Annotated in this window: 70 protein-coding genes and 1 tRNA gene (1 of these 71 only partly in view); 41 read left to right on the top strand and 30 right to left on the bottom strand. The window is 64.2% G+C overall.

Annotation, left to right across the window (positions count from 1 at the left end; all coding sequences use genetic code 11):
* Nucleotides 1–173 precede the first annotated feature (173 nt).
* Genes NKJ64_RS02180 through NKJ64_RS02165 form a run of 4 tightly spaced genes read left to right on the top strand, consistent with a single transcriptional unit; the run spans nucleotide 174 to nucleotide 3,470 of the window.
* Nucleotides 174–1,055, top strand: coding sequence for a branched-chain amino acid ABC transporter permease (locus tag NKJ64_RS02180; protein ID WP_023671284.1), 882 nt, complete (start codon nucleotides 174–176; stop codon nucleotides 1,053–1,055).
* On the top strand, nucleotides 1,052–2,014 hold the full coding sequence (locus tag NKJ64_RS02175) for a branched-chain amino acid ABC transporter permease (protein WP_023689192.1): 963 nt from the start codon (nucleotides 1,052–1,054) through the stop codon (nucleotides 2,012–2,014). Before NKJ64_RS02180 ends, NKJ64_RS02175 begins: the two co-directional genes overlap by 4 nt.
* Nucleotides 2,011–2,736 (top strand): ABC transporter ATP-binding protein, encoded by a 726-nt coding sequence (locus tag NKJ64_RS02170; RefSeq protein WP_023695898.1) that lies wholly within the window; start codon nucleotides 2,011–2,013, stop codon nucleotides 2,734–2,736. Before NKJ64_RS02175 ends, NKJ64_RS02170 begins: the two co-directional genes overlap by 4 nt.
* Nucleotides 2,733–3,470, top strand: a complete 738-nt coding sequence (locus NKJ64_RS02165; protein WP_023736901.1) for an ABC transporter ATP-binding protein — start codon at nucleotides 2,733–2,735, stop codon at nucleotides 3,468–3,470. The genes NKJ64_RS02170 and NKJ64_RS02165 overlap by 4 nt, the downstream gene beginning before the upstream one ends.
* A gap of 162 nt (nucleotides 3,471–3,632) precedes the next feature.
* Here the strand turns inward: NKJ64_RS02165 and NKJ64_RS02160 are convergent, their stop codons facing one another.
* Nucleotides 3,633–5,000, bottom strand: a complete 1,368-nt coding sequence (locus NKJ64_RS02160) for a sodium:proton antiporter (RefSeq protein WP_352461896.1) — start codon at nucleotides 4,998–5,000, stop codon at nucleotides 3,633–3,635.
* A gap of 85 nt (nucleotides 5,001–5,085) precedes the next feature.
* A complete protein-coding gene (gene pncA, locus NKJ64_RS02155) occupies nucleotides 5,086–5,700 on the bottom strand; it encodes a bifunctional nicotinamidase/pyrazinamidase (protein WP_352461895.1) in 615 nt (204 codons plus the stop codon).
* Nucleotides 5,701–6,085: 385 nt separating this feature from the next.
* Between pncA and NKJ64_RS02150 the strand changes: the two genes are divergently transcribed.
* From NKJ64_RS02150 to NKJ64_RS02125, 6 genes are read left to right on the top strand one after another with little or no spacing between them, the layout of a single operon-like run.
* Nucleotides 6,086–6,949, top strand: coding sequence for an FAD binding domain-containing protein (locus NKJ64_RS02150; protein ID WP_352461893.1), 864 nt, complete (start codon nucleotides 6,086–6,088; stop codon nucleotides 6,947–6,949).
* Nucleotides 6,950–6,960: 11 nt separating this feature from the next.
* On the top strand, nucleotides 6,961–9,924 hold the full coding sequence (locus NKJ64_RS02145) for a molybdopterin-dependent oxidoreductase (RefSeq protein ID WP_502902853.1): 2,964 nt from the start codon (nucleotides 6,961–6,963) through the stop codon (nucleotides 9,922–9,924).
* Nucleotides 9,921–11,462: a hypothetical protein gene (locus tag NKJ64_RS02140; RefSeq protein WP_023729753.1), complete on the top strand. Its 1,542-nt coding sequence runs from the start codon at nucleotides 9,921–9,923 to the stop codon at nucleotides 11,460–11,462. Before NKJ64_RS02145 ends, NKJ64_RS02140 begins: the two co-directional genes overlap by 4 nt.
* Entirely contained in the window at nucleotides 11,462–12,346 is an 885-nt protein-coding gene (locus NKJ64_RS02135; protein WP_023729752.1) for a UPF0280 family protein, read from the top strand. Before NKJ64_RS02140 ends, NKJ64_RS02135 begins: the two co-directional genes overlap by 1 nt.
* Nucleotides 12,339–12,923 (top strand): amino acid synthesis family protein, encoded by a 585-nt coding sequence (locus NKJ64_RS02130; protein WP_023714549.1) that lies wholly within the window; start codon nucleotides 12,339–12,341, stop codon nucleotides 12,921–12,923. The genes NKJ64_RS02135 and NKJ64_RS02130 overlap by 8 nt, the downstream gene beginning before the upstream one ends.
* Nucleotides 12,920–13,381: a MarR family winged helix-turn-helix transcriptional regulator gene (locus NKJ64_RS02125; RefSeq protein ID WP_352461891.1), complete on the top strand. Its 462-nt coding sequence runs from the start codon at nucleotides 12,920–12,922 to the stop codon at nucleotides 13,379–13,381. Before NKJ64_RS02130 ends, NKJ64_RS02125 begins: the two co-directional genes overlap by 4 nt.
* Here NKJ64_RS02125 and NKJ64_RS02120 read toward each other — a convergent pair.
* Together NKJ64_RS02120 and NKJ64_RS02115 are read right to left on the bottom strand one after the other, a co-directional pair.
* Nucleotides 13,378–14,493: an aminomethyl transferase family protein gene (locus NKJ64_RS02120; RefSeq protein ID WP_352461889.1), complete on the bottom strand. Its 1,116-nt coding sequence runs from the start codon at nucleotides 14,491–14,493 to the stop codon at nucleotides 13,378–13,380. The two genes, NKJ64_RS02125 and NKJ64_RS02120, sit on opposite strands and share 4 nt — an antisense overlap.
* 70 nt (nucleotides 14,494–14,563) lie before the next feature.
* The gene (locus NKJ64_RS02115; protein WP_352461888.1) at nucleotides 14,564–15,334 is read right to left on the bottom strand and encodes an ABC transporter substrate-binding protein; all 771 of its coding nucleotides are present in this window, start codon (nucleotides 15,332–15,334) and stop codon (nucleotides 14,564–14,566) included.
* A 197-nt stretch (nucleotides 15,335–15,531) separates the two neighbouring features.
* Between NKJ64_RS02115 and NKJ64_RS02110 the strand changes: the two genes are divergently transcribed.
* Nucleotides 15,532–16,422 (top strand): SGNH/GDSL hydrolase family protein, encoded by an 891-nt coding sequence (locus tag NKJ64_RS02110; protein ID WP_352461887.1) that lies wholly within the window; start codon nucleotides 15,532–15,534, stop codon nucleotides 16,420–16,422.
* A 22-nt stretch (nucleotides 16,423–16,444) separates the two neighbouring features.
* On the opposite strand, the gene NKJ64_RS02105 is transcribed toward NKJ64_RS02110, so the two are convergent.
* Together NKJ64_RS02105 and NKJ64_RS02100 are read right to left on the bottom strand one after the other, a co-directional pair.
* Entirely contained in the window at nucleotides 16,445–18,127 is a 1,683-nt protein-coding gene (locus NKJ64_RS02105; protein ID WP_352461886.1) for a hydantoinase B/oxoprolinase family protein, read from the bottom strand.
* 1 nt (nucleotide 18,128) lies between these two features.
* Nucleotides 18,129–20,213: a hydantoinase/oxoprolinase family protein gene (locus NKJ64_RS02100; RefSeq protein ID WP_352461885.1), complete on the bottom strand. Its 2,085-nt coding sequence runs from the start codon at nucleotides 20,211–20,213 to the stop codon at nucleotides 18,129–18,131.
* A 221-nt stretch (nucleotides 20,214–20,434) separates the two neighbouring features.
* Here NKJ64_RS02100 and NKJ64_RS02095 point away from each other — a divergent pair, with 221 nt between their 5' ends.
* The 5 genes from NKJ64_RS02095 to NKJ64_RS02075 all read left to right on the top strand — a co-directional run bounded on the left by NKJ64_RS02095 (nucleotide 20,435) and on the right by NKJ64_RS02075 (nucleotide 27,132).
* Complete coding sequence (locus NKJ64_RS02095; protein WP_023683551.1) at nucleotides 20,435–21,262, top strand: ferredoxin--NADP reductase; 828 nt, start codon at nucleotides 20,435–20,437, stop codon at nucleotides 21,260–21,262.
* 206 nt (nucleotides 21,263–21,468) lie between these two features.
* Nucleotides 21,469–22,518 (top strand): deoxyribose-phosphate aldolase, encoded by a 1,050-nt coding sequence (gene deoC / locus NKJ64_RS02090; RefSeq protein ID WP_023683550.1) that lies wholly within the window; start codon nucleotides 21,469–21,471, stop codon nucleotides 22,516–22,518.
* A gap of 225 nt (nucleotides 22,519–22,743) precedes the next feature.
* Complete coding sequence (locus NKJ64_RS02085; RefSeq protein WP_352461884.1) at nucleotides 22,744–25,116, top strand: aldehyde dehydrogenase family protein; 2,373 nt, start codon at nucleotides 22,744–22,746, stop codon at nucleotides 25,114–25,116.
* 292 nt (nucleotides 25,117–25,408) lie between these two features.
* The gene (locus NKJ64_RS02080) at nucleotides 25,409–26,140 is read left to right on the top strand and encodes an SDR family oxidoreductase (RefSeq protein ID WP_023695912.1); all 732 of its coding nucleotides are present in this window, start codon (nucleotides 25,409–25,411) and stop codon (nucleotides 26,138–26,140) included.
* Nucleotides 26,141–26,286: 146 nt separating this feature from the next.
* Nucleotides 26,287–27,132, top strand: coding sequence for a fumarylacetoacetate hydrolase family protein (locus tag NKJ64_RS02075; RefSeq protein WP_352461883.1), 846 nt, complete (start codon nucleotides 26,287–26,289; stop codon nucleotides 27,130–27,132).
* 81 nt (nucleotides 27,133–27,213) lie between these two features.
* On the opposite strand, the gene NKJ64_RS02070 is transcribed toward NKJ64_RS02075, so the two are convergent.
* Nucleotides 27,214–28,233 (bottom strand): LLM class flavin-dependent oxidoreductase, encoded by a 1,020-nt coding sequence (locus NKJ64_RS02070; protein ID WP_023683546.1) that lies wholly within the window; start codon nucleotides 28,231–28,233, stop codon nucleotides 27,214–27,216.
* 340 nt (nucleotides 28,234–28,573) lie between these two features.
* Between NKJ64_RS02070 and msuE the strand changes: the two genes are divergently transcribed.
* Genes msuE through NKJ64_RS02045 form a run of 5 tightly spaced genes read left to right on the top strand, consistent with a single transcriptional unit; the run spans nucleotide 28,574 to nucleotide 33,269 of the window.
* Complete coding sequence (gene msuE / locus NKJ64_RS02065) at nucleotides 28,574–29,131, top strand: FMN reductase (RefSeq protein ID WP_023671307.1); 558 nt, start codon at nucleotides 28,574–28,576, stop codon at nucleotides 29,129–29,131.
* A 58-nt stretch (nucleotides 29,132–29,189) separates the two neighbouring features.
* Entirely contained in the window at nucleotides 29,190–30,566 is a 1,377-nt protein-coding gene (locus NKJ64_RS02060) for an LLM class flavin-dependent oxidoreductase (protein WP_023746531.1), read from the top strand.
* A 24-nt stretch (nucleotides 30,567–30,590) separates the two neighbouring features.
* On the top strand, nucleotides 30,591–31,439 hold the full coding sequence (locus NKJ64_RS02055) for an ABC transporter permease (protein ID WP_023703675.1): 849 nt from the start codon (nucleotides 30,591–30,593) through the stop codon (nucleotides 31,437–31,439).
* Between the two features lie 42 nt (nucleotides 31,440–31,481).
* Nucleotides 31,482–32,480: an ABC transporter substrate-binding protein gene (locus tag NKJ64_RS02050; protein WP_023732650.1), complete on the top strand. Its 999-nt coding sequence runs from the start codon at nucleotides 31,482–31,484 to the stop codon at nucleotides 32,478–32,480.
* 24 nt (nucleotides 32,481–32,504) lie between these two features.
* Nucleotides 32,505–33,269, top strand: coding sequence for an ABC transporter ATP-binding protein (locus tag NKJ64_RS02045; RefSeq protein WP_023671311.1), 765 nt, complete (start codon nucleotides 32,505–32,507; stop codon nucleotides 33,267–33,269).
* Nucleotides 33,270–33,317: 48 nt separating this feature from the next.
* Here the strand turns inward: NKJ64_RS02045 and NKJ64_RS02040 are convergent, their stop codons facing one another.
* From NKJ64_RS02040 to NKJ64_RS02030, 3 genes are all read right to left on the bottom strand, one after another.
* On the bottom strand, nucleotides 33,318–33,707 hold the full coding sequence (locus tag NKJ64_RS02040; protein WP_023683541.1) for a hypothetical protein: 390 nt from the start codon (nucleotides 33,705–33,707) through the stop codon (nucleotides 33,318–33,320).
* Nucleotides 33,708–33,809: 102 nt separating this feature from the next.
* Nucleotides 33,810–33,885: transfer RNA gene (locus NKJ64_RS02035), tRNA-Ala, on the bottom strand.
* Nucleotides 33,886–34,058: 173 nt separating this feature from the next.
* Nucleotides 34,059–34,451, bottom strand: coding sequence for a TIGR02300 family protein (locus tag NKJ64_RS02030; protein WP_023683538.1), 393 nt, complete (start codon nucleotides 34,449–34,451; stop codon nucleotides 34,059–34,061).
* A gap of 206 nt (nucleotides 34,452–34,657) precedes the next feature.
* On the opposite strand from NKJ64_RS02030, the gene aroA reads away from it, so the two are divergent.
* The 4 genes from aroA (at nucleotide 34,658) to NKJ64_RS02010 (ending at nucleotide 39,885) form a co-directional block, all read left to right on the top strand.
* Nucleotides 34,658–36,016: a 3-phosphoshikimate 1-carboxyvinyltransferase gene (gene aroA, locus NKJ64_RS02025; RefSeq protein ID WP_023829348.1), complete on the top strand. Its 1,359-nt coding sequence runs from the start codon at nucleotides 34,658–34,660 to the stop codon at nucleotides 36,014–36,016.
* A 258-nt stretch (nucleotides 36,017–36,274) separates the two neighbouring features.
* Nucleotides 36,275–36,919 carry a (d)CMP kinase gene (gene cmk, locus NKJ64_RS02020; RefSeq protein WP_023826651.1) on the top strand — a complete coding sequence of 215 codons (645 nt, stop codon included), beginning with the start codon at nucleotides 36,275–36,277 and terminating at the stop codon, nucleotides 36,917–36,919.
* A gap of 204 nt (nucleotides 36,920–37,123) precedes the next feature.
* Nucleotides 37,124–38,821, top strand: coding sequence for a 30S ribosomal protein S1 (gene rpsA, locus NKJ64_RS02015; RefSeq protein ID WP_023671316.1), 1,698 nt, complete (start codon nucleotides 37,124–37,126; stop codon nucleotides 38,819–38,821).
* Nucleotides 38,822–39,063: 242 nt separating this feature from the next.
* Nucleotides 39,064–39,885: an MOSC domain-containing protein gene (locus NKJ64_RS02010; RefSeq protein ID WP_352461881.1), complete on the top strand. Its 822-nt coding sequence runs from the start codon at nucleotides 39,064–39,066 to the stop codon at nucleotides 39,883–39,885.
* A gap of 137 nt (nucleotides 39,886–40,022) precedes the next feature.
* Here NKJ64_RS02010 and NKJ64_RS02005 read toward each other — a convergent pair whose 3' ends face one another.
* The 4 genes from NKJ64_RS02005 to NKJ64_RS01990 form a co-directional block, all read right to left on the bottom strand.
* A complete protein-coding gene (locus NKJ64_RS02005) occupies nucleotides 40,023–40,730 on the bottom strand; it encodes an SDR family NAD(P)-dependent oxidoreductase (protein WP_023739672.1) in 708 nt (235 codons plus the stop codon).
* A gap of 187 nt (nucleotides 40,731–40,917) precedes the next feature.
* Entirely contained in the window at nucleotides 40,918–42,498 is a 1,581-nt protein-coding gene (locus NKJ64_RS02000) for a 5-guanidino-2-oxopentanoate decarboxylase (RefSeq protein ID WP_352461880.1), read from the bottom strand.
* Complete coding sequence (locus NKJ64_RS01995; RefSeq protein WP_352461878.1) at nucleotides 42,495–43,163, bottom strand: TetR family transcriptional regulator C-terminal domain-containing protein; 669 nt, start codon at nucleotides 43,161–43,163, stop codon at nucleotides 42,495–42,497. Before NKJ64_RS01995 ends, NKJ64_RS02000 begins: the two co-directional genes overlap by 4 nt.
* Nucleotides 43,133–44,005: a dimethylarginine dimethylaminohydrolase family protein gene (locus tag NKJ64_RS01990; protein WP_023742302.1), complete on the bottom strand. Its 873-nt coding sequence runs from the start codon at nucleotides 44,003–44,005 to the stop codon at nucleotides 43,133–43,135. The genes NKJ64_RS01995 and NKJ64_RS01990 overlap by 31 nt, the downstream gene beginning before the upstream one ends.
* Before the next feature lie 226 nt (nucleotides 44,006–44,231).
* Between NKJ64_RS01990 and NKJ64_RS01985 the strand changes: the two genes are divergently transcribed.
* The 7 genes from NKJ64_RS01985 (at nucleotide 44,232) to NKJ64_RS01955 (ending at nucleotide 50,552) form a co-directional block, all read left to right on the top strand.
* Complete coding sequence (locus NKJ64_RS01985; protein WP_352461877.1) at nucleotides 44,232–45,047, top strand: ABC transporter ATP-binding protein; 816 nt, start codon at nucleotides 44,232–44,234, stop codon at nucleotides 45,045–45,047.
* A gap of 54 nt (nucleotides 45,048–45,101) precedes the next feature.
* Complete coding sequence (locus NKJ64_RS01980; protein ID WP_023671323.1) at nucleotides 45,102–45,902, top strand: transporter substrate-binding domain-containing protein; 801 nt, start codon at nucleotides 45,102–45,104, stop codon at nucleotides 45,900–45,902.
* Between the two features lie 156 nt (nucleotides 45,903–46,058).
* Nucleotides 46,059–46,772, top strand: a complete 714-nt coding sequence (locus tag NKJ64_RS01975) for an ABC transporter permease (RefSeq protein ID WP_196814080.1) — start codon at nucleotides 46,059–46,061, stop codon at nucleotides 46,770–46,772.
* Nucleotides 46,772–47,581, top strand: coding sequence for an ABC transporter permease (locus NKJ64_RS01970; RefSeq protein ID WP_023732642.1), 810 nt, complete (start codon nucleotides 46,772–46,774; stop codon nucleotides 47,579–47,581). The genes NKJ64_RS01975 and NKJ64_RS01970 overlap by 1 nt, the downstream gene beginning before the upstream one ends.
* 114 nt (nucleotides 47,582–47,695) lie before the next feature.
* The gene (locus NKJ64_RS01965; RefSeq protein WP_352461876.1) at nucleotides 47,696–48,697 is read left to right on the top strand and encodes an Ldh family oxidoreductase; all 1,002 of its coding nucleotides are present in this window, start codon (nucleotides 47,696–47,698) and stop codon (nucleotides 48,695–48,697) included.
* Nucleotides 48,698–49,014: 317 nt separating this feature from the next.
* Entirely contained in the window at nucleotides 49,015–49,467 is a 453-nt protein-coding gene (locus NKJ64_RS01960; protein WP_023755780.1) for a DoxX family protein, read from the top strand.
* A 104-nt stretch (nucleotides 49,468–49,571) separates the two neighbouring features.
* Nucleotides 49,572–50,552, top strand: a complete 981-nt coding sequence (locus tag NKJ64_RS01955) for a complex I NDUFA9 subunit family protein (RefSeq protein ID WP_352461875.1) — start codon at nucleotides 49,572–49,574, stop codon at nucleotides 50,550–50,552.
* A 15-nt stretch (nucleotides 50,553–50,567) separates the two neighbouring features.
* Here NKJ64_RS01955 and NKJ64_RS01950 read toward each other — a convergent pair whose 3' ends face one another.
* Nucleotides 50,568–51,938, bottom strand: coding sequence for a cytochrome P450 (locus tag NKJ64_RS01950; RefSeq protein ID WP_352461873.1), 1,371 nt, complete (start codon nucleotides 51,936–51,938; stop codon nucleotides 50,568–50,570).
* A gap of 217 nt (nucleotides 51,939–52,155) precedes the next feature.
* On the opposite strand from NKJ64_RS01950, the gene NKJ64_RS01945 reads away from it, so the two are divergent.
* From NKJ64_RS01945 to gyrB, 3 genes are all read left to right on the top strand, one after another.
* Entirely contained in the window at nucleotides 52,156–52,725 is a 570-nt protein-coding gene (locus tag NKJ64_RS01945; protein ID WP_023729733.1) for an NADPH-dependent FMN reductase, read from the top strand.
* 76 nt (nucleotides 52,726–52,801) lie between these two features.
* Nucleotides 52,802–55,432 (top strand): caspase family protein, encoded by a 2,631-nt coding sequence (locus NKJ64_RS01940; RefSeq protein WP_352461872.1) that lies wholly within the window; start codon nucleotides 52,802–52,804, stop codon nucleotides 55,430–55,432.
* 145 nt (nucleotides 55,433–55,577) lie between these two features.
* Complete coding sequence (gene gyrB / locus NKJ64_RS01935; protein WP_023732636.1) at nucleotides 55,578–58,049, top strand: DNA topoisomerase (ATP-hydrolyzing) subunit B; 2,472 nt, start codon at nucleotides 55,578–55,580, stop codon at nucleotides 58,047–58,049.
* A gap of 36 nt (nucleotides 58,050–58,085) precedes the next feature.
* Here the strand turns inward: gyrB and NKJ64_RS01930 are convergent, their stop codons facing one another.
* A complete protein-coding gene (locus tag NKJ64_RS01930) occupies nucleotides 58,086–59,534 on the bottom strand; it encodes a hypothetical protein (protein WP_352461870.1) in 1,449 nt (482 codons plus the stop codon).
* A 331-nt stretch (nucleotides 59,535–59,865) separates the two neighbouring features.
* Between NKJ64_RS01930 and NKJ64_RS01925 the strand changes: the two genes are divergently transcribed.
* Nucleotides 59,866–60,783 carry a membrane protein gene (locus tag NKJ64_RS01925; protein ID WP_023725943.1) on the top strand — a complete coding sequence of 306 codons (918 nt, stop codon included), beginning with the start codon at nucleotides 59,866–59,868 and terminating at the stop codon, nucleotides 60,781–60,783.
* Nucleotides 60,784–60,875: 92 nt separating this feature from the next.
* Here the strand turns inward: NKJ64_RS01925 and NKJ64_RS01920 are convergent, their stop codons facing one another.
* The 10 genes from NKJ64_RS01920 to NKJ64_RS01875 form a co-directional block, all read right to left on the bottom strand.
* Nucleotides 60,876–62,273, bottom strand: coding sequence for an NAD(P)(+) transhydrogenase (Re/Si-specific) subunit beta (locus NKJ64_RS01920; protein WP_023671337.1), 1,398 nt, complete (start codon nucleotides 62,271–62,273; stop codon nucleotides 60,876–60,878).
* Nucleotides 62,274–62,279: 6 nt separating this feature from the next.
* Nucleotides 62,280–62,705, bottom strand: coding sequence for an NAD(P) transhydrogenase subunit alpha part 2 (locus tag NKJ64_RS01915; RefSeq protein ID WP_032891560.1), 426 nt, complete (start codon nucleotides 62,703–62,705; stop codon nucleotides 62,280–62,282).
* Nucleotides 62,705–63,982 (bottom strand): Re/Si-specific NAD(P)(+) transhydrogenase subunit alpha, encoded by a 1,278-nt coding sequence (locus NKJ64_RS01910; protein WP_023695932.1) that lies wholly within the window; start codon nucleotides 63,980–63,982, stop codon nucleotides 62,705–62,707. The genes NKJ64_RS01915 and NKJ64_RS01910 overlap by 1 nt, the downstream gene beginning before the upstream one ends.
* Before the next feature lie 101 nt (nucleotides 63,983–64,083).
* Nucleotides 64,084–64,308 carry an aa3-type cytochrome c oxidase subunit IV gene (locus tag NKJ64_RS01905; RefSeq protein WP_023671340.1) on the bottom strand — a complete coding sequence of 75 codons (225 nt, stop codon included), beginning with the start codon at nucleotides 64,306–64,308 and terminating at the stop codon, nucleotides 64,084–64,086.
* A 165-nt stretch (nucleotides 64,309–64,473) separates the two neighbouring features.
* Nucleotides 64,474–64,623, bottom strand: a complete 150-nt coding sequence (locus NKJ64_RS01900; protein WP_023671341.1) for a DUF3096 domain-containing protein — start codon at nucleotides 64,621–64,623, stop codon at nucleotides 64,474–64,476.
* Between the two features lie 99 nt (nucleotides 64,624–64,722).
* Complete coding sequence (locus NKJ64_RS01895; RefSeq protein ID WP_023683521.1) at nucleotides 64,723–65,493, bottom strand: N-acyl amino acid synthase FeeM domain-containing protein; 771 nt, start codon at nucleotides 65,491–65,493, stop codon at nucleotides 64,723–64,725.
* Between the two features lie 167 nt (nucleotides 65,494–65,660).
* Nucleotides 65,661–67,976 (bottom strand): putative bifunctional diguanylate cyclase/phosphodiesterase, encoded by a 2,316-nt coding sequence (locus NKJ64_RS01890; RefSeq protein ID WP_023739659.1) that lies wholly within the window; start codon nucleotides 67,974–67,976, stop codon nucleotides 65,661–65,663.
* A gap of 91 nt (nucleotides 67,977–68,067) precedes the next feature.
* On the bottom strand, nucleotides 68,068–71,538 hold the full coding sequence (locus NKJ64_RS01885; RefSeq protein WP_352461869.1) for an indolepyruvate ferredoxin oxidoreductase family protein: 3,471 nt from the start codon (nucleotides 71,536–71,538) through the stop codon (nucleotides 68,068–68,070).
* Nucleotides 71,539–71,759: 221 nt separating this feature from the next.
* Nucleotides 71,760–72,290, bottom strand: a complete 531-nt coding sequence (locus tag NKJ64_RS01880) for a hypothetical protein (protein ID WP_352461868.1) — start codon at nucleotides 72,288–72,290, stop codon at nucleotides 71,760–71,762.
* Nucleotides 72,283–72,891 (bottom strand): CGNR zinc finger domain-containing protein, encoded by a 609-nt coding sequence (locus tag NKJ64_RS01875; protein ID WP_352461866.1) that lies wholly within the window; start codon nucleotides 72,889–72,891, stop codon nucleotides 72,283–72,285. The genes NKJ64_RS01880 and NKJ64_RS01875 overlap by 8 nt, the downstream gene beginning before the upstream one ends.
* 148 nt (nucleotides 72,892–73,039) lie before the next feature.
* Between NKJ64_RS01875 and NKJ64_RS01870 the strand changes: the two genes are divergently transcribed.
* The 4 genes from NKJ64_RS01870 (at nucleotide 73,040) to NKJ64_RS01855 (ending at nucleotide 77,585) form a co-directional block, all read left to right on the top strand.
* A complete protein-coding gene (locus tag NKJ64_RS01870) occupies nucleotides 73,040–73,945 on the top strand; it encodes a branched-chain amino acid ABC transporter permease (protein ID WP_023746552.1) in 906 nt (301 codons plus the stop codon).
* A 197-nt stretch (nucleotides 73,946–74,142) separates the two neighbouring features.
* Nucleotides 74,143–74,748 carry a TRAP transporter small permease subunit gene (locus NKJ64_RS01865; protein ID WP_023683517.1) on the top strand — a complete coding sequence of 202 codons (606 nt, stop codon included), beginning with the start codon at nucleotides 74,143–74,145 and terminating at the stop codon, nucleotides 74,746–74,748.
* A complete protein-coding gene (locus NKJ64_RS01860; RefSeq protein ID WP_023750422.1) occupies nucleotides 74,745–76,523 on the top strand; it encodes a TRAP transporter large permease in 1,779 nt (592 codons plus the stop codon). Before NKJ64_RS01865 ends, NKJ64_RS01860 begins: the two co-directional genes overlap by 4 nt.
* Nucleotides 76,524–76,556: 33 nt before the next feature.
* Complete coding sequence (locus NKJ64_RS01855; protein WP_023689236.1) at nucleotides 76,557–77,585, top strand: zinc-dependent alcohol dehydrogenase family protein; 1,029 nt, start codon at nucleotides 76,557–76,559, stop codon at nucleotides 77,583–77,585.
* A gap of 251 nt (nucleotides 77,586–77,836) precedes the next feature.
* On the opposite strand, the gene NKJ64_RS01850 is transcribed toward NKJ64_RS01855, so the two are convergent.
* On the bottom strand, nucleotides 77,837–78,946 hold the full coding sequence (locus NKJ64_RS01850) for a TRAP transporter substrate-binding protein (protein ID WP_023671351.1): 1,110 nt from the start codon (nucleotides 78,944–78,946) through the stop codon (nucleotides 77,837–77,839).
* Nucleotides 78,947–79,240: 294 nt separating this feature from the next.
* Between NKJ64_RS01850 and NKJ64_RS01845 the strand changes: the two genes are divergently transcribed.
* A complete protein-coding gene (locus NKJ64_RS01845) occupies nucleotides 79,241–80,014 on the top strand; it encodes a gamma-glutamyl-gamma-aminobutyrate hydrolase family protein (RefSeq protein ID WP_023703661.1) in 774 nt (257 codons plus the stop codon).
* Between the two features lie 10 nt (nucleotides 80,015–80,024).
* Here the strand turns inward: NKJ64_RS01845 and NKJ64_RS01840 are convergent, their stop codons facing one another.
* From NKJ64_RS01840 to NKJ64_RS01830, 3 genes are all read right to left on the bottom strand, one after another.
* Nucleotides 80,025–80,435, bottom strand: a complete 411-nt coding sequence (locus NKJ64_RS01840) for a hypothetical protein (RefSeq protein ID WP_023683514.1) — start codon at nucleotides 80,433–80,435, stop codon at nucleotides 80,025–80,027.
* An 82-nt stretch (nucleotides 80,436–80,517) separates the two neighbouring features.
* Nucleotides 80,518–81,501: a 2-hydroxyacid dehydrogenase gene (locus NKJ64_RS01835; protein ID WP_023746556.1), complete on the bottom strand. Its 984-nt coding sequence runs from the start codon at nucleotides 81,499–81,501 to the stop codon at nucleotides 80,518–80,520.
* Nucleotides 81,498–81,643 carry the final stretch of a LacI family DNA-binding transcriptional regulator gene (locus tag NKJ64_RS01830; RefSeq protein WP_023671355.1) on the bottom strand. The gene runs 877 nt beyond the window's last position, so only the last 146 of its 1,023 coding nucleotides appear in the window; its start codon lies off the right edge, out of view; its stop codon occupies nucleotides 81,498–81,500. The genes NKJ64_RS01835 and NKJ64_RS01830 overlap by 4 nt, the downstream gene beginning before the upstream one ends.

The raw sequence follows: 81,643 nt of genomic DNA, 5'->3' as shown, positions 1-81,643 counted from the left end.
CCCGCGCCCCCCGCCCCCCCCGCCGGCCGCGGGGCGGGGGCGCCCCCCCCAGCCGCTCGCGCCGCCGCGCCCCGCCCCCCGGGGCGCGCGCCGCCCGCGACGGCCCGTGCCCAACCCCCACCCGACCGCTGCGCGGTCACCCTCCCCACAAGGGGAGGGTAAGGGCGCCCTGAATGCATTTCGGACCCCACCTCCTCCTCGCCGCCCTCGAAGGCCTTGTCACCTCCGCCGTGTTGGCGCTGACGGCGCTTGGGCTGTCGCTGGTGTTCGGCGTCATGCGCGTCGTCAACGTCGCCCATGGCGAGTTCTTCATGCTGGGCGCGGTGCTGGCCTGGGCGATCTCGACGGCGATACCCGGCCATCCCACGCTCGGCTTCCTGGCGGCGCTGGTGATTGCGCCGCTGATCGTCGGCGCCATTGCGCTGGTAGCCGAGCGGCTTGTGCTGCGCCGGCTCAATTACAATCCGGAAGCCACCATCGTCGCCACGATCGGCATGCTTTACATCATCCAGCAGCTGGCGTTGAGCTTCTATGGCCCGGAAGCGCGCCCGGTGGAGCCGCCCTTCAGCTACCGCATCCTTTTGCCCTGGTTCGGCTATTCCGGCTACAAGCTGTCGATCATTGCCGCTTCGGCCCTTCTGCTCATCGCCACCTGGCTGGTGCTGACGCGCACCAAGATCGGCCTCATCATGCGCGCCACCCAATATGACAGCGAGACGGCGCAGGCCTTCGGCATTCCGGTCGACCGCGTCTATGCCGGCGTCTTCGGGCTCGGCGCCATGCTGGCGGCCATCGCCGCCGTGCTGATCGTGCCGATCAGTCAGGCGCATTATCTGATGGGACAGGACCCGCTGCTGTTGTCCTTCATCGTCGTCATCATCGGCGGCCTCGGCTCGCTGCGCGGCACCGTCGTCGCCGCCGTGCTGATCGGCCTGTCCGACGGCATCATCTCGGTGTTCTTTTCGCCGACTTTGGCCAAGATCATCGCCACGCTGCTGGTGGCCATGGTGCTGGTATTCCGGCCGCAGGGCCTGTTCGGGCAGGCGTCGCGATGAGCGAAGCTTCGCCGGCAAAAGCCTATGCATTGCATCTCGGCGTCATCGCGCTACTGTTTGCGCTGAGCTTCGTCCTGCCCGACTACCATCATGGCCTGCTGGCCCGCATCATGGTGCTGGCGGTGTTCGCCATGGGCTACAACATGCTGTTCGGCTATGTCGGCCTGCTCAGCCTCGGCCACGCCATGTTCTTCGCCGCCGGGCTCTATGGCGCTGGTCTCGCGGTCATCCATCTCGGCTGGAGCGTGCCTTTGGCTTTCCTCGCCGGCATCGCCTGCGGCGCGCTGCTGGCCCTGGTGATCGGCCTGCTGGCGCTGCGCACCACCGGCGTCGCCTTCATGATCGTCACCATGATGTTCGCGCAGGTGTTTTACCTCGTCATCCTCTATTTCGCCGCCTGGACCGGCGGCGACCAGGGTCTGGTCGTGCCGCAGCCGGCGCGGGTTCTGGCCTTCGGCGCGACATCGCTCGACCTAACCAACCCGACCGTGCGCTACATGAGCGCGCTGGCGCTGTTCTCGGTCGTGCTGCTGATCACCCTCGCCATCGTCCGCTCCCGCTATGGCCGCGTGCTGGTCGCGGTGCGCGAGAACGAGGAGCGCACGAAAATGCTGGGCTACGACACCTTCTCCAACAAGCTGATCGCCGTCGTCGTCTCCGGCACCATCTGCGCCGCCTCGGGTGCGGCCTATGCGCTGCTGTTCGGCTATGTCGGCTCGAGCTTTGCCTCGGTGCAGTATTCCATCCTGCCGCTGCTCTGGGTGCTGCTCGGCGGCGCCGCCACGACGCTGGGCGCGCTGCTCGGCACGGTGTTCATGTACTATGTCATCGACACCGCCAGCGGCTACACCTCCGCCTATCTCCTGATCGTCGGTATTGCGCTCATCCTGCTGGTGCTGTTTTTCCCCAAAGGCATTCTGGGCACCATCCGCCAGCGCTGGCTCGGGTGGCTCCCATGATGCCGTTGCTGACCACCAAAGGCCTGGCGCGCAGTTTCGGCGGCCTGCGCGCCGTCGACGGTGTCGATTTTCAGCTGATGCCGGGCGAGATCCGCGCCGTCATCGGCCCCAATGGCGCCGGCAAAACCACCTTCGTCAGCCTGGTCAGCGGCCGCATTCAGCCATCGTCCGGCATGATCGTCTTCGACGGCGCCGACATCACCAGCCAGCCGGCCTATCTCAGGGTGCGCCGGGGCATCGCCTACACCTTCCAGATCACCAGCGTCTTCGCCAACCTCTCTGCCTACGATAATGTCGCGCTGCCGGTGCAGCGCACGCTGACCGATGCCCGCTCGAAAGGTGCGGTGCGCACCGGCGTCATGGCCGCGCTGGAACGCACCGGACTGGCCGGCCGCGCCCATATGCCGGCCGGCCAGCTTTCCTACGGCCATCAGCGCCTGCTGGAAGTGGCAATGGGCCTGGCGCTGAAGCCGCGGCTTTTGATCCTCGACGAGCCGACGCAAGGGCTGGCCGACAGCGAGATCGACAATTTCATCGACCTGGTGCGCGAGATCGCCAAGAGCGCCACCGTGCTTTTGATCGAGCACAACATGCCTGTCGTCATGCAACTGGCCGACCGCATCACCGTCTTCAACGCCGGCAGGATCCTGGCCGAAGGCACGCCCGAACAGGTCCGCGCCAACACACAGGTGCAGGAAGCCTATCTGGGAACGGCGGCATGAGCGAAGCCCCCAAAACTGATACCCACACGACTGAAGCGCTGACCATCTCCGGGCTCGACTGCTTCTATGGCGAGGTTCAGGTGCTCTACGGTCTTGATCTCGTGCTCAACAAGGGCGAGGTGCTGTGCCTGTTCGGTCGCAACGGCGCCGGCAAGACGACGACGCTGAAAGCGACCATGGGGCTGGTTCGGTCGAGCGCCGGTTCGATCCGGCTCGCCGGCAAGGAGTTGACCGGCCTGCCGGCGCATGAGGTGCCCAAGGCCGGCGTCGCCTATGTGCCGCAAGGCAGGCGGCTGTTCGCCGAGATGACGGTGGCGGAAAACATCGAGATCGGCCTGATGGCGCGCGGCAAGGGAAGAGCGACGCGCGAGAGCGTGCTCGACCTCTTCCCGTTGCTGCGCCAGCGGCTGCGGCAGCGCTCCGGCACTTTGTCCGGTGGCGAACAGCAGATGTTGGCCATGGCCCGCGCGCTTTGTCTGGAGCCGCAGGTGCTGTTGCTAGACGAGCCGACGGAGGGGCTGATGCCGTCGATGATCGCCAAAATCCGCGAGACGGTGGTGAAGCTGCGTGAGCTAGGTGTCTCCACCATTCTGGTCGAACAGCGCGTCGACGCCGTGCTGTCCGTCGCCGACCGCGTCTGCTTCATCGAGAACGGCCGCAACCGCGAGACCGTCGATGTCGAACAGCTTCGCGCCGATCCGTCGGCGGTGCGCCGATATGTAGGGGTGGGATAGACTTTACCCTCCCCCTTGTGGGGGTCCGAAGGACGGGCGAGACCCGTGGCTCGCCCCGGCAAGTGGCTGCGAAGCAGCCGGGTGGGGGCGGCACCGACCCCCACCCGGACCTTCGGTCCGACCTCCCCACACGGGGTAGGTAAGGGCCCAGCGCCCTTTGCATCACGCAAAGAACAAAAAACCCGCAATCACAAAGATCGGCATCAGCACCAGGCCCGACCACGCCATGTAGCCGAAGAAACCCGGCATCTTCACACCGCGGTGTCGGGCGATGGCGTAGACCATGAAGTTGGGTGCATTGCCGATATAGGTGTTGGCGCCCATGAACACCGCGCCGGCCGAGATCGCGGCCAGCGTCGAGGCCGCCTCCGTCATCAGGTGCCGCGCGTCGCCGCCTGCGAGTTCGAAAAACACCAGATAGGTCGGCGCATTGTCGAGGAAGGACGACAGCCCGCCGGTCAGCCAGAAATAGGCGAGATCATTGGGCTGGCCGGTGGGTGACGTCACCAGCGCCACCAGCGGCGCCAGCGCGCCGTCATGGCCGGCGCGAAGGATGGCAATGACCGGCACGATGCAGATGAAGATGCCGGCAAACAGTTTTGCCACCTCCGCGATCGGGCCCCAGGTGAAGCCGTTGGCCTCGCGATGGCTCTTGAGGGAAACGACAAGCGACAGCCCGGCGAGCGCCAGGATGATGGCATCGCGCACCAGGTTCTGCAGTTCGAGGCCGACGCCGAGGATGGAGAAAGTCACGCCCGGCTTCCAGGCAGCTGAAAGCAGGATCGCGGCAATGACGCCGGCCAGCAACGGCAGATTGGCCAGGCCGCGAAGGCGCACCTTCGTATCCGGCGTCGGATCCTTGATCTTCGGCGCGCCGCCTTCACGGCGATGCAGCATGATGTCGATGGCCAGGAAGACAAGCAGCACCAGGCCGCCGGTAAACAGCGTCTCGCGCCAGAGGTTCGCCGACGTCCAGAAGAAGTCGACGCCGCGCAGGAAGCCGACGAACAATGGCGGGTCGCCCAAGGGCGTCAACGAGCCGCCGATGTTAGACACCAGGAAGATGAAGAAGATGACGACATGGGCGTTGAACTGCCGGTTGTCGTTGGCGCGCAGCATCGGCCGGATCAGGATCATCGAGGCGCCGGTGGTGCCGATCACCGAGGCCAGCATCGCCCCGACGAGCAGCAGCCCGGCATTGACCAGCGGCGTGCCATGGATGTTGCCGGCGACAAGGATGCCGCCCGAAATGGTGTAGAGCGCGAACAGCAGGATAATGAACGACATGTATTCGGTGAGCAGCGTGTGCAGCACGGCTTCACCGGCTACCGGAACGCCGAATGCAACCATCAGCGGGATGACCGCCAGCGCTGCCCAGCCGGCGGCGATCTTGCCGTAATGATGCTCCCAGACATGGTGGAACAGCAGCGGTCCGGTGGCGATCGACAGCAGCAGGCCGGCGAAAGGCAGCGCCCACGACAGCGACATGGCAGCATCGGGCAGACCGCGGGCCTCGGCCGCGAAGGCCATTTGCGGAGACACAGCGGAAGCGAGTACACCTGCCGCGAAAGCCTTCCCCAACTGTGTGCAGCCCCCTCGATGCGTCACGATCCAGTCACTCCGAGATCGGGTCTTCGAGCTTCACCCCGGCATCGCGCATCCTCTTCAGCATCGCCTCGACCGAACCGTTGAGATCGATGCCGCGGCACGCGTCGAGCCGCACCGTCGTCTTGAAGCCTTGCTTGACCGCGTCGAGGGCCGAGAAGGCGACGCAGAAGTCGGTCGCCAGGCCAACCAGGGTCACGGTGCCGATGCCGCGCTCCTTGAGGTAGCCGGCGAGCCCGGTCGGCGTCTTGTGGTCGTTCTCGAAGAAGGCGGAGTAGCTGTCGATATCGGGGCGGAACCCCTTGCGGATCACCAGCTCGGCCTTGGTCCAGGCGAGCCCCGAGTGAAAGTCCGAACCGAGGCTGCCCTGGATGCAATGGTCGGGCCACAGAGTCTGCGGCCCATAGGGCATCTCGATTGCGCTGAAGGGCTGCGCCCCCGGATGGCTGGAGGCAAAGCTCGAATGTCCGGCCGGGTGCCAGTCCTGCGTCAGCACGACATGCTCGGCATGCCGGATCAGATCGTTGACCAGCGGCACGATTTCGTCGCCGCCGGCAACCGCCAGTGCGCCGCCGGGGCAGAAGTCGTTTTGCAGGTCGATGACAACAAGCGCTTCGTCGGCCATGGCGCCTCTCCTCTTCTACGTCTCGAACGGGGGATCGAGTGAAATACGCCGCTGATGCGACCGGATGCAGAAACTCGACCGGATGGCCGCCTGCGTCAACCTCCTACAGCGCCGCGCGTCCCCTTCGGACGCGCAAAGGACGCTGTAGCACTTTACTTTGCGCAGGATCCTTTCCGAAAATCGATTCCGATTTTTGGGGATCGTGCGCGGACGTAACAAATGCATGGCGGCCGGGTTCCCTTAAACTCCGGCTTTGACAATTTCCGCCAGCTTGATATCATTTGCATACGAATGAATTTGGCCTGATCAGACATTGGCGGGGTTCGGGAAGACCCCACCTTTTGAAGGTCCCAATGGGAAGGCCTATTTTTTTGGAAGGCAAAGCGTGATCCGTTACGCGAAACCCGCCACGCTCGACGAGGCGCTCGCTCTGCTGGGCGAGGGCGCCTGGCGCGTGCTTGCCGGCGGCACCGATTTCTATCCGGCGCAGGGCGCCAAACCGTTCCGCGACAATGTTCTCGATATTAACGGCCTGGTCTCGCTGCGCGGCATTGCCGAGACCGAAACCCATTGGGTTTTGGGCGCCCGCACCACCTGGACCGACCTTGTCCGCCATCCATTGCCGGCGGCTTTCGATGCGCTGAAGCAGGCCGCGCGCGAAGTGGGCTCCCTGCAGATCCAGAATGTCGCCTCGATCGCCGGCAATCTCTGCAATGCTTCGCCTGCCGCCGATGGCGTTCCGGGACTGCTGGTGCTGGACGCCGAGGTCGAGCTGCGCTCTGCAACCGCGACGCGTTATCTGCCGCTGCAGGAGTTCATTCTCGGCAACCGCCGCACCGCCCTGCTACCGGGCGAGCTGGTTACCGCCATCCGGGTGCCGAAGCCCAGGGCCACCGGCACGTCGGCCTTCGTCAAGCTCGGTGCGCGGCGCTACCTCGTCATCTCCATCGCCATGGTGGCGGCGCGCCTCGTTGCCGAGGATGGCGTAGTCATGGAAGCCGCTGTCGCGGTCGGGTCCTGCTCGGCCGTCGCCAGGCGGCTCGCCGCTGTCGAAGCCGTGCTGGTGGGCAAGCCTGTCGGCCCGGCACTCGCCGATGCGCTCCTGTCCGCGCCGATGGCCGAGCTCTCGCCGATTGCCGACGTGCGCGGCAGCGCCGAATACCGGCTCGACGCAGCGCGCGAGCTTGTCGCCCGCGCCGTGCTGGGGGCTTGCGGACTGACGAACGACAACAGCATGGTGGCGGCATGAGCCACTCCGAGATGATTGAAGCCCTGCCCGACCTCGTGCCGGGCGTCGGCCTCGATCGCGCCGAGATCGCCTTCGCCGTCAATGGCGCCGCCGTCTCGGTCAATGTGCCGCCGCTGCGCCGTCTGTCGCAGGTTTTGCGCGACGAATTGCAGCTGACGGGCACCAAGGTTGGCTGCGATGCCGGCGATTGCGGCGCCTGCACGGTGCTGGTCGACGGCGACGCCGTCTGCGCCTGCCTGATGCCGGCGGCCTCCGCAGCCGGGACGTCCGTAACGACCGTCGAAGGCCTCGCCAATGGCCGGCTCTCGGCTCTGCAGGCGTCCTTCCTGGCGCATGGCGCCGCGCAATGCGGCATCTGCACGCCGGCGCTGCTGGTCGCGGCAACGGCGCTGCTGGATGGCACGCCGAATCCGACCGAGACCGAGGTGCAGGATGCGCTGGGCGGCATCCTCTGCCGTTGCACCGGCTACAGAAAGATCATCGCGGCAGTGATGGATGCGGGACGGTTCGAGACGTCGACCGACGGCGCTGCCCCTCATCCGCCTGCCGGCACCCTCACCCCGTATAGTGACGGGGAGAAGGGAAGTGCTCCAGCGCCGACGCTCCCCGCTCCCCGTTCTTCACGGGGAGAGGGTAAGGGTGAGGGGCAGCGCCAACGTCATTCGTTGGAATTCAACTTTGAACGTAGAATGCCAACCACAGGGAATGCTGTAGGCGCCTCCCCGGTCCGGCTCGACGGCGTGCCAAAAATCACCGGCGCTGAAAAATTCGGCGGCGATGCCTTTCCCGCCGATGCGCTGGCTGTGCTGGTGGTCCGCTCGCCGCATTATCATGCCGGCTTCGCCTTCGGCGACCTGGAGGGCTGGGTGAAGTCGCATCCCGGCATCGCCGGCGTCTTCACCGCCGCCGACATCCCGGGAAAAAACTGTTTCGGCGTCATCGGTCCGTTTGCCGACCAGCCGGCGCTGGCCGAAGGCTTTGCGCGGCTGCGCGGCGAGGCAGTGGCGCTGGTCGCCGGCGAGCGCGAGGCCATGCTCGATCTCGACCTCCAGGATTTCCCGGTCCGCTGGACCGAGCTGCCGCATTTTCTGCAGCCCGGCGACGCGCAGGCAGAAGGGGCTGCGCTCATCCACGCGAACCGCCCGGCCAATTTGTTGACCAAGGGCTTTGTCGAGCGCGGCGACCCCGAGACGGCGCTTGGCGAGGCTGCTTACACGGTGTCCGGTGCCATCGACACCTCCTATGTCGAGCACGCCTATATCGAGCCGGAAGCCGGCCATGCCTACATGGACGGCGACACGCTGGTCGTCGTCGCCTGCACCCAGGCCCCCTACATGGATCGCGACGAAACGGCGAAGGTGCTCGGTCTTGCCGTCGACAAGGTGCGCATCGTGCCGACCGCGACCGGCGGCGGCTTCGGCTCGAAACTGGACGTTTCACTGCAGCCGCTCATCGGCCTTGTGGCACTGAAAACCGGCCGGCCGGCGGCGCTTGCCTACACCCGCACCGAATCGATGATGTCGACCACCAAGCGCCACCCCGCCGAGATGAAGGCGACGATCGGCACTGACGCCGAGGGCCATGTCACCGGCATGATCTTTTCCGGCGATTTCAACACCGGCGCCTATGCCAGCTGGGGCCCGACCGTCGCCAACCGCGTGCCGGTGCATGCCTCCGGTCCCTATGCGACGCCGAATTACCGCGCCGAAGGCCGCGCCATCCACACCCACGGGCCGATTTCCGGCGCCTTCCGCGGCTTCGGCGTGCCGCAGGCGACGATCATGCAGGAGACGCTCTATGATGAGCTCGCCGGCAAGCTGGGCATGGACCGGCTCGATTTTCGGCTGAAGAACTGCCTTCGGAACGGATCCGAAACGGTTACCGGACAGCGACTGGAGTCGGGCGTCGGCATATTCGAGTGCCTCGACTCCTTGCGGCCGCATTGGGCTCGCGCGAAGGCCGACGCAGATACATTCAACAATGCCAATACGAGCAAAAAGCGCGGCGTCGGCATCGCGTCCTGCTGGTATGGCTGCGGCAACACCTCGCTGCCCAATCCGTCGACCATAAGGGTCGGTATCTCGCCAGACGGCGACGTCATCCTGCACCAGGGCGCCGTCGATATCGGCCAGGGCTCCAACACCGTCATCGCCCAGATCTGCGCCGACGCACTTGGCCTGCCGCTGGAAAAATTCAAGCTGAGAAGCGCCGACACCGCGATCAGCCCGGACGCCGGCAAAACATCGGCCTCGCGCCAGACCTTCGTCAGCGGCAAGGCGGCCGAGAAGGCCGGCCGCGCCTTGCGCGAAAAGATCCTGCGTTTTGCCAATGTCTCGGAGAACGCGAGCCTGCAATTGGACGGCCCGGCGATCGTCATTCGCGAGGGCGAAGCCACTCGGCGCATCGATCTCCCCGCCCTCGATGTCGATGCGGACGGCTACGTCTTCCGCGCCGAGGAAACCTACGACCCGCCGACGCTGCCGCTCGACGCCAAGGGCCAGGGCAAGCCTTACGCCGTCTACGGCTATGGCGCGCAGATCGCCGAACTGGAGGTCGACCTCAAGCTCGGCACGGTGAAGCTCTTGAAAATCACCGCCGCGCACGATGTAGGCAAGGCGATCAACCCGCTTCTGGTCGAAGGCCAGATCGAGGGCGGCATCGCGCAAGGCATCGGCATGGCGCTGATGGAGGAATACATCCCCGGCCGCACCGAGAATCTGCACGACTATCTCATTCCGACCATCGGCGACGTGCCTGAGATCGAGCACATATTGATCGAGGTTCCCGATCCCGAGGGGCCGTTCGGCGCCAAGGGCCTGGGCGAGCATGTGCTGATCCCGACCGCACCCGCCATCCTCAACGCCATCCGCCACGCCACCGGCGTGCTCATCACCAAGGTTCCGGCGACGCCGGCGCGCATCCGCGCTGCTATCCGCGAAAAAGATCGCATCCACGACCAGGAGGCACGCCGATGAGCGAGCTTGCCGAACGCTTCGAAACCCACGATCCGGGCGAAAAGCTGGTGGCGGAAAAGATCCGCTGCGATGCCTGTCCGGTGATGTGCTACATCGCCGATGGCCGCACCGGCGCCTGCGACCGCTACGGCAATGTCGGTGGCCGCATCGTGCGTATGGACCCGCTGACCATCCTCGACCATGCGGCAGAGAGCGGCGCCGCGGTCGTGCCTTTCACTGCCGAGGGCGAGCAATGGGACGGCGAACTGGTCAACACCGGCCGCCGCTTCGTCACTGCAATCGGCGCCGGCACCACCTATCCCGACTACAAGCCGGCTCCCTTCATCGTCAGCCAGGAGGTCGAGGGGGTCGATCTGGTGACCGTGGTCACCGAAGGCATTTTTTCGTACTGCGGCGTCAAGGTGAAGATCGATACCGACCGCCATCTCGGTCCCGAAACGGCAATCGTGCGCGCGCAAGGCGAGCCGATCGGCCACGTCACGACAGGCGAATACGGCTCGCAGATGCTGTCGCTCGGCGGAGTGCATCATTTGACCGGTGGCTCCAAGGCCGAAGGCCGGGCAACCTGTGACGCGATGCTCAGTCTGTGCAATCGCAAGCCGGTCGAACTGACCATCGATGGCGGCGCCACCATCACCGTCGAAGCCGGCAAACCACCCGTCATCGACGGCAAGCAGGAACACCGCATGCGGGTCGGCTGCGGCTCGGCCACCATCGGCATGTTCGCCACGCAATGGCGCGGCCTTGTCGACGAGGTGGTGGTGGTCGACGACCATATCACCGGCGTCGTCTCCGAGCATCAGGCCGGCAAGGTGCTGGGCTGGCAGGATACCGGCATCAAGATCATCGGCCGCCGTTCGACGCCGGGCCGCTATTTCAAGGTTTCCGAGCCCGGCCTCGGCTGGGGCGGCACCTCGATTTCCGACCCGCTGTCGATCCTCGGCGAATGGAACGCCAAGAAGGGCGCCCGCCCCGGCCTGTCGCTGCTGATGGTGTCGACCACCGGCGAGCAGTTCGCCTATTACGAGCTCGACGACGAGTTGAAGCCGGTGGAAAAACCGTTCCCCGAGCGGCTGCAGAAATCGGTCGGCCTGATCGAGGACAATTGCGAGCCGGCGCTCTGCACCGTGCTGTTCATCGGCGGCGCCGGCGGTTCGCTTCGCGCCGGCGTCACCGAAAACCCGGTCAATCTCACCCGCTCGGTGCAGGGCTTGAATACCTATGTTACCGTTGGCGGCGCGCCGGTCTATGTCTGGCCGGGCGGCGGCATCACGCTGATGGTCGACGTCATGCGCGTGCCGGAAGGCGCCTTCGGCTATGTGCCGACGCCGGCGCTGGTGGCGCCGATCGAATTCACGCTACGCCGCGACGACTATGTCCGGCTGGGCGGCTACGAGGCCGAGATACGCAGCGTCGAGGATATCGTTGCCAAAGGCGGCGAATATCTCAACCCGCGCCGCGGCTCAGGCGCCGAGGCCCACAATCCATGGCCGCCGCTGGCGCAGTTGCGCCGCGTCGGCTCGAACGGGGCCTCTTGATGCAAGGCCCGCAAGTCCACTGGCTGCAGGACGGCAAGCGGCTGCACCTCAACCACGGGCCGATCGACCTGATCGTCGAGGCGTTTGGTGAGGCGGCTGAGTGTCGTGCCGCCTACGATCAGGCGATCGAGCGCTTCCAGACGATCCTGATCGAGTTGGTCGAGGAGCTTCCCGAATTGCGGCTTCCGGCATTTTTCCTGGCGCCGCGCACCTTCGCCGGCCCGACCGCGCGGCGCATGGAAGCAGCCGTCATGCCGTTGGCGGAATGCTTCATCACGCCGATGGCCGCCGTCGCGGGATCGGTAGCCGACGAAATGCTCTCGGCATTGCTTGCCGGTCGCAAGCTCGACCGGGCCTATGTCAACAATGGCGGCGACAGCGCCCTCCATATCGGCAAGGGCCAGTCGATGAACCTGGCGATCGCCGGCACCGGCAACGGCATGGCCGACCGCCTCACCATTCGCTCGGCGGACGGCGTGCGCGGCGTCGCCACCAGCGGCTGGCGCGGCCGTTCGTTCTCGCTTGGCATTGCCGACGCCGTCACCGTGCTGGCGCACACCGGCGCCGAGGCCGATGCGGCCGCGACACTCATTGCCAACGCCGTCGACCTGCCCGGCAATCCCGCCATCAAGCGCATTCCCGCGCAGGACTTGGCGCCCGACAGCGATCTCGGCGCGCGGCTGGTGACTCAAGCCGTCGGCATGCTCGCGCGTGGCGATGTGGAGCGGGCGCTGGACAATGGCCTTGCCGTCGCCGAAGATTTTCGCCGGCGCGGCCTGATTGCCGCATCGGCGCTGTTTCTAGGTGGGGAAGCCCGCATCAGTGGTTCCATGGCGCTTGCCGCGCCCAACAAAAATCCAGGGAAGGAAGTTGCCCATGCCTGAGTTTCCGATCCGCAAGATTGCGGTTCTGACCGAAGAGATTTTTCACGATGGCGGCCCGGTCGCAGCTGCGCCGCGCCGCCGCGCGGCGGCCGTGGCGCTGGTGAAGAACCCGTTCGCCGGCCGCTACGTCGAAGAACTGCAGAGCGCCATGGACGATCTGAAGCCGCTTGGCCTGCTACTCACCGACAAGCTCATTGCCGCATTGGGCGGCGACATCAAGCAGATCGACGCCTACGGCAAGGGCACCATTGTCGGCTCGTCGGGGGAGCTGGAGCACGGCGCGCTGTGGCACGTTCCTGGCGGCTACGCCATGCGCGAGCGGCTCGGCGACGCCAAGGCGATCGTGCCGTCGGCAACCAAGGTCGGCGCCTTCGGCTCGCGGCTCGACGTACCGCTCGGCCACACCAACGCCGCCTATGTCCGCAGCCATTTCGACGCCATGGAGGTAGGCCTCAGCGACGGGCCTCGCCCCGACGAAATCCTGTTTTGCCTCGCCATGAGCTGCGGCCCGCGCGTGCATGACCGCATGGGCGGCCTCGCGGTTGGCGATATCAAGGCCTGGGACGGCTTGCGATGAGCGGCGGGGACACTCTTCTCAAGCTCGTCGAGGCCGAAGAGCCTGACGATCATGACTACCGCCTGCAGGAGCAGGTCGGCTTCATCCTGCGCAAGGCGCATCAGCGCCATGTCTCGATCTTTGCCGCCCAGATCAGCGACCTGACGCCGCCGCAATTTGCAGCACTCGCCAAACTGCACGATGTCGGCGAGACCTCGCAGAACCAGCTCGGCACGCTGATTGCCATGGACGCGGCGACGGTCAAGGGCGTCATCGACCGACTGAAAGCGCGCGGCCTGGTCGACCTGACCAAGCATGAGGTCGACAAAAGGCGCCTGCTGGTCAGTCTCACGCCCCGGGGACGCGAGGCGATCGAGCGGCTGATCCCGCTGGCCCGCGCCATCACCCAGGAAACGCTGGCGCCGCTGACCGCCAAGGAGGCCGCTACGTTTATGCGGCTGCTGGCGAAACTCGCCTAGGCGCGCAGTCTCGTGCCTTCTGGATCGAAGAACGGCATCGGCGCCACCACCGCGCGGGTCGGCTTGCCGTCAATGTCGATGCTGAGTTCGGTCCCGATGGCGGTGAACGGCAGCCGCAAATGCGCCGTCGCCAGAACTTTGCCTAAGGAATAGCCGTGATCGCTGTAGGTGACGACGCCGGCATCCTCGCCGTCGGCGAAAACCCTGGCATCCGTCGCGGCCGGCTTGTCACCGTCGAGAATCAGCCCGGTCCAGCGTTCGTCGAGCCCCTTGTCGCGAATTTTGAGCAATGCCTCGCGGCCGATGAACTCGCCCTTGTCGAACTTGATCCAGCGATCGAGCCCGACATGGAAGGGCGTACGGCTCTCGTCCATGTCGATGCCATGCGCCGGATAGGCCTTTTCCAGCCCGAGCGTGAACATGGCCAGCACGCCGTATGGCTTCAAGCCGAAATCGCCGCCGGTCCGCACCAGCGCGTCCCAGACGGAAGTCGCCTCGTCCGCCGGCACGAACAGTTCGAAGCCGAGCTCGCCGGTCACCCCGGTGCGTGAGATCAGGACTTTGGTCTCGCCGACGCGCCCTGAAGTGAACGCCCAGCGTTTCAACTCATCGAGATCGGCATCCGAAACCAGTGCTTTCAGCAGCTCGCGGGAGCGCGGCCCCTGTATGGTCGGGAAGGCGACGGCCGCGGTGATGTCGGTGACATAGGCCTTTCGCGCTTCAGCATGATGCTGCAGCCAGGGCAGCATCTTCAGCCGGTTGACCGAGCCGGTCACCAGCATGAAATGCTCAGGCGCCAGCCGGAACACGGTGAGGTCGTCCATGATGCCGCCATCGTCGCGGCAGACGGTGGAATAGCGCACCTGGCCGGGGCTCATCGCGGCCGCATCGTTGACGATAATGTGGTTGACCAGCGCCTCCGCTTCCGGCCCCTTGATGTCCATCTTGCCCATGGTGCTGAGATCCTGCACGCCGACATTCTTGCGCGTGTTCAGATGCTCGTCGGCGATGCCGGAATAAGTTTTGGCCGAGACGAAGTCGCCGCCGACCCGGCCCATCGTGGCGCCGAGGCCAACGATGCTGGTGTAGAAAGGGGAGCGCCGCTCAACCAAGAAACTTCTCCGTCATCTCATGAAAACGGCAGCGCCGGGTGGCGCTGCCGAGGTCGGGTTGGCTGAGGGATTAACCCCCGTAGACGTCGAAGGCGAAGTACTTGTCGTTGATTTCCTTGTACTTGCCGTTGGCGCGCAGCGCCTCGATTGCGGCATTGAACTTGTCGGCCAGTTCCTTGTTGCCCTTTTGCAGGGCGATGCCGACGCCGGGGCCGTGAATGGCCGGATCGGCGGTCAGCGTGCCGAGCAATTTGCAGCAGGCGCCATCGGGCTTCTTCAGCCATTCGGTCAGGATGATCGAGCCGTCCATCATCGCGTCGAGCCGGCCATTGGCCATGTCGGTGCGGGCGTCGTCGCCCGTCGGATAGGCTTTCACGGTCGAGCCGGAGTATTTCTGCTCGGCGAAATTCTGGTGGATGGTTGCGCTCTGCACGCCCAGCACCTTGCCCTTCAGATCGTCCGGCGATGTGCCGGCGATGGTCGAATCCTTCGGCACGGCGATGGCCGGCGGCGTCTGGTAATATTTGTGGGTGAACTCGACCTTCTCGGCCCGTTCCGGCGTGATGGTGATGTTGATGATGGCGTCGAACTTGCCGGCCTGCAGCGCCGGAATGGAACCATCGAAATCCTGTACGGAGAATTCGCACTCGGCCTTCATCTCGGCACACAGCGCCTTGCCGAGGTCGATGTCGAAGCCGCCCAGCGTGCCGTCCGAATTGGCATAGTTGAAAGGCGGATAGGCGCCCTCGGTGCCGATCCTGAGTTTCTCGGCGGAGGCAGCACCGGTCCCAAGCAGCAGGGCGGCGGAAGCGGCAAGCACGAAACGACCGAAAAGATGCATGTTCTGGTTCCCCGTTGATAGGCGAAGTTTATGGGCTTTTACTGTTGCCACGGAGACGGAAGCGACATGCTCTGCGGCGATCACGGCGCGGCAAGCCGTCCTTCCCCAGGAATCTTACTGTGATCTAAATTACAGACCGATCATGGACATGGGCGCATGCTCAGCTGGAAGTAGACGGTCGTGGGAGGGACCTGGGGATGGACCAGCAGGAATTCGTGCAGGAAGCCGCGCAGCGGCGCATAGACGACGACATCGCCAAGCGCATCAGGGTTCACCAGGCCAACATCGAGCGGCTCGAAACCGCAAGGGAAAGTGCCGGCAATCTCGAGGCGGCCGTCGCCAACCGGCCGCTGGTGATGCTGGCGCAGGGCGATTCCTGGTTCGACTATCCGCTCACCGGCAACGGCTTTCCGTTCGTCGACACCGACGTGATCGCGCAGCTGCGCCGCATCGGCTCGATGCCGCCGACCATCCTCAACCTTGCCCATCATGGCGATGCGGCGACCGACGAGATGTCGCTGCCCAAGCAGCAGCGCATGATCGCCGCCCTGCGCAACAAGGCCAACTGGCTGGACGGCAAGCCCGATGCCATCCTGTTCTCTGCCGGTGGCAACGACATTGCCGGCGACCAGTTCTGCATCTTCCTCGACTTCAATGACGGCCACGCCCCCGGGCTGAACAAGAACCGCTTCACCAAGGCGCTCGGCATGGTCGAGGCCTGCTATCTCGATTTGTTCGCGCTGCGCGACCGCGTCGCGCCAGGCGTGCCGATCTTTGGCCATTGCTATGATTTCCCGATCCCGAACGGAGCGCATCCGTCCTGTGTCGGCCCGTGGCTGAAACCGTCGCTCGATTTCTGCAACTGGACGGTCGCCAAGGGCACGGTCATCGTTCACGACGCGCTGGCGGCGTTCCGCGATGTGGTGAAGCGCCTGGCCGACGATCCCAACAACAATTTCCATCTGGTCAACACGCAGGGAACGTTGAAGGTGGCCGACTGGGCCAACGAACTGCATCCCGATCCCGCCGGCTTCAAGAAGATCGCGCAAAAATTCGCCGATGCGCTGAAGGCCAAGCTGCAGACCTGACGCGGCTCGGGCCTGTCGGCTGTCAGGTTCCGAACAGCTCTTTGGCTTGTTCAACGGTGTAGTAACCAAGCCTGATGTCTTCGGCGACCAGTTTCGGGTCGCGCTCACGCGGATCACCATAGCCGCCGCCCCCGGGCGTGCCGACCCTCACGCGGTCGCCGGCCTTGAGCGCGATGTCCTGTTCCTTGGACAGATGCGGCGGCACATGTGCCTCGCCGTCGCGGAACACGGTCACCGTGTTCACCGCGCCGTCCTTGCCGCCGAGCGCGCCTTGCGGGCCGAAACGGCCATGGTCCATGACGAAGGACGCGCGCGCCTCTCCTCGCAATATCTCGACCTCATAGGCGAGGCCGAAGCCGCCGCGCTGCTTGCCGGCGCCGCCCGAGCCTTCGCGCAAGGCATAGTGGCGGTAGAGAACCGGAAAGGCCTGCTCCATGATCTCGACCGGCGGCGATTTCGAAATGCCGATGGTCGAGCAGCCATTGGTCAGGCCGTCATGGCCGGAATTGCCGCCATAGCCGCCGCCGGAGATCTGATACATCACATAGTCGCGGCCGCGCGCCGGATCGTTGCCGCCCAGCGCGAAATTGCCGCTGGAGCCGGCGGGCGCGGCCGTCACCTTTTCCGGCAGCGCCTGCACCATCGCCGCGAACACCGCCTCGGCGATGCGCTGCGAGACTTCAGCCGCACAGCCGGAGACGGGACGCGGGTATTTGGCGTCGAGGAACGTGCCTTCCGGCCGCTTGACGATCAGCGGCTCGAAAGCGCCGGCGCTGATCGGCACATCAGGGAAAATATGGCGCATGGCGAGATAGACCGACGACAATGTCGTCGCCAGCACGCTGTTCATCGGCCCGGCACAGGGTTTTGACGAACCTGTGAAATCGAAGGTCAGCGTATCGCCCTTCTTCTCCACCGCGAGCGCGATGGTCAGCGGCTCGTTGACCACGCCGTCCGAGTCGACAAAGGCCTTCGAGCTGTAGGTGCCGTCGGGAATGGCGGAGATGTTGGCGCGCATCTGCTCGGCGGCGCGGCGACGCAGTTCGGCGATCGCCCCGACGACGGTTTCGTCCCCGTAACGATCGAGGATTCCATTGAGCCTGTCCTGGCCGATCAGCAATGCGGCGGCCTGCGCTCTTATATCGCCGATGCGCTGGTCGGCGACGCGGATGTTGGAGCAGATGATGGCGTAGATTTCCGTGTCCAGCACGCCCTTCTTGAACAGCTTGACCGGCGGCAGCCGCAGGCCTTCCTGCTCGACGGCGGTCGCGGAAGCGGAGAAGCCGCCCGGCACCGAGCCACCGATATCGGGCCAGTGGCCGGTATTCGATAGCCAGCAAAATATCTTGCCGTCGCGGTAGACCGGCATGGCGAAGCGCACGTCCATCAGATGCGTGCCGCCGAGATAGGGATCGTTGACGACGTAGATGTCGCCGGGTTCCGGCGACAGGCAACGGCCGTTGGCGATCATCTCGATCACCGTCCTGGTCGAATACTGCATGACGCCGACGAACACCGGCAGGCCCTGGCTGCCTTGTGCGATCAACGAACCGTCGACGGCCGAGTAGATGCCGTCGGAGCGGTCATTGGCTTCGGCGATGACAGGCGAGAAGGCCGCGCGGGAGAAAGTGAGATCCATCTCGTCGCAGACCTGCTGCAAGGCTGCCTGCAGGACCGAAAGCGTGATGGCGTCGAGCTTTTGCATCTCAGGCCTCGCCAATGTCGATGATGATGTTGCCGTCGGCGTCCGATCTTGCGCGGTCGCCGGGTTCGAGCACGGTGGTCGCATCCATCTGTTCGAGGATCGCCGGCCCTTCGATGACGGCATCGGGCGGCAGCTTTTCGCGTGCGTATATCGGCGTATCGTGCCAGCGTCCTGCGTACCAGACAGGCCTTGTTTCGCGCAGCGCCTCGTCTAGCGTCTTTGTACGTCCGGCCGGGTCGATCAGCCGTGACAGGTCGATTGCCGGCCGCACGCCCGTCACCGACGTGTTGAGGTTGACCAGATTGGCGCGGATCTCCGGCAACTCGACCTTGAAGCGGGCAAAATAGGCTTTTTCGAACAGCGCCTGCAACTCCTGCCTTGTCACCGATGAAGACGGCAACGGCACGTTGATGATGTGGGTCTGGCCGACAAACTGCATGTCGGCAGAGTGCGTAACGCGGATCGTTTCCGGCTTCACCGCTTCCTTGCCGATCAGTTCCTCGCCTTCCCCGCGGTGACGTTCCAGCACCTCGCGAAGCCGGGCTTCATCGAGCACGGCGACCGGCTGGTTGATGGTGTTGACGAAGTCGTGACGCAGATCGGCCACGACGCAGCCGAGCGCATTGGTGATGCCCGGACGCGCCGGCACCAGCACACGGGGCAGGCCGAGTTCGCGCGCCAGGGCGGAGGCATGCAGCGGCCCGGCGCCACCGAAGGCGAACAGCGCGAAATCGCGCGGATCATGGCCGCGCGACACCGAGACCATGCGGATGGCGCCGGCCATCTTCATGTTGCCGAGGCGCAGCACCGCGCCCGCCGCTTCGACGCCGGAGAGGCCGGCGGCCTTGCCTATTCTGTCTTCGAAGATCCCGGTGACCCGCTCGACGGTGACCGGATTTTCGACCGCCAGCAGCTTCTTCGGCGCCAGCCGGCCCAGCACCAGATTGGCGTCGGTGATGGTCGGCTCGGGTCCACCACGACCGTAGCAGATCGGGCCGGGATTGGCGCCGGCACTTTCCGGGCCGATCTGGATCAGCCCGGCCGCATCGACCCGGGCGATGGAGCCGCCGCCGGCACCGACCGTATGCACCGCCACCATCGGCACGTGGATCGGCATCGCATATTCGATCTCGATCTCGTTCGAGACGGCGGGCTCCGCATTGCGGATCAGCGCCACATCGGTCGAGGTGCCGCCCATGTCGTAGGTGACGAGGTTTTCAAAGCCGGCGCGCTTGCCCGTATAGGCGGCGGCGATGACACCCGAGGCTGGTCCGGACATCACGGTCTTGGCCGATTCCCTGGTGACGAAACGGGCCGAGATCATGCCGCCATTGCCGTTCATGATCAGGAAGTCGCGGGCGTAACCTTTGGCGGCCAATTCCTTGCGCAGCCGCTCGACATAACGCTCGAGGATCGGCTGCACCGAGGCGTTGACCGCGGCGGTCACGCCGCGCTCGAATTCGCGGGCTTCCGACAGCAGCGCATGGCCAGTCGTGATGTAGCCGTTCGGCCAAAGCTCGGCGGCGATTTCGGCCGCGCGCCGCTCATGCGAAGGGTTGGCGTAGGAATGCAGGAAATGGATGACCAGGGACTCGCAGCCGGCCACGATCAGCGTCTTCACGGCGTCGCGCATCTCGGTCTCATCGAGCGGGGTGCGCACCGCGCCGGATGCTTCGACGCGCTCCGAGACTTCGAGCCGGAGATCGCGCGGGATGATCGGAACGAAGGTGCCGGTCATGCCATAGGGCTGCGGCCGTGTGCGCCGTCCAAGCTCGATCACGTCGCGAAAACCGCGCGTGGTGATCATGCCGGTTTTCGCCAGCCGGCGTTCCAGAACCGCATTGGTGGTGGTGGTCGTGCCATGCACGATGAGGTCGATGCCGTCTATGGCAAAGCCGGTGGCGCCGAGCGCTGAAACCACGCCGAAAGCCTGGTTGTCGACGGTGGTGGGCGTCTTGGCGATATGCACCTTTCCGCCATCTTTGCCGTCGATCAAAATGAGGTCGGTGAAGGTTCCGCCGACATCGATGCCGGCAACGACGTGACCCAGGGAATCCGGTTGTTGCACCGAAAAATTCTCTTTCATTGTCGAAATCCGAAATGGCGGAACTACGAATATGCCGCAGTTTGGAAAGCTGTTTTAGCGTGGTATCTTGACACAAATATCGTTTGTATACTAATAAATTTGGGACACAAGAGCTCACTGCTTTGGAGTGTGTGAACGGCACGCCGGGACCTGAAGGGTCTGGGCGCGCAGGAAACGGTTTGGCGCCCGCGTAGTGGCTTGGGCAAGACAGAGTTGGATCGATGAACACCACATCCGCACTCAACACCGCCGGCGCCCGTCCGCTGCAGTTCCCGATTCCGGCCAATGTCTATGCCGAAACCGTCGTCTCGGTGAAGCATTACACCGACCGCCTGTTCTCGTTCCGCATCACCCGCCCGCAGTCGTTGCGCTTCCGCTCCGGCGAGTTCGTCATGATCGGTCTGCCCAATGCCGAAAAGCCGGTGTACCGCGCCTATTCGGTCGCCAGCCCGGCCTGGGACGAGGAGCTGGAATTCTTCTCGATCAAGGTGCCGGATGGTCCGCTGACCTCCGAACTGCAGAAGATCCAGGTCGGCGACACCGTCATCATGCGCCAGAAGTCGACCGGCACGCTGGTTGTCGACGCGCTGACCCCGGCAAAGCGCCTGTTCATGATCTCGACCGGCACCGGCATTGCGCCCTTCGCCAGCCTTCTGCGCGACCCCGATACCTACGAAAAATTCGATCAGGTCATCCTGACCCACACCTGCCGCGACAATGCCGAACTGACCTATGGCCAGGAACTGGTGGCCGCGCTCGAGAACGATCCCCTGATCGGCGAACTGACCGGCGGCCGCGTCACCCTCTACAATTCGACGACCCGCGAAGAATCGGCGCGCATGGGCCGCATCACGGCGCTGATCGGCTCGGGCAAGTTCTACGCCGACCTCGGCATCGAGAAGCTCAATCCGGAGACGGACCGCATCATGATCTGCGGCTCGATGCATATGCTGAAGGACGTCAAGGAAATGGCCGAAAGCCTCGGCTTCCATGAGGGCTCGCTCAGCCATCCCTCGACCTTCGTCGTCGAGCGCGCTTTCGTCGGCTGACATCAGCCGGCGCCTCGGCGCCACGTCTTGAATTGACGTTTTGACCATGTGGTCAAAATTCAGCTGCTTTTGCCGCCTTTTTCCGTTATGAGCCCTTGAAGGACTCGTGAAGCATCGATTCACGGGCTATCTTCGGTGTGTGTCGCCCAAGTCCGGGAGCAACGACACGCACCACGACGTAAAATCGTCGAGCGAAAGGGCAGGAGATGAGCAGCACAATCCGCGAAGCCGATCTCGGCGCGTCCAAGGTCACGCCGCTGCCGGCACGTGCGGCCGCCAACACGCCCGTGCCGCAAAGCCACGGTATTGCCCGCAACACCGGCATGCGGCTCGATCTCGGCTTCATGGAATCGGTGCGCTCGGTCAACCGCTCAGCGCTGGAACGCAGGGTCGCCAGCCTCACAAAGCGGCGCTCGATCAAGGCTGACAACCAGGCCGCCTGGCTGCTGCGCGCGGTCTCCTGCATGGATTTGACGACTCTGAATTCCAACGACACCGAAGAGCGGGTGCGCCGCCTATGCGCCAAGGCGATCAACCCGTTCCGTCGCGACATCGTCGAGGGGCTTGGCATCGAGGGCGAGAAAATCCGGCCGGCGGCGGTCTGCGTCTATCATCCCTTCGTCGCGACGGCTGTTGATGCCGTGCGCGGCACCGGCATCCATGTCGCCGCCGTCTCCACCGCTTTCCCGCACGGCCTTGCGCCGCTGTCGACCCGCCTGCAGGAGATCGAGGCTTCGGTGCGCGACGGCGCCGACGAGATCGATGTCGTCATCCCGCGCGGCTTGGTCTTCGGCGCCAAATGGCAGGAGCTCTACAACGAGATCGTCTCGATGCGCGAAGCCTGCAGTGATGCGCATCTCAAGGTTATCCTCGGCACCGGCGACCTCGCCACGCTGCGAAATGTCATGCTGGCCTCGATGGTGGCGATGATGGCGGGCGCCGATTTCATCAAGACCTCGACCGGCAAGGAAAGCGTCAACGCCACGCTGCCCGTCGGCCTCGCCATGGTGCGCGCCATCCGAGCCTATTTCGAGGAGACCGGCTTTCTCATCGGCTTCAAGCCGGCCGGCGGCATCTCTACAGCCAAGGCTTCGCTCGACTGGCTGGTGCTGATGAAGGAGGAGCTCGGCCGGCCATGGCTGGAGCCAGACCTGTTCCGCTTCGGCGCCTCGAGCCTGCTCACCGACATCGAGCGCCAGCTCGAGCACCATCTGACCGGGCATTATTCGGCCAATCACCGCCACGCGATGGCGTGAGGCGGAGAAGGCCTTGAACGTCGAGTTCCTTCGCGCCTCCCTCTGTCCTGCCGGACATCTCCCCCGATTGGGGAGAGATTGGCTAACGTCGGCGATTTCGCCAATTGTCGACGTTTCAGAGCCGACAGGCGCGAAGGCTAATCTCCCTCCTTGTGGGGGAGATGTCCGGCAGGACAGAGGGGGGCGCCACAGAGCGCCTGCCAAGACGATTATCTGGAGCGCGTCATGAACATTCTCGAACGCTATCACGCCATGGAATACGGCCCGGCGCCGGAAGCCCGCACCGAGGCCGATGCCTGGCTTGCCGGACGCGATTTCGGCAAGGCGCTGTTCATCGACGGCGGCTGGAAGGCAGCAGGCGGCGGCAAGACCTTCGAGACCAGCGAACCCTCATCCGGCAAGCTGCTGGCCAAGATCTCCGATGCCGGCGCCGCCGATATCGACGCAGCCGTCGCCGCAGCCACCAGGGCCTTACCGAAATGGTCGGCATCCTCGGGCTACCAGCGCGCAAAAGTGCTTTACGCCATTGGCCGCGCGATGCAGCGTCATCAGCGCCTGTTCGCAGTGCTTGAGTCAATCGACAACGGCAAGCCGATCCGCGAAAGCCGCGACATCGACGTGCCGCTGGCCATCCGCCATTTCATCCATCATACCGGCTGGGCACAGGCGCTGGACAAGGATTTCCCAGGCCACAAGGGTGTCGGCGTCGTCGGCCAGATCATCCCATGGAATTTCCCGCTGCTGATGCTGGCCTGGAAGATTGCGCCGGCGCTCGCCGCCGGCTGCACGGTGGTGCTGAAGCCGGCCGAGTTCACGCCGCTCACCGCCATCCTGTTTGCCGAGATCTGCGAGCGTGCCGGCGTGCCCAAGGGCGTCGTCAACATCGTCCAGGGCGGGCCGGAAGCGGGCGTCGCCATCGTCAACCATCCCGGCATCCAGAAGATCGCCTTCACCGGCTCTTCGGAGGTCGGCAAGATCATCAGGAAAGCCACGGCTGGATCGGGCAAGAAGCTGTCATTGGAGCTTGGCGGCAAATCGGCCTTCATCGTCTTCGAGGACGCCGATCTCGACAGCGCCGTCGAAGGACTGGTCGACGGCATCTGGTTCAACCAGGGCCAGGTCTGCTGCGCAGGCTCGCGGCTTCTGGTGCAGGAAGGCATTGCCGACGCGTTGATCGCAAAGGTCAAGGTCAGGATGAGCCGGCTTCGCGTCGGCAGCCCGCTCGACAAGAACACCGATATCGGACCGCTGGTCGACTTGACGCAACTGGACCGCGTCAAGGGTCTGGTCGCCGAAGGCGCCAGACAGGGCGCCGTCTGCTGGCAGCCCGACGCGGTGCTGCCGTCTTCCGGCTACTACCACCTGCCGACGCTCGCCACCGGTGTTTCGCCGGCAAATATATTGGCGCAGGAAGAGGTGTTCGGTCCGGTTCTGGCCACCATGACCTTCCGCAACACCGAGGAAGCGATCGAGCTTGCCAACAACACGCGCTATGGGCTGGCCGCCTCGGTGTGGAGCGAAAACATCAACCTCGCGCTGCATGTCGCGCCGCAGCTGAAGGCCGGCGTCGTCTGGGTCAACGGTACCAACATGTTCGACGCAGCCTGCGGCTTCGGCGGCTACCGCGAAAGCGGTTTTGGCCGTGAAGGCGGCCGCGAGGGCATGTTCGAATATCTGTCGGTGAAACTGCCGCTTGGTCCCGTGATCAAGCCGGCGACCTCTTCGGCGCAGCCGGTCGAGCAATCGGATGGCGGCGCCATCGATCGTACGGCCAAACTGTTCATCGGCGGCAAGCAGGTGCGGCCCGATGGCAATTATTCGCTTTCTGTCGCCACTGCCAGGGGCAAGCTGGCCGGCGAAGTCGGTCTCGGCAGCCGCAAGGACATCCGCGACGCCGTTGCCGCCGCCCGCGCCTGCAAGGCGTGGCCGGAGGCGACCGCCTACAATCGTTCCCAGGTGCTCTACTACCTCGCCGAAAATCTGTCCGGCCGTACCGGCGAATTTACCGCACGCTTGACCGAACTGACCGGCGCCAACGCCAAGGCCGCGCGGGAGGAAGTGGAACAATCGATCGAGCGCCTGTTCCTCTATGCCGGCCTTGCCGACAAGTATGAGGGCAGGGTGCATCAGCCACCGGCCCGCGCCGTCACGCTCGCTTTGCACGAGCCGGTCGGCGTCCTCGGCATCGTCGCCCAGGACAGCGCGCCGCTGCTCGGCTTGATCTCCCTGATCGCACCTGCGCTTGCCATGGGCAACACCGTGGTGGCCGTGCCGTCGGAAAAATACCCGCTGCTCGCCACCGATCTCTACCAGGTGATCGAATATTCCGACGTTCCGGCAGGCGCCATCAACATCGTCACCGGCCGCAGCGCCGAACTTTCCGGCGTGCTGGCCAAGCATGACGATGTCGACGGGCTCTGGCTGTTTGCCGATGCCGACACTTGCGCCAAGGCGGAGGCCGATTCCGTCGGCAATCTCAAGCGCGTCTGGACCGGCAACGGCCGCAGCCTCGACTGGGCGTCCGACGAGGCCGCCGGCGATGCCCTGCTGCGCCGCGCCGTCGAAGTGAAGAACGTCTGGGTGCCATACGGCGACTAATGCCGCCTGAAATGCGCTGTGCTTGAGCGAACCATGGCAACGTGACTCGTTGCCCGGTTGTCATACATGTTGTTGCATCAGAGCAAGCGATGTGCATTACATCAGCCGTCGCGAAGGTGATCGCGTTCGGGCTTGACGCCCGGACGTGTGTTCTTTAACCAGAAAAAACATTTGTTATTTTGGACTGATGGATTGTGCAGGCCGCATAGTCGCGCCTGTCTGGCACAGGACGCCCTGGTCAGCCCGCATTAAATCGGGCCGGGAAGTGGCCAAAGAGGGCGAGGAGAAACGCATGGCGGATCTGGCAGGCAAGGTCGTTGTCGTCACGGCGGCGGCGCAAGGCATCGGCAGAGCGAGCGCTCTGGCCTTCGCCAAGGCAGGTGCCATCGTGCACGCCACCGACATCAACGAGGCGCTGCTGGCCGAACTCGCCAAGACCTCCGGCATCAAGACCCGCAAGCTCGACGTTCTCAACGACGATGCGGTGGCATCCGGCTTCGCCGAAATCGGCCGCGTCGACGTGCTGTTCAACTGCGCCGGCTTCGTCCATTCCGGGTCCATCCTCGAGATGAAGGATGCCGATCTCGACTTCGCCTTCAACCTCAATGTCCGCGCCATGATCCGCACCATTCGGGCGGTACTGCCCGGCATGCTGGAGCGCGGCGATGGCTCGATCATCAACATGTCGTCCGTCGCCGGCGCCGGCAAGGGCGTGCCCAACCGCTTCGCCTATGGCGTCTCCAAGGCGGCCGTGATCGGTCTCACCAAGGCGGTTGCCGCGGACTATGTCGCCAAGGGCATTCGCTGCAACGCCATCTGCCCCGGCACTGTCGAGAGCCCGTCGCTGCAGGACCGCATGCATGCGCAGGGCGATTACGAGGCGGCCCGCGCAGCCTTCATTGCCCGCCAGCCGATGGGCCGTCTCGGCACGCCCGAGGAAATCGCCGACCTTGCCGTCTACCTCGCCGGCGCCACTTACACCTCGGGGCAGGCCTATAATATCGACGGCGGCTGGTCGATCTGAGCATAGTCTCGATACGAAGGTTCCGGGTCGACCAGTCCTAAAGTCCGGCTTGCCCCAGGTCGGATCCGTTAGCCAGAGTCGGCCAGTCCTCGTCGCTTTGGCAGAGTGAGTTGAAAACGGCCTTGGGCCGCAATTTGGAGAGCAAGATGAAACTGCTGCGCTATGGCGAGATAGGGAGCGAACGCCCCGGCCTGCTCGATGCGGATGGAACGATCCGCGATCTTTCGGGTCATGTCGCCGACATTGCCGGCAAGGCGCTCGATCCGGCATCGCTCGAGACATTGTCGAAGCTCGATCCGAAGTCGCTGCCGGTGGTTTCCGGCAAGCCGCGCCTCGGCGCCTGCGTCGCCGGCACGGGCAAGTTCATCTGCATCGGCCTGAATTATTCCGACCATGCCGCCGAAACCGGCGCCACCGTGCCGCCGGAGCCGATCATCTTCATGAAGGCGAGCTCGGCCATTGTCGGCCCCGACGATGATGTGCTGATCCCGCGCGGCTCGGAAAAGACCGACTGGGAGGTTGAACTCGCCGTGGTCATCGGCAGAAAAGCCAAATATGTCAGCGAGGCCGATGCGCTGGATTATGTCGCCGGCTATGCCGTTGCCCATGACGTGTCCGAGCGCGCCTTCCAGGCCGAGCGCCAGGGCCAGTGGACCAAGGGCAAGAGCTGCGACACGTTTGGTCCGACCGGGCCGTGGCTTGTCACCAAGGACGAGGTTGCCGATCCGCAGAACCTCAAAATGTGGCTGACGGTCAACGGCAAGACGATGCAGAACGGCTCGACCAGGACCATGGTCTACGGCGTCGCCTATCTCGTTTCCTATCTCAGCCAGTTCATGTCGCTCCACCCCGGCGACATCATCTCCACCGGCACGCCACCCGGCGTTGGGCTGGGCATGAAGCCGCCGGTGTTCTTGAAGGCTGGCGATGTGGTGGAACTGGGCATCGAGGGGCTCGGCCAGCAGAAGCAGACCTTCAAGGCGGATGCCTAGCCGCCTCTTCCCTTAGAGCGTTTCACCGTTTGCCGGCGAAACGGTCTATCTCTTTGTTTGCCCGGCGGCTGGCGCCTCTTGTCAGCGCCAGCCGAGAGCTGGCGCGACGTGCTTCAGGATCGCCTCGATGACGTGGGCGTTGTACTCGACGCCGAGCTGGTTGGGGACGGTCAGAAGCAGCGTGTCGGCCTCGGCGATCGCTTCATCCTCTTTCAGCTGCTTGACCAGCACATCGGGCTCGGCGGCATAGGAGCGGCCGAAGACGGCAAGCTTCTCAGGCTCGATATAGCCGAAATGATCTTCGCTGCTGCCGCCGCCGAAATAAGCGCGGTCGCGGTCGTTCACCAGCGCAAAGATGCTGCGGCTGACCGACACGCGCGGCTCGCGTGTATGGCCGGCTTCCTTCCACGCCGCACGATAAGCGCGGATCTGTTCGGCCTGCTGGATGTGGAGCGGCTGGCCGCCCTCATCGAACTTCAGCGTCGAACTTTGCAGGTTCATGCCGAGCTTGCCCGCCCATTCGGCGGTGGCGTTGGTAGCGGCGCCCCACCAGATCCGGTCGCGTAGGCCGGCCGAGAACGGCTCGAGCCGCAGCATTCCCGGAGGATTGGGGAACATCGGCCGCGGATTGGGTTGCGCGAAACCTTCGCCGCGCAGCACGTCCAGAAACACCTCGGCATGGTTGCGCGCCATGTCGGCATCGCTTTTGCCGTCCTGCGGCACGTAGCCGAAGTAGCGCCAGCCGTCGATCACCTGCTCCGGCGAACCGCGGCTGATGCCAAGCTGCAGCCGGCCACCGGCGATCAGGTCGGCAGCACCCGCATCCTCGGCCATATACAGCGGATTCTCATAGCGCATGTCGATGACGGCGGTGCCGATCTCGATGCGGCTGGTGCGGGCGCCGACCGCGGCCAGAAGCGGAAACGGCGAAGCGAGCTGGCGGGCAAAATGATGGACGCGGAAATAGGCGCCGTCCGCGCCCAGCTCCTCGGCGGCGACGGCCAGGTCGATCGACTGCAGCAGCGCGTCGGACGCCGAGCGCGTCTGCGATTGCGACGAGGGCGACCAATGGCCGAAGGAAAGAAAGCCGATCTTTTTCATGCGCGCATCCTGTTCTTTGATTGCAGTTGCCTACTTCATCGCCCACGCGATCGGGTTCAATCGACACTCACACAACGCAGTGTCAATGCCGCCGGCCCTTGACGGTTTCGCGACGATACCCATCAGTGCGCAAAGGACCAAGGCCATGGTCCCCGGCGATGCCTTTCGCGACCGCGTCAGCATCTGCCGCGGCGCTTTTGGGGCCAAATGAACCAACCAAAGGCGATGTACCGCAAACTCCATTCGCTTCAGAGCCCGGTTTTGAAATCTTCTCGCTCATTTAATTCTACAAAATCGGTAGGCTTAATGCGGATAGTGCGTTTGCGAGAAGGAGCCTCGGATGTCAAAAAAGCTGGTGGTGGGGTGGTCCGGCAACCTGACCCGTCCGTCCAAGACGAAGGCATTCGTCAGCCACATCGCCGGTGAGGTGGCGAGCCGGGCCGGCTCGGCTTTGAGCGTTTTCGACATCGAGGATCTCGGCCCGTCCTTTGCGCCTGCAAGACAGCTTGGCGATCTCGATCCGGCGGCGCGCGGTATTATCGAGCAGCTGCTCGGCGCCGACGTGCTGGTGGTCGGCTCCCCGACCTTCAAGGGCAGCTACACCGGGCTGTTCAAGCACTTCTTCGACCTGCTCGACCCGTCGTCGCTGCGCGGCAAGCCGATCATCCTGGCGGCAACAGGCGGCGGCGAGCGTCATTCGCTTGTCGTCGAACACCAGTTGCGGCCGTTGTTCGGCTTCTTCGAGGCGCAGACCCTGCCGACCGCGATCTACGCCTCGGACAAGGACTTTGCAGATGGCGTGCTGGTGTCAGAGGCAGTCAAGGCGCGAGCCCGGCAGGCGGTCGCTGAGGCATGCCGGGTGGCCGGCGTGCCCTACAGCGTCGTCCTTGCCGCCTGAAAACCAACGATCCGCGACGCAATATTCCATCCCGCATAGACCAGAAGGACGCCTGCAAATGACTCGAGCCAGCAAGTCCGATAGCAAACCGCGGCAGATCAAGCTCGGCGCCTTCCTGCCCGGCGGCGGACAGCATATTGCCGCCTGGCGTCATCCCGATGCGCCGGCCGACGGCGCCACCAATTTCGAGTTCCACAAGCAACTGGCGCTGACCGCCGAGCGCGGCCTGTTCGACGCCTATTTCCTGGCCGACAACCTGACCGTCGGCCTCGGCGCCCGCGAGGGCGGCAATGCCAAGATCGCCGGTTTCGAGCCGGTGACGCTGTTTGCGGCGCTGGCGCCGCTGACGACGCATCTCGGCTTCATCGCAACGGCGTCCACCACTTATGAGGAGCCTTACACGCTGGCGCGCAAATTCGCTTCGCTCGACCTGTTGTCGAACGGCCGCGCCGGCTGGAACGTGGTGACCTCGGCCGGCGACGAAACGGCACGCAATTTCAACCGCGACGTCCAGCCCAGCCATGCCGAGCGCTATGCCAGGGCGCATGAGCATGTCGAGACGGTCAAGGCGCTGTGGGACAGCTGGGAGGATGACGCCTTCATCCGCGACAAGCAGTCGGGCCGTTTCTACGACAAGGACAGATTGCACGACATCGACCACAAGGGCGAGCATTTCAGCGTCAAGGGTCCGCTCAACGTGCCGCGCCCGGTGCAAGGACATCCGGTTGTCGTACAAGCGGGGCAGTCGGAAGACGGCCGTGGGCTTGCCGCGCACTCGGCCGAGGTCATCTTCACGGCCCATCAGAAGCTCGAGACGGCGCAGGAATTCTACCGCGACATCAAGGCGCGCGTGGCTGAAGTCGGCCGCGATCCCGACCAAGTGCTGATCATGCCGGGCGTCGCGCCCTTCGTCGGCCGCACCGAGGACGAGGCCCGCGCCAAATACCAACAGCTCAACGACCTTATCCTGCCCGAGGACGGTGTTGCGCTCCTCAACGGTCTTGCCGGCCAGACGCTCGACATCAGGGGCTATCCGCTCGACGGCCCGTTGCCGCCGAGCAAGGAAACCGAAGGCATGAAGAGCCGCCAGGCGCTGATCCGGCAGATTGCCGACGAGCACAATTTCAGCATCCGCCAGCTTTACCAATGGGTAGCGACGGCGCGCGGCCACTACACCATCGTCGGCAGCGTCAGGCAGGTCGCCGATCAGCTGGAGGAATGGTTCACCAGCGACGCGGCCGACGGCTTCAACATCCTGCCGCCCTGGCTGCCCGGCGCGCTCGACGATTTCGTCGACCTGGTCATTCCCGAGCTGCAGCGGCGCGGCCTGTTCCGCACGGCTTACGAAGGCCGCACGCTGCGCGAGAATCTTGGCCTCAGGCGCCCGGAAAATCCATGGACCGTCGCCCGCTCGACCGTCCTTGCCGCCGAATGACCTTGGCATCGGAGGGGTGAAGCAATGACGTTGCAGCACATCGATCGGCAAATCACGGTTCGCCGCGGTGGTGGCGAAACCGGGCTCGGCACCGACTTTCTGCGCCTCGGCGGCCGGGCTGCTGTTCGCTTCCTGAAGCGCTACGGCGTGCTTGCCGGCTTCCTGGCGCTCTGGCAGGTGGCGAGCAGCGTCGGATGGGTCAACGCGGCGGTGCTGCCGCCGATCGACATGATCGTCGAAGCGCTCTGGAAGGGGCTTGCCGGCGGCAGCCTGCTCGGCGACATCGCCATCAGCCTGCAGCGCGCCGGCATCGCCTTTGCCGCAGCCGTCGCCGTCGCCATTCCGCTCGGCCTGTTCATGGGCCAGGTGCGCCCGGTCGAAACCGCGCTCGATCCGATCCTGCAGGTGTTCCGGCAGACGTCGGCGCTGGCGCTCTATCCGGTGTTCATCCTGCTCTTGGGACTTGGCGAGACCTCGAAGATCTTCGTCATCTTCTGGGCGACGCTGTTTCCGCTGCTGCTCAATACCACCAGCGGCGTCAAGGAAGTCGATCCCAAGCTGCTTGAAATGGCGCAGGTCTATGGCGCGAGCCGGCTCACCGTGTTTCGCCGCGTCGTACTGCCGGGCGCCGTGCCGTCGATCTTCGTCGGCTTGCGGCTGAGCGCCACCACGGCGCTGCTGCTGCTGATCGCGTCCGAGATGATCGGTGCCAACAAGGGCATCGGCTTCCAGGTGATGAACGCGCAGTACAATTTCCAGATCCCGCTGATGTTTGCGGCAATCGTCATCCTCGCCGGGCTTGGCCTGATCGCCAACCAGGCATTGGTCACCCTGCAGCGGCGGCTCTGTCGCTGGAGCAATCCTGTCAACTGAGCAGTCCGCCCCTCACCGTTTACCTCCAGGAAGGACCCGATCATGAAAATCACCCGCCGTTCGCTGCTTGCCGGCGCGCCGCTTGCCGCCGGCCTCATCGCCGCCGGCCTGCCGCGCATGGCCTTTGCGCAAGCCGCAGCCGTCAAGTTCCGCTACCTCGCCAGCCGTGGCAGCATCTCCCCGCACGAGCTGGCCGACGAGCTTGGCTACTTCAAAGGGCTCGGCGTCGAGCTGGAGAATGTCGGCTATTCCTCGGGCGGACCGGAATCGCTGTTTGCGCTGTCTTCCGGCAGCGTCGACATCGGCTCGGCCGCCACCGCGGCGGTGATCAACTCGATCTCCGGCGGCAACGACTTCGTCGCGGCGTATCCGAGCAACGGCATCAACAAGGATGTGAAGAGCGTCTTCTACGTGCTGGAAGACAGCCCGATCAAATCGATCGCCGACATTGCCGGCAAGACCATCTCGGTCAACACGCTCGGCGCTCATCTCGACTATACGGTGCGTGAGGCCCTGCACAGCGTCGGCCTGCCGCCGACCGCCGCCAACCTCATTGTCGTGCCCGGCCCGCAGCTTGAGCAGACGCTGCGCTCGCGCCAGGTCGACATTGCCGGCCTCGGCTACTGGCAGGCGACCTTTGCCGGCGCGCTGGTCGCCAACGGCGGCGTGCGCGGCGTGTTCGACGACACCCAGGTGCTCGGCGAACTCGCCGGCGGCTTCGTCGTACTCAGGCGCGACTTCATTGCCGCCAACCCGGATGCGGCGCGCAACTTCGTCGAACAGTCGGCGCGCGCCTCGGACTGGTCGCGCCAGAACCCGGACGAAGCCCGCAAGGTGCTGGCCACTATCCTCGACAAGCGCGGCGAAAACGGCGATCTCGCCCGCTACTGGACCGGCTTTGGTCTGCGCGAAGGTGCGCAGGCGACCGATCGCGACATCGACTTCTGGGTCGCGGTGCTGGAGCGCGACGGCCGTCTGGCCAAGGGCAAGCTGAAAGCCGCCGACATCCTGTACCGGCCCGGCGAAACCAAGATCAACTGAGCTTTGAAATAGCTGAGAGACAAGATGGCCGGTTCCAACCGTGGCGGAGAGGTCTCGATCCGCGACCTGTCCAAATCCTTCAGCCTCGGCGGGCGCCAGCTTGCCGTGCTGCGGACGCTCAACCTCGACATTCGTTCGGGGGAATGCCTGGTCATCGTCGGCGCCAGCGGCTCCGGCAAGACCACGCTGCTGCGTATTCTGGCCGGGCTGGAGGCGGCCGACAGCGGCGGTGTCGCGATCGACGGCCAGCCGGTGCATGGCGTCGGCGCCGAGCGTGCCGTGATTTTCCAGGAGCCGCGGCTGCTGCCCTGGCTCAGCGTGCTCGGCAATGTCGCCTTCGGCCTCGAAGTGCGTGGCGTTCCCAAGAGACAAGCCGAGGAACGCGCCCGCTTCTACGTCGCACTGGTCGGCCTTGCTGAATTCGCCGATGCTTTTCCGAGCCAGCTTTCCGGCGGCATGGCGCAGCGCGTCGGCATCGCCCGGGCGCTCACCGTGCAGCCCGAGATCCTTCTGCTCGACGAGCCGCTGGGGGCGCTGGACGCCATGACCAAGATAGGCATGCAGGAGGAACTGGCGCGCATCTGGAGCGAGGAGAACGTCACCATGGTGATGGTCACCCACGATCTGGAGGAGGCGATCTATCTTGCCGACCGGGTGCTGATCCTGCCCAAGGAGAAAGGCGGCGCGGCGCGGTTGATCGACATCGACCTGCCACGCCCGCGCGAGCGCAGCGAGAGCCGCTTCGTGCGCTATCGCGAAGAACTGCTGCGCGAATTCGGCCTGCACTGATCGGGGAAGGGGCCAGCCGTGGCTCCCCCGGAAGATTAGCTCTCGCGATTATTGCTTGGTGAACGTGCCCGTATAGGTTCGGTCGGCAAGCCCATAGGTGACGGCCAGCGTTCCGTCCGCCTGAATGACCGCGCTGACGTCCGCGCCATTGGGAAGGCGCCGCAGTTTCAACGTGTTGCCGAAAATCTTGCCTTCGCCGTCGGCCACGCCCGGTTTGTTGTCGGCGACATCGCCCCAGGCATAGGTGGCGGTGACATTGCCGCCGCGCGTAATCGTCAGCACGGCGAGCTTGCCGTCATACATCCCGTCCAGCTGTCCGCCCCATATGCCGGAAAACGCGACATATTTGGCCGGGACGCCTTCGCCGGGCGGCATAACCCGCACGGATGGATCGAGGACCGCCGCACCATCAGGAGCAGAGATCGCGGCAGGGGCCATGGGCTGAGGTGCGGGCGCTGGCGGCGGCGATGATGGTTCAGGCGCCGACTGGCAGGCGACAAGCATGAATGCCGCGAAACCGAGCGTCGGAAAGAGACTGTTTGGTGGAGCCAATCGGGATCGAACCGACGACCTCTTGAATGCCATTCAAGCGCTCTCCCAACTGAGCTATGGCCCCACTCCGGCAGTCAGCCGTCGCCGTTGCCGGCGAGAGGTCCGGCGCGGGTTTCAGGACCGCGCCGTTTAGTGCAGGCGGCTTCTAACCCCGCCTTCCCTGAAGATCAAGCCTTCGAGGCCCGCTTTTTCATCATAGCCCGTGAACGCCGCTAAATGCATGCGTTCGAAGCGTTCCTAGACTTCGTCGTCGTCGTCGCCGACGCCGATCATGTCGGCGACGTCGTCGTCTTCTTCCTCTTCGTCGGCAAGGAAAGTATCGTCCTCATCGTCGCCTAGATCGACATCGTCCTCGTCGTCGCCCAGGTCGGGAAGCTCGTCGCCCGCCTTGACGTCTTCGTCGGCCTCTTCAAGCGAGACGACTTCAACGCCTTCTTCTTCCTCGGCGTCCACTTCCTTCTCGGCCACTTCCTCTTCCTCTTCGAGGGCGGCGATCTTGCCGTCCTCGAAATAGGAACGCGGATACGTCTTGCCCGTATAGGGCGAGACGATAGGGTCCTTGTTCAGGTCGTAGAATTTTCGGCCCGTTTCAGGGTCGACACGCTTTGTGCCAAGTTCGTTTTTTGCCACGTCAAGCCTCGTCAGTAAAAGAGTGGTCCCCTTAACCACAGTTTACCGCGCTGTCAAAGCGAAAAGCCGGCGTCACAAAACCAAGCACTGAAAGGCCTCGCGCCAAGCGACGACCATGGGGATGACCATTCGTGCCCGCCGTGATACGAGACCGCCGCAACAAATGAAAAGCGCCGGTGCGCCGGCATTCGGTCCAGGGAAATTCCATGTCTCACGCCGCCGCTGCCAAGCCGGCCACCGCCCGCAAATCATCCGCCCTTTCCGGCACCGCTCGCGTGCCGGGCGACAAGTCGATTTCGCACCGTTCCATGATGTTCGGCGGCCTTGCCTCCGGCGAAACCCGCGTCACCGGCCTGCTCGAAGGCGAGGATGTGATGCGCACGGCGGCCGCCATGAAGGCGATGGGCGCGCATATCGAGAAGCGCGGCGCCGAGTGGGTGATCCGCGGCACCGGCAATGGCGCGCTGCTGCAGCCGGAAGGCCCGCTCGATTTCGGCAATGCCGGCACCGGCTCCCGCCTCACAATGGGCCTCGTCGGCACTTACGACATGGAAACGACCTTCATCGGCGACGCATCGCTGTCGGGACGGCCGATGGGCCGCGTGCTCGAACCCTTGCGCCAGATGGGCGTGCAGGTGCTGAAGGCGACGCCGGGCGACCGCATGCCGATCACGCTGCATGGGCCGAAACACGCCGCACCCATTACCTACCGCGTGCCGATGGCCTCGGCGCAGGTGAAGTCGGCCGTGCTGCTGGCAGGCCTCAACACGCCCGGCATCACCACCGTGATCGAACCGGTGATGACGCGCGATCATACCGAAAAGATGCTTAGGGGATTTGGCGCCAATCTCTCGGTCGAGACCGACGAGCGCGGCGTGCGCCACATCTTCATCGAGGGCCAGGGCAAATTGACGGGGCAGACCATCGCCGTGCCCGGCGACCCCTCCTCGGCCGGCTTCCCGCTGGTCGCGGCACTGATCGTGCCGGGTTCGGACATCGTCATCGAGAACGTGCTGATGAACCCCACCCGCACCGGCCTGCTTCTAACGTTGCAGGAAATGGGCGGCCAGATCGACATCTTGAACCCGCGCAATGCCGGCGGCGAGGATGTTGCCGATCTGCGCGTGCGCTACTCCGAGCTCAATGGCGTCACCGTGCCGCCCGAGCGGGCGCCGTCGATGATCGACGAATATCCGGTGCTGGCGGTTGCCGCGAGCTTCGCCGAGGGCGAGACGTTGATGCAGGGGCTGGAAGAGCTGCGGGTGAAGGAATCCGACCGACTGGCAGCGGTTGCCAATGGGCTGAAGCTCAACGGCGTCGACTGCACCGAAGGCGAAGCTTCGCTCGCGGTGCGCGGAAAGCCCGGCGGCAAGGGGCTGGGCGGCCATCCCAATGGCCAGGACACGACGGTGCAGACGCATCTCGACCATCGTATCGCCATGAGCTTCCTGGTGATGGGGCTGGCAACGGAAAAGCCGGTAACCATCGACGACGCCGCCATGATCGCGACGAGTTTCCCGGAGTTCATGGGTCTGATGACGGGGCTCGGTGCGGAGATCGGGTAGGTTGATGCCAAGCGCAAAGCAAGCAGAGATGTCGGCGGGACAGCGCCCCCCTCTGTCCTGCCGGACATCTCCCCCTCAAGGGGGGAGATCGGCCGTCACAGCGGCTTTCGCCAGTTTTCGAAATTGCAGGAAAGAGTGGGGCGCAGAAGCTTCTGATCTCCCCCCTGGAGGGGGAGATGTCCGGCAGGACAGAGGGGGGCGCGAAGGATCGCGGCGTCTGTCTTTTTCATCGAGCCTTTCGATCGTGTTGGCCCGCCAATGACCTTCACCATCGCCATCGACGGTCCCGCCGGCGCCGGCAAAGGCACGCTGGCCCGACGTCTGGCCGACCACTACCGCCTCAACCTGCTCGACACCGGCCTCACCTACCGCGCCGTCGCCTATGCGTTGATCCGGCACGCGCTGCCACTCGACAATGTCTCGGCAGCCGAAACCGCCGCACGCCAGGTCGATCTGGCAAAGCTCGACCGTGCGGTGCTGTCGGCGCATGCGGTTGGCGAGGCGGCCTCGAAGGTCGCGATTTACCCTACCGTCCGGCGCATCCTGGTCGAAAAGCAGCGCGATTTCGCCAGGACACCGCCAGGCGCGGTGCTCGACGGGCGCGACATCGGCACGGTCGTGTGCCCTGACGCCGACATAAAACTCTATGTGACGGCGAGCGCCGAAGTGCGGGCGCAGCGCCGGCTGGCCGAGATCGAAAGCATCGGCGGCACCGCCGATTTCGCCGAAATCCTTGCCGATATTGTGCGCCGCGACGAGCGCGACATGGGCCGCGCCGACTCGCCGCTGAAGCCGGCGGCGGACGCGCACTTGCTTGATACCTCCGAAATGGCTATAGAGGCCGCGTTTCTAGCGGCCAATGCGATCATCGACGACGCCCTGGCCAAGAGAGACAAAGCCTGATCCAGGGTTTTCCCGCTCCACCGATTGCCGGAAGCGAAGAAAATACCCATATCGGGCACGAACCAGCCTGCCAGCATTCTTCATGCGCCGGAATTGCCGCTTAGGCGGCCCAGGGCTTTTGTAGCCCGGAACGCCGGCAGGCCAACGCAACGCTAACCCACGGCGCCCGTCCCGCTTCAGATGCGGGGCACTCCAGGAGAAAATATGTCAGCTGCAAATCCCACTCGCGACGATTTCGCGAGCCTGCTCGAAGAATCATTTACCACCGGTCACTCCGGCGAAGGTCAGGTCGTCAAGGGCACGATCCTGGCGATCGAAAAAGACATGGCCATCATCGATGTCGGCCTCAAGGTCGAAGGCCGCGTGCCGCTGAAGGAATTCGGCGTCAAGGGCAAGGACTCGACGCTCAAGGTCGGCGACACGGTCGAGGTCATGGTCGAGCGCATCGAAAACGCGCTGGGCGAAGCCGTCCTGTCGCGCGACAAAGCCCGCCGCGAAGAGAGCTGGGTCAAGCTCGAAGAGAAGTTCACCAAAGGTGAGCGCGTCGAAGGCGTCATCTTCAACCAGGTCAAGGGCGGCTTCACTGTCGACCTCGACGGCGCCGTGGCCTTTCTGCCGCGCAGCCAGGTCGATATCCGCCCGATCCGCGATGTCTCCCCGCTGATGCACAACCCGCAGCCCTTCGAGATCCTCAAGATGGATCGCCGCCGCGGCAACATCGTTGTGTCGCGCCGCACCGTGCTCGAGGAAAGCCGCGCCGAACAGCGTTCGGAAATCGTGCAGAACCTCGAAGAGGGCCAGGTTGTCGAAGGCGTCGTCAAGAACATCACCGATTACGGTGCGTTCGTCGACCTCGGCGGCATCGATGGCCTGCTGCATGTCACCGACATGGCGTGGCGCCGCGTCAACCATCCGACCGAAATCCTCAACATCGGTCAGACGGTCAAGGTGCAGATCATCCGCATCAACCAGGAAACCCACCGCATCTCGCTCGGCATGAAGCAGCTCGAGAGCGATCCGTGGTCCGAGATCGGCACCAAGTTCCCGATCGGCAAGAAGATCAAGGGTACCGTCACCAACATCACCGACTACGGCGCGTTCGTCGAGCTGGAGCCGGGCATCGAAGGCCTCATCCACGTTTCGGAAATGTCGTGGACCAAGAAGAACGTGCACCCCGGCAAGATCCTGTCGACGACGCAGGAAGTCGACGTTGTGGTGCTCGAGGTCGATCCGGCCAAGCGCCGCATCTCGCTCGGCCTCAAGCAGACGCTGGAAAACCCGTGGCAGGCTTTTGCCGCGAGCCATCCGGTCGGCAGCCAGGTCGAGGGCGAGGTCAAGAACAAGACCGAGTTCGGCCTGTTCATCGGCCTCGAAGGCGACGTGGACGGCATGGTGCACCTTTCCGACCTCGACTGGACCCGTCCGGGCGAGCAGGTCATCGAAGAGTACAATCGCGGCGACATGGTCAAGGCGCAGGTGCTCGACGTCGACATCGACAAGGAGCGCATCTCGCTCGGCATCAAGCAGCTGGCCAAGGACACGGTCGGCGAAGCCGCGACTTCAGGCGAACTGCGCAAGAACGCTGTCGTCACCTGCGAAGTCACCGGCATCAAGGATGGCGGTCTGGAAGTGCGGCTGGTCGACAGCGGCATCGAGACCTTCATCAAGCGCAACGACCTCAGCCGTGACCGTGACGAGCAGCGCCCCGAGCGCTTCTCGGTCGGCCAGAAGCTGGACGCCCGCGTCATCGCCTTCGACAAGAAGACCCGCAAGCTGCAGGTCTCGATCAAGGCGCTGGAAATCGCCGAAGAGAAGGAAGCCGTCGCACAGTACGGCTCTACCGACTCCGGCGCTTCGCTGGGCGACATCCTTGGCGCCGCGCTGAAGAAGCAGGGCAGCTAAGCCGCTTCGCGCGCAGCGCGTAAGCCGCTTCGCGCAAGCTAGGCCTCGGCTGCGCCTCGCGCGCAGCCTGAACAAGAAAACCCGCGGGCCGCAAGGCTCGCGGGTTTTTCATGCTCGGCTGCGCGATTGGCACAAGACTAAGACCGTGCAACCCCTTCAATTCCGCACGCGCGGTTGTAGGCTCGGCCGTCGTTGCAGACGTAAACACGGAAGGCCCTTCGGGCAACAGAGAAGCATGCGGGATGAAGGTCGTCGAACTCTATCGCTATCCGGTCAAGAGCCTGCGCGGCCATGCCGTGCCGAGCGCCGACATCGAGACAATGGGCATGGAAGGCGACCGCCGCTGGATGGTCGTCGACAAGGATGGGCAGTTCCTCACCATTCGCCAGATACCTGATATGACGACGATCGACGTCGAGCATCGCGAAACGGGCATCCTGTTGAAACATGACAGGCATGGCTCGCACTTCGTCGAGGCTGCGGCTCCCGGCACCGCGCTCCGGCAAGTCAAGATCTGGAAGGATATGGCTGCCGCGCGGCCGGGCGATCCGGCCGCCGGCGCCTATCTCTCGGCTATTCTTGGCCGGCCCGTCGATCTCGTCTATTTCGACGATCCGCAAAACCGGCCGGTCGATGCGGAATTCGGCCAGCCCGGCGATTTCGTCGGCTTTGCCGACGGTTTTCCGCTGCTGATCGCAACGACAGGCTCGCTGAACCATCTGAACAGCCATCTTGCCAGGCCCATCGAGATGGCGCGGTTCCGGCCAAACATCGTCGTCGACGCAGAAGGCGCATGGTCTGAAGACAGCTGGAAGACGATCCGCATCGGCACGGTGGAGTTGCGGATCGCAAAGCCCTGCTCGCGCTGCGTCATCACCACCCGCGATCCGTTGAGCGGCGAGCAGCCGGACCCGCGCGAGCCGTTGCAGACGCTTGGCAAACTCCACCGCTCCGCCAAGGGCGGCATCATTTTCGGCCAGAATGCCATTCCCAACAACGCCGGCACGATCGCCATCGGCGACGCAGTCGAGGTCGTGGAAGCGGGGGTCTCGAACCTGACGTAGTCGCAGCCCTTCTAATGCCGTGGAGGCGTCGGCGGGTCGCCATGATTGAATGGCCAACCTCCGCTGTAGATCAGGCGAGGTCGGCAAAGGCCGCCATCGGAAGCCAAACCAAATGAGCCGCTCTGCGCGGCGGAACTTCAGGCGCGGCCGTAGAGCGGCGCCAGCGTTCCGCTCATTGCCAGATTGGCCGGTGATGCCAGATAGGCGATTGCCTCGGCGGCGGCTTCGAGGCTGACCCATCTGCCGAAATCGGCGTCCGGCATGTCGGCGCGGTTGGCTGGCGTATCGAGCGTCGAGGGCGCCACCGCGTTGACCAGTATGCCTTTGTGCTTCAGCTCTTCCGCCATCGCCACGGTCATCGCCGCCACCGCCGCTTTGCTGGCGGTATAGGCGACCATGCCGGCGCCTCGGCGCGGGTCGAGCCCAGCACGCGCCGTGACATTGACGATGCGGCCTGCAGTGGCCGAGCCAAGCATGGAGCGCACCGCCGCGCGGCAGCACAGAAAGGCGGTGCGGGCGTTGGTGTCCATCATTTCGGCAAAGGATGCGGATTCGATTTTCTCGACGGGGGCCATGGCAAAGCCGCCGGCCAGATGGATGGAGGCCCACAATTCGGGAACGCTGTCATAGAAGGCATCGACCTTGGCAGGATCGGCGAGATCGACATTATGCGCCAGCCGGACGCGATCATGGGCCGCGAAGGGGAAATGCGTGGGGGCCGACGCGTGGGCATTGGGCACATGGCAGATCGCGCCGTCCGCCAGCAATTTGCCGACGACCGCGGCACCCAGCGCCCCGGTGCCACCGGTCACCACGATATGCTTGCCCTGAACTGTTTCCGTCATCCTGGACGCTCCTGTCGTTTCTTATATTATGTCGCTTGTCGTGCCGCGCCGACGCAGAGCGTCGCGCCTTTTGCACGATCACTCAACCGACATCTCGACATGGCAGTTGTTGCGTCTTTGCATCGCTCGAAGCCGCCGACCGCCCCTTCCGACCCCCGCGCATGGACGTACGGCGCGCGGCCAGGCGTCAGTCGATGGTGATTTCGAGGACGTGCGGCAGTCTGGTTGCGCGTGCGCGTTTGAGCGCATCGGCGAGACCGGCAGTACCGGCAAGCCGCTCGGCTGATATGCCGTAGGCCTCGGCCAGCTTGCAGAAATCCGGCGGCGCCGGGGACACGCCGACCGGCTCGACGCCGACATCGAGCATCGACGTTTCGATCTCGCGATAGCCTCTGTTGTTCCAGACGACGAAGATGACCGGTGCGGGTGCATCGAGCGCCGCGCCCAGCTCCGGCAAGGTGAACTGGAAGCCGCCGTCGCCGGTCAGGCAAACCACCGGCACGCCGGGCATGGCGAGCGCTGCGCCGATCGCCGCCGGCGGCCCGTAGCCGAGCGCGCCGAAACCGGTGGCGGCGTTGAACCAGCCGCCTGGCCGGTCATGGTCGTAATAGAGATTGGCGGCGTAGATCGGCTGCGTGGAATCGCCGACGATGATGGCGCCCGGCAGTGCGTCGCGGATGGTTTCCACCGCACGCACCTGCGCGGCATAGGCCGGGCTGAGCTCGGCAAAGGCCGCCTTTCTCGACGCGGCTGCGCGGCTCTCGCCGTCCTTCGCTGCGGCATGATCAGGGTGGAGCGCGCCTAGCAGTGCACCAAGCGCCTCCGCGCAATCGGCCTGGATGCCGACGCTCACCGGGCGGCGGGCGAGCTGGTCGGCGCCGATATCGATGCGGATCAGATTGGCGGGCAGCACGAAGCCGCCGTCGCTGTAACCGTCATAGTCGGTCGGGCCGAATTCGGTGCCGGCGGCGATAACCAGATCGGCGTCTGCCATCAGCGCACGCACCGCCTTCAGGCTGGGGCTGGCCGGCACGCAAAGCGGATGCGCGTGCAGCAGACCGCGCGCATTGGCGGTCTGGACGACAGGCGCGCCGAGCCGCTCGGCCAGGCGCTGCAGTGGCTGTTCAGCGCGCTTGGCACCGCCACCGGCAAGGATCAGCGGCCGGCGCGCGGCTGCGATCAGTCTGGCGGCCTCGGCAATGGCCGCGCCATCCGGCGCGGGCGCCGCCGCATTGGTGAGCGAAGCAGCGATGCCGTCCGCCGGTTTGACCATGACGTCGGTCGGGATTTCGATATGGACGGGGCCCGGCCGCGACGACGAAAACAGCGCAAAGGCCCGCGCCAAAGCGCCCGGCAATTCGCTGGCCTCGGTGACACGCTGCGAAAACAGCGCCACCTTCTCCATCATGCCGCGCTGGTCCGGCAGTTCGTGCAGGAAGCCCAGCCCCTTGCCCAGCGTCGGCATCGCGTTGACGCCCGAAATCACCAGCATCGGCACCGAATCGGCGCGCGCCTGGCCCATTGCGGTGATGGTGTTGGTCAGCCCCGGTCCGGTGATGACAAAGGCAACGCCCGGCCGGCCGCTGGCACGGGCATAGCCGTCGGCCATGAAGCCGGCGCCCTGTTCGTGACGCGGCGTGACATGGCGTATCTTTGAACGCGCCAGCCCGCGGTAAAGCTCGACAGTGTGGACGCCAGGAATGCCGAAAACGGTGTCGACGCCATGCGCTTCGAGCAGCGTGATCAGCGCTTCGCCGATGGTGGTCATGGCTTCTCTCCCTTTTGCGGCGCGAGGCCGAGCTCGGCCTCTATGGCTTTGACGCCGATCGCCGCCAATTCGCCAGGCGAGAACATCTCTGCGGCCAGACAGCCTTCGATCCAGAGCCCGTCGATGATCGCGTTGATCGCAATGGCATGGCGGCGCAGCTCATTCGCGTCCGGCCTGCGTCGTTCGGCGCCGAGCACTTCGGCGACGACCGCTTCCACCTCGTTGCGAAAGCCGAGATAGCCTTCGCGGTGGGCGCGAGCCAGGCTCGGATCCGCGCCGGCGCGGCCGATGAAGGTTGCCCAGAGCGAAAACACGCGTGCATCGATGATCGGCGCGTTGAGGTTGGCGGCAACGAAGGCCGCAAGGCGCTGGCGCGGCGAGGCGTCTTCCATGAGCAATGCCGCCTTCGCCTGCTCGGTCATGCGGCCCATCAGCGCCGCGTACGCTTCCTGCAGCAAGTCTTCCTTGCCGGGGAAATAGTGCCGGATCAGCCCGGCGGTGACACCGGCGCGCAGTGCGATGGTGCGCAGGCTGGCGCCCTCCAGCCCATGTTCGGCCACGCTGTCCAGGGTTGCGTCGATCAAATCCTGCCGCCGCCGCTCCTCGCCCTCGCGGCGGAACTTGCGGCGCTCATTCATTGCCGCAGGATGGGCCGCGTCAGGCATGTCGGCCCACCTTCGCAGGCGATGCAGAGGGCATCCGCCTCGAAGATTTGAACCGTGCAGCCGGCGGCTTCCATCGCGGCCTTGGTCTTGGGAAAGCCGGCGACGGCAATGACCTTATGCGGGCTGGTCGGCAGCACGTTCAGGCTGAGGCCGTTGGACGCGGCAAACTCTTCGGCGTCGCCTTCCACCAGCCGGATGCCGCGCGCCTTCAGCAACTGATAGAACGGCGCCGGCAAAAGCGGTGAATAGACCAGGGCCAGGTCGTCGGCCAGCGGGCTGATCACCGACATCAGATGCAGGCACGCCTCCTCGCCCTGCCACAGCGGCAGATCGAAGCCGTAGACGGAAATGCCGAGCGGCGTCAGCAGGTTGGAAACCTGCTGTATGCCTTCCTGGTTGGAGCGCACCCCGCGCCCGATTACCAGCGTGTTTTTATCCAGCCATACGCAATCGCCGCCTTCGACCTGGCCGGGAGCCTCGACGCGGCCGAGGATAGGAATACCCAGGCGTGTGTAGGTTTCCTCATGCAGCGATGGCTCCCGGGCGCGCAATGGCTTGCCCATGGACAGGATCAGCGCGCCGCGGTCGGTCATCAGCGACGGGTCGTGGGTGAATACGGAATCCGACAGCCCGTCGGCCTTGTCATCGATCCATTCGATTTCGGCGCCGGACGCCGTCACCAGCTCAGCGAGAGCCGCGTGCTGCGCCGCCGCTTTCGCCGGGTCGAAACCCGGGCCATAGTGCCAGATAGCCCGGTCGGCACCGCGCATGGCATTGGCCGCCGACCGCATCAGCACGCGCCGCAACGGCGCCGCCATGGACTGTGATCCGAAAGCGCTCATCGGTGCCCTTTTCAATGCCGTGTTCAGGGTGAAAAAAATGGAAGAAATTTCATCGGAGGCTATTTATACACTTGCACAATAAGGCCGCAAGTGCCGTAATGAGCGGGATTGACGGGCTCGCGCTGTTGGGTCCATGCTGAAGTCTGGAGTGGGCATTACAGCGTATGTTGATTAGCCGGATAGACGTTCGACGATCTGCCGTGGACCCTGTGGCAGAGGTTCCCCGGTGAGCGCGGCGGGAACCGCCGCAGTCCAATCCGGCAAGGTGCAGGACGGCGCCGCCGAAGCCATCCATGTCGAGAACCTGCACAAGAAATTCGGCCAGCTGCATGTGCTGAAAGGCGTTTCGCTGTCGGCGCGCGACGGCGAGGTGATCGCCATTATCGGCGGCTCGGGTTCCGGCAAGTCGACGCTGCTGCGCTGCATCAACTGCCTGGAAAACCCAACCAGCGGCATCATCCGCGTCAATGGCGAGGAGATCAAACTCAAGGCCGACAGCCACGGCCACACCGTGCCCGCCGACCGCCGGCAGATCGAACGCATCCGCGCCAAGCTCGGCATGGTGTTCCAGAACTTCAACCTGTGGAGCCACATGACGCTGATCGAGAACGTCATCGAGGTTCCGGTGCATGTTCTGGGCGTCAGGCGCGACGTGGCGATCAGGGAAGCCGAAAAGCTTTTGGCGCGCGTCGGCCTGGCCGAAAAGCGCGACGTCTATCCGGCCTATCTCTCGGGCGGCCAGCAGCAGCGCGCGGCGATCGCCCGCGCCCTGGCCATCAACCCGCGCGTCATGCTGTTCGACGAGCCGACCTCGGCGCTCGACCCGGAGCTGGTCGGCGAGGTGCTGAAGGTGATCGGCGACCTGGCGCGCGAGGGCCGCACCATGGTGCTGGTCACGCATGAAATGAAATTCGCCCGCGAGGTCGCGACCCATGTCGTCTACCTCTGCAACGGGCTGGTCGAGGAAGAGGGGCCGCCGGAGCAGATATTCGGCGCACCGAAATCCGAAAGGCTGAAGCAGTTCATCCGCAACATCGGCTAGGACAAGCCGGGACGGAAGAAAACCGGGAACCAACAACAAACTGGGAGTCGTGACATGAAGACTGTTCTGAAAACATTCGCCGCAGCGCTGCTGCTCGGCGTTGCCGCCATGGGCGTGGCCAAGGCCGATCCGGTCAAGATCGGTGTCGCCGCCGAGCCCTATCCGCCCTTCACCTCGCCGGACGCTTCCGGCAAATGGGTTGGCTGGGAAATCGAGTTCATCGACGCCGTCTGCGCCGAGGAGAAGCTCGACTGCGTCATCACGCCTGTCGCTTGGGACGGCATCATCCCGGCGCTGACGACCAAGAAGATCGACGTCATCGCCAGTTCGATGTCGATCACCGCCGAACGCGAGAAGACCATCGACTTCTCGGATAAGTACTACAACACGCCGACCGCCATCATCGGGCCGAAGGACCAGAAATTCGGCGCCACGCCGGACGATCTCAAGGGCAAAGTGCTCGGCGTGCAGGTGTCGACCACCCATTCGGCCTATGCGAAGAAGCATTTCGGGCCCACGGCTGCCGAGATCAAGGAATACCAGACGCAGGACGAAGCCAACAACGATCTGGCCGCAGGCCGCCTCGACGCCGTCCAGGCGGATTCGATCGCGCTCGACGCATTTCTGAAGTCGGACCAGGGCAAGGCCTGCTGCGATCTGAAGGGCATGGTGGCTCCGGACGATGAAGTGCTCGGACCGGGCGTGGGCGCCGGCGTGCGCAAGGAAGACACCGACCTTAAGGCCAAGATCAACGCCGGCATCAAGGCGATCCGCTCGAACGGCAAATATGACGAGATATCGAAGAAATACTTCGATTTCGACATTTACGGTGGTGGCGGCGCGCAGTCGAACTGACGATCCTCGCATGAGCTAGGGGGCATGGCGTTAGCGCCATGCCTCCCTGCCCGATCTTTCCCAGACATGCTTGCCGCCGGCGCTGCCGTCGGCGGTTAGAGCCAGCATCCGGGGGCGACGCTGATCGACGCACTTCTTTCGGCCTCGGCGGCCGGCATCATAGAGCTCCTTTCGCCCAATCCGCCGGGCTGGGGCGGCACGCTCTTGCTTGGACTGCTCCATTCGATCGAGATCGCGCTCGGCGCCACGGTCCTCGGTCTCCTGATCGGCACCGGTGGCGCCTTTGGCAAGCTTTACGGCGGTCCGGTCGTGCGCGACCTGCTGGCGGTTTACACCACCATCGTGCGCGCCGTGCCCGAACTGGTGCTGATCCTGCTGCTCTATTATGCCGGGACGGACCTGATCAACCAGGCGCTGACGGCAATGGGCTACCAGCGCGTCGACATCAGCGGCCTTGCCGCGGGCATCGCCGTGCTCGGCTTTGTCCAGGGTGCCTATTCGACCGAAGTGATCCGCGGCGCCATCCTGGCCATACCGCAGGGCCAGATCGAAGCCGCCCGCGCCTATGGCATGTCACCCGGGCTCATGCTGCGGCGCATCACCTTGCCGGCGATGCTGCCCTTCGCCATACCTGGGCTCGCCAATCTGTGGCTGATCGCCACCAAGGATACGGCCCTTCTGGCGGTCGTCGGCTTTTACGAGCTGGCGCTGGCGACGCGGCAGGCTGCGGGGGTCACCAAAGCCTATTTCACCTTCTTTTTCGCCGCGGGCGTGCTCTATCTCATCTTGTCGCTGGTCTCCAACCTGCTCATCGGCCGCGTCGAGGCCTGGTCGCGGCGCGGTATGCCGTCGCTCAAGGATGCGCGCTGATGGCCGGAGAAGCGACCATCATCAACGCTGCCGCGCGCACGTCGCTGTGGCTGCAGCCGCATCGCATCGTGCTGATCCTGGTCGCGATCGCGCTGGTTTTCGGCGCAGCCTTCTTCATGCGCTGGGATTGGCTGCCGCAATATTACGAAATGGGGCTTCTCGGCATCTGGCGGTCGCTGTGGATCCTGGCCGTCACCTGCTTTCTCGGCTTCCTGCTCGCCGTGCCGCTCGGGCTGGCGCAGGCCGCCGGCCCGTTCTGGCTTTCCGCCCCCGCCAGGACATTCTGCACCGTCATCAGGGGCACGCCGCTGCTGATCCAGCTATGGCTGCTCTATTACGGGCTGGGCTCGCTGTTTCCGCAATTTCCCTGGATCCGCGAATCCTGGATGTGGCCGTATCTGAGGCAAGCCTGGCCTTATGGCGTGCTGGCACTGACCTTGTCCTTCGCCGGCTATGAGGGCGAAGTAATGCGCGGCGCCTTTGCCGGCGTGCCGAAGGGGCAGTTAGAGGCGGCCCGCGCTTTCGGCATGAGCCGCTGGAAGATTTTCCGCCGCATCTGGCTGCCGCAGGCCATCTACCGGGCGCTGCCGACGCTGACCGGCGAAACCGTGCTGCAGCTGAAGTCGACGCCGCTGGTGGCGACGATCAGCGTCATCGACATCTTCGCAGTCTCGTCCAAGGTCCGGCAGGACACCTACCTCACCTACGAACCCTTGCTGCTTTTGGCGCTGATCTACATGATCATCACCGGCATACTGGTGTTTGCATTCAGCAAGATCGAGGCGCGCATACCGAACAAGGTGGGCTAGGGAATAGTGAGCAGGCAGTAGTGAGTAGTCAGCATATGACCGGGAAACCGCTTGCTTTCGCTACTCCCTACTGACTACTCCCTACTCACTCTCACCACCAATCGGGTCCGCACCATGCAACTCTCTCTAGACCAGGCAACAGGGCTGTGCCGGATGGCGGCGCTCGGCGCCGGCGCCAATGAGGAGGCGGCGCGGTCGCTCACCGCCTCGATCATTGCCGCCGAGGCGGAAGGGCTTTCGACCGTCGGGCTGACCCATTTCATCGATTACCTCGAAGCGCTGGAAGCCGGCCGCATCGACGGCAATGCCGATCCGGTGATCACCAGGCCGGCGCTCGCCGTCTATCTCTCCGATGCGCGTGGCGGCCTCGCCCATACCGGCTTCGACCGCACCATCGACGACGTCGCCAAGGCGGCAAAGCTGTTCGGCGTCGCCATCTTCTCGCAGAAGAACGCCTATACGTGCGGCGCACTAGGCTATTTCACCGGGCGTCTGGCGCAGCTGGGATTGGTCTCCTTCGCCGCCACCAACGGGCCGGCGGTGCTGGCAGGCTCGGGCTCGGTCAAGCCGGTCTATTGCACCAACCCGATGTCGTTTGCGGCACCCGCCGCCGATGGCGCGCCGCTGGTCATCGACCAGTCGTCGAGCGCCACCGCCTTCGTCAACATCCGCAAGGCGGCCGAGGACGGCAAGAAGATCCCCGAAGGCTGGGCGCTGGACGCCAGCGGCAACCCGACCACCGATCCGGCCGCTGCCATGAAGGGCGCCATGCTGGCCTTCGGCGGCCAGCGTGGCGCCAACATCGCGCTGATGGTCGAAGTGCTGGCGGCTGGCCTGTCGGGCGCCAACTGGTCGCTCGACGCGCCCTGGTTCTCCGGCGGATCGGACAGCCCGGGAACCGGCCTGTTCGTGCTCGCCGTCGAGCCCAAGCTGCTCGACCCGGATTTCGAGCAGCGCATGAAGGACCAGCTCGACCGGCTGCGCCGGCGCTTTGGCGTGCACGTTCCGGGCCGGGCGCGGGCCGAAGCGGCCGAGAAGGCGCAGGCGCGCGGCATCAATGCCCCCAAAGCCGTGGTGCAGCGCATTTCCGAGTTCGCCGAGCGCTATTCGGGCTGAAGCGGTCCTGCGACAACGCGACCTGGCTGAACCTTTCTACCGATCGCAACGACCAATAGCTGCCGGGTCGGGTTTGCCCGGTCGGTGTCTTCTGTCGGATGCGTTTAGGGCCCGGGCGGGCGTATGCCGTCTCAGGTTATCCGCCGCGTTGCGCTCTGTCTCGACAGTTGCGTCACCCGGAAAACCCCGCTTCGGCGGGGTTTTCTGCGTTCGTGCTCTGTGTGCTAAAACATGATGGCGGAAGTTAACTTTTGTTAACTTGACTTGCCGGAACCATCGGGCGTTTGCAAGGGATCGTCACAACAACAGGAGCTACGATGTCCGCAACCACCGACGCTTCCCGGGGCAAACTTATCGTTCCGGTGTTTGGCCGCCTGTATTCGTCGCTGTATGATGGCGCCGAAACCCTTCTGCGCGTCGTCGCCGGCGGGTTTCTCACCATTCACGGCTCGCAGAAGATCACCAACCCTTTCGGCACCGCCGAGATGGTCGAAGGCCTCGGCTTCTATCCCGGCGCGTTCTGGTCGCTGCTTTTGTCCTGCACCGAATTCTTCGGCGGCATTCTGATCGCCATCGGCCTGTTGACTCGGCCCGCAGCCTTTGCCGGTATGATCGTGCTGCTGGTCACCGTCTGGTTCCACTGGATCACTGTCGGCCAGGGCTTTTCCGGCGCTGAAAAGTCGCTTCTATGGGCGGCGATCCTGCTGTTCTTCGTTATCCGCGGCGGCAACCGCCAGTCGGTCGACGCGCGCCTCGGCAAGGCGTTCTGAAGGGTCCATAAGAGGGTGGCAGCGACGACGCGTCACCCTTTGCCTTTGGCCCAAAACGGACTATGAAACGGCTTCAGCCAAGCTTTCGAGCGCCGGAGCCAGTCATGACCGAAATCCTGCAGATCCCCAAGCTCGTGGTCGTCTTCGGCGGCTCCGGCTTCGTCGGCCGCCACATCGTGCGGGCGCTGGCCAAGCGCGGCTACCGCATCAGGGTGGGGGTGCGCCGGCCCGATCTAGCGGGACATCTGCAGCCGCTCGGCAATGTCGGCCAGATCCAGCCGGTGCAGGCCAATGTGCGCGTGCGCTGGTCTGTCGACCGCGCCGTGCAGGGCGCCGACCATGTCATCAATCTGGTCGCCATCCCGCATGAAAGCGGCCGGCAGAAATTCAACACCGTGCACGAATTCGGCGCCCGCGCCGTCGCCGAAGCCGCACGCTCGGTCGGCGCAGGGCTCACCCACATCTCGGCGCTGGGCGCCGACCTCAACGCCGAATCCGACTATGCCCGCACCAAGGCGCTCGGCGAAAAGGCCGTCCTGGAGACGATCCCGGACGCCGTCATCTTCCGTCCGTCGATCAATTTCGGACCCGAGGACAGTTTCTTCAACCGCTTCGCCGACATGGCGCGCTATTCGCCGGTGCTGCCGCTAATCGGCGGCGGCCAGACCAAGTTCCAGCCGGTCTATGTCGGCGATGTCGCCGAAGCGGTGGCGCGTTCGGTCGAGGGCAAGATCAAGGGCGGCCAGATCTATGAACTCGGCGGGCCGCAAGTGCTCACCTTCAAGCAGTGCATGGAAGAGTTGCTCACCGTCATCGAGCGCAAGCGGCTCCTGGTCCCGGTGCCGTGGTGGATGGCCAATCTGCAGGCCTCAATCCTCGGCCTGCTGCCCAACCCGTTGCTGACCAAGGACCAGGTGCTGCTGCTGCGCCAGCCCAACATCGTGTCGGTGGAGGCCAACAAGGCCAACCGGAACCTTGCCGGCCTCGACATCCAGCCGCAGTCTATCGGCACAATCCTGCCCAGCTATCTCTGGCGCTTCCGCGCCGCAGGCCAATTCCAGCGCAAGCCCGCCGGCATCGCGTAACAAGGCGTTGCGCCGTTAAACGCGCCGCGTCACCTGCATCGGCAGGCCGCCTTGCGGCTGTGTCGTCAGTTTCTGCACCGGCCACGGCTTGGTCTCGGCCGTCACGTCGAAGCGGAAGCGCGACAGCATGATGGCCAGCGCAATGATCGCCTCCTGCAAGGCGAAGCTGGCGCCGATGCAGATGCGCGGACCGGCGCCGAACGGCAGATACTGGAAGCGGTCGATCTTCTCGCGGTTTCCCGGATGGAAGCGTTCGGGCATGAAGGCGTCGGGCATGTCCCACAGTTTTCTGTGGCGGTGTACGACCCAAGGCATCACCAGTACGGCCGCGCGCTTGGGGAGCACCAGATCGTTCCAGGTCTCCGTCTCGATCGGCTCGCGGTTGATGGACGGCGCCGGCGGATAAAGCCGCAGCGCCTCCTCGAAGGCGGCGCGGGTGAACGGCATTGCGTCGAGCCATTTCGTCGGCTCGGGTTCGCGCGCCAGCACGGCATCGATCTCGCGCTCGACCTTTTCGCGCTCCCACGGCGCTTCGGCGAGGCAGTAGATCGTCCAGCCCAGCGCCCGCGCGGTGGTCTCGTGGCCGGCGCCGATGAAGGTGATGATGTTGTCCTCGACTTCCGCCCGCGTCAGCCCGTCGGGGCCTTCGGCGCGCAGCAGAAGCGTCAGGAAATCCTGCGGCGCGGTGTCGGGGTCGCGCTTCAGCCGCTCCTCGCGCATCTTGACCGTATCGGTGACGATCTTGCGGAAATAGGCCATGGTCTTGCGGCCGCGGATGCGGGTCAGCCGCGGCAGCCATTCGGGCGCGCGCAACAGGTCGAGCGGATCGACACGGCCCATGGTTTCGAACAGGCGGTCGATCTCCTGCGCGAAACTGCCGGGCTCGCCCGCAATCTCGCCCGAAAACAGCGTCTCGGCCAGGATATCGTAGGTGAGCAGCGTCATGTCATGGGCGACATCGGTCATGCCGCCTTCGTCATAGCGGGCGACGAACTGCATCGTGCGGCGCAGCATCGGCTCGGCGAAGCCGAAGATATGCCGCGGCGTGAACACCGGCGCCATCGCCTTGCGCGAGCGCTTCCACACCTCGCCTTCGGCGGTCAACAGCCCGTCGCGCAAGATCGGTCGCAGGATCATCTGGCGCACCGTCGCCATCTTGTAGTTCTTGGCGTTGTCGATCAGCACGTGGCGGATAAGGCCGGGATCGTTGGCGACGATCAGATGCCCGCCGACGCCATTCGCCGAAATCCAGGGCTCGTTGTAGGTGTGCTCGCCCCACAGTTCGAGCGGATTGCGGTAGACGATCCGCATCATCTCCAGCGTCGAAGGCGGCGTCGTGCGCGGCTTGGGCGCTGGCGGCACGAAGGGGACGGGCTGCGTGTCCATGAGGTGCTCCGCTGATAGCTCAGATGTAGTGGCTGGCAATCCGGGCGTCCATGTGACCGAACGGCAAACTGAAACGCTGCAGCGCCCGGTGTGCCCGACAGACGGTGTGTTCATCGGATCGTGACCGCCGGTGAAACGGTTGCGGCTTGTCCGGTTGGACACTCTGCCATAGGTGACAGTTACCAACAGCTACTGCCAATCGCCCAGGAGAGTCCGCTTGAAGCACAAGCTGAACATCATAATCGGCAGCACGCGGCCGGGCCGCGCCGGGCCGGTCTTCGCCCACTGGCTGGAGGATTTTGCCCGCGAGCACGGCAAATTCGAACCGGTGCTGACCGACATTGCCACGTTCCATCTGCCGGTTCTGGACGAGCCGCATCACCCCAGGCTCGGCAATTACCAGAACGACCACACCAAAGCCTGGTCGAAGGTCATTGATGCCGCCGACGCCTTCGTGTTCGTGGCGCCGGAGTACAATTATTTCGTGGCGCCTGCGATCGTCAACGCCATCGACTACCTTGCGCGCGAATGGAAATACAAGCCAGCCGCCATCTTCAGCTATGGCGGCGTTTCCGGAGGCCTGCGCGCCGCGCAGGCGCTGAAGCCGCTGCTGACCGCGGTGGGCGTCATGCCCATCTCGGAAGGCGTCGCGCTGCCGATGTATCAGAAACTGCTGGAGAGCGACGGCTCCTTCCAGGCTAGTGAGCAGGTAGAGGGTGGGACCAAGACCATGCTGGACGAGCTCTCGCGCTGGAGCGAGGCGCTGAAGCCGATGCGGGCTGCGTAACGCAGCCGGCCCCGGCTTGCTCATGCCATAAAGAGGTGGAATGGTCGGCAGGTGACTGAGCCGGGGGCGGTTCGATTTGCGCCTGTTGTTTGCCTTGCTGTTGATGCTTGCGACCACCGCCACGGCGGTGGCGGAGCGGCGCATGGCGCTGGTCATTGCCGATAACGACTACCGGCTGGTGCGGAAGCTCGCCAATCCGGTCAATGACGGCGAGGCGATGGAAGCGGCGCTGAAGACGCTTGGATTCGAGGTCGTTCTCGAAACCAACCGTGATCTCAGGCGCATGCGCCGGGCTCTCGACGATTTTCGCGAGGACGCCATGGGCGCCGACGTGGCGCTGGTGTATTTCTCCGGTCATGGCGTTGAAATCTCCGGCGACAACCGTCTTCTGCCGGTCGATGCCGATGCCTCCTCGCTCGACCAGCTGGAGAAGACCAGCCTGCCGCTGGAGGAAGTGCGCGATGCGGTTGCCGCCACGGCGAAGGTCGGGCTGATCGTGCTCGACGCCTGCCGCAGCGATCCGTTCACAGGCGGCAACGGCGACGGGCGTGGCGCCACATCGCTGATCAAGGACCTGGTGGACAAGATCAAGCCGGGCCTCGGACGCGTCGGCAAGGCGGAAAACATCCTGTTCGCCTTTTCGGCGGCGCCCGGCGAGACGGCTGCCGACGGTACCGGTGCGAATTCGCCCTTTACAGCGGCGCTGATCAAATACCTCGGCACTGACGGGCTAGAAATCCGCTCGGTGCTGACGCTGGTGCAGCAGGAGGTCTACGACCTTTCGCGCGGAAAACAGCTGCCCTACGTCGAGAGCGGGCTGCCGAAGCTGTTCTTCGCCTCGGCGGCCAAGGAACAACTGCCGGAGCGCGAGCGGCTGTTGCTTGCCATGGCCGATGTGACGCCGGAAATGCGCGGCGCGGTCGAACGGGTCGCCAGCGATGCCGACATGCCGCTGGCGCCGCTCTATGGCGCGCTGATCAGTTCCGACACCAGCCATCTCTCCGGCGAAAGCCTGGACGCCAAGCTGCGCGAGGCCGCCGACGCCTTCGTCAAGGTGCGCGGCGAGATGAAGACGCTGGCCGCCGACGACCCGCAGGTGACCGAACTGCGCCGCCAGGCCGAGGAACAGTTGGCGCTCGGCGCTTTCGATGGTGCACGCGTGATCCTCGCCAAGGCCGCCGACGTCGACAATGTCTCGCGCCAGGCGTTGAAGGCCAATTTCGTCAGCCGCACCCTGTCCGAAGCCGCGACGCTATTTCTCTCGGGCGGCGCGGCGCGCGCCACCCTCGACTATGCCACCGCCATCAAGGACTATGAAACGGTGCTGTCGCTCTATGGCGAGGCCGGGCAGACCTCGCTCAGCCTGGAACAGGCCGACCGCCAAAGCCGCACGCTGGAAGAGCTCGGCATCCTCTACACGACGGCTGGCAACACCGATGCCGCCGGCCGCGCCTTTGCGGCGCTGGTCGCCAATCTTGAGCAGCGAGCGCGTCAAGAAACCGATCCGAGCGTCAAGCGCGACCTCGCCATTGGCCATATCAAGTTCGCCAACATCAAGATGGCGCAAGGCGATCTGCCGGCCTCCCTGCAAAACTATGAGGCGGCCAGGGACATGTTGCAGGGCCTGACCACAAACGTGCCGGACAAGAAGGACTTGCTCGGCGATCTCGCCATGGCCCATGATAAGATCGGCAATGTGCTGGCCACGCAAGGCGATGTGGGTGCGGCAGCCCAAGCCTACCAGCAAAGCCTGTCCATCAAGCAGCAATTGGCCGATGCCGAGCCGAACAGCGTCTATCTGCTGCGCGACCTGACCATTACCTACGACGAAATCGGCGGTCTTGCCCGCACCGCCGGCCAGCTGGATGGCGCCCAGACTGCATTCGAAGAGAGCCTGAGAATTCGGCTGGCGCTGGCGCAGAACAACCCCGACGACCCCAGGCATCAGCGCGCCGTCTCCGTCAGCTACACCAGGATCGGCGACGTCCTGCGCGAGCGTGGCGACGCTGCGGGCGCGCTCGACGCCTACAACAAGAGCCAAATAATCGCCGAAGCGCTGGTGCGCCGCGACTCAAACGACACCGATTTGAAGCGCGACCTGTCGGTCGGTTACGCCAAGATCGGCAATGCTTACGGCGACCAGAAGGACTGGCCACTCGCGTTGGAGGCCTACCAGCAGGCGCTGGCCACGGCGCGAGACCTTGCCGCCAGCGACCCAGGCAACACCGATTGGCAGCGCGACCTGTCAGTCTGTCTGGAAAAAATTGCCGGCGTGTTTGATGCCCAGGGCGATATCGCCGGTGCTTTGCAGAACTACCAGGACAGTCTCGTCATTGCCGACCGGTTGGCAAAGCTCGACCCGGGCAATTCCGATTGGCAGCGCGACCTGTCGATCACGTTCGAGGAAATAGGCCTGCTGGAGACCAAGCAGCGCCACTATGAGGGCTCGAAGAAGGCCTTCGAAGCCAGCCTGACCATCCGCCAGCGGTTGGCCCTGTCCGATCCGGACAATGCGATCTGGCAATTCGATCTGGTACAGGCCTACATCAACTATGCCTATGTGGCGAAGAATCCGAAGGCTGTGTTGTCGCAGGCGCTAGACCTGACGCTGGAGCTTGACCGCACAGGCAAACTGGCGCCGAGGGACAAACCCACGATCAAATATCTGCGCGGTCTTCTGGCCAAATTGAAAGCCGCGAAAAAATAGCCGGCTGCCAGCTCGGGATTCAGCCCTGAAATGCCCGCAAACCTTGGAAAAACCGCCTTTTGCGCCTATATCTAGGACATCAAAGCGGCGTGATTCGAAGCCATTTTTTCGCGCTGAGCATGCGGCATCAATCAGACAGGTTTTCATGAGCGATCAAAGCGACAACGCCAACGGCGCTGAGGCCGAATACGGCGCCGATTCCATCAAGGTTTTGAAGGGGTTGGACGCTGTCCGCAAGCGGCCGGGCATGTATATCGGCGATACCGACGACGGCTCGGGCCTGCATCACATGGTCTATGAGGTGGTCGACAACGCCATCGACGAGGCGCTGGCCGGCCATGCCGACCTCGTCACGGTGACGCTAAATCCCGACGGTTCGGTCACCGTTATCGACAATGGCCGCGGCATTCCGACCGATATTCACACTGGCGAAGGCATTTCGGCGGCCGAAGTGATCATGACGCAGCTGCATGCCGGCGGCAAATTCGACCAGAATTCCTACAAGGTGTCTGGTGGTCTGCACGGCGTCGGCGTCTCGGTGGTCAATGCGTTGTCGGCCTGGCTGAAGCTGAAAATCCGCCGCAACGGCCAGATTTTCGAGATGAGCTTCACGCATGGCAATGCCGATGCGCCGCTCAAGGCCACCGGCAGCTATGAGCAGAACAAGCAGCCCGGCACCTATGAGGGCCGCAGCGGTTCCGAGATCACCTTCTTTCCGTCGTCCGAAACCTTCACCATGGTCGAGTTCGACTTCGGCACGCTGGAGCACCGGCTGCGCGAACTCGCCTTCCTGAATTCCGGCGTACGCATCATTTTGACCGATGCCCGCCATGCCGATCTCGTGCGCCACGAACTGCACTATGATGGCGGCCTGGAAGAGTTCGTCAAATATCTCGACCGGGTCAAGAAACCGCTGATCGACAAGCCGATCGCCATCAAGGCCGAGCGCGACGGCATCACCGTCGAAGTGGCGATGTGGTGGAACGACAGCTACCACGAGAACGTGCTGGCCTTCACCAACAACATCCCGCAGCGCGATGGCGGCACCCATCTGGCCGGCTTCCGTGGCGCGCTGACGCGCCAGATCACCGGCTATGGCGAATCGTCGGGCCTGACCAAGAAGGAAAAGGTGGCGCTGATCGGCGACGACTGCCGCGAAGGCCTGACGGCGGTGCTGTCGGTCAAAGTGCCCGACCCGAAATTCTCCTCGCAGACCAAGGACAAGCTGGTCTCGTCAGAGGTGCGGCCCGTGGTCGAAGGCCTGGTCAACGAGGCGCTTGGCACATGGCTGGAAGAACACCCGACCGAGGGCAAGGTGGTCATCGACAAGGTGATCCAGGCGGCCGCGGCGCGTGAAGCCGCGCGCAAGGCCCGCGACATCACCCGCAAAAGCTCGCTCGGCGTCACCTCTCTGCCCGGCAAGCTTGCCGACTGCCAGGAACGCGACCCGGCGAAATCCGAAATCTTCATCGTCGAGGGTGACTCGGCCGGCGGCTCCGCCAAGGGCGGCCGTTCGCGCCAGAACCAGGCGATCCTGCCGTTGCGCGGCAAGATCCTCAATGTCGAGCGCGCCCGCTTCGACCGCATGCTCGGCTCCGAGATGATCGGCACGCTGATCACCGCGCTCGGCACCTCGATCGGCAAGGACGAGTTCAACGCCGACAAATTGCGCTACCACAAGATCATCCTGATGACCGACGCCGACGTCGACGGCGCCCATATCAGGACCTTGCTGCTCACCTTCTTCTTCCGCCAGATGCCGGAGCTGATCGAGCGTGGCCATCTCTACATCGCCCAGCCGCCGCTCTACAAAGTGACGCGCGGCAAGAGCTCGCAATACATCAAGGACGAGAGCGCCTTCGAGGAATTCCTGATCGGCTCGGGGCTGGAAGAGGCTTCGCTGACGCTTGCCTCCGGCGAGGCGCGGGCCGGACAGGATCTGCGCGGCTCGATCGATGATGCACTGGCAGTACGCCAGCTCATCAACGGGCTGCATACGCGCTACAACAGGGGTGTGGTCGAACAGGCGGCGATCGCCGGCGCGCTCAATGCCGACGTGTTGAACGATCTCGGCCGCGCCAACGCCATGGCCGAGCGCGTCGCCCAGCGCCTCGACATCATTGCCGAAGACACCGAGCGCGGCTGGACCGGCCGGCTGTCGACCTCCAATGAGGGCGTCGGCGGCTACGTGTTCGAACGCACGGTGCGCAGCGTCAAGGAATTCGCGCAGCTCGATGCCGGGCTGATAAATTCGGCCGACGCACGCCAGCTCGACCGCTATGCCCCGCGCCTCATGGAAGTCTATGGCGAGCCGCCGGTGCTGCGCCGCAAGGATGTCTCCGAAGTCATTTCGGGGCCGCTGGCGCTGCTCAACGCGGTGTTTGCGACCGGCCGCAAGGGCCTGACCATGCAGCGCTACAAGGGCCTCGGCGAGATGAATGCCGAACAGCTCTGGGAAACCACGCTCGACCCGAATGTGCGCTCGCTGCTGCAGGTCAAGGTGAATGACGCCACCGATGCTGACAGCTTGTTCTCGCGGCTGATGGGCGACGAGGTCGAGCCGCGGCGCGAATTCATCCAGGACAACGCGCTGTCGGTGGCCAATCTGGACATTTGATGGCTGGGGGCCTTGCCGCCGGAGCTCCACTCCGGGTCAGGCCTTTGGCTCCAGCTTCCGACCAAGGTCCACCGCGTCGCGCAGCACTTGCAGATGCGAGCGCGGCGCGGTGCCCGCCGGCAGGGCGATTTCGACGCCGTTTGCCGTCGATGACCAATAAAGCGTGTGGGTGAAGATACGGCCAAGTGAGCTGCGAAGCTCGACCTGGATGTTCTCCACACCGGGGCCGAAATTTTCCGTCATCGGACCGGAAATCGGATCGCCTGTCGCCCAGCCATTGCCGCGGTCGTAGACGTTCGTCCAGCGCGTTGCCGCAAACACCGCGCCATGATGCACCGCGCGCTGCGCCTTGCCTGCTTGGCTGTGTCCTTCCTGGTAAAGCACGGTGCCGCCGGCGCGCCCGTCATCGGCAATCGGCGGGCAGGCCGAGAACAGGCGCTCGGCAAGGCCACGCCTGAATTCCGCGAGATTGTAGGTCACCAGGAATTCGCTGTGGGAGAGCGGACTGCCAAGCGTGACGAAATCGCTGATCTTCCAGGGCAGCGGGTGGTCGGCGTCCTTGGTCCGAAGCTGCTGGTAGAGCGCCCATTGGCCGCGCCGGAACCCGGCGAGGTCTTCAAGATTGTTTGGCCACGCTGACCCATCAGAGCCGAGCGTTGCCTTGTCGATGGCCTCGACCGCCGCCAGTTTGGCCTTGTCGCGGACCGCTTCCAGCCTTCGCGGCCGGAACTCGGCCCACAAGATCTGCAGCAGATCATAGGCGATGATCGATCCCAGGCTGTGCGAGACCAGCACGATGCGATCGTAAGCGTCGTCCTTCATCAGCGTCTTGAGCAGCGTCAGGCCGCGGTCGCGGATCAGCGCGCGCTTCTCGATCGTTCCGGCCTCGGCGCGCACATAAGCGGCGACGTCGCCGAAATAGGGCAGGGCGAACTGATCCACCGCCCAGATGACAAAAGAAGCGAGGGCGGTGATCATCAGGCCGGTCGTCGAGGTAACGGCCTGTTGCCAGACCGATGTTGCCAGCACGAGTGCTGCGCCCAGAATGACGATAACGATCAGAAGTGTGGCGAAGTAAAGCTTGCGGGCGTCGAGCGGAATGTCGGCGGGCTTGCGCCACAACAGGTTCGTCACCCAGGCGGCCAGCCGGCCGCGCGTCGTGCCTTGCGTGATGTCGGCCCAATAAAGCTCGTAGAAATCGGTACGGCGGCCATCGACGTCGTAGGGCGTGGTGATGCGGCGCAGTTCGTGTGACTTGGTCCGGCTGTCGGGCGTGATCCAGCTCTGGTTGATCGTGGCGCCGGAAACGGCCGGATCAGGGATGCGGGCGTAAGGCGGAGCACGGGTGGGGTGGCTGCTCCAGACCGCCTGGACGAAGCCGCGCAGCGTACCCATCGGCCGCTGCTCGCCCATGCCGTGCACGATCACCACCGCCTGGCCGGGCTGCGCCTTTTTGTAAGCCAGCGATGCGACAGTCTTGGGCATCAGCGTCTCCGTTGACGACATCCGACGGCGGGATCGCTCATGCTACCCCCGGCTCACCGAGCCAACAATACACGGCAGCCCATGTGGAACTCCGTGAACCAATCCACAGTTTCGCAGTCGTGCCTCGGGCCGCGCGGAAAATAGTTCCGTTCCCGGCAAGCAAATCATTTCATTGCCCTTCGGAACGGAAATCGCTCAGGAACATTGTGACGACATCGATCAATTTCTCGCAGGGAGGCTCTTTATGGGACGCGGTATTTTGCTCTGGTTGCTCGGTATTCCGATCCCGATCATCATTCTCATCATGCTGTTCGTACGGTAGGAGGCGTCGATGCAGTCCACCGTATCGGCTGTCGACGTATCCGCCTCAACAGAATCCTCCGCCCCGGCCGTCAGCTGGGGTCCGATCATCGCCGGCGCCTTCGCGGCCTCGACGCTGACCTTCATCCTCATGCTGCTCGGTTCGGGGCTGGGGCTGACCATGGTCTCGCCGTGGTCCGGCGCCAGTGCCTCGCTGACCACCTTCGCGGTGTCCGGCGCCATCTGGCTCATCATCGTGCAATGGCTGTCCTCCGGGGTCGGTGGCTATCTTGCCGGACGCCTGCGCACCAAATGGGTCGGCATCCACACCGATGAGGTCTATTTCCGCGACACCGCGCACGGCCTCCTCGCCTGGGCGCTGGCGACATTGCTGGTCGTCGGCATTCTCGGGTCGGCGCTGTCGGCAGTGCTTGGTTCAGGCGTGCAGGCGGCTTCTACTGTTGCCTCGGGCGCCGCCATGGGTGCTTCGGCCGGCGCGTCCGCCAATGCCGGCAGCGCACCGGCCGACAATGCGACGTCCTATCTTGTGGATACGCTGTTCCGTCCGGCTGATGCCGCCAGGCTCGCGGCGGCCAATCCGGACAGCGATGCGGCTGCGGCCGGGCAGGCTTCGCGCATCCTCGTCGCCAGTGCGGCGGCAGGCGAAATTTCGGCTGACGACAAGACCTATCTGTCGCAGCTGGTCGCCGCCCGCACCGGGCTTTCCGAGGCTGACGCCAAGGCGCGTGTCGACGCCCTGGTGGCCAGGGTCGAGGACGCCAAGGTCAAGGCCAAGCAGGCCGCCGACGCCGCACGGAAAGGCAGCGCCACCTTCGCACTGCTTGGCGCCCTGTCGCTGGTTATCGGCGCCTTCATCGCCAGCGCTGCGGCAGCACTGGGCGGCAGGCAGCGCGACGACGAGGAAGCGGTTTTCCTGACCAGCCGCTGAACCGGTCTTCAACATCAAAAAGCCCGGTCGAAACGGGCTTTTTTGTTTCCGATGATGGACCGACAACCTTCCAGTGGAAGGTTGCGGCGGGGTCAGTGATCCATGGCCTTGACGATTTCCTCGGTCATCTTCTTGGCGTCGCCGAGCAGCATCATGGTGCCGTCCTTGTAGAACAGCGTGTTGTCGATGCCGGCGTAGCCCGAGCCGAGCGAGCGCTTGACGAACAGGCAGGTGCGGGCCTTGTCGACGTCGAGGATCGGCATACCGTAGATCGGCGACGACTTGTCGTCGCGGGCGGACGGATTGGTGACGTCATTGGCGCCGATGACATAGGCGACATCGGCCTGCGCGAACTCGGAGTTGATATCTTCCAGTTCGAACACTTCGTCATAGGGAACATTGGCTTCGGCGAGCAGCACGTTCATGTGGCCCGGCATGCGGCCTGCCACGGGGTGGATGGCGTATTTGACGTCGACGCCATTGGCCTTGAGCTTATCGGCCATTTCGCGCAGCGCGTGCTGGGCCTGGGCGACCGCCATGCCGTAGCCCGGCACGATGATGACCTTCTGTGCGTTCATCATCAGATAGGCGGCGTCGTCGGCCGAGCCCTGCTTGACCGTGCGTTCGATGCCGTCATCGGCAACCGCCGCGGTCTCGCCGCCGAAGCCGCCGAGGATGACCGAGATGAACGACCGGTTCATGCCCTTGCACATGATGTAGGACAGGATGGCGCCGGACGAGCCGACCAGCGCGCCGGTGATGATCAACGCCAGATTGCCAAGCGTGAAGCCGAGTGCCGCGGCGGCCCAGCCGGAATAAGAATTCAGCATCGAGACGACGACCGGCATGTCGGCGCCGCCGATCGGGATGATCAAGAGGACGCCGAGCGCCAGCGACGCCGCGACGATCAGCCAGAACACCAGCTTGGCCTCGGTGGTGACCAGAAGCACGATCAGCACGATCAGCGCGATGCCGAGGACCGCGTTGATGATGTGACGGCCGCCGATCATGATCGGCTTGCCCGACATACGGCCATCGAGCTTGAGGAAGGCGATGACGGAGCCGGTGAAAGTGATGGCGCCGATGGCAACGCCAAGGCTCATCTCGATCAGCGCCTGGGCGTGGATGTCGCCATTGGTGCCGATGCCGAAACTTTCCGGCGCGTAGATGGCGGCTGCCGCTACCATGACGGCGGCAAGGCCGACCAGCGAGTGGAAGGCGGCGACCAGCTGCGGCATCGACGTCATGGCGATGCGGCGCGCTGTAACGGCGCCGACGCCGCCGCCGATGGCCAGACCAAGCACGATCAGGCCGAAGCGCCCGGCGGACGGAGTCGCCAGCGCCAGCGTGGTGGCAATGGCAATGCCCATGCCGATCATGCCGTAGAGATTGCCTTGGCGGCTGGTGGTCGGATGCGACAGGCCGCGCAGCGCCATGATGAACAGGACGCCGGAGACCAGGTAGAGGAAGGACGCGAAGTTGGCGTTCATGGCTCTCTACCGGTCCTTCTTCTTGTACATGGCCAGCATGCGCTGGGTGACCAGGAAGCCGCCAAAGATGTTGACCGAGACCAGCATCAGCGCGACGAAGCCGAAGCCGGTGGCAATGCCGGAGGCCGAGATGCCGACGGCCAGCAGCGCGCCGACGACGATGACCGAGGAGATGGCGTTGGTGACCGCCATCAGCGGCGTGTGCAGCGCCGGCGTCACCGACCAGACGACGTAGTATCCGACGAAGATCGCAAGTACGAAGATGGCGAAGCGGAAGACGAAGGGATCGATGGCGCCGCCGGACAGTGCGTGCGCGGCATCGCCCGCCGCATCGACGCCACCGGGCGCGTTGGCCAGGTTCTGCACAGCCAGCCGGACGGCGGCACTTGCCTGGTCGAGCTGATCGAGGGCTTTCTGCAAGGTCTGATCCATCACGCGATCCCCTTCGGCTTGGCGGCGGACTTGCCGGCAGTGGCTTTGTCGGACGCCTTTTTCGGTGCAGCCTTCTTCGGCGTGGCATCAGCCACCATGGTCTCGGCCGGAATGGCCGCCGGTTCGATATGGGGCTGTTCCGCCGCCTTGGCGAAGGCCGGATGCACCACGCGGCCAGCGTCGGTCAGCATCGTCGCCTTAACCAGATCGTCTTCGCGGTTGATGGCGAGCGTCTTGCTGGTCTTGTCGACCAGCGTCTCGAGGAAGGCGAACAGGTTCCTGGCGTAGAGCAGCGAGGCCGATGCGGCGACGCGGCCGGGCACGTTGAGGTGGCCGACGATCTTAACGTTGTTGGCCGTCGTCACCACCTGACCCGCAACCGCGCCTTCGACATTGCCGCCGCGCTCGACGGCGAGGTCGACGATCACCGAACCCGGCTTCATCGAGGCGACCATCGCCGCCGACACCAGCTTCGGCGCCGGCCGGCCGGGGATCAGCGCCGTGGTGATGACGATGTCCTGCTTGGCGATGTGCTCAGCGGTGAGCGCTGCCTGCTTCGCCTGGTACTCCTTCGACATTTCCTTGGCGTAGCCGCCGGCGGTCTCGGCCGCCTTGAACTCCTCGTCCTCGACGGCGAGGAACTTTGCGCCAAGCGACGCCACCTGTTCCTTGGCGGCGGGACGAACGTCCGTGGCGGTGACGACAGCGCCGAGACGGCGCGCCGTGGCGATCGCCTGCAGGCCGGCAACGCCGACGCCCATGATGAAGATCTTCGCCGCCGGCACGGTGCCGGCCGCAGTCATCATCATCGGCAGCGCGCGGTCATACTCCGATGCGCCGTCAATCACGGCCTGGTAGCCGGCGAGATTGGCCTGCGACGACAGCACATCCATCGACTGGGCGCGGGTGATGCGCGGCATGAATTCCATCGAGAAGGCGGTGACCCCAGCCTCGGCAAGCGCCGCGACCGCGGCATCATTGCCGTAGGGATCCATGATGGCGATGACCGCCGCACCCGATTTGTAGCCCTTCAGCTCGGCGTCGGTCGGCCGGCGCACCTTCAGCACCACATCCGCCCGGCTCGCATCCGAAGCCTTGCCGATCGCGGCACCCGCCTTGGCGAACTCCTCATCGGGAATGCGCGACTTGGTGCCTGCGCCCGTCTCGACGGTGACGTCGAAGCCCAGCGCCGCCAGCCGCTTCACGGTATCGGGCGAGGCCGCGACACGAGGCTCGCTGGCATCGAGCTCGCGAGGGATGAAAACCGTCTGTCCCACCGCATGATCCTTTCGGCTGGAACCTGTTTGCGCAAGAGTGCGGCTTTGCGAAAGAGTGCGGCCGGATGTCCGGCTACGCCCTTGGCAAGGGTCTGAAGAGACTATCGGAGAATGAAGGCGCCGAGGGCGAGGATCAGCACGAACAGGATGGTCGCGGAGAAGAAGCCGCCTGCGAAGAAGCCGAAAGCCATGGCCAGGAGCAGGGCGCCGCAGAACAGCGAGCCGTATTTGGCCAGCGCCAGAAAGCCATGATAGGTGCGGTCATGTTCGGCATAGTCCATCTTCGCGCCCAGTTCGACAGGACCGGTCGGCGTGTGATCAGCCATAGGAATACCCCTTCGAAGACATCTTTGAGGCACATAGCGAAAAGCCAGGCCAAGAGCAATGGCGCTATTGCCGCACGACCAGCGACAACAGCCTCAAAGAATGTTGAAAGCCGGCGGTATGGGCTCTTGTCGCCGGCCTGGCGTCGAACGTTAAGGGTTTGCGCTTCAACCGGCCAGATGCGGAAACAGCCCGAGCAGCCCAATGACGATCAGATAGAGCGCGACGATGTAGTTGAGCAGCCGCGGCATCACCAGGATCAGCACGCCGGCAATCAGCGAGATCAGCGGGGTAAGCGCGAGCTCGGGAATATGCATGTCGGTTCCTTTCTATGGCCGCGTCGGCGTCATCCAGAACGCGGAAGCGGCGGGAAAGCTCCAGAGCTCGCGTGCCAAATTGCGCAGGCTTCAGTGGTGTCAGGCGGCTTCGCGGAAAAACTTGGCGGTGGGCAGGATGGTTAGCGGTGCGAGTTCGCCGCTCTTGGGGCGTTGGAAGAGCATGCGCTGCTCGAACGCCGTGGAGTTGAAGAACGGGAAGCGATCCAGCGTCGCCTGCATGTTTTCGGAGCACTTCGACTGGAACAGATGCACGGGAACGGTGAGACCGGGATAGATGCGGGGGGGCACCGCCTGCTCGGAACGGAAGATGCGATGATAGAAGCCGGCATGCTCTTCCTTGACCGCCGTCAGGCAATATGTCGGTTTGAAGTGGCTGCAAGCTACGACCGCAAGCCTGAGCGTCACGTAGGGCAGCACGCGCAGGCTGGTCGACCACTCGATATCGGCAGCGAAACGGCTTGGATCGACGAACGTCTCGCCAACTGCCAGCCGCCGCGCCAGCGTGTCGCCGAACACGGCCGTGCTGGGGGAAACAGGGTATTTCGCGCAGGCGTAGTGGATTCTGATGGTGCTGACCAGAACACCATCGAAGAACACGCCAAATCGGTAGGAATTGCGCAGATCGTCGAAGTCGTCCTTTACCATACGCGAGGCATCGGGCTTCACCATGCCAGCATGAAGGTAGGATTTGTAGCGAAGTCGATAGATGGCTTCCAAATCCTCGGCACCGTCGCAAAGGCGATACTCGACGTGCTCCAGGACGTCCATGATATGACGAGAAAACACCGAAGGAGACTGAGCGGTGGCCCTAGAAGCCACCAGAGGCATACCTGCTAGCTGAGTTTCCATTGTTACCCTCGTGCCGTCGCAACTAAACCATACCGGACGACCGAATGAACAAGAAGATGAAACTCTAATCGTCTGTGTTTACCGAATATTAACGTTAACAATAGGTTAACGTTTTGGCAATTCACAGCTTTTTTGACGGCTTCCAAGCGCGATTTAAAGGTTGGGCTTCATGTGGTCGCGAGTTTGGCGACGGGCCGCAATTCCGCGGCGAAGGGCCAGGTCACACTGGACATCGTTTCGATGCCGGACGCGCTGAGAGCTGCGCCGAAGAGGAAGCCCTGGACGAGGTCGGGTTTCACCGAATGCACCAGGATCTTCAGCTGTTCGAACGTTTCCACACCTTCGATGGTGACGGTCAGCCCGAGCACGCGGGTCAGGTCCACGATGCCCTTCAACAAGTCGAGCGAACGCTTGTTCTGGGTCACGTCCATCAGGAACGAACGGTCGATCTTGATCTTGTCGAGCGGCAGCTTGTGGAGGTAGCTCAGGCTTGAATAGCCGGTGCCGAAATCGTCGAGCGCGATGCGCACGCCAAGCTGCTTCAGTTCCTCGATATACTGGCGCGTCAGCGATTTGTCGTCGAGCAGCGCGGTTTCGGTGACTTCGATCTCGAGGCGGCCGGCGGCGAGCCCCGAAGTGGCAAGCGCGTCGCGAACCTTCTGGACGACGTCGCGGCTGCGGAAATCCTTGGCCGAAAGGTTGACCGAGACGCTGGTCTGTGCGGGCCATTTGGCGCATTCGGCGCAGGCAGCCGCGAGCACGAAGGTGCTGATCTCGGAAATGATGCCCATTTCTTCGGCCAGCGGAATGAAGACGCTGGGCGAAACCGGCCCGAGGTCGGGATGATCCCAGCGGCACAGCGCCTCGCAGCTGGCGATGCGCATGGTGTTCATCGCCACGATAGGCTGATAGACCACCCGCAGCGCCTTGCCTTCGACCGCCGTGCGCAGGTCGGCCTTCATCATCTGGCGGTTGCGGAACGCCGCATCCATCGCCGCCTCGAACAGTCGCCAGTTGTTCTTGCCGAGTTCCTTGGCCTTGTAGAGCGCCAGATCCGCCTTGACGATCATGGCGTCGACATCGGTGTCCTCGACCCTGGACAGCACGGTGCCCGCGCTTGCCTGGATGCGCAGGCTGTGACCAGCGACATCGACTTCGCCCTGCAGATCGGCAAAGATCTGGTCGAGCAGGCCGGTCAGATGGCTTTCATCCTCGACGCGGTCGAAGAAGATCATGAACTCGTCGCCGCCGAAGCGGCTGACATTGACGCCTTGCCCGGCGACGGCCGCCAGTCGCTCGGCAACGGCATAGATCAGCCCATCGCCGACCGGATGGCCAAGTGTGTCGTTGACGCTCTTGAAATCGTCGAGATCGAGCACCGCCAGGGCGCACAGCCGGTCGCGGCTGCCCGACGCCATGGCCTCGCCGACGAGCTCATGGAAATAGGCGCGGTTCGGCAGGCCGGTGAGGCTGTCATAGCGCGCCATGAAGCGGATCTTTTCTTCGGACTCGACGCGGGCGGTGACGTCCTCGAAGGTGATGACGCCGAGGTCCTGATTGCCCTCGCGGGCCGAGAACTCGTAGTGCTGGCCATTGGAGAAGGAGACCAGCACCTTGCGGTCACGGCCTTCGCGCAACGCGCGCGTCAGCTGCGCTTCGACATAGCGGCAGTCTTTCGGCGCCAGCATGCCGCCCGCAACGCCGCGCAGGAGCAGCGAATGGATCGACCGCCCGAGCAGCTGGTCGGGCGAGCGCAGCGACATCAGATGCGCTGCTTCGGCATTGCCGACCACGACCTTGCCGTCGGGTCCGAGCATGACCAGGCCATGCGACATGGTGTTGAGTGCGCGGTTGAAGCGCTGCGCGATTTGCCTCGCCTGCTTATGCCCGACCACGGCCGAGAACAGCACGTTGCGCACATGGTCGGCACTGCCCTTGATGATGAACATGAACGGGATGATGAGCAGCCCAAGCACGACACTGGGGATGTCAAACCTGAGGATAAGGGCTGCTGCGATCGGCCCGACGAAGGTTACCGCGAAGATCGTGACCATGCGGGGCGAGCCGTAGTTTCGGCCTACGACCGTGACCAGAGAGCCAAGCGTTATGGCGAGCGCTGCGATCTCGGCATATGCATCCGAGTAGACATAGATCGAAATGAAGCAGAACAGGCCCAGCATCAGCCCCTGGATGCTGCCGTTCAGGATATATTCGCGCTCCCATCGTGTCGCATCCAAGGCATCGTGGATGGAACCACCCAGGCGATGGAACCGCCGCAAGCTGAAATACCGCCAAACGCCGATGCCAAGCAGTGCTCCGGCAAGAACCAGGAAGACAGGCTGGCCGTTGCGCCAATAGACCATAAGGCTGGCGGTTGCGTGGCAAAGCGCGCCAATGACCAGCATATGCGCGTTGTCGAACAACGAGCGCACAAACTGGATATAAACATCCACAGGGATGTTATCGGTCTTTGTTCTGCCCATTACTGGCGCCCAACTGAACCACAGCCTTGGCATAGTCCCATTAAAAAACCTTTAGCTCGCGCTGAAGGGCCTGTTTTTCCGGCCCTTTTGGCTACTCAGCGGCTTGTAATGCGCTTGGCTGCACCGGCAACTTGAATCGTTCAAGAAGGCGATTTCGTTCATCCGCCGCCTTTTCGGCGCTGGCCTGCCTCACATGGCCGTAGCCGCGAATGAGCGCCGGCACCGAGGCAAGGGCGATGGCGGCCTCGATCCTGCCTGGCGCAAGTGCCTTGGCGACAAGCTCCAGATCGGCCTCATAGCGGGCCAGAAGCTGCCGCTCGATGCGCCGCTCAGCGCTGTAGCCGAACACGTCGAAGGCCGTGCCGCGCAGGCCTTTCAGCGCCGCCAGCAGGCGAAAACCCTTCATCATCCACGGGCCGAAGCTCGATTTCCTCGGCTTGCCGTCATTGCCGCGCCTGCCCATGATCGGCGGCGCCAGATGAAATTCGAGCTTTTCGTAGCTATGGAACTGTTTTGACAGCTCCATAGCGAAGGAGCCGTCAGTGTAGAGCCGCGCCACCTCATATTCGTCCTTGATCGCCATCAGCTTGAACAGATTTTTGGCGGCTGCCTCGGTCACCGCGGTCGAGCCGGGCACGGCCTTTGCCTCGGCGGCACGCAGGACCGCCAGCCGCTCGACATAGCGCCTGCAATAGGCGGCATTCTGATAGGCAGAGAGGAAAGCGACGCGGCGGGCGATGATATCGTCCAGCGTCTCGGCGATCTCAGTGGCCTTGCTCGGTTGCGCGATGAGGCCGCGCACAAACTCCGGCTGATGCGCGGCGCGCCGGCCCCAGCGGAAGGCGGCGATGTTCATCGCCACCGCCTCGCCATTCAATTCAATCGCTCTTTCAACGGCTTGCGCGGACAGCGGCAGCCCGCCATGCTGGAAAGCGAAGCCGAGCATGAACATGTTGGCGCCGAGCGAATTGCCGAACAATTGGGTGGCGGTGCGCGTGGCGTCGAAGAAATGCGTCTTGTCGTCGCCAGCGGCAGCGCGGATCGCCTTCTTCAGGCGCTCGATGGGCAGCGAGAAATCGGCCGAGCGGGCGAATTCGCCAGGCATGATCTCGGCAGTGTTGGCAAGGAAAATGGTATGGCCTTCGCGCACCGCGCCAAGCACCTTCTTGGCGCCGGACACGACAAGGTCGCAGCCGAGTACCAGGTCGGCCTTGCCGGCCGAAACGCGGATCGCGTGGATGTCGTCCGGCGTGCGGGCGATGCGGACATGGGTGAACACCGAACCGCCCTTCTGGGCGAGGCCGGCCATGTCAATCATGCCGCAGCCCTTGTCCTCGAGATGGGCGGCCATACCGAGCACAGCACCTATGGTGACGACGCCGGTGCCGCCGACGCCGTCGATGATCGCCGCCCAACCCTCGCTACCGAGCGGGAATTCGGCTGGCACCGGCACGCCGTCAAGCGGGTCGGAGCGGCCGGCAATGCCTTCGGCCTTCCTGATCTTGGCGCCGTGCACGGTGACGAAGGACGGGCAGAAGCCGTTGACGCAGGAGAAATCCTTGTTGCAGCTCGACTGGTCTATTCTGCGCTTGCGGCCGAACTCGGTCTCGACCGGCTGGATCGAGACGCAGTTCGATTGCACGCCGCAATCGCCGCAGCCCTCGCAGACCAGTTCGTTGATGAAGACCCGCTTGTCGGGATCCGGGAAGGTGCCACGCTTGCGGCGGCGGCGCTTTTCGGCGGCGCAGGTCTGGTCGTAGAGCAGCACCGAGACGCCCTTGACGTCGCGCAGCTCGCGCTGAACGAGGTCGAGGTCGTCGCGGTGGTGGATGGTGGCGCCGAAGGGGAATTCGGCCTTTCCTGCATATTTGTCCGGCTCGTCGGTGACGATGGCGATGCGCTCGACGCCTTCGGCGCGCACCTGCCTGGCGATCATGTCGACAGTCAGGCCGCCCTCATGCGGCTGGCCGCCGGTCATGGCGACGGCGTCGTTGTAGAGGATCTTGTAGGTGATGTTGGCATCGGTCGACAGCGCGAAGCGGATCGCCAGCGTGCCGGAGTGATTGTAGGTCCCGTCGCCGAGATTCTGGAAAATGTGGCCGCGCTTGGAGAATGGCGCCTGGCCGACCCATTGTGCGCCCTCGCCGCCCATGGCGGTGAAGCCGACCGTGTTGCGGTCCATCCACAGCGCCATGAAATGGCAGCCGATACCGGCGGCGGCGATCGAGCCGTCCGGCACCTTGGTCGAGGAATTGTGCGGGCAGCCGGAGCAGAAGAACGGCGTGCGCGAACCGATATCGCTGGTGTCGGCAAGCATCGCCTGGAACTGGCGCAGCTTTGCCACCTTGGCAGTGATCTCTTCCGAAGGGCCGATTGTGCGCAGGATGCGCTCGCCCAGCGCAATGGCGATCTCGTTGGGGTCGAGCGCGCCCTTGGCCGGGAACAGCCAGTCGCCGCGCTCGTCCTTCTTGCCGACGATCATCGGCTGGGTGGCGGTGCCGTAGAGGTTTTCGCGCAGTTGCACCTCGATCAGCGAGCGCTTCTCCTCGACGACGACGATGGTGTCGAGGCCGCGGGCGAATTCGGCGATATGCTGCAGGTCGAGCGGCCAGGGGCAGCCGACCTTGAACAGGCGGATGCCGATGCGGTTGGCGGCGGCCTCGTCGATGCCGATGTCTTCCAGCGCCTGGCGGACATCGAGATAGCTCTTGCCCAGCGTGATGATACCGAGCTTCGGCGCGCGGCCGCCCGAATAGACGATGCGGTTCAGGCCGTTGGCATGGATGAAGGCGGATGCAGCGGCGCGCTTGTATTCATGCAGCCGCTCCTCCTGGCCGAGCATGTCGATCTCATCGCGGATGTTGAGGCCGCCGGGCGGCATATCGAACTCCGGCACGACGATGTTCAGGCGCTCGAGCGCGGCATCGACGGAGGCCGTGGATTCGATGTTGTCCTTGACGCATTTGATAGCCGCCCAGGTGCCGGCGAAGCGCGACATGGCAAAGCCGTAGAGGCCGTAGTCGATGATCTCCTGAACGCCGGCCGGGTTGAGGATCGGCACCATGGTGTCGACGAACAGGAATTCGGTGGCGTGCGCATTGGTCGATGATTCGGCCATATGGTCGTCGCCCATCAGCGCAAGCACGCCGCCATACTTCGACGTTCCCGCGAGGTTGGCGTGGCGGAAAACGTCGCCGGAGCGGTCGACGCCCGGTCCCTTGCCGTACCAGACCGAAAACACCCCGTCATGCTTGCCTTCGCCCATTAATTCCGTCTGCTGAGAGCCCCAGCAGGCGGTGGCGGCAAGCTCCTCGTTGAGGCCGGGCTGGAAGACGATGTCGGCCTGCGCCAGCTGCTTTTTCGCCCGCCACAGCTGCATATCGAGGCCGCCGAGCGGCGAGCCGCGATAACCGGACACGAAGCCGGCCGTGTTGAGGCCGGCCCGGCGGTCGCGCTCGCGTTGCATCAAAAGCATGCGGATGACCGCCTGTGCGCCGGACAGGAAGATGCGCTCCTTACCAAGATCGAACTTGTCGTCGAGCGCGACGTCGTGCAGCGTCATCAGGCATTTCCTCTGCGGAGACAGCACCGGGGGCGCGCAGCCAACGTAGGAGTGAGATGGCGCAGTCTTTCTCCGCTTGCAAGGCAGGTCAAACGAAATCGAAAGTGCCAGGCAAAGCGCAACGAACGATCCGCTGCCGTCGCGTATTCGGCACGAAATCGGTCCGCGGCGGTTGTCCGGCGACCAGAAATTTCCACGCAGTCGCGCCGGGCAAAGACGCGTCAGCCTTTCGAGCAATCCGGCTTCGGCTCACCCGGCAGCTTGCCGTCGGGATGGCCGGCAAGATCGGGATTGGCCGTATAGAGCTGGTCGACCACCAGCGGCCGGTCGGGAAGGATCGACTGGTCCTCGCTCGACATCAGCGTCGTGTCGATGTTCTGCAGGAACGTGCCGTCAGGACCCCTGATGCTGATCGAAATCGCATAGGGCTTGTCCTTGACGATACAGGTCAGCGCCGGGCTTTCCAGGCTGACCTTGTCGAGCTTCGGCCAGACCTTCTGCTCGATCACCAGGGGAGGACCGCCAGCCGGATTCTGGAAGCTGGCGACCGCAACCTGGCCTTTGCCCATCGGCTGCAGGGGCCGCAGCGTCACGACATAGGTCGCCCGGGCGAGGCGGTAATTGAAGACGACGACCTTGCCGGAAACCTCGAACAGCTTGCCGTCGCCGCCGGTGTCGCGGCAGGCGCCAAGCGCAACGGCTGCAATGAGCGCAGCACCGACAAGGATCGGACGAAAAACAACCCTAAGCATTGTTGACCTCATGTGCCGCCGTGCGGCGGCGATAGTGACGGCTTGCTTTCTGGCGGTTGCCGCACACAGCCATATCGCACCAAAGGCGGCTGGAATTGCGGCTCCTGTCGACGAACAGCCAGCTGCAATTGGGACAGATCCTGAGCCTGGCGACCGTGTCGTCGCGCAGCAGCGACAAGGCCGAAACCGCCAGCGCCGCCTCGAACGCGATCGGCGTCGATGGATCGCCGAACGGTCTACCCGGTGCGCCGATTTCGGCAGGGCTCCGATCGAGGCCGTTGGCGCAGGCCTTGAGAAAAGCGGCGAGGTCGCCGGCGGCAAGCGCACCTTTCGACACCGCGCCGCGAAACAGGCGGTCGGTCGTCTCGCGGATCGCCAGCACCGCCGGGGCGATCCTGTCCGGCGAGGTCGCCTCCAGCGGTCTGCCGCCAAGCTCGGCACCGCGAAAGCCGGTTGCGGCGTTGGCGAAGCGCGCGATCTCGGCCGGATCGGCAAAACGGTCGAAAGTCTTTTCCGGATCGTTGCGCAACACCACGGTGTTGGCCGTATCGAGCGCAAGAATGCCGCCGGTGAAGCGATGTGGGGTCCAAGATACTGTCATATCAGAAATCTAACCGATAAATCGCGTTTGACAAGTTAGATTTTACGATGCAAACCTTGGCGCGGGCTCCGGCGCAGGATTTTGTTGAGGCAAGTCGTTGCCCCAAAACCGCTTTGCACTTTTGGGCGACATGCCCTGAAAGCTGTCCATGCTCTATTTCTTCCAGCAGGTGCTGAACGGGCTGCATTCCGGCGCGCTCTATGCGCTGCTTGCCTTCGGCTACGTGCTGACCAACGGCATCCTGCACCGGACCAATCTCGCCTATGGCGCGCTGTTCGCCTTTTGCGGCCAGACGATGATCCTGACCGTGGCCTTCGGCTATCAGGTATTGTGGCTGACCTTGCTGGCGGCAGTGGTGCTCGGCGTCGTCACGGCTTTCTTTTATGCCGCGCTGATCGGCCACGTGCTGTCGCGCAGCGTCTTCGAACCGCTGGCCGACCGCACGCCCAATGCCATTGTGGTGACGACGCTCGGCATCCTGCTGGTGCTGTCGGAAGCAAGCCGTATCGCCGCCGACACGCATGATTGGTGGCTGCCGCCGATGCTGGCGCAGCCCATCGTTTTTGCTCAGGATGCCGGCTTCCAGGCGACGCTGACGCTGATCCAGCTCATCGATTGCGCGGTGGTTCTGGCGGCAATCATGCTCGCTGCATGGGCGTTTGCCCGCTCGGGCTTCGGCCGCCGCTGGCGCGCCGTCTCCGACGATCCCAAAGCGGCTGCCATGTGCGGCGTGGACGTGCGTGCAGTGTTCCGGCATGCGGTGCTGTTCGGCGGTTTCTGCGCCGCGCTGGCCGGAATCATGGCCGCCCTTTACTACGGCAATGTCAGCTTCGGCTCCGGCCTTGTCTACGGGCTGAAAATCCTGTTCGTGACGGCGGTGGGCGGCTATCTCTCTCCGCCTCGGGCCGCGCTCGGTGCGGCCGCCTTCGGCATGGCGGAGTCGCTATGGGCCGGCTATTTCCCGGTCGAATGGCGCGATGGCTGGATGTATCTGTTCCTGGTCGCGGCACTTGTGCTGATCGGTCCTGGCCGCGACCAGCAGAAGATCGCCTGATCGCCGCATCCGCTGTCAGACTTTGGTTGCATGACGCAGCAGCCGGTCGGCACTTTATCCCCTGCCTCCCGTCACGACGGCGTTGATCGCGCCATGCCATGTTGACCCGCCGAACCACGCACGGCATACCGTTGGGCCACAGCGGCGCGACGGAAAATACGGGAGCCGGCGCGCCTTCGACCTGAGGGAGGAAATGCATGGCAGGGCTGCTCGCTCTATCGAGAACGATTGACCGTATGAACGAGTTCATCGGCAGGTGGATATCGTGGCTGATCCTGCTGGCAATCCTGGTCAGCGCCGCCAATGCCATCATCCGCAAGGTCTTCGACGTCTCGTCGAATGCCTGGCTGGAACTGCAGTGGTACCTGTTCGGCGCCGCCTTCATGCTGGCCGCCGCCTATACGCTGAAGCAGAATGACCATATCCGCATCGACATCGTCTACGGCATGTGGTCGCGCCGCGTGCAGCACTGGATCGACCTGCTCGGCCATGTCTTCTTCCTGATGCCGTTCGTGACGCTGATGGTGATCTATTTTGTCCCCTACGTGTCGCTGTCGTTCCGCAGCGGCGAAATGTCGAACAATTCCGGCGGCCTGATCATCTGGCCGGCCAAGGCGATCCTGCTCGTCGGCTTCTTCCTGCTGGCGCTGCAAGGCATCTCCGAGATCATCAAGAAGATAGCCATCATGCGCGGCGACATGGACGATCCCAATCCGTTCATCTCGGTGCACGAACAGGCCGAGCTCGAGGCTAAAGCCCTTGCTGAAGAGGCCAAGGCGCTCGCCCAGGAGGCGCGCCCATGATCGAGTTCATCGCCCAGAACATGGCGCCGATCATGTTCGCTTCGCTGATCATCTTCCTGCTGATCGGCTATCCCGTCGCTTTTTCACTCGCCGCAAACGGCCTGATGTTCTTCTTCATCGGTGTCGTGCTGTCGCCCTATTCGGGCGGCTCGATCAACCTGGCGTGGCCGCTGCTGCATGCGCTGCCCGACAATTTCTACGGCAGCCGGGTGATGTCGAACGACACGCTCTTGGCAATCCCGTTCTTCACCTTCATGGGCATCGTGCTGGAACGATCGGGCATGGCCGAGGACCTGCTCGACACGATCGGCCAGCTGTTCGGCCCGGTTCGCGGCGGCCTTGCCTATGCGGTGATTTTCGTCGGCGCGCTGCTTGCCGCTACCACGGGCGTGGTCGCGGCTTCGGTCATCGCCATGGGCCTGATCTCGCTGCCGATCATGCTGCGCTACGGCTATGACCGACGACTGGCGTCGGGCGTCATCGCGGCATCCGGCACACTCGCCCAGATCATCCCGCCGTCGCTGGTGCTGATCGTTCTGGCCGACCAGCTCGGCCGTTCGGTCGGCGACATGTATGCCGGCGCGCTGATCCCCGGCCTGGTGCTGACCGGCCTTTACACGCTCTACATCCTGACCATGTCGATCGTCCGGCCGAACTCGATGCCGGCGTTGCCGCTGGCGGCCCGCACGCTTGGCCACGGCGTGCTGTCGCTGCTCGCGGCACTGCTGGTGGCAGTCGCGGCTTCCTATGCGGCCTATCGCTACCTTGCGCCGGCGCATGGCGACAATGCCGATATCCTTGGCGCCAGCATCGGGGTGATCCTGATCTATATCGTGGCGATCGCCGACAAGGGCCTGAACATCAACATGATGTCCAGGTTGGCGCAGCAGGTGATCATCGTTTTGATCCCGCCTCTGGCGCTGATCTTCCTGGTGCTGGGCACCATCTTCCTCGGCATCGCCACCCCGACGGAGGGCGGCGCCATGGGCGCGGTTGGCGCCCTGGCGATGGCGGCAATGAAGGGGCGGTTGTCGCTGGATGTCATCAAACAGGCGCTCGCGTCGACCACCAGGCTTTCCTCCTTCGTGCTGTTCATCCTGATCGGCGCGCGGGTGTTCTCGCTGACCTTCTACGGCGTCAACGGCCACGTCTGGGTCGAGCATTTGTTGACGTCGCTGCCGGGCGGCGAAGTCGGGTTCCTGATCGGCGTCAACATCCTGGTCTTCGTGCTCGCCTTCTTCCTCGATTTCTTCGAGCTCGCCTTCATCATCGTGCCGCTTTTGGCGCCGGCAGCCGATAAGCTCGGCATCGACCTGATCTGGTTCGGCGTGCTGCTCGGCGTCAACATGCAGACCTCCTTCATGCACCCGCCTTTCGGCTTTGCGCTGTTCTACCTGCGCTCTGTCGCCGCGCGCGTGCCCTATCTCGATCGCCTCACCGGCAAGCAGATCGCGCCGGTGACCACCGGCCAGATCTATTGGGGCGCCGTGCCCTTCGTCTGCATCCAGGTGATCATGATCGGGCTGACCATCGCCTTCCCGCAAATGGTCATGCGCTACAAGGGTGCGGCCGTCGATCCGGGAACGATCGAGATCAACTTGCCTGATATGCCAGGCCTTGCGCCTCTCGGCACACCACCACCAGCCAACGGTGGCCCATCACCCGCGGCGCCACCGTTGAACGATCTCTCGCAGCCGCCGAATTTCGGCGAGACGCCGCCCGCCAAGCCGGCGGCGCCGGCGACCGACCTGTCGCAGCCGCCGAACTTCAACTGATGTGTGAACACTGAGAACCTGAGTGAGGATGTTATGAGAGCCGTGCGCCTGGAAGCCGTGGGCAGCATTGCGCTACGGGAGGTCGACAAGCCTGTTGCGGGACCGCAGGACGTTCTGGTGCGCGTCGAAGCCTGCGGCGTTTGCGGCACCGACCGTCACCTCCTCCACGGCGAATTCCCTTCGAGCCCACCGGTGACGCTTGGTCACGAATTCTGCGGCATCGTCGAGGCTGTCGGTGATGCGGTTTCCGGCATCGCCATCGGTGACCGTGTTACCGGCGATCCCAACATCTTCTGCGGACGCTGCAGTCATTGTCGGGCTGGCCGGGTCAATTTGTGCAGCAATCTCAGGGCCATCGGCATCCATCGCGACGGCGGCTTCGCCGACTACGTCGTGATGCCGCAGAGCCAGGCCTTTCTTCTGCCTGCGAACCTCAAGCCAACGCATGGCGCCTTCTGCGAGCCGCTGGCCTGCTGCCTGCACGCTGTCGACCTCGCCGGAATCAGACCCGGCGCTGCCGTGGTGGTGCTTGGTGGCGGCGTCATCGGCCTGCTTACCGTGCAATTGGCGAGGCTCGCAGGAGCGGCGACCATCATCCTGTCGACGCGGCAGGCCTCCCGCCGTGCGCTCGCCGAAGAGCTCGGTGCAACGACGACGGTCGACCCAAGCGCGGTCGACCCGATCGAGGCGATCGCCGGCCCAGCCGGCCTTGTGCCCGGCGGGGCCGACGTGGTGCTCGAATGCGCCGGTGTCCCCGATACCGTCGAACAATCGATGCGGCTGGCGAAGTCCGGCGGCTCGGTGGTGATCGTCGGCGTGATGCCGCAAGGCGTGAAAGTGCCCTTCGAACCGTTCGACATCCTGTTTCGCGAGCTGAAGGTTCTCGGCTCGTTCATCAATCCCTTCACCCACAGGCGGGCGGCGGACCTTGTCGCGTCCGGCGCAATCGAGATCGACAAGCTCATCTCAAGGCAGGTCGGCCTGGAGGAAGCCGCCTCGGTGATCGCCAATCCGGCAGCGCCGGGCGAGGTCAAGGTGTTGGTTGTGCCGGGCAGGGAATGAAGGGCAGCCTCAATCCTGCGGTGTTGGCGATTGGCGAAACGGCGATGACCGCGCCCCTCTCCCCGTCACTATACGGGGAGAGGATGCCGGCAGGCAGGTGAGGTGCAGCGTCAACGCTTGGAAAGATAAGCTATAATTTCGGGGCGGCTACCAAGCCCAAGGCGATCAATCGCCGAAGTTTGCGCCGCCCCTCATCCACCTGCCGGGACCTTCTCCCAGTATAGTGACGGGGAGAAGGGACAGATCCCAGCCTACAGTTTGCCGTTGCGCTGCTGGACCATCATGAAGGTGTCGTAATTGTACTCGGCCACCTGCGCCCACAGATAGTGCTCCTTGCGGAAGCCCTTGATCGAGTCCCAGATCTTCTTGAACGGTGCGTTGGTGGCTTCCATTTCGGTGTAGACCTCATTGGCCTTCTCGAAACAGGCGGCCATGATGTCCTGGCTGAACGGGCGCAATTTCGCGCCGCCGGCCACCAGCCGCTTCACCGCCGCAGGATTGAGAAAATCGTATTTCTGCAGCATGTTGGCGTCCGCCGCCTGCGCGGCGGTGTGCACAAGCGACTTGTAGGCGGGCGACAGCTCCTCGTACTTGGCCTTGTTGAACAAGAGATGGACGGTCGGGCCGCCTTCCCACCAGCCGGGATAATAGTAGTAGGGCGCGACCTTGTAGAAGCCGAGCTTCTCGTCGTCATAGGGGCCGACCCATTCGGCGGCGTCGATCGTGCCTTTTTCCAGCGCCGGATAGATGTCGCCACCGGCGATCTGCTGCGGCACGACGCCGAGCTTCTGCACCACTTTGCCGGCAAAGCCGCCGATGCGCATCTTGAGGCCGGACAGGTCGGCGACGGTGTTGATCTCCTTGCGGAACCAGCCGCCCATCTGCACGCCGGTGTTGCCGCCGGGCAGGCCGAAAAGACCCTGCGTGGCAAGAAACTCGTTGAACAGGTCGATGCCGCCGCCATGATAGTGCCAGGCGTTCATGCCGCGCGCGTTGAGCGAGAACGGCACCGCCGCACCGAGCGCCCATGTCGGGTCCTTGCCCCAATAATAGTATGACACCGTGTGGCAGGCCTCGACGGTGCCGGCAGTGGTGGCGTCGGCGGCCTGCAGGCCGGGCACGAGTTCGCCGGAGGCGAAGACCTGGACCTGGAAATTGCCGTCCGTCGCCTCAGACAGCATCTTGGAGAAGACTTCGGCGCCGCCATAGATCGTATCGAGTGACTTGGGAAAGGATGACGCCAACCGCCACGTCACTTTCGGATTGGACTGGGCGATTGCCGGTGCGGCTAGCGTAGCGGCAGCCGCCGCTGCGCCCACGCCGGTGACCCCGGCCTTGCGGATGAATGAACGACGATCCATGCAGTTCCTCCCTATTGGACCAACAACCGATATCAGGGACATCTCCTCACGTCCGGTATCGATTTGCCCGAAACAATACACGGGCAAAAGGTCGAGTCCAGCATGGTGGCGGGATTTGACGGCGGCGCTGGCGACAAATCCGCGGGCCGGCCGGCCAGCCTGCAACTATAGTCTAACGTTCGCCGCGTGGCCCATGCGAGATGGCGAAACTTGCCATGGAAAAGCGCCTTCGGATCGCCTATTTTGCAGGCACAATAGCTATTCGCTTCGCGCCAAATGGAATCCGGACCCAAAATGCACCAGCCGCTCGTCGCCATATCAACCGACGTCCGTCAGTTCGACAACTACACCTGGCATGCCGTCCCGCAGCAATATATCGAGGCAGCACTTTCCGGCGCCGGCGTGTTCCCGCTTTTGGTGCCGTCATTCGGTGACCGGCTCGACTTCGACGAGCTGTTGTCTTCGGTCGACGGTGTCATGGTCACTGGCTCGAAGTCCAACGTGCATCCATCGCTCTATGGCGGCGACGCCAGCGAAGCCAACGGCCCCTACGACCCGGCGCGCGATTCCACCACGCTGCCGCTAATCCGCAAGGCGATCGAGCGCGGCGTGCCGCTGCTTGCCATCTGCCGCGGCATCCAGGAGTTGAACGTTGCGCTGGGCGGCACGCTTGGCACCGAGATCCAGGAGCGCGAAGGCTCGCTCGACCATCGCGCGCCGGTGAGCGACAACCAGGACGAACGCTTCGCCATTCACCAGACCATTTCGATCAAGCCGGGCAGCTGCCTGGCCGGCGTGTTTGGCGCCGGCGACATCAAGGTCAACTCGCTGCACCGCCAAGGCATCGACCGGCTCGGCTCGAAGCTGCAGGTCGAGGCGGTTGCCGGCGACGGCACGGTGGAGGCAGTTTCGGTGAAGGACGCCCGCGCCTTCGCCGTCGGCGTGCAATGGCACCCCGAATACTGGGTCAAGTCGGACGGCAACTCGGCCAAGATCTTCCGCGCCTTCGGCGATGCGGTGCGCCTGCATGCGGCGGCGAAGGCCGGCGCGCGGGCGGCGGCGGAATAAATCCCGACGATCAATTGCCGGCGGATTGATCCCGTTCGCCGGTTGTCGCCAGCGAAAGCAGCGGCGTGGCCGGAGCGTAGGATTCGTAGCCGTCGCCATCCGCAACCGAGAAGGTGACGATCGGGTCGGTGCCGTCGGCGCTGAACGCGATCGTGCCGTCCTCGCCCTCTCGCCAGAATTTTGCCCGCTCGATCCCCGGCAGCAGCCCGCGGCAGTTCGGCGCCACGGTCAACAGCGACAGGCCATCGTCAATCGCGGCGCCGCGGCTAACCGCGCAGTCGCCTTCGTCGCCATTGGCGACCAGCCTGAAGGTGGTTGCCGGCCTTGCTTCATTGGCCGAACTTTCACTGCTGCCGCCGTGAAACAGCTGAAAGCCGGCGAAAAGTGCCGCTGCCGCAATCAATGCCGGAAGTTTCGTCATCTTGCACTCCGCGCCCCCCGGCGCAGATGCAGAATGATTCCAAAGCGTTAAGCCGACGTTAACGAGTGTGGCAGACAGCCGCTCAGCTTCGTGGCTTGACTTGCGCCGTCTCCGGCACCGGGGTCAGTGGCCGGCGCTCGCTGAACCAGGATACGAGATTGTCGACGCACAGATCCGCCATGGCGCGGCGCGTGTGGTGCGAGGCCGAGCCGACATGGGGCAAAAGCGAGGTGTTGGGCGCCTCCAGCAAAGCCTTAGGCACATTCGGTTCATCGGCGAAAACATCGAGCCCGGCGGCGGCGATGGTGCCGTTGGCAAGCGCTGCGGCGAGGTCTGCCTCGTCGACCGTGCTGCCACGGCCGATGTTGACGAAAACGCCGTTGGCGCCAAGCGCCGCCAGGATTTCGGCATTGACCGCCTTCTCCGTGGAAGCGCCGCCCGGCACTACGGAAATCAGCGTATCGACCGCTTCGGCAAGGCCCTTCAGCGTCGGGTGGTATTCATAAGCCAGACCTTCGACCTTGCGCCTGTTGTGGTAGGCCACCGGCAGCCCGAACGCTTCCAGCCGGCGCGCAATGGCAAGGCCGATGCGGCCCATGCCGAAAATGCCGACATGCCGACCGCGCAAGGTCAGCCGGCTCAGCGGATAGTTGCCCTTCTTCACCCAACTGCCGTCGCGCAGCCATTTCTCGGCGTTGTAAAGTTCACGCACGGTGTTGAGCAAAAGGCCGATCGTGGTGTCGGCGACCTCCTCGGTCAAAACATCGGGGGTGTTGGTGACCATGATGTTTTTCTTGGCCGCATGGCCGGCATCGACCGAATCATAGCCGACGCCGAAGGAGGCGATGAGTTCGAGGTTGGGCAATGCATCCATCAATGCCGCATTGACGCCGGCGAAGGACGCAATGGCGCGCACGTCATGGCGCATCTCGTCGGTGACCAGGGCGGGATCGGCGCGCTCTATCTTGACCCGCTTGAAGGTGCGGTCGATGCGCTCGACCGCATGGTCGTTGAAATGTCCCGGCACCAGAACGGCGACGGTCTGCAACGCATCCGTCTTGGTCATGCACGCTCCACCGGCTTGCCGGTCGACTGGCGCACATGCAGTTCCGGCTTGATCAGTTCCTGTGACGGCCGTACCGCCTGTCCGTTCAATTTGTCGAGCAGCGCGCTGGCGGCACGGCGGCCAACCTCTCGCTGGCCATTCC

This window comes from Mesorhizobium sp. M0062 (assembly GCF_040323125.1).
GTDB lineage: Bacteria > Pseudomonadota > Alphaproteobacteria > Rhizobiales > Rhizobiaceae > Mesorhizobium.
This window is presented reverse-complemented; position numbering and strand designations above follow the sequence as displayed.

What these genes read in the sequence shown, in the direction of transcription:
- aroA (WP_023829348.1), top strand. Translation starts at nt 34,658, where the DNA reads ATGTCTCACGCCGCCGCTGCCAAGCCGGCCACCGCCCGCAAATCATCC.
- NKJ64_RS02125 (WP_352461891.1), top strand. Translation starts at nt 12,920, where the DNA reads ATGAGCGGCGGGGACACTCTTCTCAAGCTCGTCGAGGCCGAAGAGCCT.
- NKJ64_RS01915 (WP_032891560.1), bottom strand. Translation starts at nt 62,705, where the DNA reads ATGGATCAGACCTTGCAGAAAGCCCTCGATCAGCTCGACCAGGCAAGT.
- NKJ64_RS01920 (WP_023671337.1), bottom strand. Translation starts at nt 62,273, where the DNA reads ATGAACGCCAACTTCGCGTCCTTCCTCTACCTGGTCTCCGGCGTCCTG.
- NKJ64_RS01900 (WP_023671341.1), bottom strand. Translation starts at nt 64,623, where the DNA reads ATGCATATTCCCGAGCTCGCGCTTACCCCGCTGATCTCGCTGATTGCC.
- NKJ64_RS01845 (WP_023703661.1), top strand. Translation starts at nt 79,241, where the DNA reads ATGCACCAGCCGCTCGTCGCCATATCAACCGACGTCCGTCAGTTCGAC.
- NKJ64_RS01860 (WP_023750422.1), top strand. Translation starts at nt 74,745, where the DNA reads ATGATCGAGTTCATCGCCCAGAACATGGCGCCGATCATGTTCGCTTCG.
- NKJ64_RS02130 (WP_023714549.1), top strand. Translation starts at nt 12,339, where the DNA reads ATGCCTGAGTTTCCGATCCGCAAGATTGCGGTTCTGACCGAAGAGATT.
- NKJ64_RS01840 (WP_023683514.1), bottom strand. Translation starts at nt 80,435, where the DNA reads ATGACGAAACTTCCGGCATTGATTGCGGCAGCGGCACTTTTCGCCGGC.
- NKJ64_RS02075 (WP_352461883.1), top strand. Translation starts at nt 26,287, where the DNA reads ATGAAACTGCTGCGCTATGGCGAGATAGGGAGCGAACGCCCCGGCCTG.
- NKJ64_RS01970 (WP_023732642.1), top strand. Translation starts at nt 46,772, where the DNA reads ATGGCCGGAGAAGCGACCATCATCAACGCTGCCGCGCGCACGTCGCTG.
- NKJ64_RS02170 (WP_023695898.1), top strand. Translation starts at nt 2,011, where the DNA reads ATGATGCCGTTGCTGACCACCAAAGGCCTGGCGCGCAGTTTCGGCGGC.
- NKJ64_RS02080 (WP_023695912.1), top strand. Translation starts at nt 25,409, where the DNA reads ATGGCGGATCTGGCAGGCAAGGTCGTTGTCGTCACGGCGGCGGCGCAA.
- NKJ64_RS01995 (WP_352461878.1), bottom strand. Translation starts at nt 43,163, where the DNA reads ATGCCTGACGCGGCCCATCCTGCGGCAATGAATGAGCGCCGCAAGTTC.
- NKJ64_RS01850 (WP_023671351.1), bottom strand. Translation starts at nt 78,946, where the DNA reads ATGGATCGTCGTTCATTCATCCGCAAGGCCGGGGTCACCGGCGTGGGC.
- NKJ64_RS01865 (WP_023683517.1), top strand. Translation starts at nt 74,143, where the DNA reads ATGGCAGGGCTGCTCGCTCTATCGAGAACGATTGACCGTATGAACGAG.
- deoC (WP_023683550.1), top strand. Translation starts at nt 21,469, where the DNA reads ATGAGCAGCACAATCCGCGAAGCCGATCTCGGCGCGTCCAAGGTCACG.
- rpsA (WP_023671316.1), top strand. Translation starts at nt 37,124, where the DNA reads ATGTCAGCTGCAAATCCCACTCGCGACGATTTCGCGAGCCTGCTCGAA.
- NKJ64_RS01955 (WP_352461875.1), top strand. Translation starts at nt 49,572, where the DNA reads ATGACCGAAATCCTGCAGATCCCCAAGCTCGTGGTCGTCTTCGGCGGC.
- NKJ64_RS01925 (WP_023725943.1), top strand. Translation starts at nt 59,866, where the DNA reads ATGCAGTCCACCGTATCGGCTGTCGACGTATCCGCCTCAACAGAATCC.
- NKJ64_RS02070 (WP_023683546.1), bottom strand. Translation starts at nt 28,233, where the DNA reads ATGAAAAAGATCGGCTTTCTTTCCTTCGGCCATTGGTCGCCCTCGTCG.
- NKJ64_RS02110 (WP_352461887.1), top strand. Translation starts at nt 15,532, where the DNA reads ATGGACCAGCAGGAATTCGTGCAGGAAGCCGCGCAGCGGCGCATAGAC.
- NKJ64_RS01895 (WP_023683521.1), bottom strand. Translation starts at nt 65,493, where the DNA reads ATGGAAACTCAGCTAGCAGGTATGCCTCTGGTGGCTTCTAGGGCCACC.
- NKJ64_RS01875 (WP_352461866.1), bottom strand. Translation starts at nt 72,891, where the DNA reads ATGACAGTATCTTGGACCCCACATCGCTTCACCGGCGGCATTCTTGCG.
- NKJ64_RS01965 (WP_352461876.1), top strand. Translation starts at nt 47,696, where the DNA reads ATGCAACTCTCTCTAGACCAGGCAACAGGGCTGTGCCGGATGGCGGCG.
- NKJ64_RS02105 (WP_352461886.1), bottom strand. Translation starts at nt 18,127, where the DNA reads ATGCAAAAGCTCGACGCCATCACGCTTTCGGTCCTGCAGGCAGCCTTG.
- msuE (WP_023671307.1), top strand. Translation starts at nt 28,574, where the DNA reads ATGTCAAAAAAGCTGGTGGTGGGGTGGTCCGGCAACCTGACCCGTCCG.
- NKJ64_RS02085 (WP_352461884.1), top strand. Translation starts at nt 22,744, where the DNA reads ATGAACATTCTCGAACGCTATCACGCCATGGAATACGGCCCGGCGCCG.
- NKJ64_RS02175 (WP_023689192.1), top strand. Translation starts at nt 1,052, where the DNA reads ATGAGCGAAGCTTCGCCGGCAAAAGCCTATGCATTGCATCTCGGCGTC.
- NKJ64_RS02160 (WP_352461896.1), bottom strand. Translation starts at nt 5,000, where the DNA reads ATGGCCTTCGCGGCCGAGGCCCGCGGTCTGCCCGATGCTGCCATGTCG.
- NKJ64_RS01870 (WP_023746552.1), top strand. Translation starts at nt 73,040, where the DNA reads ATGCTCTATTTCTTCCAGCAGGTGCTGAACGGGCTGCATTCCGGCGCG.
- NKJ64_RS02095 (WP_023683551.1), top strand. Translation starts at nt 20,435, where the DNA reads ATGAACACCACATCCGCACTCAACACCGCCGGCGCCCGTCCGCTGCAG.
- NKJ64_RS02140 (WP_023729753.1), top strand. Translation starts at nt 9,921, where the DNA reads ATGAGCGAGCTTGCCGAACGCTTCGAAACCCACGATCCGGGCGAAAAG.
- NKJ64_RS02115 (WP_352461888.1), bottom strand. Translation starts at nt 15,334, where the DNA reads ATGCATCTTTTCGGTCGTTTCGTGCTTGCCGCTTCCGCCGCCCTGCTG.
- NKJ64_RS01885 (WP_352461869.1), bottom strand. Translation starts at nt 71,538, where the DNA reads ATGACGCTGCACGACGTCGCGCTCGACGACAAGTTCGATCTTGGTAAG.
- NKJ64_RS01960 (WP_023755780.1), top strand. Translation starts at nt 49,015, where the DNA reads ATGTCCGCAACCACCGACGCTTCCCGGGGCAAACTTATCGTTCCGGTG.
- NKJ64_RS01990 (WP_023742302.1), bottom strand. Translation starts at nt 44,005, where the DNA reads ATGAGCGCTTTCGGATCACAGTCCATGGCGGCGCCGTTGCGGCGCGTG.
- NKJ64_RS01930 (WP_352461870.1), bottom strand. Translation starts at nt 59,534, where the DNA reads ATGCCCAAGACTGTCGCATCGCTGGCTTACAAAAAGGCGCAGCCCGGC.
- NKJ64_RS02000 (WP_352461880.1), bottom strand. Translation starts at nt 42,498, where the DNA reads ATGACCACCATCGGCGAAGCGCTGATCACGCTGCTCGAAGCGCATGGC.
- NKJ64_RS02010 (WP_352461881.1), top strand. Translation starts at nt 39,064, where the DNA reads ATGAAGGTCGTCGAACTCTATCGCTATCCGGTCAAGAGCCTGCGCGGC.
- NKJ64_RS01950 (WP_352461873.1), bottom strand. Translation starts at nt 51,938, where the DNA reads ATGGACACGCAGCCCGTCCCCTTCGTGCCGCCAGCGCCCAAGCCGCGC.
- NKJ64_RS02145 (WP_502902853.1), top strand. Translation starts at nt 6,961, where the DNA reads ATGATTGAAGCCCTGCCCGACCTCGTGCCGGGCGTCGGCCTCGATCGC.
- NKJ64_RS02005 (WP_023739672.1), bottom strand. Translation starts at nt 40,730, where the DNA reads ATGACGGAAACAGTTCAGGGCAAGCATATCGTGGTGACCGGTGGCACC.
- NKJ64_RS01855 (WP_023689236.1), top strand. Translation starts at nt 76,557, where the DNA reads ATGAGAGCCGTGCGCCTGGAAGCCGTGGGCAGCATTGCGCTACGGGAG.
- NKJ64_RS02165 (WP_023736901.1), top strand. Translation starts at nt 2,733, where the DNA reads ATGAGCGAAGCCCCCAAAACTGATACCCACACGACTGAAGCGCTGACC.
- NKJ64_RS01880 (WP_352461868.1), bottom strand. Translation starts at nt 72,290, where the DNA reads ATGCTTAGGGTTGTTTTTCGTCCGATCCTTGTCGGTGCTGCGCTCATT.
- NKJ64_RS02060 (WP_023746531.1), top strand. Translation starts at nt 29,190, where the DNA reads ATGACTCGAGCCAGCAAGTCCGATAGCAAACCGCGGCAGATCAAGCTC.
- NKJ64_RS02045 (WP_023671311.1), top strand. Translation starts at nt 32,505, where the DNA reads ATGGCCGGTTCCAACCGTGGCGGAGAGGTCTCGATCCGCGACCTGTCC.
- cmk (WP_023826651.1), top strand. Translation starts at nt 36,275, where the DNA reads ATGACCTTCACCATCGCCATCGACGGTCCCGCCGGCGCCGGCAAAGGC.
- NKJ64_RS02050 (WP_023732650.1), top strand. Translation starts at nt 31,482, where the DNA reads ATGAAAATCACCCGCCGTTCGCTGCTTGCCGGCGCGCCGCTTGCCGCC.
- NKJ64_RS01890 (WP_023739659.1), bottom strand. Translation starts at nt 67,976, where the DNA reads ATGGGCAGAACAAAGACCGATAACATCCCTGTGGATGTTTATATCCAG.
- NKJ64_RS01835 (WP_023746556.1), bottom strand. Translation starts at nt 81,501, where the DNA reads ATGACCAAGACGGATGCGTTGCAGACCGTCGCCGTTCTGGTGCCGGGA.
- NKJ64_RS02055 (WP_023703675.1), top strand. Translation starts at nt 30,591, where the DNA reads ATGACGTTGCAGCACATCGATCGGCAAATCACGGTTCGCCGCGGTGGT.
- NKJ64_RS02135 (WP_023729752.1), top strand. Translation starts at nt 11,462, where the DNA reads ATGCAAGGCCCGCAAGTCCACTGGCTGCAGGACGGCAAGCGGCTGCAC.
- NKJ64_RS02100 (WP_352461885.1), bottom strand. Translation starts at nt 20,213, where the DNA reads ATGAAAGAGAATTTTTCGGTGCAACAACCGGATTCCCTGGGTCACGTC.
- NKJ64_RS02040 (WP_023683541.1), bottom strand. Translation starts at nt 33,707, where the DNA reads ATGGCCCCTGCCGCGATCTCTGCTCCTGATGGTGCGGCGGTCCTCGAT.
- pncA (WP_352461895.1), bottom strand. Translation starts at nt 5,700, where the DNA reads ATGGCCGACGAAGCGCTTGTTGTCATCGACCTGCAAAACGACTTCTGC.
- gyrB (WP_023732636.1), top strand. Translation starts at nt 55,578, where the DNA reads ATGAGCGATCAAAGCGACAACGCCAACGGCGCTGAGGCCGAATACGGC.
- NKJ64_RS01980 (WP_023671323.1), top strand. Translation starts at nt 45,102, where the DNA reads ATGAAGACTGTTCTGAAAACATTCGCCGCAGCGCTGCTGCTCGGCGTT.
- NKJ64_RS02180 (WP_023671284.1), top strand. Translation starts at nt 174, where the DNA reads ATGCATTTCGGACCCCACCTCCTCCTCGCCGCCCTCGAAGGCCTTGTC.
- NKJ64_RS01905 (WP_023671340.1), bottom strand. Translation starts at nt 64,308, where the DNA reads ATGGCTGATCACACGCCGACCGGTCCTGTCGAACTGGGCGCGAAGATG.